Genomic DNA, 115,343 nt, shown 5'->3' with positions numbered 1-115,343 from the left:
CAAGTCACCGAATTGGAGAAAGCAGGCTATTTCAAAGAGTTAAGGAAAAGTTTATTTGAAAGCGAAAAAATGAATAAGCCGTATGGCGGTTTTGATTTTGCTAATAAAAATACAGAAGCTATACTTTTCTATTTGGAAAATCAAAAGTTAGATAAACTAGTGGTTTCAGAAATAAATACTTTAATACAAAGTATGATGTTTGGCAGGTTTAAAAATGCCTTCATTAGGTTTTGGCAAAGTAATGTCGATTTCAGGAAAGAGTTTGAAGACTTTATTAGTGAAATGGAAGTTGATTTAGCTTCTCCATTACTAGAAGAAGAATCAACAGAATAAGATAGTGGTTAAATTGTGTATGTTTTTTAGTAGGTATTGTGAAAAGTATTACTTGTGAGGTAACGAAGCGTGCAAATGTGTAATCGTTTCAGGGTGGATTATTGGCGGTGGGTGAACGGGAAAACCGTTATATAGGAAGGAACTCGGTGATATCAATGTCTAACCGAGTAGGTAAAATAAATGAGAGGGGAACGAGGTTACACATATATGGATATGGCATATGAGACTGCGTTCCCCATGCGTATATGCCGGACACGGCGTTCACCAGGCGTGCACCTCTGAAATATTAAGGGGTAACCCGGTCGAACTCACGTTAAAAAGCCGAGGTTAAGCCTCGGCCTTTCCTTTGCGTTTATTCAGTTCCTTGTAGATCAACGCTTTGCTTATCCCCGTTTCTTTTGTTATCTCCGGTACTGTGAGCGTGCCTTCATCGTATAGTTCGAGCGCCTGGCTGACCTTTTGTGGATCGGCTTTAGGTCGCCCGCCTCTACGTCCTCTCGCACGAGCTGCCTTTAACCCTGCGGTTGTTCTTTCACGTATCATATCACGTTCTAACTCGGCCATAACGCCAATCATGCCAAACATAGCCTTTCCCATCGGTGTTCTGGTATCTAGCTTTTCACGCAGACTTACGAGTTCTACATCATTTTCTTCTAACGTATATGCAATGTCCTGGAGTTGTTTTTGTGATCTAGCGAGTCGATCGAGTTTATAAACGATTAGAGTATCACCAGGACGTAAGGCGTCGAGACACCGACTCAATTCCGTTCTATCCCAATTCCCTCCACTATCCTTTTCGGAGTATGTACGTTCGGCGCCGGCTTCTTTGAGAGCGTCTTCCTGCAATTGCAACGATTGATCCTTCGTGCTAACTCGAGCATAACCTATTTTCATTCGTTAATCCCTCCGTTTTTAACTCTATCTTAATCGTACATAAAACGTATAATGAAGTCAACGATGAATTGTATACGAGTTTATAAACGTGTGTACGGGTTTATAGACGAGGGATTTTATCGTATTTCAACCGTCTATTTATCTTTCGTTATATAGACGGTTATTTTGATAGTGGTAGTGGTTAAGCGCAAAATAGTTAAAATCAGCCCCCGGGGGGATTAGCAATGATAGTGCCCGCCGGGTCTGCGGAAGATTGCGACAAAATTCCAAAAGGTGAGGGGTTAGAATTGTAATGAAATTGTAATAAAGACCGATGAACCCTTGTCATAACAGCGATTTGCTGGGGTGACTCGGAAGAAGTGTCAGGGGGTTGAGTGATAGAGTATAGGTGTGTTGGCACAGGACTATTTATATATCGAGTGGGGCGAGGTAGGTGCGCCGTGCGTCTCTAAGTAATTCAAGGGGTTGATCATAAAATGAATAGAGTAATAACCAAACGAAATACAACCGTATATCGATTTATCAAAACAAGCGTCTAGCTCTTCGGAGTTAGGCGCTTGAGTTGTTTTAGGGGTAACACGGTAAACGAGTCAGCTGAATTTTTCGGGAAATCCGCTGAAAAAAGAATCGCGAACAGTGTATCTGAGGGCAGATAAAATACAAAACAGAAAAGGGGCATTTTTATATGACTAAACAAATGGTTAAAGGCGAAAAAGATTTACCGCACGACAAACAACAATTGATGGATGCGGAGGGGTACGAAGTGTACAACCGTGAGTTAATACGAAAGGTGTTTCCAAGAATCATAGCGGATGTCAGGAAGATTAAGCCGAAGTCTAAGGCGGGTGACATCATACCGTTTTACTTTGCTTTGTTGTCGTACGTTGACGGAAATAGGTATAGAGCTGACGAATCCCTTAACAGACGGTTCGGATATGCGTTCCCGAGCCAGGACCGCATTGCGGAAATGACAGGGATCGACCGTAAAAGGCATAAACAGCTTACGAGAATATTGAAAGCAAACGGGATACTCAGCGAGGTCCGCGATTACTACGAAGGGACTAACCGGTATCTGTGGTATAAGCCTTCGTTTTGTCCGCAAATATCGGAAGACGGCTACATCGTTAATGAAGACGGGGAAAAAGTGGTCCCTGATTATAGCGGAATCATCAAGTGAAAACCCCGTTGTTCCGAAAAGGGAATTTACCGTCGTTCCTATAAAGGAACAATGCAAAATCCCTATTTAGGTACAGTAAAAATAGCAACGGTAAAATAGCAACGTTAAAAATAGCAACAAAACATTAGTGGGCTCGTCCCTCGCACCAGTCACTTACTCGCGTAAGTAACATATTAACGATATCTACGTCTTATACGTTTACAAGTTCATGCTCGAGAAAGAAAACCATCACGATTGATCGTTAGACCGTTAAACCGAGTGTAAACGTTAGAACGTTAATGTGCGTTAGACCGTTAGACCGTTAGGCCGTGTGGTCGAGCAAACCGATACCATGATTCAACGAAAGGAGAAATGCAAGAATGAAAGTAGATCAGTATAGTTTATCGATTACAGACCGATTGAAAATTGAAGACGGGGAAAACCCGCAGGAGGTGATATTTTACGGGCAGCCAGGCGAGGGAGCCGTCGAGTATGCGCGGCAGTTTGTAGGCGACATGGGCAAAACGCCGGAAGCGAGGGAGACGCTCATTAAGCTATTAAACGAAGAATTGCCCGGCATTGAAGACCGCAGGGTCAAACGATGTGACTATTGCCGTTACTTATGGCGTGACGATAGCTTACGTAATAATCGAAAATCATGCTGCGAAGATTGTAGACAGGCGCGGCGGAAGCTACAAAAGCGAAAAGAGCGAGAACGCGAGGAGCTAATCAATCCGAAACCACGTAAGCGAACGAAAAAGGATGACTACGTTTATTGGATCGAGTATCCGTATTGGTCAAACGAGGACTCGATGTTAGCCGAAGCTGAGCGATACGAAAAGCCATACGGAGTGGAAACGCTAGACTACCTGGATACGCAGAATCAGATTTACGGCGAAGGCAACGGGAAACGCAGGACAAGCGAAAACGGCTACGGTTTTTAAACTTGCGACAAATTATCCATAAATGAGAGGGAATAAGATTGATTCTTTTTTTTTAGGGCTATTACTGACATTTTGTATAAGAGGAGGGGGGTCGAAATGGACTCGAAGCTATTCAAGATGCTACGGCAATTGAACCAACTAACGCAGCACCAGGCGGCGGAACGATTGAAGGTGTCGCGGACGCTGTTAGCGATGGTTGAGACGGATAAGTTACCGATAAGTCGGAGCCTGGAACGTAAGGTGAACGAGGAGTTCGGTCTCGAGCAAATCGAGCACGTAAAGAAGACGATGGAACTACTCAACCGGCGGTCATCGCTATGAAGCAGCCGTTAAGGACGCAGAGGGAAACGTTAGAACTTGCGATAGCACAGAAAATCAACGTCTTAGTAGAGAGTTATCGGGTCACATGGGTTGGCGGTGACCCGGAAACCGCCGATGATCGCGAGTTGAAGGAATTAATCGAGCAGGAAATCGTATTCGCAGAGCCTTTTAACGGAGGCTTATTTGTATTCGATGGAAAATAATCATGACGGCGGACTCCCGCCATTTTTAAATTGATCATACCACGGTAAGAAACCAAACGCAAGCCCCCGTTCGCACGGTAAAGGAAATCGGAGGGCAGCAGCAACCGGCACACACATACTTAACGAGGGAGTGATCGAATGAACGAAGAACGCAAGCTGCCGGACTTGATCGAATATCTGAAGGCGTTGGCAGCTTTAAAACAAGCCGGGCATCACACACCGTTAGAAATCACCTCAACGTTACAAGCAATCGAAGAAGAACTACGAAAGTAAACGACTAACCAAACAAAACGAGAGGGAGCGATTGATCGATGGAAAGAGTACTGTATCAGCATATCATTGACCGACTAGACGAGATGGATCGGAAGTTGACGGAAGTGGACGAGCGAACTAAACGTATTGAAACGGAGCAAGCGAAACAAAACGAAAGCCCTGGTGATCGACAGCTACGCAGGATGCTGCCCGGAGGGTTCTCTTAATGGCAAACGATCTCTTCTACTCGAATAAGCGGCAGCTTATCGGAAGCACCGACGAAAGAACACTGATTCGGAATATCAAGCGATCAAATAAAGCGAAGACATGGAAGGACGTAGGGCGATCGTGGGATGCGGGTGTCAAGCAGTCCGACCGCAACGCGACGTATCTGTACTTGATACCTGCAAAAGAAAGACGTAAAGCTGAACGGTTCTTCGGGGTAACGGCTAGAAAGCTCGATTGACAGATATGACAGTCTCAGCGAAAAATACAGGCCTCAGGCGAAATTAGAAAATACGGATGAACAAGTTATCGACTTAACGCAACTAATTCGCACACAGGTCGATATTTTAGGCTCAGGCTGTCATATACGTCATGAAAATCGAGGGGTTGACCCTAAAATCACGCATTTTTCGAAAGGGGCTATTAAAAACGATGAACACGATAAAGAAAGCGAGAAACCTAACGGAGCAACACCGACAGGGCGAGTTAAGTATGGCGGAGTTCTTGCACCGGCTTAACCGAGAGATAACGGTTCGCAAGGACGAGCCCACGGTAACTTACGAACTCTCAGACGGACGTTGGCTCATTCAAACGATGGATGCTCGAGTGATCCCGAAGGTTCTAAACTCGGACGCTTTAATTGATGCTAGAGAGTTCGACGCCAACGGATTCACGAGTAAACTTCGAGCTATCGTTACGGCCCGAGAGCTTACTGAGGTGCTGCGGTGAGTCGGATATACACGGATAGACGGAGCACTATTCAAAGGCTCGAGAGTGACGAAGACCTCGAAAGGTTGGTCGAAGTCTACAAGCCGGACGGACGAATGATAGCAGCATTATACGAGAAATCGGAGAGGCGATAGCATGAGCGACAAACACAAGCTACGAAATGTACGCATAGAAGCGAAACCAGAACGCAAGAAACATGAGCCGGTGGAGCCGTGGGAGAAATCCTCGGACGTCACCGTTTACAACCTCCACGAGCAAACGCCGGAAGCTATCGAAGCTAACGGGCTAACGCATCTGTACCGGAGGGTGACTCGAGAATGACGACTAGAAGATTCAAAGCGGTAGTAGACAGGCAGGCGGAAAGTACAGGCGTAGGCATCGTTGAATACGTTGAAGGCGGCGAAACAATCGCGATTCACTCGCTGTACTACGATAAACGGCTGAGCAATAGAGACACGTACCTCAGCGCATTAAAGCGAGTCGAGCAGCTAACTAAGACGGACGATACGGCGATTCTTCGAACGGCAGTCATGCAGAACAAGCCGCAGTGGCGGAAGGATCACCCAAACATTTACGGCAAAGTCGAGCGTTTTAAACCGCAGGCCTTCGGGGAGCCGTTGGACCTGGCAAGAGACGCTATATTAAGAGGTTCGACTATTCACGAACAACTAAACGAAATGGAGCGATGAAACATGAGAAGAAAGAACGGAGTAAAACAAAACCGGATGCCGGGTAGACAAAAGCAGGAAGCGAAGGTTAGCGACACTATGCCGAAATGGATCGCAAACCTTGCCGCAGACATCGAGCTGCATAACCTAGTACCCGATTCCAAACGGTGGGAGAAGCCGAGAAAGAGCGAGATAAGGTACTCGAAGCGATCGCGAGCATCGACTGAGACGGACAAACGGTTCAAGAAACGTAGAAATCACCGGAAGAGGGCAGGTGGTAAACGATGAATATATTCAGCAGAGACCGAGGACACGTTGAGGATAGCGCCGGTGATTCGAGAGACGGCGTTGTCCACGTTCAGATCCTCGTTAATCGAGTCAACCGTAATGAACGAGAGTTAACCGTTAAGGTGCTCGAAAGGGGCCGTGAGGAATTTGTATTCGAAACAAGCTTTCTAACGAGTCAGTCGGAAATGTACACGTATCACTTAGCGAGAGACATCGTTAAGCAATACGTAGAAGCCGAGGATTTAATAATTGAATCGGAATACACCGATGCCAAGCTGCCAACGGTGAAGACGGTAGACAAACGAATGAGGTAAACGGCTAAAACTAAAAAACAATTACTACTAAAGGAGAGGTTTTTATATGGATATCAAGCAACAATACGAAAATCAGGTGAGTCAGGAAGTCAAAGCGTTTAGAAACGAAGTACAGAAGATGGAAACGAGTGCGAATCCGTACTATCATGATCAAGACGTGTTGAATTACGAAATTGGAGAGAAACGCAAGGAACTCGAAAAGAAGGTTGCCGAGATTAACGATAAGTTTAAGGACGAAATTGACGCTGCAATCGAGAACCAGGAACGGGAGGCAGCACGAAGTACCTTTCGGGTTAGCTCGACAGACCGTGACCTCGCAGATCAGTTCGTTACGGACTTAAAGGCGGAGCTAACGTTTGCTTACAACGAAGCTGACAAACGAAAAGCCTTCCGCAAGTTCGAAAGCAAAATGGATCACTTCGACAACGAGGGCGGCTTGTACGCAGTTAAGCAGAAGTTACCGGAAGTAGCGCAAGCGATCGGAGACGACGACTTCTCTATGAAAGAACTACGAAAGATTAACGGAACATTCAGCGCCCTTCAAACGCTGGAATCGGAGCACCTGGACGATTTGAAGCAGGCGAAGCTGTCCGGGGTAGACTCTACCTTTCGTCGCCTACGTTTAACTCACACAGCTTACAGTGATTATCAGAAAAGTTACAAAAGATAAATCTAACAACAATAGGAGTGGGTGATTATCCCACTCTTATGTGTACATATATATCGGGTCTAAAGATAACTCTTCATATTTAATGAAGGTTACATTTTTTTCTTTTAATTTTTTCCAATCACCACTTATATGATGCTTAGGTAATACCTCATATACAAAAAGCCAATACTGATTAAATTCATCTGGGTAGTTATCGATTTTTCTGGCATGTCTCTTGAATTTGTTAAACTCAGAATTTATGTTATATTTTTTTGCATATAAACTCGCTAGTAACATAGCTATGCAATGGTTACTGTCTCTTATTGATTGGAAGTGGATGTGGTCAATTTCAAAATCGTAATGTAAAGAATAATACAATGCATACGAAACAGCTTCATAATTATTAAATCTAAAACCTTCTTTATAAATTAAATTGGAAAATTCCTTTATTCTGCGGTTTGTTACTTCAAATTTTTCAAATACGTATTCTTGTAATAGCGTTAATATATACGGGTATATAATAGCTAAGTGAAATAAAGTCTTTATGAAATAATCACGCGCATTGGGAGTTAATTCTTTAACTGATAAAAGTTTGATAGCGTAGTTAATAATTGCTGAATTCATATTATTATTAGACATTAGTTGTATTGTTAGATCCATAAAAGCATTAATTTCTTTGTAATTTATTGATTTATCATTATGGAATATCAAATATGTATTTAGTTTTCTAACCCAATGTTCAGTAGAGGCGAGAGGTAGAGGGCTGATCTGAGTTTTTTGGTGGTTTAACATTAATTTATAATTTCTAAGGTTAACTGATAAGTCATTTAAAAACTCTTGCCCTTCCTCATAACTTGAAACATACGCTGTATAGTCATCTATATTTCTAACGTATTTCCAATCTTTTTTACTTAACTCAAAGTCAATAGATGTTAAAATTATCTCAGATAACAAATTTGAGGTAGTTGGTCCTATTAGTAAGCCATGTGTTTCTCCATTTGTGGTGTTTCTTGTATGGAAGTCAAGCTTGTTATACCATTTACTATCATCGCTTTTATTATCTTTTGCAGTTTCTTTACCGACTAATGCCCAAGATAAAGAATGCGTATATATACTGTGGAAGCATGTAGCAATGTCAGCTTTTACTAAGTATCTGTTTCCTATTAATAGTTCAGGTTCTGGAGGCTTATCAATCTTGTGGTTCTTGTAATTCATTTCAAAAATATTCCGATTGTCCTTTAACTTTCTAATATGGATGCGACTTTTTTTATAGTCTTGATTCGATGTGGTATTTCTAAAGTGATTTAATATGTTATTCCAATTTTCCTTTATATTAAAACATAACTTCTGATAAAGAATAGGGTTCGGTATACCTAATGGGCGAGGTATATTAATGTTTCTCATGTTTTCATAATAAATAAAGGGCCGGGCTTCTTGTGTCATATTAAAAGAAGGGGTGTGTTGCTGGCAGTAATCATAAAATGGTTTTGAAGATAAGAACGGCGGCAACTTATCATTAAACAAGCCGTGTGCTAAAAGTCCTTCATAAACTTGATCTGCCGTTAATTCACTCATGTAATTGTAATATGTTTTGGGCATAGTGACTAACTCCTTAATTATATGTCTCACTTATACTAATTCTATAATTGTCGAAATTATCCTTTTATGTAAATGAAATCGAAAATCTAAATAAAATGGGTTCAGCTGATTCTCCAAAATTCACTTCATAATAGGGAGGGGGAAATTCAGTATGGGGTTCTTCGATTCATTCATTAAGGTGGTCAAAGAAGCGAGTCAACCGAAACTAGACGTTAAGAAGCAATCATCCTCGAAACCACCGAAAAAGCCATCTATAAAAACTAGTGCCGAGGTAACAAGGGAGATCTTCAACGATAAGCACTTCGAAATTGACCCGATTCTCATGAAAAAACTTTCTGACGGATTATTACCGGGTGAAGTCTTGTTAATCGATTGGATTTCCGGGAAAAACGAAAACGCTACGTTCCCTGGATATTACGAAGGGACATACGGTATTAATCCGAAGAAGTCGTTGAAAAAGCTGGTTAAGGACGGCTACCTTACGGAAGCTTCACCGGTTGAGTCGCTAGGATCGCTTAAAGTTCCAGAGTTAAAAGAGGCGTTGAAAGCCAAGCGACTGAAAGTTAGCGGTAAAAAGGTCGATCTGATTGCGCGAATAGCGGAAAACTTTTCGGACTCTGACATCAAATCGTTGGTTGGCGATAACTTAACGATGAAAATAACGGAAAAGGGCCGTAAGACGCTCGAAGAATACTACTATATCGTTCCGGCTCACCACAATGATTCGAAAGATGGCGTTTATAACGTACCGAACGCTATCCGTCACGTTAAGAAGCTCGATTATAATCCTGGTAACGGGGATATTTCGTGGGCTTTGTTTCAGCAAGCGTACATGGATTACGCAGAAAAACGGAAATACGGCTTAATGCGAAACGTTATTCTGAACAAAGCGATGCAATTGGAACGGGAGAAGAAGAACGAAACCGCGTTATTTCATTATATAAGGGTATTCATTTTCGATACTAGCGGCTTACAAAACAGTAGGTACTTAGAGCATCCGAAATATGCGATGATCCCTCAACCTATGGGGCGTTTCGTGAAGCAGTTATCGGAGAAACTTGAAATGGACGAATCTGGCCTTCGTGAACATTTCGATTATACGTGGAGTCGAGTTAGACAAGAGTTAGAGTTTCACTATCTAACCGAAGACGAATGTTACAGTTGCCTCATGCTCTCGATAGCTGACGATAAAGAAGAGGTAAAGGATTTACTGATGAGCGCATACAAACGTTTAACGAATGATCTGAGCGAAGCAGAGTTCCGAAACAAATACGGGTTAAGTTTTCCTATCGACCTAGACGACGAAAAATACGGACGATGATACACGGGGCTATTTAGCCTCGATTTTTTTTCGAAGAAAAGAGGAATTAACGGAAGGTTGTCGAATTTTATTATGCAATGTTAAAAGTAAATTCAAGGATGAATTTGTAACATATGTGATGTAAACTTGTTTTGTATAATGTATAGCAATTTGGAATTGATGGGAGAGAACACATAAATGAATAGCGAACAAAAGATAAAAATGTTAGAGGAAGAAGTAAAAGGTCTAAAGGAAACCTTAAATCATATGCAGTTTAGGCAAAGGTTACTCTTCGATCAGACCCCTGTAAATAGACTGTTGTTTGAATATGAAATAACTCAAACGCAGTATAACAAAATTATGGATTTAATGGATTTTTACAGAAGTAAAATAGGTAGGAATGAGAAAGTACATCATAGCTCTTTTGAACAATCAATTTATCAAATAGTACCGAAATTGAACGGAAACTACCATTTTGTTGAGTTTTTAACAAATGCTTTCAAAGAGGAAAGTAGATGGGAAGAGGTATTTGATAAACTTTATGGTGATATGCCGAAGTATAGGAACAACTTTTAAAAGGGGAAGCAAACAGTGAATACTTTAGAAATTATAGGGTTATTGGGTAGTGTGGCGAGTATAGGTTCTGCAATATTTGCCGCATATAAGGCAAGAAAAGCAAAAGAGTATAGTGATATATACCACACGACTGACACTAAAGAAAAACTTCAAAATGTATTTACGAAATTAGAGCATTTGCAGGAAATTATGTATAAGTTAAATTCGTCTGAAACACGTGGAATAATCAAAGATAAAGAACTGAAAGAATATAAAGATATTCGAGACAAGCTGAACTCGATTATCAACTTAGTCCCTTCCAATTACAATATAATCATAACTCATCTGAATAACATGGTAGCTAAAGTAGACTCCTGTATTCAGTCTGAAAGTGTTATGAACTCTACTGATCTTTTTTCTTTTAAAGGTAATATTCCGGTAATACTCGGTGAGGTGAAAAAAGAGTTAGAATCCTTAAGGAGTAATTTAACACGATTACAACAGTAGCCTCGCTATTTAACGCTCAATTCTTTTGGCAACGTAACCCTTACGTTTTCACTTGCCTGGATGAACGGTTCAATGGTAAAATTGTGTAAACCGGTTGAGTTCGCTAGATGAACGTATCAACCAACGGACAGGCTAACGGGTACTACATGCCCGGTTTTGAGCGTTCGGGAGTTCGAATCTCTCCTGGGACGCTAAATGAAAAACTGTTTCTTTTGCTTATAGCAAAAGAAACAGTTTTTTTGTGCTTAACAAGCTCAATCATTCAAGAGATAGGGTACATCCCATTCCACATTCAAAGCATTAAAATGGACATAGCGATTATAAATGGTTTTTGGCACAAGCGTCTGAATTTATTTAGCATAGCATCAAGTTCCTGAGATTTAGTAAGAGCGTGGTTGTAATTTTGGTCGATCAGAAAGGCTTGGTACATTTCCCTTCTTTTATCTTCAATTTCATTTTTTAATTTTTCGCAATCCATAATAAATCCCCTTTTTTACATTACTTTACCTTATGTAATTGACGTAGAGTGAAAATTTGAAACCATTTTGAAAAAATTTCATAATTATCAATTATTTTCTTGCTTTGGAAGGATTAGATGGAAATTAGGCGATCAGAAATTTTTCTTGCACTTACTTATACAAATGCTTTAGTTATACCTTTGAAGTGAACATAGTAGGAAAGCATTCATTCAATCTTAGAAACTAATGTGTATCTACTGAATCTATGAACAAGTTTTTCAAGAAAGTAATAACCATCATGGTGCTGTTGGGTGTGAGGAAATAAAAAATAGAAGGTGGCGGTAAGAGTTTGTGGGGATAACTATACTAATAACGCTACTTCAGGAAGCAGGCTCAAAAAAGATATTATTTTCCATTGGCAAAAAAGCAGTAAGGGTTGACCTGGAAAATATTTACTTTGTAAATCCGTGAGTGGTGGTCTTTTAAGCAACGAAAGAAGCGTCCTATCATTAGGCGCTTCTTTTTTGTAAAGGAGTTTACAAAAAGCGTCTCCTAACTTCTGGTGAAGGGAGTTGACAGGCTTCCTCTCTACCGAACCATTTGTAACGATTCTTAGACAAGAATTTGTACGCTCCATCCCTTATCCGTTTAGGAACAATAATCATGGCAAAACCAATCTTCCAAACACCCTTCAAATGCTTACATACTCTTAACGCAGCTGAAGAACGAAGGTAAGACTTTGAGCCATCAATAAGAACAATACTATCCACTTCCTTAGGAATATCATGTTGTCTCATCAATGATTGTCCAGCATGGCTTTGTTGAGAAGCAAATTTAAAATGTGCTTCGGGATCTCTTTTTATAATGAATTGCACACTTTGATTGCAAAAATGGCATTCCCCGTCAAAAAGGATAATTCGTTCCATATTCCATCACCTCTACGATCATTTTACCATGTTTTACATCAGTGGTTCTTAAAAAGGTTTGCATAAGGTGGGGCACATATCACGTATTCTTCATACGCTATGGTGTAGAGGAGTGATTCGTTTGATAGCCTTCACTTATATGCTGATTGGTATGTTTTTTTGCTTACAGCAACAAGAACCAGTAAACCAGAGTAGAGAAGAGAAGTCCATATACATGTTCGTGTTATTAGGGTGGGTCATTCTTTGGCCTCTATTCTTAATCCGTGTATTACTTAAAGGTAAATAAAGGGTACAGAAGATGGTTTTAACTCACATACATGCTCCTTCTCCCGGAAACAATAGTAATGGCTATAAAAGCCAAGCGATTTGAGGAGTGATCAGGATGGAGAAGAAGAATGTTCAGTGGTTGCCGATTGTCGCTTCTATCGGAATCGGTGCTGCCACCTACAGCATGATGACTGGTCAGGCAGGGCAGTTGCAGAACGCTATCCCGAGCATTGCTAAAATGTCAGGGCAACGTCAGAGCAACCCAACCTCTAATCAATAAAAGAAAGGGTGTGCTACTTAGCACACCCTTTCTCATTTCCTCTATAGAAACGTTCTCGTTAAGGAGAGCGTTCGATGTCGATTCATGTCAGTTGGAGATTTCCTTTAGGCAATTCCATAGATCGCTTATCAATTTCTTTCGTCAATAAGTGGACGAATTCATCATCTAATTGAAGTTTCACGGATTCTATGTACGTTTCCAGCAATGTTTGATCATCTAGCAATGACAAAACGATACATCCCCTTAAATTTTATGATTCGGTGAAATTTTATTCACATTCACTTATTTTAGCAAAAAAATCGGAATCTTCATGAGTATAAAGTCCTGTTTTCTGCTAATATCAAACATTTTCAGATAATTTAATAAAATGATGTTTTTTCATAGTGAAATCGTTTGTCCTTCTTTGTATTTACTTAACGAATAGTGACGGATCGGAAACGGATTTGAGATGGAGATGTGTATTCTTTGTGTTTCTTATGAATATACTTTAGTATATCCTAATAAGCTAAATGAATAGAGGTTTAAAAACATAGGATAAGGATAGAATGTGGAAGTATAAACTCTTAGGGAAGGGTGTCTTATGGAAAATAAAAACGGGAACTTAGTGATGTTCCCAAAATGGAAAACCGCTCTGGAACGTAGAGGGCTGGACGCGTTAAAGGAAAAAAGATATAAAGATGCTTCAGAAGCCTTGGAGCCCCTTGTGGAGTATGGTGTTGCAAATGGGGATGTGATCACAGGACTTCTGATGAGTTGGATTGAACTTGGGTTGTATGATGAAGCGGAAGAATTGTGCCAAAAGCAAATGAAGGAAGACTATGAACAGTATTACCATTATTTACATATCTATATCACCATCTTATTTCAAAGAAACCAGTATGAAGAAATCATCAATCTTTTGGAAGAAGTGTTCGAATCAGAAGATATACCACATCAGAGTCGTACGCAACTTTGGCAGATGTTCGAAGTGAGCAGGAAACTTCTTGAAGATCGTCATAAAGAGGAAGGTACCAAGTATTTTGATGAATTTAAATATGCCCTGGATTCTGATGATATACATAAGCAATGGCAAGCGGTTGACCAATTAAAAAAACAGTCTCCTGACCTTTTTTCGGATGAGTTTCAACGGGTTTTAATGAATGAGAAAGTTCACCCGATTATTAAATCATCCATTTTAGAATGGTTCCGGGATGCCGGTTGGACGGAGGAATTGACCATTAAGAAATTTGGGCAGACATCAACCGTCGTACCTTCGGAATTAACACAGCTTCATTCCGATTACATCATTAAACAGATACAAATGAGACTCGGTCAAATTGAACAAAACAACCCGACCATGTATGAAATGATCAATCGTCTTTTATATCATTATTGCTATGTGCGTTATCCAATATTTCCTAATGAAAGGGAAGTCCCTATTCTAGTCGAAGCCCTTAAACAATTAGGACATGATTATCTACAGCTTCCATTGCCTGTGAATGAGGAATTGGAAAACGTGGAGAAATACAAATCAGAAATCGAACTATGTGAACAGCATTACGTGTTGATCGTAGGTGAATAAATGAACAGCTCACGGCTTGAAAGGCTGTAGGATTATGTTATAATGTAGTGGTTGCAAACGAGATTCGTATGTAAAAAGAGTCATAGAATCGTCAGATCATCGTCTTCGGACGAAAATGAATGAATAGATGTTGGAGGGAATTTTTTATGTCAGCAAAATGGGAAAAGCAAGAAGGCAATCAGGGGACTTTGACAGTAGAAGTACCTGCAAGTGAGTTCGACAAAGCACTTGACCAAGCCTTCAAAAAAGTAGTTCAACAGGTTCAAGTACCTGGATTCCGTAAAGGTAAAGTACCTCGTAAACTTTTCGAACAGCGTTTCGGAGTGGAGTCGCTTTATCAGGATGCCCTTGATATTGTTCTTCCACAAGCTTACACAGAAGCTGTTGAAGAAACTGGAATTGAGCCAGTCGATCGTCCTGAAGTAGACGTTAAACAAATTGAAAAAGGCCAGGATCTTGTATTCACTGCTGAGGTTACAGTGAAGCCTGAAGTGAAACTGGGCGATTACAAAGGACTTGTCGTAGAAGAGCAGGATACTGAAGTATCAGATGAAGATGTTGAAAACGAACTGAAGCAGATGCAGGAGCGTCAAGCAGAGCTAGTCGTTAAAGAAGATGCTGCGGTTGAAAATGGCGACACAGTCGTTATGGATTTCGAAGGTTTCGTTGATGGCGAAGCGTTTGAAGGTGGACAGGCAGACAACTACTCTCTAGAAGTTGGATCCGGTTCCTTTATCCCAGGATTCGAAGAACAGCTGGTTGGTAAGAAAGCAGGAGAAGAAACAGACGTTGAAGTAACTTTCCCTGAAGAATACCACGCAGAAGATCTAGCTGGTAAATCTGCGACATTCAAAGTTAAACTTCATGAAGTAAAAGGAAAAGAACTTCCTGAGCTTGATGATGAGTTTGCGAAAGATGTCGACGAAGAGGTCGAGTCTCTTGATGAACTGAAGAAGAAAACTCGTGAGCGTCTTGAAGAGCAGAAGAAAACAGACGCTGAAAACAGCAAGCGTGACACGCTTGTAACACAAGCTTCTGAAAATGCTGAAGTTGAAATTCCGGATGCTATGGTGGATACAGAGCTTGACCGCATGGTACAGGAATTCGAACAGCGTCTGCAAATGCAAGGCATGACAAAAGACATGTACTTCCAATTCACTGGTCAAGACGAAGATGCCCTTCGTGAGCAGATGAAAGAAGATGCAGCGAAGCGCGTGAAAACGAACCTAACTCTTGAAGCGATCGCAGAAGCGGAAAATGTCGAAGCTTCTGAAGAAGATGTGAACGCTGAACTTGAGAACATGGCTTCCATGTACCAAACAGATGTTGCTCAATTGACGCAAATGCTTGGCGGTAATACGGACATGATTAAAGAAGATCTTAAAGTCCGCAAAGCTATTGACGTTCTAGTTGCAAATTCTAAAGCTGAATAATAAACTAAGAAGACAAGGTGCATGATCGCACCTTGTCTTCTCATATATTTCTATATTAAAGAGTATAGAGGTAGAGAATAATGGGGAAGATAGTTGATACTTCTCCAGCTGTTTACATACAATAGTACTGGTGCTCCATCGTTTGACTTATCTGCAGTTGAATTACATAATGAGGATGGTGCAGAAAAAGTTGCGCACACCTCTGAAAAGGTATTGCTTTTTTGTTTGAAGTTAATCTGATATGATGAGCAAAAGAAGTGAAGTGGGAACGTAAGCGTCGTATCATGAAACTTCAGTCGCAACGATTGCGTCATTATAATAAGGGGTGAAACGAATGTTTAAATTTAACGATGAAAAAGGACAGTTGAAATGTTCTTTCTGCGGTAAAAGTCAGGAACAAGTCCGTAAGCTCGTAGCAGGACCTGGCGTATATATATGTGATGAATGTATTGAACTTTGTACAGAAATCGTTGAAGAAGAGCTGGGTAATGAAGAAGAAGTAGAATTCAAAGAGGTACCGAAGCCTCAAGAAATTCGTGAAATTCTAAGCGATTACGTAATTGGCCAGGATCAAGCCAAAAAGAACCTGTCCGTAGCCGTTTATAACCATTATAAGCGTATCAATGCAGGTGTGAAAAATGATGATGTAGAACTTGCGAAAAGTAACATCCTCATGCTTGGGCCTACAGGTAGCGGTAAAACTTTACTCGCTCAAACGTTGGCGCGTATTCTTAACGTACCATTTGCCATTGCTGATGCTACTTCCTTAACAGAAGCTGGTTACGTTGGTGAAGATGTTGAGAACATTCTGTTGAAGTTGATTCAAGCAGCAGATTATGATGTTGAGAAAGCGGAAAAAGGAATCATTTATATCGATGAGATCGATAAAGTGGCCCGTAAATCAGAGAACCCTTCCATCACGAGAGATGTCTCTGGTGAAGGTGTACAGCAAGCGCTACTGAAAATACTTGAGGGAACTCAGGCGAGTGTACCGCCACAAGGTGGACGTAAACATCCTCATCAAGAGTTCATCCAGATCGATACAACCAATGTATTGTTTATCGTTGGAGGAGCTTTTGACGGTATTGATCAGATCATCAAACGTCGTCTGGGCCGTAAGGTGATTGGCTTTGGTTCTGAACAAGCAGCTGATGAAGCGGAGAAGAAAGAATTGCTCACAAAAGTGCTTCCAGAGGATTTGTTAAGTTATGGTCTAATTCCGGAATTCATCGGTCGTCTTCCGGTCATCGGCAGCCTGGAGCAGCTTGATGAAGATGCGCTTGTTGAAATTCTTACAAAACCGAAAAATGCGCTTGTGAAGCAGTATCAGAAACTCTTCCAAATCGACCATGTGGAGTTGGAAATGGAAGAAGATGCGCTTCGTGAAATCGCACGTCTAGCTATTGAACGTAAGACAGGTGCTCGTGGATTGCGCTCGATCATTGAAGGAATCATGCTGGACGTCATGTATGAACTTCCTTCCCGTGATGACATTGAGAAATGCATCATTACCAAAGAGACAGTCACTGCTAAAAATGGACGTCCTAAGCTGGTCTTGACAGATGGCACTGTTGAAGATGAGAATAAGCAATCTCCTAAAGAGAGTGCGTAAACCTTAAGGAATAAAATCCAAGAAGCCGTGCTACGAAAATGATGTAGCACGGCTTCTGTATTATTAAATTGACAAAGAGCTACATAAGCATGAAAGGCTGGTTTCTGTTCATAATAAAGTATTAGAGGAGTGAGCCCCTTGACAGTAGTTGGTTAGGGGATTTCGGTGTTGGAATCATTTGGGGCCGTTTCGTTTACTTTCCAAGTACATTTCTATATGATAAAAATACGTAGCTGCAATAATCGGAGGTGCAAGATATGTCGGACAAACAGAGAAAAAAGATACCTCTACTTCCTCTCAGAGGGCTGCTTGTGTACCCTTCAATGGTCCTTCACCTAGATGTGGGGCGTGAAAAGTCGGTACAAGCGTTGGAACAGTCCATGATGGATGATAATGAAATTTTACTTGTGTCACAAAAAGAAGTGAATATTGATGAACCCTCAAAAGATGACCTCTATGAAATTGGAACGATTGCCCGGGTAAAACAGATGGTTAAATTACCTAATGGCACCAATCGAGTCCTTGTAGAAGGTTTATATAGAGCCCATGTCGATCAATTGGTTGATGATGAGGACTTTTATTATGCGAATATCACTAAAATTGAGGATGAGCATGTAGGAGAAAATGAAGAAGAAGCCCTCATGCGAATGTTGATGGATCAATTTGAGAAATTCGTAAAAGTTTCTAAAAAAGTAAGTCAGGAAACCTTTAATACCGTATCCGATATTGATGAGCCGAGTCACATGGCCGACATGATCGCTTCCCATTTGCCTGTGAAACAAAAAGAGAAGCAGTCTATTCTTGAAACAGCTAATGTGAAAGAACGGCTTCAAAAGCTTGTCGACATGATTGGCAATGAACGTGAAGTCCTTCAAATCGAACAAAAGATCGGTAAAAGAGTAAAGAAATCCATGGAAAAAACGCAAAAGGAATATTACTTGCGTGAACAAATGAAAGCGATCCAAAATGAACTTGGTGATAAGGATGGAAAATCAGGAGAGGTCGCTCAACTTAAAGAAAAAATAGAGCAGGCCCATATGCCTGAGCGAGTAGAAGAAATCGCTTATAAAGAACTTGGAAGATATGAAAAAGTCCCACAAAGCTCCGCAGAAAGTTCTGTAATCCGTAATTATATTGAATGGCTTGTGGCTCTGCCATGGTCGAATGAGACGGAAGATAACCTGGATGTGAACCGTGCAGAGAAGATTTTGGACGAAGATCATTATGGTTTGGAGAAGGTTAAGGAGCGCGTTCTTGAATACTTAGCCGTTCAAAAGCTGACTCAAACAATCAAAGGACCGATCTTGTGTCTGGCTGGACCTCCAGGGGTCGGAAAAACTTCTCTTGCCAAGTCCATCGCTCGTTCCATCAATCGAAAATTTGTTAGGATCTCTTTAGGTGGAATCCGTGATGAAGCCGAAATCCGCGGTCACCGTAGAACTTATATCGGGGCTATGCCCGGACGAATTATTCAGGGGATGAAACGTGCAGAAACCGTGAACCCTGTATTTTTACTTGATGAAATTGATAAAATGGCAAGTGATTTCAGAGGGGATCCTTCTTCAGCCATGTTGGAAGTCCTTGACCCGGAACAAAACGGTACGTTCAGTGACCACTTCATTGAAGAGAACTACGATTTATCTAAGGTTATGTTTGTAGCTACAGCCAATAATATTTCAAACATCCCCGGTCCATTGCGTGACAGAATGGAGATTATAACCATTGCCGGTTATACGGAAGTTGAGAAAGTTCATATTGCTAAAGAGCATCTGCTTCCTAAGCAAGTTAAGGAAAATGGTTTGAAGAAAGGTCAGCTTCAATTACGAGATGATGCGCTTTTGAAATTGATCCGTCGGTATACAAGAGAAGCGGGTGTTCGTGGTTTGGAGCGTGAATTGGCGAGTTTATGCAGAAAGGCTGCTAAAATCATCGTTTCTGGTGATAAACAACGGGTAGTAGTAACCGAAAAGCAGCTGGAGGAGCTACTTGGCCGTCCGAAATTCCGTTATGGACGTGCTGAACTAGAAGATCAAATTGGAGCTGCTACCGGTCTTGCATATACAACTGCAGGTGGAGATACTTTATCCATTGAAGTTTCCATATACCCTGGAAAAGGTAACCTTACATTAACAGGGAAACTTGGAGATGTGATGAAAGAATCCGCACAAGCGGCATTCAGCTATATCCGCTCAAGAGCGAACGAACTGAACATCGACCCTGAGTTTGTGGAAAAGAACGACATCCATATTCACGTACCTGAAGGTGCAACCCCTAAAGACGGCCCTTCAGCAGGTATAACGATGGCGACTGCCCTCGTATCGGCACTGACAGGTCGCCCTGTCCGTAAAGAAGTAGGTATGACAGGTGAAATTACATTAAGAGGACGCGTGTTGCCTATTGGCGGATTAAAGGAAAAATCCTTGAGTGCCCACCGTGCAGGATTAACGAAAATTATCATCCCGGATCAGAACGAAAAAGATTTGGAAGATATCCCTGACAGCATTAAGGAAGGTTTAACTTTTGTCCCTGTGAAGCATTTGGATGAAGTATTAGAACAAGCATTAACGGAGGCAGTACATGAAAGTTAACACGGCAGACATCGTCATCAGTGCGGCGAGCAAAAAGCAGTACCCAAAAGCACCGATTCCTGAGATTGCACTGGCAGGAAGGTCGAATGTTGGTAAATCATCATTTATCAACCGTATGATTCAACGAAAGAATTTAGCGAGAACTTCATCGAAGCCCGGTAAAACTCAAACGTTGAATTTCTACATCATCAATGATAAATTTCACTTCGTCGATGTACCTGGATATGGGTATGCGAAGGTTTCTAAAAAGGAACGCGCGAAGTGGGGAGAAATGATGGAAGAATATTTTGCTGAGCGTGAGCAATTGAAAGCGACAGCTTTAATTATCGACATCCGTCATAAACCAACAGAAGATGATCAATTGATGTACAATTATTTGAAACACTTCGAGCACCCTGTTATGGTCATCGCGACAAAGCTTGATAAAATCAAAAAAGGCCAGCGACAGAAACAGCTTAAAATGATTTATGATGTGCTGGAAATGGAAGAGGAAGATGCGTTAATTCCTTTCTCATCCGAAACGGGCGAAGGTAAGGATGTTGCATGGAAAACCATGCTTTCGCACTTAAATTTATAAGAAAAAAACGACTTCCCTAATTAGGGAAGTCGTTTTTTTATGTCCTATGTATATTCATGCAAATATTTATTATATTAAAGCAAATTCATGCATTTATAAGGAAAGGATTGTATTCCGAAGGTCAGGCTCATCATCAGCAATATTTCGTATTTTTTGGACGATGTACAATTTTGGGAATTGTTTGATAAATAGATATAATTTAAAGTGTCGCTATTATTACAGAAAAATGACAAATTGATGAAGGGGAGAATTTTGGTTATGAGAAAATATTTACTGATGATTACCCTCAGCATCTTCATGATCTTAGCTCTTGCTGCCTGTGGCGGAAGCGAGGATGAAGAAGGAAATTCAGGGGATTCGAATGAAACGGATACTGGTGATTCCTCAGAAGAAACAGCTTATGACCTTGTTGAAGATGGTCAGTTTACGTTTGCTGCTTCTGGTGAATTCCGACCATTTAGTATGACAGATGCAAGTGGGGAAATGACAGGTTTTGATATTGATGTTGCGAATGCCATTGCTGAGGAGTTGGGCTTGGAGCCGAATCCTCAAAAGCAGAAGTTCGCGAGTATCGTAGAAGGTGTGAAGACCGGTCGTTTTGATGCGGCAGTTGCAAGTCATACCATTACGGAAGAAAGACAGCAGGAAGTAGATTTCTCTACTCCTTACTATTATTCCGGGGCACAAATTTTCACACGTCCAGACAGTGATGTAGAAACACTTGAAGACTTAGAGGGAATGGAGATCGCCATATCTAAAGGCTCTACTTATAGCACGTATGCAGAAGAAGTGACAGAAAACATCAAAACATATGACAGTGATGTTGTAGCCTTACAATCGCTCGCAAAAGGTCGTCATGATGCTGTAATTACAGATTTCTTGACTGGGAAGGAAGCTTCAGGAGAAGGCCTTGAAATTGAAGCGAAAGAAATGATTGAGCGTAGTGAACAGGCTGTTGCTGTAGCAAAAGAAAACGAAGCCTTACTTGAAGAAATCAATGCAGCTCTAGAAACACTTCGTGAAGATGGAACACTTGCTGAAATTAGTAAAGAATACTTTGGGGAAGATATTACGACTCTGCCAGAGTAAATGCTCGTTTTTCATTTGAAGACCGAAGTTAAGAAGAGTGCGCAATGAGCGTACTCTTTTTGACATTATAGAGGAGTTGAAATCAATTGTATTTGTATTCTGCGAACTTTTGGACTGCACTGATAGATAGCCGTGGCATGTTTTTTGAAGCTGCTCAAATGACCCTGGCCCTTACTGCAGTCTCTATATTAATTGCGATCGTCATCGGGTTAATGTTTGCCTTTATGAAAATATCCAAAATCAAACCGTTGGAATGGCTTGCGAATGTGTACATTTATGTGGTGAGGGGAACCCCACTAATTGTTCAAATCTTCGTGTTTTATTATGGTTTAACGGAAGTGTGGATGATCAGTGGATTCTGGTCTGTAGCTCTAGGTCTTGCCTTTCACAACGGCGCCTATATTGCAGAGATTTTCCGAGGATCCATCCAATCGATTGGAAAGGGGCAGACAGAAGCAGGTCGGTCCCTTGGAATGAGCGGTACGTTAACGATGCGCCGCATCATCCTGCCTCAGGCTTTTAGACGTGCATTGCCTCCGCTTGGGAATCAGTTTATTATTGGTTTGAAAGATTCATCGTTGGCTGCATTCATCGGTGTATCAGAAATATTTGCTGTAGCCACCACTCAAGGGGCCAATACATTCGACTATATGACCTGGTTGCTCGTAAGTGCCGTATGGTATTTGATTCTCGTATTCCTACTGACGCTAGTTGTCAGTGCGATTGAGAAAAAAATGGCTGTGAGTGACTAACAGAGGAGGAAACACAATTGTCAGAGCAAATGATTCGAGTCAATAAATTGAATAAATCGTTTGGGGATCTGCATGTCTTGAAAGATATTGATTTTCATGTAGAAGAAAGTGAAGTGGTTGTACTCATCGGTGCCAGTGGGTCCGGGAAAAGTACAATGCTACGCTGTTTGAACTTTTTAGAAATGAAGAATAGTGGAGAGCTCTTTATTAAAGGGGAACAAATTGATCCTAAAAAAGATAACTTGAACAAAGTAAGACAACAAGTCGGAATGGTCTTTCAGCATTTTAATCTGTTCCCTCATATGACGGTTTTAGGAAACGTCATTGAAGCGCCTACTCAAGTCAAAGGAATTCCTAAAAGCCAGGCCAAAAAAGAAGGCCAGGAACTTCTGGAAAAAGTGGGCCTCGGGGATAAAGCCAATGATTATCCATCAAGGCTTTCTGGTGGTCAGAAACAAAGAGTTGCAATTGCTCGGGCACTTGCAATGAAACCTGAAATCATGCTGTTTGATGAGCCAACATCAGCGCTTGACCCCGAACTTGTCGGAGAAGTTCTAGCCACTATGAAAGACCTAGCGAAAGAAGGAATGACAATGGTCGTGGTCACCCACGAAATGGGATTTGCAAGAGAAGTCGCCGACCGTGTCGTTTATATGCATGATGGAAAAATCGTAGAGTCAGGAGCTCCGAAAGATTTGTTCGAAAATCCACAAGAAGAAAGAACCCAAGCGTTCCTAAGCTCCATTTTATAAAACACAAAACCCCCAGAGGCAGCCTCTGGGGGTTTTGTGTTTTGGTCTTATTGAAAAAGGTATTAAGGAAAATGGCAGGATTGTTTAAGACTCAGTTTCGAGACTTTTGTGAGAGTTTAGGGCTCCGGGAAAAGGTCCGCTTTCCATGGGGCGGGCGGTGAGCCTCCTCAGGCTACGCCTTCCGGGGTCTCACCTGTCCCACGCGTCCCATAGGAGTCTCACCGTTTCCCACCGCCCCTTTACCATGGAATAGATTCTCGAAACCAACACTAAAAGGCAGCTCTTATGATTTTGATAGGCGGATTATAGAATCCCTGCACTTATAAATAAGGTTCTAATCCTTCCCACCTAGGCAGGCAAAAAGGGCTTTGTATCAAGCGATTACGCATTCTAAACGTCCATTGGATAGAGTACATATTATCCATTTCCTATAAACATATAAGCTAATTTTCTAAGTAGTGTTTTCGAGAATCTTCCTTGGCAAAGGGGCGGAGGGGAATGGGGAGACTCCTGCGGGAAAAAAGTGCAGGGTGAGACCCCGCAGGACGCAGTCCGAGGAGGCTCACCGCGCTCCCGCGGAAAGCGAGTCATCCCCCGTAGCCCCAACCCACTGCACAAAAGTCTCGAAACTGAGTCTTCAACTAAAGGGAGCTTTAGTTGAAGATGGGTTATTTCTTTTTTAATAGATAAAAGCCAAAAGCGACCAGGGCAAGTGGCCAGAAGCGTTCGATTAATTGGAAAACGCCCTGGATCCATTGAAACCATGTAGGATTTGTAGGAGCGAACATGGCAAACAGCCCGATGCCTAGAAATAAAAGGGCAGGAATCAGTCCATTTTTTGTTTTCCTATAATGCAATAGAAAAGCTACCCCGAGAATAATAAGGTACATACCCCAATGATCGCGCCAAAACGGAACATGATCAACGGCTGTAAAATGCAAACCGAAACCAGTTAAAATCACACCAGTGAACAAGGAAGAATGGTCTTTTGTCCAATAACTATGTAATAGGAAGGCGAGGCCTATGAAAATTACTAGAGTGGGCCATGAGTAAAATGGGGCAAGTATGGGAATATTGAGATGACGAAGGAAATAGTAAACGCCCAACCAGATGAATAAAAGTCCAATAAGGGAATTTTGTTTATTCAGTGTAATCACATCCTTTCCTATTTTACAAAAATGTCGGATCCTTGCGATAATGCGTAGGTTTTGGTATATTACAAACGGATTATAATTTAAAGTTTTTCTAAACAAATCGTTATTATTTTCTATACCAACTAATTTTATCCTATCATAAGGGATTCAAAATCTGTTCATATTTCGAACGAAAAATCGATCTGATTTTGTGATATACTAATGGATATGTGATAAGTCTTGAACGTTTAATGGGGGTAGATGAAATGCACATTTTAGCTATCGGTCTTAATTACAGAACAGCCCCTGTGGAAATTCGCGAGAAGCTCACATTTTCTGAGGATAAGCTCACAGAAGCTATGCAGCACCTCAACATACAAAAAAGTGTTTTGGAAAATGTGATTATTTCTACATGCAACCGAACGGAAATCTATGCGGTTGTGGATCAAATCCACACAGGCCGTTATTATATCAAACAGTTTCTGGCCGACTGGTTTGAGATCGACAAAGAAGAGTTCTCTCCTTTTCTTTCCATTTATGAAACCGACGGAGCGATTGAACACCTGTTGCGCGTCACGGCAGGACTGGATTCTATGGTTCTGGGAGAAACTCAAATTCTCGGTCAAATGAAGCAGGCATTCCTGCAGGCACAGGAAGCAGGGACAACAGGGACGATTTTCAATCAGTTGTTCCGTCAAGCGGTCACCATGGCGAAAAAAGGCCATAAAGAGACGGAAATCGGTGAAAACGCTGTATCTGTCAGCTATGCGGCGGTAGAGCTTGCTAAGAAGATTTTTGGTGATCTTGTACACAAGCATATCGTTATCCTGGGTGCAGGAAAAATGGGAGAATTAGCAGCTAAGAACCTTCATGGCTCTGGTGTGCGGAAAGTTTCGGTCGTCAATCGCACATTGGCTAAAGCTCAAAACGTAGCTGATCAATTCAATGGACATCCGCACACGATGGACGAGCTTGAAGGTGTGTTGGAAGATGCTGATATTGTCATCAGCTCTACAGGTGCCACAGATTATGTCATTACAAAGGAAAAGATGGACCCAATTCATAAAAAACGAAAAGGGAAGCCTCTCTTCTTTGTAGACATTGCTGTTCCAAGAGATTTAGATCCGGCAATGGAAGCTCTGGAAAGTGTATTCTTGTATGACATTGATGATCTGCAGGGAATCGTAGATGCGAATCTGGCTCTTCGTAAACAGGCAGCAAAAGAAATTGAGATTATGATTGAAGCAGAAATTGTGGAGTTTAAGCAGTGGCTGCAGACGATCGGTGTGGTTCCTGTGATTTCCGCTCTTCGCTCAAAAGCTTTGAATATACAGGCAGAAACGATGAAGAGTATTGAAAGAAAGATGCCCGAGCTTACCGATCGAGAACGGAAAGTGCTAAGTAAGCACACAAAGAGTATCATCAATCAAATGTTGAAAGAACCGATCTCTCAAGCGAAGGAAATGGCAGCTCAGCCGGATTCAGAGGAAACCCTGCGTTTATTCACTCAAATCTTTGGTATTGAAGAGCAGGTGAAAAAAGAGGCGGAAGAACAAGAAAAAAAGAACAGCGTGAAGGTGAAGAACGATACAGAGGCCAGTGATTCCATCTCCATCATCAGCCCTGTAGCCCATTCATAAGGTGGAAATGAAATGCTTGAATTCAAATGGGTTTACGAACTTATCCTTTTTCTATATGGATTGAGTATCATTGGATACTTCATCGACTTTGTACAAAATAACCGGAAGGCGAATATTACTGCCTTCTGGTTACTTAGTATGGTTTGGGTTTTGCAAACCTTCTTTTTACTCTCGCAGGTCTTTGTCAAAGATGATTTTCCAATTATGACGGTTTATGATGGATTATATTTTTATTCGTGGATTTTAGTGACGTTCTCCCTCATCATTAATCGTCTTTTTAAAGTGGACTTCCTTGTATTCTTCACCAATGTGGTCGGTTTTTTGATTATGATCATCCACATTTCTACGAGAGCACAAAATGTCTTGGAAAACAGGGGAGTGGCTCTTGTTAATGAGCTTCTTGTCATCCATGTCAGTTTAGCGATCATTTCTTATGGGTTCTTTACCTTATCGTTTATCTTTTCTGTCATGTATTTACTGCAGTACCGCTTATTAAAGAAAAAGAAATGGGATGCCAAACTATTTCGTCTTGGTGATTTGACGAAGCTGGATCACTTCTCTTATGTTTCCATTATATTAGGGGTCCCACTGTTATTAATCGCCATTATTTTAGGGGTGGTTTGGGGATATGTCTCTACGGCCGTGTTTTATTGGTATGATTCTAAGACACTCGGGTCGTTACTTGTATTAGTCGTCTATGTCGTTTATTTGACGCTGAGAGTCATAAAAGGTTATCAGGGACGGACGATCGCCATATTCAATGCAGCAGCTTTTCTGTTTCTATTGATCAACTTCTTTTTATTTGGTTCATTATCTAACTTTCATTTTTAGTTTCGAGGAGGAAATGTTTTGAGAAAAATTGTCATCGGATCACGCAAGAGTAATTTAGCGATTACACAAACAGAATGGGTGATCGAACAGTTGAAACAGATCGATCCATCCTATGATTTTGAAATCAAACGTATTTCAACGAAAGGGGACCAAATCCTTGACGTGACCCTTTCTAAAGTAGGCGGCAAGGGTCTCTTCATCAAAGAGATTGAACAGGCGATGTATGATGGTGAAATTGATATGGCTGTTCATAGTATGAAGGACATGCCTGCGGTTGTTGCAGAGGGCTTGATGGTGGCGGCTGTTCCGATTCGTGAAGATCACCGGGATGCTTTTGTATCGAATGGCAATGTGGCTCTTAAAGACCTTCCGGCTGGAGCAATCGTTGGAACAAGCAGTTTGAGACGTGGGTCCCAAATCAAGGCTGTACGCCCGGATGTTGAAATTAAATGGATCCGCGGAAATATAGACACACGTCTTCGAAAGTGTAAGGAAGAGGATTACGATGCCATTGTTCTCGCAGCTGCAGGCCTGAAACGTATGGGCTGGGATGATGATGTTGTAACCGAATATTTAGAGCCTGATGTCTGTGTGCCGGCTGTTGGGCAGGGGGCGCTTGCCATTCAATGCCGCGAAAACGATTCAGAACTACGCGATTTCCTAAAAAAATTGAATCATGAGTACACCGAAACAACGGTTTCTGCTGAACGCAAATTCCTCCATGATTTGAATGGAGGCTGTCAAGTTCCGATTGGTGGTTATGCCTACCGTAAGGGAGAGGAAATTGTCTTGACAGCGCTTGTCGGAACGCCTGATGGAAAGACCATCTTGCATGAAACGGTTTCTGGTACAGATCCAATTGAAGTAGGGAAAGAAGCAGCGGATCGTTTGAAAGCTCAAGGAGCTCAGGAGATCGTGGATCGTGCTAAAGAGGAGTATGACCAATAATGCAGCCATTGCAGGGGAAGCGAATTCTCGTGACGAGAGGACAGTCCCAGGCACGCTCATTTATTGACAGAATAGAAGCAGAAGGCGGGGGTGTGTATCATACTCCCCTTCTCTCCTTCCAATTGAATGATTCTGAATCTCATCAAGAGGTTTTGAAACGACTTCACGACTATTCCTGGGTGTTTATCACAAGCGCGAATGGCGTGAAGTTTTTTTTCGAGCTTCTTAAAAAGTACAAGGTGAAGGTTCCGCCGACCCTTAAATTTTCTATCATTGGATCGAAAACTGAGAAACGTTTAAAAGGTTTTGGAATAAAGGCTGACTTCATCCCTTCCAAATACCATGCGTCTTCGATGGGAAAAGAATTCCTTGCCCGCTATCCTCAACCTGGTCCTATTTTGTACATAAGAGGAAATCGTTCAAGAGACGCTCTTCCCCGCATGTTTGATGACAAGGGTGTATTTTTCCATTCCATGACTGTATATGATACGCTACTAGTGGAAGAAAAAAAGGCTCAACTCCTTGCGTGGATTCAGGAACGAAAGATTGATGCATTAACCTTTACAAGTCCGTCGACCGTACGTGCCTTTGTCTCTATGGTCGAGAAAAAGGGGCTTGAGATTCCCTGTTTTTGTATCGGTCCGACGACAGCCAAGGAAGCAGAAAAATGTGGGTTTACGAACGTTCACGTCCCGGAACAGTTCACCATCACCCATATGTTAAAACAGATGACTTACTATTTTTCTAACGAAGGGAAAAGATAAATATGAAAGATTTGCAGTTTAAACGCCACCGTCGCTTGCGCCGAACGGATTCCATGAGAGCGCTTGTAAGAGAGACTCATCTTCGTACAGAAGATTTAATCTATCCGATTTTTGTTGTAGAAGGAGAAGACATCAAAAATCCAGTGGCTTCGATGCCGGGCGTCCACCAAGTCTCCCTTGATCATTTGAATGAGGAAATGGATGAGCTTGTACGTCTGGACATTAAGTCTGTGATTGTCTTTGGTGTTCCTGCAGAAAAAGATGACGTAGGAAGTCAAGCCTATCACGAGGAGGGGATTGTGCAGCGTGCGATCCGTCAAATTAAAGAAAACTTCCCTTCTTTAACCGTAGTGGCCGATACTTGTCTATGTCAATATACCGATCATGGTCATTGTGGAATTGTCCGTGATGGGGATATTGCCAACGATGAGTCTTTGACTTACATTACAAAAACTGCGGTGACGCAAGCGAAGGCAGGTGCCGATGTCATTGCCCCATCCAACATGATGGATGGTTTTGTTGCAGCTATTCGTGAGGGGCTTGATGAAGAAGGATTCAGCCACATTCCGGTGATGTCATACGCGGTTAAGTATGCTTCATCTTTTTACGGCCCATTCCGTGATGCAGCTCACAGTTCTCCTCAATTTGGTGACCGCCGTGCGTACCAGATGGATCCAGCGAACCGTCTGGAAGCATTAAGAGAGGCTGAGTCAGATGTAGAAGAAGGTGCAGACTTCTTGATTGTTAAACCTGCACTTGCTTATCTTGACATTATGCGAGAAGTGAAAGATCGTTTTAACTTGCCACTGGTCGCTTACAATGTCAGTGGTGAATATTCGATGATCAAAGCGGCGGCACAAAATGGCTGGGTCAATGAAGAAGAAATCGTTCTTGAAAAACTGACCTCTATGAAACGGGCAGGCGCGGATCTAATTATTACTTATTTCGCTAAAGACGCTGCTCGTTGGTTAAATCAATAAAGCGGACAGAAAGGGTGTCGGAGAATGAAAACATTTGATCGTTCAAAACAAGCCTATACGAAAGCAGTAGAATTAATGCCAGGTGGAGTGAACTCTCCAGTACGTGCATTTAAATCTGTCCAAATGGACCCGATTTTTATGGAAAAGGGTGCAGGTTCAAAACTGTATGATCTGGATGGCAATGAATATATCGATTATGTCTTAAGTTTTGGCCCCTTAATTTTAGGTCATGCCGATGAAAGGGTGACAGAAGCTTTAACCAAAGCCACGGCCAATGGAACAAGCTTCGGTGCCCCTACAGAAATGGAAAACGAATTGGCTTCCCTTGTGAGAGAACGGGTGCCTTCTATTGAGATGCTGCGTATGGTGAATTCAGGAACAGAAGCCACGATGAGCGCCCTTCGAGTGGCTCGTGGATACACAGACCGCGACAAGATTTTGAAATTTGAAGGGAATTACCACGGCCATGGAGACTCCTTGCTGATCAAAGCAGGCTCGGGTGTAGCGACTCTTGGACTGCCAGACTCTCCTGGAGTTCCGGAATCTATTGCACAAAATACGATTACCGTTCCTTATAATGACTTAGAAAGTGTCCGTTATGTCTTTGAAGAATTTGGAGACGATTTAGCTGCTGTCATTATTGAGCCTGTCTCAGGAAACATGGGAGTCGTTCCGCCAAACGAAGGATTCCTGCAAGAGTTAAGAACATTGACGGAAGAGAATGGAACGGTTTTGATCTTTGATGAAGTTATGACTGGTTTCCGAGTGGGGTACCACAGTGCTCAGGGTCACTTTGGTGTGACTCCTGACATGACATGCCTTGGAAAAGTAATTGGAGGCGGTCTTCCTGTAGGAGCCTATGGCGGAAAGCGTGAAATCATGGAACGGGTCGCTCCAGTCGGTGACATCTACCAGGCGGGTACGCTTTCGGGGAACCCGCTGGCAATGACGGCCGGTTATGAGACGATTTCTGCTATGACGGAAGAAGCGTATGCTTCCATTAATAAAAAAGTAGACCGTTTAATTGAGGGTTACGAGCAAGCCGCTGAAAAACACAACATTCCACTGACTGTGAACCGCGCCGGTTCAATGGTCGGTTTCTTCTTTACAAACGAACCTGTTACGAACTTTGAGACAGCCAACCAATCGGATTTGGAAATGTTCACGCGTTATTTCCAGGGAATGATTGAAGAAGGCGTGTATCTGCCACCTTCCCAATTTGAAGGATTGTTTTTATCCGTCAAACATACGGATGACGATATCGAGAAAACAATTCAAGCAGCGGAGAAAGTCTTTTCAGAAATTAAATCGAAGTGATAAAAGCGCATGGGGTCTCCTCATGCGCTTTCGTTATGTATATTACTCTAACTCCCGCATAAGGTGATAATAGAGAAAAGTGTTTATTACCTTAGGGAGGGGACCGTACTTTGCAAAACAAACAAAATGTATTCTCATTTTACTTAGATGAATCCATATGGTTCAAGGAAGGACAGGGCGTACGCGAGTTAATTGGCATATCACTAGAACCTGAAATCACTATTGAAGAACTTGGAGATGAGGTCCGGTTGAAAGGAACGGTCGATCTTGAGGGCGAATACATTCCGACTGGAAGCGGGGATGCCCAGGATGAAAGTCCTCTTGCCGCTTCTGTACGAACCATGGACTCAGTCGAACCATCTGAAGAAGGGGTTCATACGTTCCATCATTCTTTCCCAGTGGAAATCACTGTACCTTTGGAAAGAGTATCGAATTTAGAAGACGTGTTGATCGACATCGAAAGTTTTGATTATGAACTTCCGGCCAATCGTCAACTTCGTCTTCATGCTCATGTGAATATTAACGGCCTGGAAGAAAAACAGCAGGAAGCATCGAATGAACCGAAGTTCGATGAATCAGCAACGGTCGGCCCTGTCAATTTCCAAGACCAAAGTCCAAATGAATCGACGGTTCTTCCGGAACGTGAAGCACCTATTTTCCGAATTGATGAGAAAGAGGATGAAAGTGAGCATGAGGACGACGGCCGCTGGTTTTATAAAAAATCACAAAGCTTCCCGGAATTTTTCGGTCATGCTCAGGAAAATAGTCAGTTAAAACCGGAAGAGCCTTCTTATGATAGTGCGAGTTGGGGAGAAGTCAGTATCGAAGAGTCCAGTAGTGAAGAATCCAGCAGTGAAGAGTCCGATCAAGAGAGTGCTCAGGCACCTGGAGGTATGGACGGGATAAAACAAATCTTCAAACACCTCTTTCCGAACAGAGAGGACACCTATACACAAATGAAAATGTATATCGCCCAGGAAGAAGAAACATTATCCTCGATTGCGGAAAAGTATGACGTATCTGTGAAACAATTAGAACGAGTCAACGATTATAAAGATGATGTTTCTCCTGGGCAGATTGTGTATATTCCGAACTAAATCCATTTATATTTGAAAGCGAGATACAAACCGAGGACCAGGCCGAGGAGGAAGATATCGAAAGTAGTCGGGAAGATAATGGTTCTAAGCGCCTGGAAAATAACGATGGGAAGCAAAGATTTTTCAATGACAAACAACCATGTCCTGCACCAAGGAGGCAGACGGTAACGATACAAACGACTCATTAGGGGCACCTCTTTTCATTGGAGGATATAGGCTCCTGGGCAATCGGCTCAGGGGTTTTCGCCTTTTTCTTTGACGTAGTTGACTAAATGCCTCTTTTTTATATACAATATGTAATATAGTCTTTATACGTGAAATGCTTAGATAGGGAAGAGTACATGAACAATTCCTTCAGAGAGGAAAACAGTCGGTGAGAGTTTTCCAGGAACCCTGTTGATGGAAGGTCGCCCTTGATGCAGCTTCTTTGAACTTAGAGTAGGAGAAGCCGGTTAGAAGCCGTTATTTTTATTTGAGTGTACAGGAAAAATTTCCTGTAAATTAAAGGTGGTACCACGGAAATGAAACCCTTTCGTCCTTTTTTAGGATGAAAGGGTTTTTTTATATTTACAAAGAGAATAAAAGGAGGAAGATCCAATGAATCAACAAGATCTTTCAATGCCCACTAAGTACGATCCGGCAGCTGTTGAAAAGGACCGCTATCAGTACTGGGTGGATGGTAAATTTTTTGAAGCTACAGGAGATAAAAACAAGGAACCTTATACAATCGTCATTCCACCACCGAACGTAACAGGTAAGCTGCACCTCGGCCATGCGTGGGACACGACACTACAGGATATCCTGACACGTGTGAAGCGGATGCAGGGATATGATGTACTCTGGCTCCCGGGCATGGACCATGCGGGGATTGCTACACAGGCAAAAGTAGATGCAAAACTTCGTGAGGAAGGTATTTCGCGTCATGATCTAGGCCGTGAAAAATTCCTCGAAAAATCATGGGAATGGAAGCATGAGTATGCGAAATTCATCCGTGCCCAATGGGAAAAGCTTGGACTTGGACTTGATTATTCCCGTGAACGTTTTACTCTTGATGACGGTCTGTCTGAAGCTGTTAAAGAAGTGTTTGTCACTCTTTATGAAAAAGGCCTGATTTATCGTGGAGAATACATTATCAACTGGGATCCTGCCACGCAGACAGCTTTGTCAGATATCGAAGTGGAATATAAAGATGTGCAAGGTGCGTTTTACCACATGCGCTACCCTTTGAAAGATGAGGAAGGAACGATTGAGATTGCGACTACGCGTCCGGAGACGATGCTTGGAGATACAGCCATTGCCGTCCATCCGGAAGATGATCGCTACAAGCATCTGATTGGTAAGAAGGCGATTCTACCGATTGTTGGCCGTGAAATTGAAATCGTTGCTGACGATTATGTTGATATGGAATTTGGTTCAGGGGCTGTTAAAATCACTCCAGCTCACGACCCTAACGACTTTGAAATTGGAAACCGTCACAAACTGGAACGAATTCTTGTTATGAATGAAGACGGGACGATGAATGAAAATGCAGGCAAGTATAAGGGTATGGATCGCTTTGAGTGTCGTAAGCAAATCGTGAAGGACCTTCAGGAGAATGGTGTCCTTTTTGAAATTGAAGAACACATGCACTCAGTTGGACATTCTGAGCGAAGCGGAGCGGTTGTGGAACCTTATCTTTCTACACAATGGTTCGTTGATATGAAACCACTTGCTGATGCGTCAATTGACTTGCAAAAGGGAGACGATCAAGTACAGTTTGTTCCTGATCGATTTGAAAAGCCGTATCTTCACTGGATGGAGAACACAAGAGATTGGTGTATTTCCAGACAACTTTGGTGGGGGCATCGTATTCCAGCCTGGTACCATAAAGAAACGGGAGAAATTCATGTCGGCAAAGAAGAGCCGAAAGATCCGGAAAACTGGAAGCAGGATGAAGATGTCCTGGATACTTGGTTCTCGTCCGCCCTTTGGCCTTTCTCGACAATGGGATGGCCTGACGAAAATAGTGAGGATTATAAACGCTACTTCCCGACGAACGTACTCGTTACAGGGTATGACATAATCGGATTCTGGGTAAGCCGCATGATTTTCCAATCTCTAGAGTTCACTAATGAGCGTCCTTTCAATGATGTCCTTATTCATGGTCTAGTTCGTGATGCTGAAGGTCGTAAGATGAGTAAATCGCTAGGTAATGGTGTCGACCCTATGGATGTCATCGATAAATACGGAGCTGATTCTCTTCGTTACTTCTTATCTACTGGTTCATCTCCTGGTCAGGACTTGCGTTTCCATTGGGAAAAAGTAGAGTCAACGTGGAACTTTGCTAATAAGATCTGGAACGCTTCCCGCTTTGCGTTGATGAACATGGGCGACCTGAAATATGAAGACATTGATATCACAGGTGAAAAATCAGTAGCGGATCAATGGATTCTCACTCGTCTTAACCAGACGATTGAGCAAGTGACGACAAACATTGATAAATATGAATTCGGTGAAGCCGGCCGTCATCTTTACAACTTCATTTGGGATGATTTCTGCGATTGGTATATCGAAATGGCGAAACTACCATTATATGGAGAAGATGAAGCGCGTATCCATACGACCCGCTCTATCCTCGCTTATACACTAGATCAGACCATGCGCATGCTTCATCCATTCATGCCATTCATCACAGAAGAAATTTGGCAGCATCTTCCTCATGAAGGAGAGTCTATTACACAGGCTTCATGGCCGGTGGTAAGAGAAGATTTCCATAATGAAGAAGCGGTGGAAGAAATGAATCGTCTTGTATCCATTATCCGTTCTGTTCGTAATATCCGTTCAGAAGTCGATACACCAATGTCCAAGGAAATCCAGTTGATGATTCAGGCGAAAGACGATTCCATCGTCAAAGAGCTTGAGAAGAACCGGGATTATTTAGAAAGGTTCTGTAATCCAAGTGAACTGACGATTGCCACAGACTTGCAGGCCCCTGAAAAAGCGATGTCAGCCGTTATTACTGGAGCTGAATTATACCTTCCTTTAGCAGGCTTGATCAACATCGAAGATGAAATCAAACGTCTTGAGAACGAGTGGAAGAAATGGGATCAGGAAGTCACACGTGTTCAAAAGAAACTTTCCAACGAAGGCTTCGTAAGCAAAGCCCCGGAACATGTCGTTGAAGAAGAACGTAAAAAAGAAACAGATTACCTAGATAAACGTGCTAAAGTAGAAGCGCGAATCAAAGAGTTAAAAGCATAAAGAAAGCGGGAGGGTATTCTACGGAGTACTCTCCTTTTTTGAAAAGAGGGAATGGAAATGGAGTATGAAGAAGCAATTGATTGGATTCACTCTAGAGAGAAATTCAAAGTGAAGCCTGGGTTGAAACGAATGGAGTGGATGATGGAGAGGCTTGGTCATCCAGAGAAAAAATTCAGGTCTGTCCATATCGCAGGAACGAACGGGAAAGGCTCTACGCTTTCTTTTCTACGTTATATCCTCCAACAGCAGGGAATGTCTGTAGGAACCTTTACTTCTCCTTACATTGAGAAGTTCAACGAACGAATCAGTGTTGATGGTCAATCCATTCAAGATGAAGCTTTAGCTGAATTCGTGCTTAGAGTTAAACCTCTTTCTGAAGAACTAGGGCAGACGCATTTAGGAGAACCAACGGAATTTGAAATCATAACAGCGGTAGCCATGCTTTATTTTTCCGAGACCTCACTTGATCTTGTGTTGATTGAAACAGGCCTGGGAGGACGATTTGACTCTACCAACATCCTAACACCTGTTCTATCCCTCATCACAAATATAGGACATGACCATATGAATGTTCTGGGTTCTACAATAAGAGAAATTGCGGAAGAAAAAGCGGGCATCATCAAACCTGAAATTCCTGTAGTTACTGGTGTGAAGCAGCAGGAAGCTATAGAAGTAATCACTCAAAAAGCACGGTCCTGTCATTCGAAGGTGTTCAGACTTGGCCGTGACTTTAATATCACTCATCAATCCAGTAGTGATGATGGAGAAAGTTTTGTTTTTGCAAATGAAACGTTCCATCCTGAAACGTTTGTCAGTCAAATGAAAGGACCTCACCAGGTAGAAAATGCATCGTTGGCCATTCAGGCTGCTGAAGTATTAAGAGCTCTTGGAATCCAAATAGATCGAAATCTTTATAGAAAAGGGATTACGTCTACACGGTGGCCCGCCAGGTTTGAGAAAGTGATGGACGCTCCTTTGACCATTATCGATGGCGCCCACAATGAAGAGGGGACGAGCGCTCTTGTAGAAACAGTGAAACGCCATTACGCGGATAAAAGGGTTGTGCTCGTTTATTCTGCATTAGAAGACAAGCCTGTTAAAAAAATGTTGAACCAACTGGAAAGTGTAGTCGACAAAGCTTATATGACAACTTTTGAATTTCCGAGGGCTCTGAAAGGTCATGAGCTGGCTGAATACTCGGATATTGCCGAAACCGTCGCTATTGAAGATTATAAACAAGCCATACAAATAGCCTCTGAACAAGTTGGAGAAGACGGCATCCTGCTCATTACAGGATCTTTGTATTTCATTTCTCGAATAAGGGAATATTTTGAAATTAAAGAAAATTCAAGGTAATATGATGATATTCTGAATATTCTTATGGTAAAATGGTCTTATTCTTGTGAGGGTCTTTAGGGTGGGGGAGGTAGGATGACAAAGCAAAAGAAATATGCAATTTGGTTCGTGTGGGCATCCACTTGGCCTGCTGGTTTGGTTTACTTGTACTTGTGGTTATCCCCTGTATTTGAAGGAAGCAGGATTGAGATTGCAGCATTTATAATCCTTGCTTCTATCGTTGCTTTATTTCCGCTGCAAATCGGAGACCACCCCGTATTTTTTACGCAGGGGATTGCATTTGCTGTTTTTTTATATTACGGACTTTTCATAGAAATCATCGTTTCTCAAACAGCGATTTTAGCATTGATGGCTAAAATGAGGATTGGAAGAACCAATCTGCACCGTTTACCGATAAATTTGTTTATGTTTCTAGTGATTTCCGTAGTATCTGCTGGCCTCTATTATGCTCTTGGGGGCACACATGGCCCATCCGCTGTGAATGATATAGGCGATGCACTTCCTATTGTGAGTTATGCACTCTCGCAAATTATTCTCAACCAGTTTTCCATAACTTTCGTAGCCAAAGTTCTTTATCGTAAAGAGATGAAATGGCTCGATAAAGGTTTTGCCTGGGAAGTGTTAACATCCAGTCTTGTCCTGCCTGTCGGCTTTATCCTTTATATGGTTTTTTCAGAATTTGGAATCAGTGGGATTTTCTTTGTCGGCATTCCTTTTATTTTTATTTCCGGCATGCTGATGCTTTACCATAACAGCAATCAAGTGAATACCTATTTAAAAAAGACGAGTATCATCGGCCATGAGCTGACAGGAAAACTCGGAGTGAAAGAAGTGCTGGATATTTTCGTCGATCGATTGAGTGAACTCCTTCCGGTGGACTACATCTATGTTTATGATGTGAATAAAAAGAAACGGATGGAGCTGATTCGTTTCTTTGATCGATCGGGAGAAATCGATTTTCCAAACATCCAACTATCCAGGGGACAAAGCATAAGTGGCAACACATGGTTGGAGGGAAAGAGTGTCTTTTATAAAAAGAAATCGGAATGGGCACACTTAGAGAATCAATATACCCCGGATCGTGCTGAAACAGTTTTGTCTGTACCCGTGGAGAGGAATGGAGAAATTGTTGGGATCATTACCATTTATTCCATTAAAAAGCGTGCTTTTTTACAATTTCAGTTCATGATTTTGAATATACTAGGCAACTATTTAGGTGTAGCGATAGATAATGCCAGACACTATGAGAAAACGAAAGCAGAGAGTGAGCGATGTGCTCTTACTGGCTTATACAATTATCGTTATTTTGAAGACTACATTGTGAACGTCTTTGAAATCAATCAGCGTCAAAAAAATAGACAATCCGTCTCCCTCGTATTATTGGATATTGATCATTTTAAGCGTGTGAACGATACTTACGGACATGAAAGTGGCAATGAGATCCTTGCTTCGCTGGCGGAGAGAATTCAAGAGGCGTCAGCTGGACGAGGGACACTTGCGAGGTATGGGGGAGAAGAATTTGTCCTGCTTTTGCCGGGTTATTCCGAGAATGAAGCAGTAGAAGTAGCTCATTCCATACGAGCGGGTATTATTGAAAAACCTTTTGTTTCATTTGTCCATATGCATGACTCACAAGAACCCGTTTCTATTTCCGTAACGGCAAGTATTGGAGTAGCTACGTGCCCTGACCATTGTGAAGAAGCTTTTGATTTAATTCGTCAGGCGGATCGAGCGATGTACATCGGCGCGAAACAGAAAGGCAGAGATCGCGTGGCCAGTTATAAAGAACTGATTCAAACTGTTCAATGATTAAAATTGGACAGTTTGTTTGTGTGATTCGTAGGTAATTTGTCGAATTATACCAGGACAAAGTCCTATATTTACGATATAATTTTGATAATAGATGCAAATTGGAGGAGAAGGCGGATGCCTGATTTTAGGAAGGAAGAAGCATTTTCGCTGGTAGAAGTGGTCGTAGCTATGACCTTGCTGCTTGTTATATTCATTGTATCGACACAAATCGTCATGAATACGCTGACACAATCGAATACGATTAATGAGGACTTTACGACGATGGAAATTGCTGATGGGGTACTGAAAGCCTATCAATCTAAATCTCTGGAAGATTTGGACGATAAAAAAGGCAGGGGGGAAATGGTAGTGAACATCCCTGATCTGCTGGAATTGCCAGCTGCTGCGAATATCGAACAATATGAAGGCCGAGTGCTGGTGACAGAACCTGATAAGACTGGTTTGAGTAACTATTTAACGAAAATCGTCGTTACGGTCTCGGTAAATCGTAAAGAGACTCAATTAGAAGGATATGTGGAACGATGAACATGAAAAGTGAAAAAGGGATGACTTTAGTAGAGCTTCTTGCAGCCGTCAGTCTCTCAATGATCGTTATGGTGGCCGCTTATCATGCCTTTTACTTTGTCGCAGGTGCTGTGGAAACCTCTTCTGCAAAAACTGAAATTAGAAAAGAAGCGAATATACTCCTCTTAAGTTTAGAAGAAAACTTGATTAATGTGGATGAGGTTGAACCCACAAACAATCTGACGGGAACTTTTCAAGCTTTCACCGCCACTTCCACTCGTTTAGGTGACATGGATGAAGATTCAACGTTTACTTACATAGATGAAACAACAGATGTTTCCATTCAGAATGGTCATTTACTTATAGATGAAATTCAGCAAAATAGTGAAGATACGGACTTATCCAGTACAACATTCGAGTTGGATGGCAGTAAACTGACCGTCCTTTTAGAAATTTCTAAAGAAAATACAGATGAAACGTACAGTCTGGTTAAAATCTTCCGCTTAGGGACTGAGTGATGTTAATGAGAAACCTTTGTAAAAATGAAGACGGTTATGTTCTTGTTACTGTTCTTATCATGTTCGTCATCTTCAGTATTTTAGGCTTGAGTTTGATGAGCTATACCATTGGTTCTCAGCAGTTTTCTTCCGCGAATACCGATTTTATCGAGACGAAAGCGGAAGCTGAAATGACCGTGCAGGAAGCACAGGCTCAGATCATGAAAGGTATCGATGAAATCAATGATGATATGACTGAAGCGACCCCTGGTCTAGGTGGAGTGATCAGCAGCATCAATCGTGTGATTCATCAGGTGGAGAACGAGTTAGGTGAGGAAGGGCTTATTAGGAAAAAGATTCTCAAAGATGGGGAGAACGGTGTTTTTCTACAAAGGATTGATATAGAGGTTCCTGTAGAAGATTCAAATAAAACGCTGGTCCGCACATTTACGGTTTCTACGATTGCTGATGTATTCAGGTACGGAGCTGTAACTCCAGGAAACATGCGCTTAAACGGGGCTCCTTTTATTAAAGGGGATGTATTTGTTGGAAATGATTTAAGGTTACATAATCAAGCATATTTCATTTCTGGATATGGTCGATGGGCGAATACCTCCTACCCATCGATCCAGGGGGACTTGTCAGTAAAAGGACGGTATGAGAGTCCGGGGTGGTTTTGGAATTGGAGAATATCAGAAAAGGACTTGGACTCTTACTTTGAGATTAAACCTAGAATAGTAGATGAACACCCTGATGTGGCCCGGTTAGAAGTATTAGAATACATCAGGGAAAAAAGAAACGATCCAATGGGCGATATCATCTCAAGAGCGTATCCTGGCAACATAAGTGAGATTGATGGTTATCAGGTTATCAAAAAAGGTTATGAAAGACAGGGGAAATCTCCAAAAGCTCCTGATCGGTTTTATGGCGATACTTATATACGTGGTGATTTAAAATTACATGGGTCTCATTTGAAGGTAGATGGAAATTTAATTGTGGACGGTAATCTCACTATTGAACCCTTAGAAAACGAGGAAACCTCTCTCACCGTTGATGGATCCATTTATGTCCATGAGAATGCGGACTTAACTGGAACGGTTACATTGCCAGAAGATCGATTCATGTATATTAATGGCTATCCGAAAAACGGGAATTGTAATGGAAACAACTCTCACAACAATAAATGCGGGGTTTACATAAGTGATCTCACCTTTCAGGGAAGCCTCTACACAAATCATGAAGTTGATATAAGGGAAGATTTGAATATGAACGGGACTCTTTACACTCGTTTAGGTGGACGAATAGAAAACTTGTCTAATGAGAGTGGCGGTACACTTGTTGTGGTAAGTGAAGGAGAATTAACGATTGCCAACAATAATTTGTATAACAGTGAACCGAAAGTTATAAATGCATTCTTTTATACGAATAGTGATTTGGATATCTATGGGGTTGGCTCAAACTTGAAAATTCGTGGAGGTGTATATGGAAGGAATGTAACGTTAAATGCCGTTAAAGGTTCCACGAGTGATGAGTATTTTGCTGGTTCTGCCAATTTCTCAAGTAGTAGTGACCCCTTGTATGTAGAGAATAATCAGGATTCTGTAAGTCCTCAATCATCCAGACTGACCATAGAGTATGCTCAGGAGCTTATTCTGAACCCGCCTGATGGTATACCTACGGTCGATAAAGTCACAGTAAAAGAAATCGATCAACACTTTTACAGTCCATGAAGGGAGGAAATAAATGAATGACAGATCTACTTATATGGTTCATAACGGTTGGTCTCGCATTGAAAGTGTTACGGTATATTCCTATGAAACTGCCTATGAAGGGCCGGATGATTTTGTGGCTCACAGGATCACTGATTAGTTCATTGGCGCTGTTAGCTACGATTACATATACGTTCTGGATGGGAATTCTAGCCGCGCTTGTCCTTGGGGTTGTGTTTGCTGTATTTCTGCAGGAAAAAGCACCTCGGGCATTTGCCGTCGGACAAGAGACTACAGAAGAATCATCAGATGAGAAAAAGATTCCTGTGCAAATGGAAGAGTATGAGAATAGGAACCGTAACGACAATGATGAAGAACACCTTATAGATGACGAGTTATCAGGAAGACAGACTGATAAAGGATCTGTTCAGGGTGAGAATTTTTCACATGAAAACCTTGAGAAGAAAGAAGAAGGAATTCTCATTCCTGTAACAAATGAGGCGGAACGTTCAAAGTCAAGCGCCTCTAAAGATAACTTGGATGAGTATGAAGAGCCCATTCAAGAAGATGGGGAATCACATGAGGGCTTCTATATGGAAGATATAAAAATGCAGGGAGATGAGTTCGGGTTGGCCGACGATGATGAATCTCTGTTATTAGATGAAGAACTTTCACGGTTAAGAATGGAAGAACAAAGTGTAGTAGATGGAGAGAAATTTGAGGATTCCGAGGATGTTACAGAAGAAGAGTTAATGGCTGAAAGAAATCTCCAATTGGATATGGAAGAACACGATCTAAAAGATAAAGTTTCCAATTCTGAAGAACTTCCAAGTGTTAAAGAGGATACAAAAGAAAGCATTGTTGAGGATGATTTAGAATCTGAAGAAGAAATCATAAATGAAATCAACGAATCAACAAATTATGACAATGATATTACCCGGGAAATGAGCCATCAGGACGTAGAAATGTCTGTAGATCATCAGGAATCTATCCTATCCTCACCCATAGAGCAAGATTTGGATGCAGATATGGAAGATAATGAGGATAGCCTTTCACTTGAAGATCATCAAGTTGAAGAATTGATAGCCGATGAAGCGTTAAGGAAGCAGCTGCTTGAGTTGATGATTGAGAAAGATGATCTTGATCGTAAGCAGGATGATTTGTTGGAAGGAAAACAAGCGACAAAGGATATTGTGAATTCCCAGGGTGAGATTGTTGTTATAGAAGGTGCCATACTAACTAAAGATGAAATTGATCAATTGAAGCGGTACGGACCGAGTGTGAGGGTTGAATTGAGCATGAATGTGAAGTGATTTCGTATGATTCATTGGAGGTGTTCCTAGTTGAAACAAATACTGAACCTTAAGTTAATTTCTTTGGTAGTTGCTGTTGGGATGAGTATGTTTCTGTTTACGTTTGGAAGTTCAGCGGCTATTCAATATGTCACCACCGGAGAACGCCTCCCGGAGAATACCGTCATTGCTTCCGTCAATGTTTCAAAGAAAAGTAAAGAAGAAGCGGTACAACTGTTGAATGAAAAGGTGCAGCATTGGAAAGATAACCATTCGATTGTCGTGAAACTGGATGGGAAAGAACTCACTGTTGATCCGGGAATGATCCAATTTAATGTAGTTGAAACGGTTGAACAAGCTATACAAACAACCAATCGTGATCTGCTAATCATCATTGATGAGTCTTATGTGTCGGACATGAAGTCTCATATGAATGATTCACTGGCTTCTGAATTTTCTCAGGAACAATTCATTGAAACTGTGAAAAAGGATGCAGCACAATTGGGTGATTCCCGTGTAGAGTATCTCGCCTATGATTTTGTAAAAGGGGATACAGCTTCGCTCTACGCGAGCATAGGTGAACAGACGCTCGCCGTTCCACAAGAAACGAGCATGGACCGAGCTGTGAAGTTATTTGAAGGAAAAGAGCTTGAAGACGGGGCAGTCTTTTCATTCAACCATTGGTTAAATAATGATGGGGTTTACGATGAAGTTTCCCTGGATGTGCTGGCCTCTGCCATCTATGGAGCTAGTGTGAAAGCCGGAATGGTCATCCAGGAAAGACATATCAGCCACCGGTTACCAGAATACGCAGAACCTGGCATGGAAGCGAATGTGGATCTTAACCAAGGTCAGGATTTGAAAGTGTACAACCCCTTTTCAGGAGACTATCAACTTTCGGTAAGTGTAGAAGCTGGAAATGTGGAGGTTCAATGGATCGGATATCCGACAGCCTCAGATTACCATGTCCAAATGTTAGAACGTGAAGAAATATCTCCTAAAACAATCATTCAATATTCTTCTCTTGTCCAAAGAGGGACATTCAACCTTTTACAAGAAGGTGAAAATGGCGAGCTTGTCTCGGTCTATCGTGTGGATAAATCTTTATCCGAAGGCGTGAAGGAGTTCATTTCTGAAGACTATTACCCACCGGTAGCTAGAGTGGAGGAACACCCGCCTGGTATGGAAGAAGGCCTTGGAGACGATCCATATTCTGTAAAAGAAGAAAGCAGCTCTAATGGAAAGAATGGTACCTATAAAGATGATAGTGAACGGGACGCCAGAAATCCCGAATCCTTGCACAAGAATGAGGATGGCATTTGGGAGGTCGTTCCTGAAGATGAATCTAAGTGATGAACAAAAAGGGTGAGCCGGCCATGATTAAGAGAAAAAGATTAGGTGATTTGTTAAAAGATGCGGGGATCATTGAAGAGAAGCAGATCCAAGAAGCGTTGGATAGTAAAAAGCCGGACCAAAAGCTGGGGGATGTTCTTGTAGAAAAGGGCTATGTGACGGAAAAGCAACTGATTGAAGTCTTGGAATTTCAACTGGGGATTCCGCATGTTTCTTTGTTTCATTTTCCCATTGACCCTCATGTGATTACGATCGTAAGCAAAGACTTTGCTATTCGTAACCTCCTGGTTCCTATTCAGCGAAAAGGCGAGGAACTGACAGTAGCTATGGCAGATCCGATGGACTATTTTTCCATTGATGATTTGAAGATTTCCACAGGGTTCAAAATTTCCCCGGTTATTGCGACGAAGCATGAGATTCTTCAGGCCGTTAACCGTCATTACAATTTGAATGATACTAGTCTTGTGGAAAATGCAGGGGATACGGAAGAAGCGCCTGCCATTAAATTAGTGGACCAGTTGCTTCAGGCAGGTGTCCAATTGAAATCAAGCGACATCCATATCGATCCCCAGGAATCGCGGGTTTTAATCCGATACAGGATTGATGGGGTTTTAAGAACAGAACGAACATTACCCAAGTCCTTCCAAAACAGTTTGATTGCCCGTGTGAAAATTATGGCTAACCTCAATATTACAGAAAACCGCCTGCCGCAGGACGGTCGTATCAAGACGAATGTCGATCGGTCTCCCGTTGATTTGAGAATTTCAATCCTGCCTACGGTATACGGGGAGAAAATCGTGATCCGAATTCTTGATCTTTCAAATGCCTTGAGTTCAATCGAAGACCTCGGATTCAACAAAATGAATGCTCAAAAATATAAACAATTGATTGAACAACCTTCTGGTCTGATCCTGATTACAGGGCCGACGGGTTCTGGGAAATCTTCTACTTTATATGCATCCTTGAATCGTTTGAATACGGACGATGTCAATATTATTACCGTAGAGGACCCTGTAGAGTATCAAATCGAAGGGCTGAACCAAGTCCAGGTGAATACATCCATCGGATTGACTTTCTCGAAAGGACTCCGTTCGATTTTACGTCAGGACCCTAACGTTGTCATGGTCGGTGAGATCAGGGATTCGGAAACAGCGGAAATTGCCATTCGAGCTTCTTTGACCGGGCATTTGGTTTTAAGTACGTTACATACGAACAGTGCTATTGCTACGATTCCTCGTTTGTTCGATATGGATGTGGAACCTTATCTCGTTGTTTCTTCTCTCTCAGGTGTGGTCGCTCAAAGGTTAGTCAGAAAAATATGCCGTGATTGCAGACAATCCCACGACATTACGGAGATGGAGAAAAAACAGTTTCAAAAACGTGGAATGACGGCAGACGCAATATACAAAGGAGCGGGCTGTGACAGCTGTCAAAATACAGGGTATCGAGGTCGGATGGCCATTCAGGAAGTGTTAGTCATTGATGATGAAATCCGGACAATGATGATGAACAACGGAAGTATGGACCAAGTCCGGAGGTACGCATTGAAGCAGGGGATGCTTTTCTTATTGGATGATGGTTTGTTGAAAGTGAAGCAGGGATTGACGACGTTAGAAGAAGTGCTTCGCGTCGCAAAAGTCGACTAGCGAGGTGGGAAGACATGAAAGAAACATTTGATCAGCTCCTGACGGTTGCCAACGAGTATGAAGCCTCTGATATTCATTTAACCGTCGGGGTGCCTCCGATTTTCAGAATACATGGTCAGTTAAGGAAGTACGGAAAAAATCCGCTGAAACCGGCAGATACAGACGGGATGGCGGAGGCGATCTTATCTGAGGATTTACATGAACAGTTGATCAGCAACCGTGAAGTGGATGTATCCTACGGGATTGCGGGTGTTTCGAGGTTTCGTATCAATATTTACTATCAAAGAAACTGTCTCTCGATGGCCGTCAGGATAGTACCACGGGAGATTCCTACGATAGAAGATCTGCACATGCCGCAAGTGTTGAAAAAAATAAGCAGCTATGCGCAGGGTCTTGTACTTGTCACAGGGCCTACAGGGTCAGGGAAGTCTACAACACTCGCTTCTATGGTTGATTATATTAATCAATCCGCCCGCAAGCATATCATCACCCTGGAAGACCCGATTGAGTACACCCATAATCATAAAAACTGCATTGTGGATCAGCGTGAAGTCGGGTTTGATACGAGGAATTTTGCCAATGGTTTACGCTCTTGTTTACGTCAGGATCCTGATGTCATTCTGGTTGGGGAACTGAGGGATTTTGAGACGATTTCAACTGCCCTGACGGCTGCAGAGACCGGTCACCTTGTATTCGGCACCTTACATACGACCAATGCTCCGGATACCATCGATCGAATCATTGATGTTTTTCCGCCAAACCAACAGGGCCAGGTGAGGGTACAGCTCGCTAACGTTCTGCAGGCGATCGTCTCTCAGCGTTTATTCCGAAGGTTGGATAAAAAAGGGAGAAGGGCTGCGGTTGAGATTCTGTTAAATACACCGGCGGTTAAAAATTTGATTCGTAATGAAAAGATTCATCAAATTGAAAATGTCATGCAGACATCCCGGGCACAGCAAATGCAAACGTTGGAGATGTCAATCCAGGAATTGCTGAAAGAGAAAGTCATTGATGAACGGGATGCGGCTCCATATTTAAGAGAAGGGGGCTTCTAGCATGCCTTACTATTCCTATCAAGGGCGCAGTCTGCTTGGCAAAGTTCAAAAGGGAAGACTGCGTGCAAATTCCAGAAAAGAAGCCGTCATGTCATTAAAAGACCGGGGGATGACGATCACGGAGATTAAAGAAATTGACAGTATCTTTCTGAAGGACATCCAAATAGGGAGTCCGGTAAAGCCTAAGGATTTTGTCATTTATCTGAGGCAGTTTTCTACGCTCATGAGAGCGGGAATTTCCTTGCTTGAATCGACTAAAATTCTTGCAAAACAATCCAATAGCCGTGCGTTAAGTGAAGCGCTCTATGACATTAGTGAGCAATTAGAGAGTGGACGCTCTTTTTCTGACGCAGCAGGCTCTCATTCGAAAATCTTTTCAAACTTATTCATCAATATGGTACGGGCGGGTGAAGTTGGAGGGAATCTTGATGATATCCTGGAACGTTTAGCTGTGTATTACGAAAAACAATACGACACAAGGCAGAAAATCATATCTGCTCTAACCTATCCGCTTGTGGTCGGTCTGATAGCGATTGGGATTGTAATTTTTCTATTAACTTTCGTTGTACCAAGGTTTGCAGGCATGTTCGATACGATGGGAGGAGAGCTGCCCTGGATTACTCAGCTCACACTTGGTATGAGCCAGTTTTTCCAGAGCTTCTGGTATGTGGCCATCCTTCTACCTGCGCTTTTCATGATCACTTTTAAACTGGTCGTAGACAGAAATCCAAAGCTGCAGTATACCGTTGATGTAATGAAGCTTAAAATTCCTGTTTTCGGTCCGTTGATCCAAAAAGCCGCTCTAGTTCGAATGACAAGTACATTGAGTTCGTTGATGAACAGCTCCGTCCCTATCTTAAAGTCCCTGCAAGTGACACAAAACGTCGTAGAAAACAAAGTGGTCGAACGAGCGATCATGAATAGTTATCAATCGCTGGAAAAAGGAAACAACCTTTCCGATCCATTGCGGCAATATCCCATTTTCCCGCCTCTAGTCATTCAAATGATGGCTGTAGGTGAGGAAACCGGATCGCTTGATTACATGCTTTCAAAAGTAGCTGAATTCTATGAATCAGAGCTCGAATATACTACGGACCGATTAAAGACGCTGATTGAGCCACTAATGATCTTAGTCCTCGCACTTGTGGTCGGAGGGATTGTAGCGGCAATCGCGGTACCGATGTTTTCGATCTTCGATACCATTAATTAAGAATTTGTAAGAATGTGCAAAAATACTAGTTTGATCACTAAGTATCCTTTATAATGAACATAGGACCTTTTGCTAGTGAAAAAAGTATTACATATCCATTAGCAGAAAATCGAAAGTACTACAAAAGGAGAGGGAAAATGAAGAAGTTAAGAGAAATGGTGAAAAATGAGAAAGGTTTCACGTTGATTGAGCTTTTGGCTGTTATCGTTATTTTGGGGATAATTGCTGCTATTGCTGTTCCTGCGATAGGAAGTATTATTGGTAATACAGAAGAAGATGCTCATGATGCAAATGCATTATCCCTACTTGAGTCAGCGAGGCTAGCTCATGTAAGTGGCGAGGTTGAAGTTGGAGAAACAGTTACAGCGGTTACTTTAGTTGACCTCGGGTACTTAGATGCAGTTCCTCAAGACCCTGAAGCTGATGGTGTTTATGGAACAGCCCAAGTAGCAGTGGAAGAAGTAACTTCTGAAGAAGAGGGAGTTAATGATCAAGTAAGTTATACCGTTACACTTGGGACTGGTGGAACAGATGGAACAAATTATGTAAGTGGTTTGACAAAAGAAGAATTAAATAGTCAGTAATATGAAGGGGCTGTTAGTTAATACAGAAACAGCCCCAATATAAGCAGGAGTAAAATATGAACATAATCATTTCTTTTTATATATTTTCATTAGGGAGTATCCTTGGCTCCTTTTATAATGTAGTCGGTGTACGCTTACCAAAAAACATCCCATTCACAACCTCGCGCTCAGCTTGCCCACACTGTACCACTCCTTTACAAGCAAGAGATCTGATTCCTTTATTTTCTTACCTCATATCCAAAGGTAAATGTAGACATTGTCAGCATTCAATCTCAATTACATACCCCCTCGTTGAGTTGGTTACAGGCTTCCTGTTTTTATTAGCATACATAAACATGGGTATATCATCGGAATTTGCAGGCGCAATTCTATTGATCTCTTTAGCGGTTATAGTAACAGTGAGTGACCTCAACTACATGCTTATACCAAACAAACTTTTGTTATTCTTTGCGCCAAGCTTTATCATCTTCCGAACAATCCAGCCGTTGCAGCCATGGTATGACTCCATATATGGCGCTCTAGCCGGCTTTGGGATCATCTTTGTGATTATAGTCCTTAGTAAAGGTGGCATGGGAGCGGGAGATATGAAACTTTTGGGAACGTTAGGAATCCTTTTGGGTTTAAAGTTAACGTTGCTTACTTTATTTTTCGCCACGTTAATTGGTACGGTTGTCAGCCTGATATTGTTGAGCTTCAAAGTGATAGGAAGGAAAGATCCCTTTCCTTTCGGCCCATCGATTGTGCTGGCTGCGGTCATCAGTTACCTTTTTGGATATGATTTGTTGCAATTTTATTTTGAAACGTTTTTCTTAGGAGGAGGGGAGACCATTGTTTCGTTTTTTTAATACCAGTGGTCGAGTGAATTTTGTAATCAAAAATCATTGCATTCGCTATGTGTATTCGAAGTCGGGCCATGCGGGTGAAATGGATGATATGGGTGAAATAGCTCTTCCTCCTCACGTGATGGAGGACGGGAAAGTCAAAGACGCCAGTGAGCTTACTAGAATCGTTGACAGCTTCATTGATAATAAAGGCTGGAGCAATAAAACACTTTATTTTACGGTGCCGGATCACTCGGTTGTTATTCGTCCTTATGATGTACCGGTTCATCTGAAGGACGATGAAATCAAAGGGTATTTATATATGCAATTGGGGGAAACCCTCCATCTCCCTTTCGATGACCCTGCCTTTGATTATAGTGTCCTTGGTGAAAATGGGGAGAATAAAAAGCTGCTTCTTTTCTCTTTTCCGGAAGAGCAGATTCGAATGCTGGATCAGGTGTTCAATGGTGCCAAGCTTAAAACGAAAGCGGCTGATATTAGTGCCCTGTCTATTTATCGCTTGTATGAGTATTTGGAATTGTCCTCAGAAGGAGAACACTTACTATTGATTGACTGGAATTTGGATGGGTGTGTGCTGACGGTCTTCAACGAACATGTACCAGCATTTATCAACCACACTAGAAGTCCGCTTACCATGACATTATGGAAAAGGGAAAACGGTCACTATCTTTGGCAGGGAAATGATGAAGGTCCAACTGAATTTACTTACGACCAGATAAACGAAGTGGAAAGAATTATGGACTTTTATCGATTCTCTGTGATGAATGGTGAAGCCTCGGTTTCTAAGGTCCTTCTAACAGGAGATTGGCCGGAGAATGAACGGGTAAAGGATTTGCTTGAAGAAAAAGGGATACAGGTCGCTGCTTTGAAGGATGCAGACGTTTTCTTGGAATCAAACCAAACTTCCAGTGCTGAATATATGGATGCCATTGGTTTGGCGATCAAGCCATAAAGGACACAGGGGATGAGAGAATGATAGTGGAAATTAATTTATTGGAACAAAAAGAAAAGAGGAATATTCTGCCATACATAGCTGTCGCTTTCTTTGCTCTCCTTTTATTCATTATGGCTATCGTGTTCCATGCACAAAAGACAACTCTGGTTAATGAATCTTCTCGATTGGATGAACAGATTTTACAGGTGCAGAGGGAACAGGAAAACTTTGCCGGCACATCTGAAGGCGGGACGGAAAGGGAACAGTTGAAAAGTTCTCTTCATGAGCTGAAAAGCACGGTTGTACCTACGGTTCCTGTTGTGGAAGGACTTGTATCGCTGCTTCCTGAGCGAGGTTTTTTTGAATCATTTGCTTTAACCAGTGCCTCAGAAGTTAACGTGAATGTAAGGTTTGACACAATTCAGGATGTGGCGAAATATACCCATACACTCCTTCAACAATCGTTCATTTCTGATGTTGAATTAGCAGGTGTGGAAACAGATGTGGTGGACGATACAGAGGACCTGTATGATTATCAACCACGGTATGTTGCCAGTTATTATATTGTTCTCGAAGAAGGGACGCTTGCAGCTGAGGGGGTGTCTATCCAATGAAAATTGAATGGAATCGCCGGATTTTATGGATCATCATGGCAGGTTTTTTTCTTATCATTGCGTTTTACATACTCGGTCAAAGAGTTTTTCTGACTCCCTACAAGGAGCAGGTGGCAGAGCAGGAAGACAGTTTAGCGCAGGAACAAAAAATTCTTTCTGCCATAGAGAGTAACAAGGAAGAAAGTAAAAGAGAACAAATCCTCACTTCACGAACGATTCAGCAGCAATTACCAGTCGTTCCTCTCATCGACCAATTGTTGATCGGTCTTGACCGGGCAGAGAATGCTTCAACAAGCTTGATCAACAGAATTAGTATTGCTGATTCAGAGTCATCTCTAACGATAAAAGAACCAGAAGATGAGTTCGTAGATAAAGGTGGAAATAACGAGGAGGCAGAAGGTTTAGATACAGAGGTGGATGAGCCCATAGACGATGAGGCGGATCAACTGATTGAAGGGCTTCATACCCTTCAGTTCACAGTCGATGTGGCGTCCGAAAACTATGATGAAATGCTCGGTTTTATGAAAGAGATTCAATCTTTATCACGAGTAGTACAGATTGAGTCGGTGCAGTTTGACGCTCCTGAAACGGAGAATGAACTTGGCTATTCCATCGTCATGAATAGCTATTATCAGCCATTATATGCCGAACTCGCTAATGAAGCCCCCCAATACCATTATGGTGGGAGTCCGAACAAGGTAGATCCTTTTGCTATGGAACAATGGGAAAACATGAGTCCATCTGTTTCTGAAAATACGGAGGAAGAAGAGACATCGGTTGAAGAACAACGGAACTTTGTAGATGAAGAAGAGGAAGAAACATCTGATTCAGAAGCTGAGAGTCAGTTATAGCCAAAATTGTCGAAGGGCTACTGACAAATTTCAGCGTCCTTTTTAAAACTGCTGTGATAGGGTTGGAACAAACCTTGCAGGAGTGATCAAACCATGGATTCCAAAAATAAGATCTCCATTTCATTTCGAAACGAACATCAGCAGGAAACGAAAAATGAAGTTGTTCGGACACAAAAGGAGCAAGCCGCTGCCGTAGAGGAAGATAAGGAAGATGAACGTCCCGCTACTCGGGTGTATCACATTCCTTTTAAAAAGAAACGCTTTTCTCAAACTCCAGTCAGGCCGTTGATCACTACAGCTCTGACTGCCCTTTTTGTCAGTCTTGGTCTAGGTTTCCTCCTTCTTCGTATGTTTGTATCTTTAACGGATTCATCCACGACAGGATCGGAAGCCGTACCTGCGTCTGGGGAAGCGAATCCAAACACGGAAGTGGTCACTTCTCAGGAAGAGGCGGTGTCGGATCTCCCGAGTGGTCCTACACAAACGTTTGAGGCGTATATCGTTCAAGCGGGTGCCTTTTCAACGGAGGGGAAGGCTAATGAGTGGCAGAGCAAACTAACGGCTCTGCTTGTGCCCTCCATGGTTTGGCAAAGGGATGGTCAATATTTCTTGTTTGTTGGGAGTGCTTCGAATAAACAGGAAGCGGATCAGATTGCTGGTCGTCTTGCTGGAAAAAGCATAGATACTTATGTGAAGCCTTTTGTTGTAACGATTGATAAAGAAATCCCCACAGAGTTGACCACAGCCATTGAAACACATGAAATGACAGGGTTGTCTGAGAATGAAAGAAAAAAGCTTATGGATGAAGTCGGTGAGAATACATTACTTGGACAAGCTTTAAAAGAATGGGAATCCCAGGACGATACGAACATCAATTGGTTAAAAGTTGCTCAATCATTAGAATAAGGAAAAAAACACGTGATATTCTATGAAAAAGAGAGTTTTCTTAATTGAAAGCTCTTTTTTTATATCTTTTTCTTATAGAAAATGATGTTTTCTATAATCCTCGGTTCAATAGAAATCTTGTACTATAGGAAGAGCCCCATGTTTAGAAAGGATGATATTGGAATGAAGCGTTTAGTTTTAGGATCACAATCTCCAAGAAGAAAGGAACTGCTTGAGCTTGCCGGGTATGAGTTTGATATCCGTCCATCCAACGCTGAGGAGGTGGTTGAGGAAGGGATGTCCCCCGAAGAAGCCGTCCTCCACTTAGCAAGGATGAAGGCTGAAAACGTAGAGGTCGAGGAAAGTGAAGTGCTTCTTACTTCGGATACTGTTGTTGTTTACAATGGTGAAATCCTTGGGAAACCGAAAAATGATCAGGAAGCAAGGAAGTATTTAAGTTCTTTAAGTGATACCACCCACGAGGTTTATACAGGGGTTTGCCTAAAGGCAAACCGGACGATGGATATGTTCCATGTTAAAACAGAAGTCACCTTTTACAAGTTGTCAGAAGGTGAGATTGATGCTTATATCGAGACGGGAGAGGCTTGGGATAAGGCAGGAGGATACGGCATCCAGGGGAAAGGATCCTTGTTCGTTGAAAAAATCCATGGAGACTATTACAGTGTCGTCGGTCTTCCACTGTCACGAGTCGCACGTGAACTTAAGAGGTTAGGCATCTTCCCTGGTTGATTCCTTCTTTCATGGGGACATAGAAGGAAAGGATGCGAATCATTGACCCAGACGAGTATAATGATCAAAGATGTTCCGAGGGAGGACCGGCCGAGGGAGCGCTTGATTGAGCTCGGAGCTTCCCATCTATCAAATCAGGAATTGTTTGCCATATTGCTAGGAAGCGGAACGAAACGCGAGTCCGTGATGGAGCTTTCCAACCGGCTCCTTGTCCATTTTGAAGGGATCATGCTTCTTAAGGATGCAACCATTGAAGAGCTTACAGCCATTCGTGGGATCGGAGCGGCTAAAGCCGTTCTGCTCCTGGCAGCGATCGAATTAGGGAAACGGATGCAAAAGATGAAACCTGTGGAACGGTATATGATCAGAAGTCCGGAAGATGGGGCGGACTTTATCATGGAAGAAATGAGAGATTTAAAGCAGGAGCACTTCATCTGTTTGTTTTTGAATACGAAGAACCAGGTTCTCCATAGACAAACCATCTTTATCGGCAGCTTGAATGCTTCGATTGTCCACCCGAGAGAGGTGTTCAAAGAAGCGGTAAAAAGGTCTGCCGCCTCTATCATTTGCGCCCATAACCATCCTTCCGGGGATCCTACTCCATCCCAAGAGGATATTCAAGTCACACGCAGGTTGAAAGAATGCGGGAAGATGATTGGCATCGAATTACTGGATCATCTTGTCATCGGTGATCGCAAATTCATTAGTCTTAAAGAAAAAGGCTATTTGTAACACTATCTATTTTTGTGGATTTTTCGTATAATTGAATAGATGAAAAAGAAAAAGCGCCATTTATAGGATTTCCTTATAAATAGGCGCTTCTTCTAATCATGATTCTATATAGATGCCTAACCCCCGTTGATAGGAAAACGGGTTCTAGAAAGGAAGATATTATTGGGGATTTTTGGATTCTCTCAAGATTTAGGAATTGATTTGGGCACTGCCAATACACTTGTCTTTTTGAAAGGTAAAGGGGTCATTGTGCGAGAGCCTTCTGTTGTTGCCAAAAATACACAAACAGGTGACATTGAAGCTGTCGGAAATGATGCGCGGAACATGATCGGGCGAACGCCAGGTTACATAAATGTTATCCGACCGATGAAGGATGGCGTGATTGCTGATTACGATACAACAGCTCAAATGATGAAATATTATATAAAAAAAGCGTTAAAAACGCGTTCCTCTTTTGCAAGTAAACCAAATGTCATGGTCTGTGTACCCTCTGGCATTACGATGGTGGAAGAGCGTGCGGTCATTGATGCAACGAAACAGGCGGGAGCAAAAGAGGCCTATCCGATTGCGGAACCATTTGCGGCTGCCATCGGTGCAGGACTTCCTGTATGGGAACCAACGGGAAGCATGGTCGTTGACATTGGTGGAGGAACGACAGAAGTCGCCATCATCTCTCTTGGTGGAATCGTTACAAGTCAGTCCATTCGCGTTGCTGGAGATGAGATGGATGACAACATCATTCAACATGTACGCAAAAAATACAATTTGATGATTGGTGAGCGTACGGCTGAAGAAGTGAAGATGGAATTGGGTGGAGCAGGAGAAGTCACTGAAGTTGACGAAATGGACATCAGGGGACGAGATTTGCTCAGTGGTTTGCCGAAAACCATTACGATTCAAAGTGACGAAATTGTAAGTGCTATGAAAGATACGATTGATTCAATTATTGAAACGGTCAAAAACACCTTAGAAAAAACACCTCCAGAACTTGCGGCGGATATCATGGAACGCGGGATTGTCCTTACCGGGGGAGGAGCCTTGCTAAGGAACATCGATACAGTCATCAGCGAAGAAACAAACATGCCCGTATTTATTGCCGACAATCCTTTGGATTGTGTGGCGGTTGGAACAGGAAAGTCTTTGGAGTATATCCATCATTTCCGTTCTCAGCCGAATGTAGCAAGCCGGGCGAAAATGGAGTAGTTTAGCTCGTTATGCCTTCGCTATTTCGTAGAAAAAGACTGATGATTGTATTAGTAGGATTTATCGTACTCGTAGCATTAATCGGCTTTTCAATCCGTGACCGTGATTCGTTAAGCACACCTGAAAAATTCCTGCAGGATTCGGTCGGTTGGATGCAAACTGTCTTCCATAAACCGGTCAGTCTTGTGGACAATACCTATGAAAATATTCAAGACATGTTTGGAGTTTATGAACAAAACGAAGTATTGAAAGCGAGGCTTTCTGAATACAAGGGTGTCATTCAGGAAAACCAAAGACTTCGCAGTGAAATTGACGAGCTCCAGCAAACGTTGGATAAGTCCGATAGTTTGAGTGACTATTCCCCTGTGCAGGCAACGGTTATAGCTAGAAGTTCAGACCGTTGGTTTGAGCAGATGACGATCAATAAAGGGGAAGAACACGGCGTTGAAAAAGATATGGCCGTCATGACCAGTGATGGTCTGATTGGGAAAATTAAGTCTGTAGGTGCCTTTCATTCAAGGGTTCAACTATTAAGTGGGTTCGATCGTTCGAACAAAATTTCTGCTTGGGTCGTTCGTGAGGACCAGGATGAAGCCTTCGGTCTGATTGAAGGCTACGACGATGAAACCGGACGTCTATTACTTGAAGAAATCAAGTTGGACGAAGAGCTCAAGCCGGGAGATACTGTCATTTCATCTGGTTTAGGAGGGGTTTTCCCGAGTAACTTGAGAATCGGAACCGTTGAAGAAGTTGTCAATGATCAATTTGGGCTGACACAAACCGCCTATGTAGAACCGTTTGCCGATTTGTTTGATATCAATCATGTGATGGTTGTCGATCGTACAGCAGAAACAGTGGATCCTGAAGCTGAACAGGAGGAAGAAGCATCATGAGTCGATACTTCATTGCACTCCTATGTTTGTTTTTCTTGATCATGCAGGGGATGGCCATGAGTATGCTGCCGGCTAATCTTGTTTACTCTGATTTGCTTATGACCCCTCATTGGATATTGATCTTCCTTTTAATCATTGCCATTTTCTATGACAAGGATGATACGTACAATGCTGTCTGGTATGGCCTTGCTTTCGGATTATTGATCGATGTCGTCTACACAGGCGTGCTTGGGGTATATATGATTACATATACCCTGATTATTTACACGGTGCATGGTTTAAACAAATGGCTGCATTCCAATTTTTTTGCAGCATCCTTATTGGCGATCGTCGGTGTGGCTTTAGCTGATACGATGTTGTATATCATTTATTCATTCGTACAAATTACATCCATGACTTGGGGAGATTACGCTCTATTGAGGCTACTGCCGACCCTGGCAGCGAATATGATCTTCTTCATCCTCTTATATCCACTCGTGAAGGAAAAAGTGTATGCCTGGGGTGAAGAAGCGAGCAATATCTAGTCTGATGGAAATGTTTGAGGTTTGAGGTGAAAGAGCCTATGGCTGCTAATGTTCAAAAGGTGATGATTAAAGGAACAAGGGACGGTCTGACATTACATTTGGATGATCAATGTTCCTTCTCAGCCCTTTTAAAAGAATTGCAAAATCAATTGTCTATGAACGGATTGACAGATGAACATCCGATGATTCGTGTGACGATTAAGCTTGGCAACAGGTATTTGAATGAAGAACAAAAAGAAAAGCTCACAGAGGTAGTGCGGGAAAAGCAGAAGCTCGTTGTTGAAAAGATCGAGTCGGATGTTTTGACGAAAAAGGAAGCTCTTGAGTGGAAAGAGAATACGGAAATCACCCCTGTAGCTAAAACTGTCCGGTCGGGACAGCTAGTTGAAGTCAAAGGGGACCTGCTTTTGATCGGTGATGTGAACCCTGGAGGGCAAATCAAAGCCACAGGCAATATTTTTGTCATGGGAAGTTTGCGTGGAATTGCGCATGCAGGATTTGAAGGGGATACGAATGCAGTGATTGCCTCTTCCTATATGCAGCCGAGCCAACTAAGAATCGCCGACCAGTTGAGCCGCTCGCCTGATTATGAATCAGAGGGTGTCTATATGGAATGTGGATTTATTGATGAGTCCATGGAAAAAATCCGTATTGATCGAATACAAGAAGTTGTAAAAAAGAGACCGGATCTGGTTAGTTTTGAAAGGAGAATGATCAATGGGTGAAGCGATAGTGATTACCTCTGGAAAGGGAGGGGTCGGAAAGACGACGACTACTGCGAACCTGGGGACCGCTTTGGCCTTGCAGAAGAAAAAGGTGTGTCTCGTTGATACTGATATCGGTCTCAGAAATTTAGATGTCGTGATGGGGCTTGAAAACCGCATCATCTATGACATTGTCGATGTCGTAAACGAGCGCTGCAAGACAAAACAAGCCTTGATTACGGATAAGCGTTTTGACTGCCTTCATTTGCTTCCTGCCGCTCAAACATCTGATAAATCTGAAGTGACCCCGGAAGCGGTCAAGGCCATTGTGCAGGAGCTGAAGCAAGAGTACGATTATATCGTCATCGATTGTCCGGCGGGGATCGAGCAAGGCTATAAAAATGCGGTCGCAGGTGCGGACAAGGCGATTGTCGTCACAACTCCTGAGAAATCAAGCGTACGGGATGCGGATCGGATTATTGGTCTGTTGGAGCAGGAAGAAATGGAATCTCCGAAACTGGTCATTAACCGCATCCGCAATCATATGATGAAAAATGGGGACATGCTAGATGTCGATGAAATCGTTAATGTCCTATCTATCGATCTATTGGGAATCGTGATTGATGATGATGCGGTCATTAAAGCATCCAATAGTGGTGAGCCTGTTGCCATGAAGCCGAATTCAAAAGCTTCTCTTGCATACAGAAACATTGCTAGAAGAATTCTTGGCGAAACGGTACCCCTTATGAAGCTCGATGAAGAACGGGGCGTTCTGGCGAAAGTGAAGAAATTCTTCGGCATGCGCACATAAACATCGTTTCACCTGCCACATTCTGTGGCAGGTTTTTTTATTTTCAATTAATAAACCTCCTCCTTGTCCCATAGACTGATAGAAAAAGGCGTAGAGAGGGGTTTGGTTGTGAAGAAGAACATTCATGATGTACGCAAGAATATAGCCGATCGAAAAAAGAGAAAAATGCATCGTCAGGGGACAAGTCCTCCTGGAGTTTTCTCTCCACCTCAAGATGAAGAAATGCATGGCTATCCCCCTCTGGTTAATGATTACGGTCATAAACCAGTGAAAAAGGAGAATCAGTCAATTGCGACAAGTCGTATAGGTATGCAAGTATTCTTCGCTATTTTATTGTTTGCCCTCGTAGCTGCGGGGAAAAATACAGACCTGGCTATTGCAAAAGTTCCAAGTGATTGGGCAGTGAGCCAAATGCAGGAAGAATTCCCTTTTGCTAAAGTGACAGCCTGGTACAGTGATCGTTTTGGAGATCCATTACAGGTCATCCAACCGGAGGGTGGAACTGATCAAGAACCTCTCGCAATGCCTGTGAATGGGACGGTGACGACTCCTTTTCAAAATGATGGCAAAGGGATTATTTTAACAACAGAAGATGGCTCTCAAGTAAAAGCGGTTCGTGAAGGAACAGTCATATTCGCCGGGAATGATCCTGAGTCTGGGAAGACTGTAGTTCTACAGCATGAGGATGGAACGAAAACCACGTACGGATATTTATCATCCATCGATGTCCATTTATATGAACATGTCCGATCGCAAAAGGATTTGGGGTCCGTGAAAGCGGAAGAGGGGCAGGCAGCGGAATTCTTCTTCGCCATTGAAAAAGACAATACTTTTTTAGATCCAGTACAGGTGATCAAAGTGAATGAAGGTCCTTAAATTTCACGACCAAATCCATATCCACCCCCTCTTCTTTTTGCTTGCTTTTTCCGCTCTGCTGACTGGGGCTATTTATGATTTTATCGTTCTGTTTTCCATAGTCATTGCTCATGAACTGGGCCATTTCCTTATGGCAAAACGGTTTGGATGGCGTGTGGAAAGAATGGAGATCTGGCTATTCGGGGGGGCTGTCGTGAGTGAAGAGCACAACACAAGGCCTTTTCGAGAGCAGATGCTTGTGGTCATCGCTGGCCCTTTTCAGCATCTATGGATCTTTGTTCTGCTCATGACTCTTCAATCCATAATAGGCGTACACCCTTTATTAGATGCAGCCTTCTTCTATAATGGAGTTATCTTTCTGTTTAACATGCTGCCGGTTTGGCCTTTAGATGGAGGGAAATTGCTTTTTTATCTCTTGAATCGTTTCTTTGCCTTCAGGGTGAGTCTGGCTGTCGCCCTTAGTCTATCCCTTCTGTTCATGACATTTGCTGGATTTTGGATGTTTACAGGCGGGCGCTGGACGTTAGCCGCCATCCTCCTCACCGCCTTTTTATTCATTGAAAACGTTCTCGAATGGAAACGGAAGTCGTATACGATGATGCGTTATCTTCTATATTGCACGTATCAAAACAGGGAATCATTAAAAACTAAGTATGTAAACGTGCATCAAGAGACGCTCGTCCGTGATGTGCTGAAGAATATCCACTCCAACCGGCGCCATAAGTATGTATTGAAACATACGAATCCATTCTATATAGTAGATGAACAAGAGTGTCTCCGGGCTTTTTTTGAACAAAAGAAGCCGCATTTAAAAGTACGGGACATTGCTAAAATCGCTATATAATGAGGGATGACATGAGGAAATTAGTTCTACATACAAAGGCAGTCGAAAAATCGGGAGTGGTCATTGAAAATGGGGAGATCCATGAATATGTTATTGACCGGCCCGGTGCTGAAAAGCTCGCGGGCTCTATTTTTTTAGGGAAAGTTGAACAGGTGGATCAGGGTTTGGGTGCCGCTTTTATTGACATAGGAAAGGAGAAGTCAGGTTTTCTAAGGAAGGAAATGGTTCCCTGGTGTGAAGGTAAATTATCTACAGCATTGAGAACTGGGCAGAAAGTGATTGTACAAGCCGTTAAGGAACCGGTTGGCAACAAAGGTGCTGTACTGACCGCAAATGTGACATTCCCTGGCTTGTACACCATCTATCAGCCTTTTGCTCAAGGGAAACTTTCGATTTCGCGGAAGCTTGACGATGAAAAAAAATCAGAGCTTGAAGCGTTGCTGGAACTGGAATTGAACAATTCTGAAGGGTGTATTATACGAACCGCAGCGGGAGCCGTGGACCCCGGGACGATGATGGAAGAATTAAGAGAACTTCGAAATGAGTGGAAAACGATTGAAAAGAGAGAAATCAATCAACCCGCCTCCTTATGGAGTGAGCCGAGCATCCCTGATGCATTCATTCGTAAATTTCCGGCGACTACGATTCAAGAAGTGATCCTTGATGAAGCGAACACATCTAAGCGTTTGAAGGAAAAGTTTCCTTCATTGGCTAACCGCATCCGCTGGGTAAGTGATGTGGAAAGAAAGCTGCCTGTGTCCTTTTTACGTCTTCAGGAGCAAATCATTAATCCTTCTGTGGAGATGAAGAATGGTGTGAACTTAGTCATCGAAGAAACGGAAGCGATGACTGTCATTGATGTGAATAGCCATAAAGTGAAAGAGCGGGCCTTTACAAACTCTCAAGCTCTTGATGTCAATATCCTGGCTGCCAGGGAAATTCAAAAGCAGATCCGTTTAAGAAATTTATCTGGAATCATTCTTATTGACTTCATTTCCATGAAGGATGAGAACAAAGAGAAACAACTCGTCTCAGAAATGAGAAAGCTTGTGAAAGAGGACACCATGAAAACAAACGTGTTTGGAATGACAAGATTAGGACTTTTAGAAATGACGAGAAAAAGGGAAAGTCCCAGCCTGTCTTCCTTATTCACCAAGCCTAAGGAAGTGAAATTCACGGATGAGACGGTTGTGTATCGTTTAGAAAGAGAACTTCTGCAAAGGAGAGAGGCGGAGGCCCTGATGGTTGCTGTTCATCCGACGATTGTGGATTGTAAAAAACGATTGCTTTCTGAGTCGATTTCTAGTAAAATTCCACAGGAGCTGTTTGTTAGGCAGGATGCTGACATCTCTGGCTATCAAATAGAGCTTGAAGGGTCTTTAGACATGATCCGGGAAGCTGTTCAGCGTCGCGGATATCATGTTGACAACTTGTTTTGATCTGTGGTAACATTGTTTTGTTATTCTAGTAGCACTCCGTTGCTACAACCGCACAGAACAGGTTTTAAAACCGATTTCCGGTACCTGAATGGCGAGTCTGAGTATATTGAGGAGGTGCAAGTATGTACGCAATTATTGAAACTGGTGGTAAGCAGGTAAAAGTAGAAAAAGGCCAGGAGATCTATGTTGAAAAAATGGACGTAGAAGCTGGTGAGTCTATCACTTTTGACAAAGTTCTTTTCGTAGGTGGAGGCAACACAAAAGTTGGTGCTCCTTACGTTGATGGTGCTTCTGTAACAGCTAAAGTTGAAAAACAAGGTCTTCAGAAGAAACTGACTGTCTTCAAATACAAGCCTAAAAAGAACTACAAGCGCAAACAAGGTCATCGTCAGCCGTACACGAAACTTGTCGTTGAAGAAATCAACGCGTAAGGTTCGTATCGGATGATACAAGTATCGATGTTTCGCTCGCAAGGAGAAATTACAGGCTTTGAAATATCCGGACATGCAGAAAGTGGACCATATGGTCATGATCTTGTCTGCGCCGCCGTATCGGCTGTTTCGTTCGGTGCTGTCAATGCTGTAATCAGTCTTTGTGGATTCGAACCTGATGTCGAACAAGGTGGAGAAGGTGGTTATTTAAAAATCACTCTTCCTGAAGATTTGGATGAAGCCATTCATGCCAAAGCTCAAACCTTATTGGAAGGCATGCAGGTGTCCTTGGAAACGATTGAACAAGAATACGATCAATATATGAAAATATCCCAACGATAAGGAGGTGAAGACTCATGCTACGTCTTGATTTGCAGTTTTTCGCCCAGAAGAAGGGTGTAGGTAGTACAAAAAACGGTCGTGACTCTGAGTCCAAACGTCTTGGAGCTAAACGTGCAGACGGACAACAAGCAACTGCTGGTTCCATCCTTTACCGTCAACGCGGTACAAAGGTGTACCCTGGTGCGAACGTTGGCCGTGGTGGAGACGACACATTGTTCGCGAAAGTGGATGGTGTTGTTAAATTCGAGCGTTACGGACGTAACCGTAAAAAAGTCAGCGTTTATCCTGTAGCACAGGAAGCGTAAGCGAATAGTCCATCAGCAAAAAAGCCGCGCTTTGCTTTTCGCATAAGCGCGGCTTTTTTTATATCCTTTATTTGCTGCTTAGCAAATAATTCAGGGTAGTGAGTCGCTTTTCTCAGGAACGCGTCTAAGCAGCCCGTCTGGATTCCGTTTTGGTATGAGAGCAATGATTCCTAATAGGAACGGAAAACTTATAAAGATTATTTCCAGTATTTATTCAGTCACTATTCCTATCACGCGAAATTCTCGAAACTGATCTTATGTTATAAATTTTTTGTTTCCTTGAATTTTTGCTATACTTTTTATTACTATGGGTTGAACGAGGGAGCTGAAACGATGGAAGAAAAAGAAATCATTGAGCTGCTCAGGCATAAGCGTCATGACTGGATGAATCAAATTCAATTGCTTCAAGGTTACGCTTCCCTTGGAAAGCAGGATCGCTTGCTGTCACAAATGGAAGAAATAAAAGAAGAGGCAGAAGAAGAACGGAAATTATTGAATAGTAATTCTCTACATTTTTCTTTATGGCTGCTTTCTTTTAATTGGGTACATAAGACTTACCGGCTACGGTATTTCATAAGGGGAGAAGTTGATTTATCCCGTCATGATCATACATTGTTCGCTTATGGAAAACGGATGATTGAAATCATGGATGGACATATTGGATATGAAGAACTTTATGAAGGTACATGTACCATCTATGTAGGTGGCCAGGATACGCTTGGATTGAGCTGGGAATGGGAAGGGCTATTTCATAAACCGGAACGTTTGAAAGAGACGCTGAATAAAGAAGGATTTATTGCCACGATTTTTGACAGTAAAGAACTTTCTATTGAAATGACAATAGAATGAAGAGGTGAATAGACATGTTTGTCGATCAGGTGAAAGTATTTGTAAAAGGTGGAGACGGTGGAAATGGTCTTGTGGCTTACCGTCGTGAAAAATTTGTACCAAGAGGTGGACCTGCTGGTGGTGATGGTGGAAATGGTGGTGATGTCATTTTTGAAGTCGATGAAGGTCTCAACACGCTGATGGATTTCAGGTATCAACACCACTTTAAAGCGGCCAAAGGTGAAAACGGGATGAATCAGAAGCAGCACGGAAAAAACGCTGATCCACTGGTTGTCAGTGTTCCTCCTGGGACAACGGTGAAAGATGCAGAGACAGATAAAGTCATCGCTGATTTAACGGATCATAAACAAAGAGCGGTCATCGCTAAAGGTGGTCGCGGAGGACGTGGAAATGCTCGTTTCGCTACGGCCAGGAACCCGGCGCCTGAAATCGCTGAAAACGGGGAACCGGGTGCAGAACTCGATGTCGTCGTCGAGTTAAAGCTGTTAGCAGATGTCGGATTAGTTGGTTTTCCGAGTGTCGGTAAATCAACATTCTTATCGGTGGTAACCGCCGCAAAGCCGAAGATTGCGGACTATCACTTCACCACTCTTTCTCCAAACCTTGGGGTAGTGGAAAGTCAGGACCATCGTAGTTTCGTAATGGCCGATCTTCCAGGCCTTATCGAAGGAGCGCATGAAGGGGTAGGTCTTGGTCATCAATTTCTGCGACATGTAGAGCGTACACGATTACTGCTCCATGTCATTGATATGTCTGGAATGGAAGGCCGCGACCCTTATGAAGACTATATAACGATCAATAATGAACTATCATCTTATGATCAACGTTTAGAAAATCGTCCTCAAATCATTGTAGCAAATAAAATGGATATTCCTGATTCCAAAGAGAACCTGGAACGGTTCAAGGAGCAGCTTGGCAATGATGACATTCCAATCTATTCGATCTCTACAGTTACACGGGACGGGTTGGATGAATTGTTGTATGCCGTAGCAGATAAACTGGATCAAATTCCGAAGCAGGAAGAACAAGTCGAGGAAGTGGATGAACGAGTCATCTACAAATTCGAAAAAGAGGAAGCGCCATTTAAGATTACGCGTGATGATGACGGTGCCTACGTCTTATATGGAGAGAAGATTGAATCACTCTTTAAAAGAACGGACTTCTCTCATGACCAGTCCATCAACCGTTTCGCTCGTCAGATGCGGAGTATGGGTGTGGATGAAGCGCTCAGAAAACGCGGGGCGAAAGATGGCGACACGGTAAGATTGATGGATTATGAATTTGAGTTTGTCGATTAAAGGGGAGGATTTTTCATGGCGGATTACAATGAGAAATTTTATTTAGTCCGTAGCGACATTCTTCCTGAAGCTATGATGAAGACCATTGAGGCCAAAGAGCTGCTGGAGCGGGGGAAAGTAGAGTCCATTTTCGAAGCAGTCCAGCAAGTGGGCTTATCCCGTAGTGCTTTTTATAAATACAGAGATGCTGTTTTTCCTTTTCAAGCGATGGTTAAAGAGCAAATGATTACATTGTTCTTCCACCTTGAAGATCGTAAAGGAACGTTGTCGAATTTGTTAATGACGGTTGCTAAGTCCGGTTGTAATGTTTTGACGATTCATCAGACCATTCCTCTTCAAGGCAAAGCCAATGTGACGCTCTCATTGAATACTTCCGGAATGGAAGACAGCATAGAAAAACTATTGCAGCAACTGCACAAGTTAGATTTTGTAGATCGTGTAGAGATCTTAAGTACGGGAGCTTAATTGGAGGGGAAATCATGACGGAACAACGGATCGGATATTTAGGACCAAAGGGTACGTTTACAAAAATGGCAGTGGATGCTTTGTTTGAAAGTGGAGAGTTCGTGGGCTACGAGAACATTCCTGCCTGTCTGGATGCAGTGGAGGCAGGGGAAATCAGTACGGCCGTTGTCCCCATTGAAAATGCGATTGAAGGTTCTGTACACTTGACGGTGGATTATCTTGTTCATCACGTCAACCAATCAATTATTGCAGAACTGACAGTCCCCATCAAACAGCACCTTCTCGTCCATCCGGATCATGACGGGGAAATAAAAAAGGTGTATTCTCACAGCCATGCCATTGCTCAGTGTCACCAGTACTTGCACACCAAGTACCCGAACGCTGAAGTGGAATACACCGCATCGACAGGAAAGGCGGCTGAAGTTGTAGCAAGTGAAGGCCCGGGTGTCGCTGCCATTGCCAACCATTTAGCAGCAGAGCAAAACGGTCTGAGGTTTATGGATACGGACATCCATGATTATGACAATAACCATACAAGGTTTGCGGTCGTCCAGAAGATCCCTACCACTTTGAAAGTAAAGGATCATCCTGTAACCAAGCACAAAACGACGGTTATGGTTACGTTGCCTAAAGATTATGTAGGAGCCCTCCATCAAGTACTCGCAGCCTTTGCGTGGAGAAAAATGAACTTATCTAAAATCGAATCAAGGCCGATGAAAACCGGCCTCGGCAACTACTTTTTCTTAATAGATGTCGATCAACCATACGATCACGTGCTTTTTCCTGGTGTGCAGGCAGAACTTGAAGCGTTAGGTTGTCAGCTGAAGGTGCTCGGAACGTATCCAAGTTACCAGATCGATGTGCCGACCCCTGTGAAATAAGCTTGACCCTCATAACCCCTGAATCCCTTTATTAATAGGGATTCAGGGGTTTGTTTATATTTTTCTTCAAATTATTATAGGCTTTTTCATCAATGTTTTGGCTTGTGTTGCATAGAGTGTTATGAAGCTATTATTGCCTTATTGTTTTTACAGAATTACAGGAAGGGAGTTGCAGATGTGAGAATTCACATTGTACAAAAAGGAGATACACTCTGGAACATTGCCAAGAAATATGGGGTCGACTTTGAACAGTTGAAATCCATGAATACCCAGCTTTCCAATCCTGATATGATTATGCCGGGTATGAAAATCAAAGTCCCTCAAGGTACAAAGCAAGTGAAAAAAGAGGCTCCTAAAAAAGAGGCCCCTAAACAACAAGCACCAGCACCTAAGAAGGAAATGCCTTCACAACCACCATATAAAGATACAACACCAAAGCCGATTCCGAAAATTAAAGAGGATGAGAAGAAACCGGCACCTAAAGGTGTCATGGAAAAACCGATGAAGCCGATGCAGCCTATTAACATGAATATGCCGATTACAATGCCGAGCATTGATCAACAGATGCAAAATTATTATACAACTTTCCACCTTCCTCAAATGCCGATGCCGCAGCCGAAAGAAGAATCACCTAAGGAGGCTCTAAAAGAGGAAGTAAAAGGAGAAAAAATGGACGATGTGAAAGGGATGCAGTCTCCGGAACAAGCTCCAATGCCTCAGCAGCCGTATTATCAACCCATGCAGCAACCCATGCAGCAACCAATGCAACAACCGATGCAGCCACAATTAATGCACACCGACTATTATTGCTGCCCGCCTTATCCAGTGATGATGCCGATGCATATGCCGATGTACCAACAACCGATGCCGATGAATCAGCCTATGCACATGATGGGGGATGAATCAAGCGATGATATGGTCCAAGGCGTGCAAGCCGGTGGGGACTGTGGATGCGGAGGAGAAAAAGGGCCGCAACCATATGGACCGATGATGGGGCCGTGGGGGCCGTCTCCATATGGCGCTCAGCAGCCATGGGAGCAGGCACCATATGGTGGGATGCAGCAACCGATGGGTTATGGTCAGCAGCCACCTCACATGGGATGGGGCCAGCCTCAGCAAGGATGGGGCCAACCGTACCCACAGCAAATGGGGCAGTGGGATCCCCAACAGATGGGCCAAGGATATCAACAGCCTTGGAGGGAAGATGATTTAGATGAAAGCTGAACACCGAATGGGCGATTCATACACGGATCGCCTTTTTCAATGGATGCAAACAGAGGAAAAGCTTCCCATTGAATATGAACAGACCATCAAGCCGAAGGTGTACAAAGTAAGGTATGAAGGAATGCCATTTATTTTGAAAGGGTACCGGAGATTTCATGTGATTGAAAAACAAGTGGAGTTTTTTGAACACTGGAATTATGCCTACAAAATAGCTGCAAGACCGTACCCTTTTTATGATCGTGTCTATACGATCAGTAAACTTGGTTGTGATTGGGCTTTATTCGAACGAGTGGAAGGAAGGCACGCAGATTTTAACCGGCATAAGGATCGAAAACAAGCGGTACGTATTCTGCACCATTTTCATCGAACGACGAAAGGGATTGGTGTATTATCCATTCCTAAGGACCCTTTATATGTCAAATGGGAAAGGCGCTTAGAACAATTTGAAGAAACGAAAGATGTATTCACTGAGTTACGGAACCGGGAAATGTTTCAGGAACTCCATGCTTGCATGAGCAAACGGTTAGAAGACTTTACCGATCATCCGTGGGGAGAGGTGGAGGAGAAAGCCTGGGACCGCCACGAATGGCTGCATGGAGATGTGGCTCATCATAATTTCATTGTGGGCACGGATAAGAATATAAAAATGATTGATTTTGATCTTTTGCATACCGGACCTCGTTTATATGACCACATTCAACTAGCTCAGCGGTTTTTACCATACGTGGAGCTTAGGAAATCTACTTTGCTGCCATATTTTCCTCACGTTTCAGACAAGGAAATCTGGTGGAAAGGAGTCCTCGTCCCCGCTGATCTTTTAAGGGAGTGGCTTTATGGATATCGGCTTAGCTTAAGGGAAGAAGCATCAATGACCCGACATATGAGAAAATTAGAAAAAGCATGGGAAAACCGGAAGAAGTTTGTCCGATATGCTGAGCATATGCTATGATTAGATATCATATGTGTGAAAGGATGAACAATCCGGTGGAACAAAAAGTTGAAAAAATCGTGTCCTGGCTTCAGGAACAAGTGAAAGAAGCAAAAGTGGAAGGATTAGTCGTTGGAGTCAGTGGTGGAATCGATTCCGCTGTCGTAGCTAATCTTATTAAGAAAGCATTCCCTGATCGCTCCCTGGGAGTCATCATGCCTTGCAAAAGTCAATCCGATGACCAAATCCATGCAAAGAGTGTTGTGGAAGCGTGTGACTTACCGGTAATGACAGTTGATTTGACGGAAACACATAAGGTCATGTTCTCTACCATTAAACAGCAATTGAACGATGCTGGATCTTTCAATGAAGAACAGGAAAAGTTGGCCGATGCTAATTTAAGAGCCCGTTTACGAATGAGTACCCTCTATACCATCGCCACTAATCATAAATACTTAGTTGTCGGAACAGATAATGCAGCAGAATGGTACACAGGCTACTTCACGAAGTTTGGAGATGGAGGTGTTGATCTGGTACCAATCGCAAACCTGACTAAAGGTGAAGTGCGGGAAATGGCTGAATATTTAGGTGTACCGGATGAAGTCATCCATAAACAACCGAGTGCAGGATTGTGGGAAGGCCAGACAGATGAGAACGAAATGGGCACAAGTTATGATATGATCGATCGCCACTTGAAGGGTGAAGAGATTCCTGATGAAGATCGTAATATCATCGAAGCGATGCATAAACGTTCCACCCACAAGCGCCAGCTGCCCCCTGCACCACCGAAATAATCTTGGTGAATATTGACAGACTAAAACATTCTTCTTGGACCCATAGTAAGGGTAAAAGGAGAATGTTTTTATGTGGAAAATCGTAAGTATGCTTATGTTGACCTCTTTATTTATGTTTGCTTGTCAGGCGGATGAAACCGCTGAACCGAAGGAAGAAGAATCATCCCCTTACCAACCTCTTGGTTATGCTCAAGATGGAGCGATCGAACGCCGCGGGCAAATTCCTACAGGGAAAGACAGTTATTTTAAACGTACAGCAGAGGAAGAGTTTAGAAATGCGAAGTATGGTGAAACCAACCGTTCCCACGACAATGATTTCAATAACGAAGATGCTATGGCTGTAGTGGAAAAAGTGAATGAATTGAAGGAAATCACGATGGCTCAAGCTTATTCGACTGATGATCGCATGTATGTGGCGGTCATGATCAATCCATATGATCTGAGAGATGAAACGATTCCGGAAAAGATAGAAGCCAAGGTGAAGCAAGTGTCGGATAAAGATTTGGTCGTCTATACGAATAACAATAGCTGGGATGAAATGAAAAACTTTAACTCAAGAGACAGGGAAGCACCTGATAAAATCAGAGAAAGGTTTAAAAACTTTTTTAATCAATAACAGGGGATAACGGTTCGCTTTCAAGAAAAAAGGGGATTGTGATATATTAGAATGTAGAGTCCAATGCTGATTAAACTTACGCTAAGGGACGATAAAGATTTGTTTGGGAGAGGAGAATGTCCAATGGCTGGCCATTCAAAATGGAGTAATATCAAGCATCGAAAAGGTGCTCAAGATGCGAAACGCGGAAAACTCTTCATGAAGCTTGCTCGTGAGATTTTCATGGCGGCGAAACAAGGAGGCGGGGATCAAGAAACCAATCCTGCGCTGCGTATAGCTGTAGATAAAGCAAGATCAAACAATATGCCGAAAGATAACATTGATCGAGCCATTAAAAAAGCGACCGGGGACCTTGAAGGGGTCAATTATGAAGAATATACGTATGAAGGATATGGTCCTGGCGGGGTAGCAGTTATGGTGAAAGTATTGACGGACAATAAGAATCGTACAGCTGCAGATGTCAGACATGCTTTCAATAAAAATGATGGAAACTTAGGGGAGAATGGGTGTGTCTCCTTCATGTTCAACCGCTCAGGTTATCTTGTGATCGACAGGGAAACAACAGAGGCGGATGAAGAAGAACTGATGCTTGAAGTCATTGAAGCCGGTGGAGAGGAAATGGAAACTTCAGAAGAACAATTTGAAATTTATACGGATCCTGAATCTTTTTCTGATGTGAAACAGGCCCTGGAAGCAAATGGGTATGCCTTTACTACAAGTGAAGTGACCATGATTCCTGAAACTTATACGGAACTTGGCGAAGAAGGCGTAGAAAAAATGTTGAAGCTGATTGATATGTTGGAGGATAACGACGATGTTCAAGAAGTCTATCACAATCTTGATGCTGATGAAGCGATCCTGGAAAAATTATCGTGATCTCCCTTTGCTATGATAATAACTTCTGTTTCTGGACACACTAGAAACAGAAGTTATTTTATTTAGGGGGGATCCTGTTATGAAACGATGGGCCTGGATTGTTGGATTAACCATAGGCGTTGCCGTATTGAGTTGGTCGATGATTGATCAAACTCAACAGAAAACCTTTAAAGATAACACGCCTCAAAGAGTCATCCAGGGTAAGCAGGAGCAAATAGAATCCGTGGAGACATTGGTGAAGCCGGAACCTTTGAAACTGACGGTCATTCTAAAGGAGCATTATATAGATGGTGTGACAGAAACGACAAAAAAAGAAGAAACCATTTGGTCTATGATGGATTTTTGGGCTTCGTACGAGGGATGGACGGTTGAAGAACAGCAGTTGGACAAAGTGGTTTTTCAGAGAGAAGTCGATGATATCTCTCCTTTGACAAAACAGACGGGGTATTTCGGATTGACAGAGGATGGCGAGCTAGCCGTCTTTCAAGGTCTTCCTGATCAAGGGAAGGTGATAGAATCCTTTAAACCAGTTCCCATTAAGCCGTTAGAAACTAAAAGAGAGAATGAATTAAAACAGGGCATAAAAATCAAGGATCATCGACACTTTGAGCAAGTCGTACGTCAATTTTCCAAACAAGATGAAGTATGAAAGACTTTAAAACAGCCACAAATCGTTGTGGCTGTTTTATGCCGTTTCAAAGGGGATCCACGGCTTTTTAGCATGGGCGAACATGTGCTTGTATGTTACAATAGGAAGGATAGCAATAAAGGGTAGAGAGGGAATTTTACAATGATTAGTTACGTGAAAGGTCAGTTGACGACACTCGATGAAGGGTCGATCACTATAGAAACAGGCGGCATAGGATACGAAGTGCTGTGCGCGAATCCATATCATTTTCAAGATTCAATGAGCAAGGAAGTCAAAGTACATACGTACCACTATATAAGAGAAGATAATCAATCGCTTTTCGGTTTCAAGAAAAAAGAAGACAAACAGCTTTTTGCTCAGTTACTAAACGTTTCTGGCATTGGACCAAAAGGAGCACTTGCAATCCTTGGAACAGTAAGTGTACCAGAATTCGTATCGGCTATTGAGCAGGAAGACGATAAATACTTAACGAAATTTCCGGGAGTCGGTAAGAAGACTGCTCGTCAGATGATCCTTGATTTAAAAGGGAAGCTGATTGTCTGGCTTCCTGATGAAGACAATGAGGACACTCTATTTTATCAGGATGATCTGACCTCGAAAGAGAAGCGGGCATTCGTGGACGACGCGGTTGAAGCATTAAAAGCCCTGGGTTATACAGAAAAAGAAGTGAAGATGGTTCGTACAGAACTTGAAAAAGCCAAGCATGGCAGCGTGGATGATTATGTCAGACAAGGGCTGCAGTTACTTATGAAATCTTAAGGGAAGGAGGAATGAATGTTGGAAGATCGCATGATATCCGGAGAACAACAGAACGCCGACCAGGAGATTGAGCTTAGTTTACGGCCGGAAACTCTGAAACAGTATATTGGTCAGGATCAAGTGAAAAATAATCTTAGCATCTTCATCGAAGCGGCAAAGATGCGGAATGAGCCCCTTGACCATGCACTGTTGTATGGGCCGCCCGGTTTAGGTAAAACAACACTGGCTTCGATCATTGCTAATGAGATGGGCGTCCAGTTTCGAACGACGGCTGGTCCAGCCATTGAGCGAGCCGGGGATTTAGCGGCAATTTTATCTTCTTTGGAACCCGGGGATGTCCTTTTCATTGATGAAATCCATCGCCTTCCACGTTCGGTCGAAGAAGTTCTCTATCCAGCTATGGAAGATTTCTGTCTTGATATTGTCGTAGGAACGGGGCCGAGCGCGCGCTCTGTAAGACTTGATCTTCCACCTTTCACGCTGGTCGGAGCTACAACGAGAGCCGGTTTGCTTTCCGCGCCTCTCAGAGATCGTTTCGGCGTGCACAGCCGTCTGGAATATTACGATACGAAAGCGCTTTGTTCCATCGTAGAGCGAACAGCAGAAATCTTTTCTGTTGAAATCGATGGGGCGGCGGCTGTTGAAGTCGCGCGTCGTTCGAGAGGAACACCGAGGATTGCCAATCGCCTGTTGAAGCGTGTCCGCGATATTGCTCAGGTGAAAGGGGAGACAGTCATCAGCAAGGCAACAACACAGGAAGCATTGGAAATGCTTCAAGTAGATGCAGAAGGTCTTGATTTTATCGATCACAAATTGCTGAAAGGGATCATGGACAGCTTCCAGGGAGGACCCGTGGGATTGGATACGATAGCGGCAACGATTGGAGAAGAACCTCAAACGATTGAGGATGTTTATGAGCCGTTCCTGCTGCAAATTGGTTATATCCAACGCACGCCAAGAGGCCGGGTGGTCACACCTAAAGCCTACACTCACTTCAACAGGGAGGTGCCTGGCTCTTGACGGGGTTTGGTAAAATCTTTATTGTAATAGGGATTGTGTTCATACTGATCGGTATAGTATGGAGTATATTTGGAAAATTGCCAGGCGATCTCAGCTTTAAAAAAGGAAACGTCACGTTTTATTTTCCCATTATGACTTCCATTATTGTGAGCATTGTCCTTTCGTTAATTTTCTATTTCATAAGAAAATTTTGACCGATTACACATAGAATAGGGGATTCACATGGATATTAAGCAATACGATTTTGATTTACCGGAGGAGCTGATTGCCCAAGTTCCATTAGAAGATCGCACGGCTTCCCGGCTCATGGTTTGTGATCGTTCAGAACAAACCATCGAACATCGGCATTTTTCTCAAATCACCGATTACTTAGAAAAAGGTGACTGCCTTGTATTGAATGACACCAAGGTTTTGCCTGCACGGCTGTACGGATCCAAAGACGGGACCGGTGGGAAAGTAGAGGTCCTGCTTCTTCATCAAACAGCACAGGATGAATGGGAAGTGCTGGTCAAACCTGCGAAAAAGGTGAAACTTGGTACAAAGATCATATTCGGAGAAGGAAAGCTTGTAGCCGAATGTACCGAATTGCAAAAGCACGGAGGACGCAAAGTAAAATTCAGTTACGAAGGTATTTTCCTTGAAGTACTGGAATCTCTGGGAGAGATGCCTTTGCCGCCATATATCAAAGAGCAATTGTCGGATAGAGACCGGTATCAGACTGTCTATGCAAAGGAAGAAGGTTCAGCCGCTGCCCCAACCGCTGGATTACACTTTACAGAAGAACTGTTAAAGGATTTGCAGTCGAAGGGGATTGAACTTGCGTATTTGACACTCCACGTAGGGCTTGGTACTTTCCGTCCGGTCAGTGTTGATCAAGTGGAGGAACATGATATGCATGCAGAGTTCTACCAACTGAGTGAAGACACAGCGAATCAGCTCAATGCAGTAAAAGAAAAAGGCGGAAGGATCATATCGGTAGGAACGACTTCCACCAGAACTCTCGAAACCATCATCCGTGATTACGGAACTTTTAAAGAGGCAAGCGGTTGGACGGATATCTTCATTTATCCGCCTCAGAAGTTGAAAGCCATCGATGGTTTAATTACAAACTTCCATTTGCCTAAGTCCACATTAATCATGCTTGTCAGTGCCTTTGCAGGACGAGATTTTATTTTGGAGGCTTACAAACAGGCGGTAGAAGAAAGGTATCGTTTCTTTAGTTTTGGAGATGCGATGTTCATAAAATGATCTTAGGGATCAACAGTGAGAAAGGGTAGAAATCATGGCAATCACATATGAATTGATTAAAACATGTAAGCAGACAGGCGCACGTCTGGGAAAGGTCCATACACCACACGGATCTTTTGAAACACCGATGTTTATGCCTGTCGGTACACTAGCAACCGTTAAGACAATGAGTCCGGAAGAGTTGGAGCGGATGGGTGCACAAATCATTCTCTCGAATACGTATCACTTGTGGCTTCGTCCAGGAGAAGACATCATTGAAGAAGCAGGTGGTCTGCACAAGTTCATGAACTGGAACGGATCTATTCTAACGGACTCCGGCGGCTTTCAGGTCTTCAGTTTGAGTGACCTTAGAAAGATTGAAGAAGAGGGTGTCCATTTCCGGAACCATATTAGTGGGGAGAAGCTTTTCTTATCTCCAGAAAAGGCAATGCACATCCAAAACGCCCTTGGTCCGGATATTATGATGGCCTTTGATGAATGCCCTCCATATCCAGCCGAGCATAAATACATGAAAGACTCGGTAGAGCGAACGAGCCGTTGGGCTGAGCGTTGCTTGGAAGCACACAAGCGTCCACATGATCAGGGATTGTTCGGTATCATTCAGGGTGGAGAGTATGAAGATTTACGTCGTCAGAGTGCTCGTGACCTGACATCTATGGACTTCCCAGGTTATGCAATCGGGGGGCTTTCTGTTGGTGAACCGAAGGATGTCATGAATCGTGTTCTCGAATTCACCACGCCCCTGATGCCTGATCAAAAACCTCGTTATCTGATGGGAGTTGGCTCGCCAGATTCTTTGATTGATGGCAGCATTCGGGGAATTGATATGTTTGACTGTGTGCTCCCAACTCGAATTGCAAGGAACGGGACTCTGATGACTTCTGAGGGAAGACTAGTTGTGAGAAATGCGAAATATGCACGTGATTTCCGTCCCATTGACGAGAATTGTGATTGCCACACATGTAGAAATTACAGCCGTGCGTATATACGCCATTTAGTCAAAGCTAACGAAACATTCGGTTTCAGACTTACGACTTATCATAATCTATATTTTCTGTTAAACTTAATGAGGCAAGTGCGTGAAGCCATTAGAGAAGATCGACTCGGTGACTTTAGAGAAGAATTCTTTGAAATGTATGGTTTCAACAAACCAAACGCAAAGAACTTTTAGAAAGGGGGAAAATAAATGGATACATTAGTAGGTTTACTTCCAATTATTCTAATGTTTGTCATTTTCTATTTCCTATTGATTCGACCGCAGCAAAAGAAACAGAAGCAAGTACAACAAATGCAGTCGGACCTCCAAAAAGGCGATAGAGTTATAACAATCGGAGGACTTCACGGAACGATTCATGCGATTGATGAAGGTTCGCTTGTGATTTCTGTACAAGATGGTACTCAACTGAAATTCGATCGTTCATCCGTACGTGAAAAATTGAGCTAATCAAATGCAATCCCGCTACACTTGTAGCGGGATTTTACGTACCGTCATCTCCTCACCGTTTTACGTGGCAGGTTGACTCCTATCATTCCACCAAGCCAGGCCGCAAGAACCAACCCTCCGAAATAGCTTAATTGAGGCAGAGATACCCATGAGTTTTCAAAAATGATTTGAAATAAAATCATCGCACTGACGAAGATCAGCCCGGTCATCCCTCCAGAGAGCCATCCCTTCTGTTCTCCCTTATAAGCTGCCAGCATGCCACCGATCGCTAGTATGCTGATCCCTGCAACTAGAGCTAATTGATTGAGTGTCTCATATTCCATTCCAGTAAACCTTAGTAAAAGTGCTAACACGCCTGCAAATACAATCATTAGGATAAAAATAGACCCGACTCCATACCCCAGGACCCCTGACAATAACTTTTTCATCCCATCCCCCCTTGATATGCTTGTCACTTTTATCTATATGCATGAAAACTCTATAGATAGAAGCAGATATTTTCCTCCGGACTTGAATAAGTATTAATAAAGTCCGTCCAAAAAGGGGAAGATCTATGTCAACTGTACTTGCAATACTCATTTTTGTAGCTAGCTATGTACTGATAATGACGGAGAAGTTAAACCGTGCACTGGTAGCTGTAGCAGGTGGCGTACTTCTTTTAATGACAAAGATTTATGAATGGGAACAGGCTTTTGGATTTATAGACTGGGAAACCGTTGCCCTCCTTTTTTCTATGATGGTGTTAGTGTCCATCACAAAAAAGACAGGGATTTTCACTTTTTTAGCTATTTGGTTAGCACAGCTTGTCAAAGGAAGACCTGTGCCGCTTTTGCTCGTAACAGCGCTGTTTACAGCGGTAGGGTCTGCTTTTTTAGATAATGTTACAACGGTTCTCTTATTTGTACCTGTGCTTTTGACTCTTGTCGATCGTTTGAAACTTCCCGCATTTCCTTATTTGATCATGACTATTTTCAGCTCTAATATTGGTGGTACGGCTACACTCATCGGTGACCCGCCGAACATTATGATCGGACAAGCGGTAGACCATTTCAGTTTTGTATCATTTCTTTATCATCTAGGCCCTGTGGTATTCATTATTTTTGTCCTGGTCACGCTAGGCGTCATTCTGCTATTCCGCAAAGGGCTTACGTATGATCATGCCTTAGCGGAGGACTTAATGAGTGTAGATGCGAAAGAATATTTGAAAATGTCGCCGTTGCTCTTTCAATCCATCTCCGTCATGCTTCTTACTATCGGCGGTTTCATGATGCATCCATTTATTCATATGGATATAACGACGATCGCTGTCAGTGGAGCACTATTGCTGCTCTTTATGTCTGAGAAAGAGCTTGAAGTTGAACATGTTTTTCAGGAAGTCGAATGGGTGACATTGTTTTTCTTTATGGGCTTGTTCATGCTTGTAGGGGGGTTAGAGACGGTTGGTGTGATTGATGAATTAGCGAGAGGGATGGTGTGGATCTCAGGTGGAGATATGCCTATCACTTCGATGGTGATGCTTTGGAGTGCAGGAATCCTTTCAGGTGTGGTCGACAACATCCCATTCGTTGCCGCGATGATCCCTGTGGTTCAAGAGTTACAGGGATATGGAATGATGAACGTCGATCCTGTCTGGTGGTCATTGGCTCTTGGGGCCTGCCTTGGAGGGAACGGTACCCTTGTCGGGGCATCTGCCAATGTGGTGGTGGCGGGCCTTGCAGCCAGTCATAATAAACCTATTCCTTTTATTAAATTTTCACTGTACGGCTTTCCGGTTTTGATCCTTTCCTTAATCGTATCATCCATTTACATTTGGTTCCGTTATTTGCTTCCATTTCTTTAATAAAACAGGAAAAATAGGTGATGTTAACTAAAGGGAAACCTTTAGGAAAGGTTGTGCTCGGAGTGCTTGTATTCAGCATTATCATTCGCACACTGATCACCTATTTGATCATTCTCCTTGTTTTTCGCTTCATGGGGAAAAGAGAAATTGGTGAACTTAGTGTTATGGACCTGGTCGTATTTATCATGCTCGCTGAAATTGCCGTCTTCCTTATCGAGAATCCGGGTGAGGCTATTTGGAAAGCCATCGTGCCGATGGCCGTTCTCCTCGCCATCCAAATTGGTAGTGCATGGATTTCATTGAAAAACCAACGGTTCAGAAACTGGTTCGACGGCAAGCCTTCCATCATCATTAAACACGGAAAAGTCGATGAGAAAGAGATGAAGCGGCAGCGTTATAATTTCAATGATCTATTGTTACAACTGCGCGAACATGGCATTCAACAAGTAGGGGATGTCGCTTATGCAATTCTGGAACCATCAGGGAAGCTTTCAGTATTTGAAAAGAAAGACGATGGCAGCTCTGATTATGCCGTTGTTTTAATTGCTGATGGTGAAGTGCAATATAGTGGTCTTCAAACAATCCGAAAAAATAAACAATGGCTCGTAAATGAAGTGCGAAAGCAAGGGTTCCATTCTTTCAATGAAATATCCTTATGTACCATTAACGACCAGGGCGAAGTCCAAATCGACCAAAACAACGAATTTAAATAACCCCATTCTCTCAAAAGAAGAGAATGGGGTTATTCAACTAAATGGCAGGATTGTTGAAGACTCAGTTTCGAGACTTTCCGGGGCTCGTTGCCCGAGTTGAGCGTCAGGGGTGGTTGGGAAGCTACTCGCTTTCCTGTGGGGGAGTGCCGAGCTTCCTCGGGCTACGCCCTGCGGGATCTCGCCGATCTCCTTTCTCCCACGGGAGTCTCCCAGCTTCCCAACCACCCCATTCAAAGAGGGGGTAAACGAACCCCTTCACCAAAGTTGGATGGTCTTATCCCGGTTGGTGTAGGCATAAAACGCTCTGTATCAAGCTTTCAGGGTTCAAGTACCTCGGCTTGGGAGTATTATCCTTATACTCTCATCAAATAGAATAGCTGATTATTCATGAAGTGGTTTCGAGACACTGATATAGCAAAGGGGCGGAGGGGAATGGCGAGACTCCTGCGGGATAAAAGTGCTTGGTGAGACCCCACAGGACGCAGTCCGAGGAGGCTCACCAAGCTCCCGCGGAAAGCGAGCTATTCCCCGCAGCCCCTATCTACCCAACAAAAGTCTCGAAACTGAGTCTTCAACTAAAGGGAGCTTTAGTGAGGTTATGAAATTAAATAAGAAGACAAAAATAACCGCTATCAGGCGGTTATTTTTTGTTGAAGATGCGGTTCCATGGGATCATTTTCAATTCTTCCATCCGGATTAACCGAAAGACGAACAATAGCACAATGTACAAAATGGAAAGCCCCGTACCCATTGTCAACAACTGCGAAAGAGGTTTACTCTCAAGAAGCCACTGATGTTTCCATTGAAATCCAACGACTCCGATGATTCCGATAACAAGTCCGAATCGAAAGAACATCTGTAAAGGGAAGGAGATGACCTTATATTTCATAAGTACCCCTAAATGCAAAAGTGTAACGACAACGACACCCACGACGATTGCAAGAGCAACTCCATGAATCCCGAATTCAGGACGAGAACTTAAACCGACAAGGACAATAAACTTGATAACGGCTCCAATCAATGTGTTCCACATGGCCGGACGGGCAAGGTCCAAAGCTTGTAAGGTTGCTTGAAGTGGTGTTTGGATATAATGAAGTAGAAAAAATGGCGCCATGAACTGAAGCATGAAGGAAGCCTGACTTGTCCCATACACAGTGGTTAGGATGACAGCTGGAAAGATCATGAAAATGATCGTGATTACTCCTCCAGAAGCAATGGATAATCGGATCGATTGCATGATGCGATAAGCAATCGTCTCATTTTTACCTTGAGCTGCAGCTTCACTGATGGAAGGTACGAGAGCAATAGAAAGCGCGTGAGTCAAAAAAGTCGGTAAAAACAGCAAGGGCAGCACATATCCTGTGAGCTCTCCATATTGTTTGGTAGATTCAATAGCCGTGATTCCTGCAATAGCCAAACTTTGAGCGACGAGGATTGGTTCAAAGAAGTACGTTAAGGAACCAATGAAGCGGCTTCCTGTCGTTGGAAGAGCGATCGTCATCAATTCGTTAAGCGTCTTCTTGCCCTCATGGATATGCTTTTTCCACGATTTTCGAAGCCGAAAGCTTTTGTGTAGATTGAATTGTCTCAGCATGTACATCAAAGAAACGAATTCACCGATGACAGCAGAGACCATGGCCCCTGCGGCTGCAAATTGAACGCCGTAAGGGTAAAGCATTTTTGTAAGGATCACAACTGAACCAATTCTGACAATTTGTTCAATCACTTGAGAGATTGCCTGTGGCTTCATATTTTGTCTACCCTGGAAATAACCCCGAATGACAGATGATATGGCGATGATAGGGATGATAGGGGTTACAGCGAGCAATGGATAAAGGGCTCTTGAATCAGTAAGGAAATAAGTAGATACAACGGGAGCTAACAGGAAGAGTCCGATCGTAAACAAAATGCTTAATGACCCCGTAATTGCAAGAGAAACTAGTAGAATGCGTTTGATTTTACTTTCGTTCCGAGTCGCTTCTGCTTCTGATACTCTTTTTGAAATGGCCACGGGAAGACCGAATTGGGTGATGGTTATGGCTAAAATTAATGTGGGTAGCGCCATCATGTAGAGCCCCACACCTTCGGGGCCCATTACGCGGGCAACGACGATCCTGTTAATGAAACCGAGTAAACGGGTGATCAGTCCAGCAGCAACCAGAATCAGTGCACCATGTAAAAAAGTTTGTTTTGACATATGATTGATCCGCCTTCTCAAAGAAATGAAATTCCGCTACAATGAAGTATATGCGTAAGGATGGACAAGGCATGACACCCGTTTCCGAAAACCTTAGAGTGAGGAGTAACCTGATGGATCAAAAAAAAGTGGTCACAAGCTGGAGAAATGAACTGAGAACAGTTTTGCAAAGCAAAGTAGAAGAGTTTCACTTGTTAGGTTATAAACGTGCGACCGAAGAAGAAGTGTGGGATTGTTTGATCAAGAAAGTTTGGAATGGCGAACCTGAAATGAGACTGCACCAGGTAGTCCAGGATATCCTGCATTTGCAGACCCATACATATACGAGTTATCTGACAACAGAGGCATATCAGAATGATGATCTGCTTGCCTCCATTGAGGCATTGAAGGGTCCTTCGGAATATGAATGAGGCTTGATCTCTTTACGGTGATCAGCTTAAAGTTTTTCCTATTGTTGCGAAAGTTTGAAAAAGTAGTAGAATAGGTACGGGGATTATCAAATATTGTCTATAAGCATTTATACATATTAGCCGATGGATCATCGCATGTGTTCGTACATAAAGGAGGAACAGGACAGTATGGTGAAACGAGGGCGGATCGTAGCCTTTTTTATTGTGGTTTTATTACTGGCTGCTATGATTGGAACGACAGTAACAGGGGTTACCAAAGATATTAAATTAGGATTGGACTTACAGGGTGGTTTCGAAATCTTATACGATGTCGAGCCGTTAGATGAGAACCAGGAAGTGAATGATCAGGTTCTCGAGGCTACAGCACGTTCATTGACGGAACGTGTGGATACACTTGGTATAAGTGAAACGAACATTACTATTGAAGATGGGGGAAGAATTCGAGTACAGCTTGCGGGTGTAGAAGACCAGCAGACAGCAAGAGAACTGCTTTCAACAACCGCTGAACTATCTTTCCGTGGTACGGATGGAAAGTTGTACATGGATGGTTCAGATCTTGTTGAGGGAAGTGCTCAGCAGTCCTATCATCCAGATACGAATGAACCCATTGTTACACTTAAAGTTAAGAGTGCTTCTAAGTTCTATGACGTTTCAGAAGAAATTTACAACACTCCGAACAATCCAGATACACCATATCCGGACAATCTGTTAGTGATTTGGCTGGATTATAATGAAGAAACTTCCTTCGCTGAAGAGTGGGGGAAAGAAAACCCGGCTTATATTTCTGCACCAGGGTTCCAAGACGGACCTGTTCGTAGTAATTCGGTCATGATCAGCGGGGATTTCACTCAGGAATCCGCTAAACAATTGGCAGATATTCTGAATGCTGGATCACTACCTGTTAATCTTGAAGAAACCTATTCGACATCTGTCGGTGCTCAATTCGGTGAGCAAGCCATGAACAAAACCATTTTGGCAGGCTTCATCGGAATTGCAGCCATCTTCTTGTTCATGATTGCGTATTATCGTTTCCCTGGGATCATTGCAACACTAACGCTGAGTGTTTACATCTATTTAATTCTCGTGGTCTTCGAATTGATGAATGGTGTCTTGACACTGCCTGGTATTGCCGCCTTGATTCTGGGTGTCGGTATGGCCGTAGACGCCAACATTATTACGTATGAAAGAATTAAAGAAGAATTGAAATCAGGTAAATCTCTTTTATCAGCCTATAAGGCAGGAAATAAGCGTTCCTTAGCAACCATCCTTGACGCGAACATTACAACCTTAATTGCAGCCACTGTACTTTTCATTTTCGGTACAAGTTCAGTCAAAGGTTTTGCAACAATGTTGATAGTGAGTATTCTCGTCAGTTTCATAACAGCCGTGTATGGTACGCGATTATTCATGAGTTTATGGGTCAAGAGCCGCTTCTTGAATAAGCGCCCGAAATGGTTCGGAGTGAAACCTGAGGATATTCATGATATTGCTGAAGGAGAAGAAGTCGAAGCAACCTTCATGAAACGGAAATTCGATTTTGTAGGACTGAGAAAACGATTTTTCACAATTTCGATTGTCCTCGTGGTGGCGGGAATCCTGGCCCTTGCTTTCTTCCGCTTGAATCTGGGAATTGATTTCACCAGTGGTTCTAGGGTGTCGATTTTGTCTGATGGCAATATAACATCAGAACAAGTGGAACAAACGTTGGAAGAAGAATTTGATGTCAGCCCGAAACAGGTCATCATTTCAGGCGACAACAGTGAGATTGCAGTCGCTCGTTTCGATGATGAACTGAGTAAAGATAAAATCGGTGAAATTCAAAGCTACTATGAAGAAGAGTTTGGCAATACGCCGAACGTCAGCACTGTATCCCCGATTGTTGGTCAAGAGCTTGCTAAAAACGCAGCACTGGCTGTTTTATACGCGTCCATCGGGATCATCATCTATGTTACCATTCGCTTTGAAATCTTCTTCGCTTTAACAGCGATTATTGCTTTGCTGCATGATGCTTTCTTCATCGTTGCTTTCTTCAGTTTAACGAGATTGGAATTCGATATTACCATCATTGCAGCGATTCTTACCATTGTCGGTTACTCGGTGAATGACACGATTGTAACGTTCGACCGGATCCGGGAAAACTTGAGAATGAAGAAGAAAGTGAAATCCTTTAAAGAGCTTGCGAAAGTCGTCAATGACAGTTTAATGCAGACACTTGCCCGCAGCTTCAATACAGTCCTTACTGTCATTTTCGCAGCTGTGATGCTGTTATTCTTCGGAGCATCATCCATCACGAACTTCTCGTTCGCCCTAGTCATCGGATTATTGGCAGGTACGTACTCATCCCTGTTCATTGCTTCTCAGCTTTGGCTCATATGGCGTGGCCGCAATATTAAAGATAACCCGATCAATTATGTGAAAAAGAAAAAAACGGACGGACCTCAAGTGTAAACTGGAGGACCTTAAAAGAAGACCATCCTCCATGGAGGATGGTCTTCTTTGGTTATTACTTTTTCTTTCCGGGTATATCAAGTATATAAAGAAACCTTTATCAATGAAGGAGTGTTGAACATATGAAAGGTCAAAGTTATCTTATCCTGGCTTTCATTTTTGCATTAGTCATTGCTATTTTTGCTGTCATTAATGTGGACCCTGTTCAGGTTAATTATTTGTTTGGATCAGGTGAAGCACCACTGATTCTTGTCATTCTAATATCTGTTTTATTAGGTGGGTTAGCCACAGCATCCGTCGGGGCTCTCCGATATTATAAGCTGAAAAGAGAAAACAGCCGGTTGAAGTCCGAGGCTTCCGCTTCCCCTGCAAGCGTCACGGATGAAAATAAGACCGTGTCTGGTGAGAATGATAAGACAAATGAAGAGGAAAGTTCTTCATCAAAAGTCACATAATTGCGTTTGCTACCCCTGGTCCGCTCTTGTATAATAGATGGGTCAGGGGTGAACTTATGATACAAAGCAAGATGAAATGGAAATTTACATATAGAAATTCGGAAGAAAGTTCTTCTGTCCTTCCTGGAGTTACTCCACTTACTCAGCAGCTTTTAGAAAAAAGAGGAATCCACAATGCTGAAGCAGCGGATCGGTTCTTAAAGCCTTCAATTGATCAGCTTCACGATCCGATGCTTATGGAGGGGATGGACATTGCCGTGGCTCGTGTGAAAGAGGCCATAGCATCTGATCAATCCATTCTTGTTTTTGGTGATTATGATGCAGACGGAGTAACCTCTACATCTGTCATGGTGGAAGCGCTCAGAAAAGCAGGGGCGGACTGTGACTTCTATATTCCTAATCGTTTCACGGAGGGATATGGTCCAAATAAAGAAGCTTTTCAATTTGCCTATGATTCCGGCTATTCTCTAATCATAACGGTAGATACAGGTATTGCCGCTATGGAAGAAGCATCATTTGCGAAAGAACTGGGGATTGATTTAATTATTACGGACCACCACGAAGTCCAGGAAGTTCTTCCTGATGCCTATGCCATTATCCACCCTAAGACCTCAGCGGATTATCCATTCCAGGAATTAGCTGGTGTCGGAGTGGCTTTTAAATTTGCTCATGCTCTTCTAGGCCGTTTTCCAAAAGAGTTTCTTGACCTTGTCGTTATTGGTACGATTGCTGATCTTGTCCCTTTAAAAGGCGAAAACAGGGTGCTTGCATCGATCGGTCTTCAGGCAATTTCCCACTCTGCACGCCCTGGTATCCAGGCGTTGAGAAAAGTGTGCAGCATAGAGGGGGATATGAATGAGGAAACGATCGGTTTTACAATCGGTCCAAGGCTCAATGCTGTAGGTAGACTTCAGGATGCAACTCCGGCAGTCGATTTATTGCTATCGGAAGATCGGGAAGAAGCTGAACAAATTGCAATCTTCATTAACCAGTTGAACCAGGAAAGACAGAAAATCGTTGCCTCCATCGCCAAGGAAGCGGAAGAAATGGTTTCCGTTGAAAATGGGGAAGCTGAGAATGTGATTGTGGTTGCTAAAGAGGGCTGGAACCCAGGAGTGCTTGGAATCGTCGCATCCAAACTCGTCCGTCAATTTGACCGACCGGCTATTGTCCTGGCTATTGATGAAGAAAAAGGGGAAGCCAAAGGTTCAGCAAGGAGTATTGACGCTTTTGATTTATTCTCCAACTGTATGGAGATCCGTCATCGATTTATACATTTTGGCGGACATGCCCAAGCAGCGGGTATGACACTTGCGCTTGACCAAATCGATGAGTTACGAGGCGATTTGATTTCCCTGGCTGAGGAAAAACTATCGGATGACGATTATCAACAAGTCCTGGATATTGAAACAACAGTCGAGTTGGAAGATATATCCTTGAAACAGATTGAGGAAGTCAACCAGCTTCGTCCATTTGGAATGGGGAACCCGAAACCATTGTTTCATCTCAAGCATACCCCTAAAGAAGTACGTTTGATCGGAAGTAAAAAAAATCACCTAAAATTCCAATTCCAAAGTCAACAGTCCCGGCTGGATGGTATTGCGTTCGGGATGGGAGATCTTTTTCAGCAAATATCCCCGCAAGCAGCACTGGATGTTGTAGGAGAACTTGGAATCAATGAATGGAACGGACGGAAAAACTTACAAGTGATGATCAAGGATCTTCGTGTGAAAGAATGGCAGTTATTTGATCACAGAGGTTCAAAGCATATAGAAAAGAATTTGATCATTCCACCCAACCAAACGTTTGCAGCTGTCAGCTTTCAAGGAAAAGATCAGGCCCCATGCGATGTTCCTGTCCTTCAGGCAGAGTCGGTGGAGCAGGGAGCCGCCTATGATGGACTTCTCATTATCGATCTGCCTAAACGCATGTCGGATATGACCGAGCTTTTATCTAAAATTGAAACTCGTAAAGTCTTTGCCTGTTATCATATACAGGAGAGTACTTTTCTAAAAACATGGCCTTCAAGGGACCACTTCAAATGGTTTTATGGTATGCTATTGAAGCGTGGTCAGTTCAACCTTCATGAAGAAGCAGACTTACTTGCCAATCGTAAAGGATGGGACAAGTCCATGGTGGAATTTATTTCTGAGGTGTTTTTTGAACTCGACTTTGTTAAAATAAAAGACGGGATTATTACAGCAGAATCCGAACCTTCTCAAAAAGATTTGCGGGAATCTTCGCTTTATCTTCAAAGGGAAGAACAGCTGCAAATTGAACGTACCTTGTATTATTCCACATATAAAGAATTGAAGAGTTGGTTTGACCAATATATGAACCAGCGTTTTAAGCAAGTCAAGGAGGAAGTAACGAATGGATTATAAAGAGCATATTGCAATCGTTGAAGATTGGCCGAAAGAAGGTGTCCAATTTAAGGACATCACTCCATTGATGGACAATGGTCCGGCATTTAAAGCGGCGGTTGATGAAATTGTAGAATACGCAAAAGACAAAGAAATCGATATTGTAGTAGGACCTGAAGCACGTGGCTTCATCGTCGGATGCCCTGTTTCTTATGCTTTGGAAATCGGCTTTGCACCTGTGCGTAAAGAAGGAAAGCTTCCACGTGAAACAATTAAAGTGGATTATGGTCTGGAATACGGAAAAGACGTATTGACGATTCATAAAGACGCAATTAAGCCAGGTCAACGAGTACTGATTGTCGACGACCTTCTTGCTACTGGTGGTACAATTGAAGCGACCATCGATCTTGTCGAGCAGTTGGGCGGGGAAGTAGCTGGGTGTGCGTTCTTGATTGAACTCACATACTTAGATGGCCGCAGCAAATTGGACGGCCATGACGTCCTTACTTTAATGCAATATTAATGGAAAGAGTGCCCTTTTCAGGGGCGCTCTTTGTTTTACAATTGACGATATCGGGCTTTTCCCTTTACAAGAAGAGTCCTTTTTTTGATAATGTTAATCAAATATATTTTGAAAGTTCTAAAGAAACTAGGGTGATTGAATGGCGAAAGATACAGTTCTAACTGCGGAAGAAGTCATAGAACAAGCGAGTCAGTATTTGAATGAGTCAGATCTGGCGTTTATTCGTCGTGCTTATGAATTTGCCGAAAAGGCCCATAGCAATCAGTTCCGAAAGTCGGGAGAACCTTATATCATCCATCCCATTCAAGTAGCAGGTATTCTTGTGAACTTAGAGATGGATCCTGAAACGATTGCAGGCGGTTTTCTTCACGATGTCGTAGAGGATACAGATGTTTCCCTTAAGGAAATTGAAGAGGCCTTCAATGAAGAAGTGTCGATGCTTGTGGATGGCGTAACGAAATTAGGTAAAATCAAATATAAATCCAAAGAAGCTCAGCAGGCGGAAAACCATCGGAAAATGTTTGTCGCTATGGCGAAAGATATGCGCGTCATCTTAATTAAACTTGCGGACAGGTTACACAATATGCGCACGTTGAAGCATCTTCCAGCTGAGAAACAACGTCGGATTTCCAATGAAACATTGGAGATCTTTGCACCTCTGGCTCATCGTCTTGGTATTTCTACGATTAAATGGGAGCTTGAAGATACGGCCCTTCGGTATTTGAATCCTCAGCAATACTACAGGATTGTTCATTTGATGAAGCAGAAGAGGAATGAACGTGAGCATTATATCGAGGAAGTCATTGATGAAATTCGTGGCCAATTGAAAGAAGTAAACATTGATGCGGATTTATTTGGACGGCCGAAGCACCTTTACAGTATCTACCGGAAGATGGTACTTCAGAATAAACAATTCAATGAAATTTATGACTTGTTAGCCGTTAGAATCACAGTCAACAGTATCAAAGATTGTTATGCTGTCCTTGGCATCATCCATACGTGTTGGAAACCGATGCCGGGTCGCTTTAAAGATTATATAGCCATGCCGAAGCCTAATCTGTATCAATCTCTGCATACGACAGTAATTGGACCTAAAGGGGATCCTCTTGAGGTTCAAATCCGTACCCACGAAATGCATGAAATTGCGGAATATGGAATTGCAGCACACTGGGCATATAAAGAAGGAAAGCAGACCTCCGCTGAACAATCGTTTGAAGAGAAGCTTACCTGGTTCCGTGAAATTCTTGAATGGCAAAGTGAAACTCATGATGCCGAAGAGTTTATGGAATCCCTTAAAGTGGATTTATTTTCAGACATGGTCTATGTGTTCACACCAAAAGGAGACGTGATCGAGCTTCCATCTGGTTCAGTGCCTGTAGATTTTGCCTATCGTATTCATACGGAAGTTGGAAATCAAACGATTGGTGCAAAAGTGAACGGGAAAATGGAACCCCTGGATTATGAATTGAAGACCGGGGACATTGTCGATATCATGACTTCTAAGCATGCGTATGGACCTTCCAAAGATTGGATTAAGCTCGCTCAGACATCTCAGGCGAAGAATAAGATCAAGCAATTCTTTAAGAAACAACAAAAAGACGAGAACATTTCTAAAGGGAAAGAGCTTGTCGAACGGGAAATTCGTAATTTCGGTATTCAACCAAAAGATGTCTATACGACAGATAATTTGAATCGTGTATCTGAAAAGTTTAATTTTGCAAACGAAGAGGACATGTTTGCCGCTGTTGGATACCAGGGGATTACAGCCGCTCAAATCGCTACTCGATTAACAGAGAAAATCAGGAAGCGGAAACAGCAGGAACAAGACCTGGAGCAGACCCTTGCTGATGTAAATACCACGGAAATTAAAACCCCTGCAAAAACTGGTAAAAAGGATTCAGGAGTACGAGTGGAAGGGGTAGACAATCTTCTTGTCCGTCTATCCAAATGCTGTAACCCAGTACCTGGTGATGAGATTGTCGGTTATATTACTAAAGGACGAGGGGTATCCGTCCATAGAAGTGACTGCCCTAATGTCCATACCGAAGAAGCTCAGACACGCCTATTACCTGTTAAATGGGAGACTTCAGTCACGGATTCCAAGCAGTATCATGTTGACCTTGAGATCTGGGGCTATGATCGCCGCGGCCTGCTTAACGAAGTGCTCCAAGCAGTCAATGAAACGAAGACGAATATTACCGCGGTTTCAGGAAAGTCCGACCGTAATAAAATGGCGACTATTCATATTACTATTTTAATCCAGAATACGAACCATTTGAGAAAGATTGTCGAACGGATTAAACAAATTCAGGAAGTGTACACGGTTCGTCGTGTCATGCAATAGAAGATAAAGGGGAATCTACGATGAAAGCAGTGGTTCAAAGAGCTGTAAACGCCTCTGTCACCGTTGAGGAAAACGACGTAGGTACCATAGATCGGGGACTTGTCGTTTTATTGGGTGTAAATCATGAGGATACAGAAGAAGATGCACGGTATTTAGCCAAAAAGATTCCATACCTGCGCATTTTTGAAGATAAGGATGGAAAAATGAATCATTCATTGGTTGATTTAGGTGGCCAGATGCTATCGATTTCTCAATTCACTTTATACGGAGATTGTCGCAAAGGGCGCCGCCCCAACTTCATGCAAGCAGCAAAGCCTGACCAGGCTGAAAAGTTGTATGAATCTTTTAATCAGATGGTGGAGCAGGAAGGTGTTAAAGTGGAAACAGGAGAATTCGGTGCCATGATGGACGTGAAACTGACCAATTCCGGCCCTGTGACATTAATCATCGATAGTAAAGAACGATAAAAAAAGCTGTACTCATTTTGAGTACAGCTTTTTTGTTTTCCTAAGCGGTGGGATTGAATTTTGAATGACCAAAATTCATTAGTTGAAGTAATGAGTTAAGCCTTCTGCGATCCCTTGGCTCGCTTTCATTTGATAAGAGCGCGTTTTAATGGTTTGTTCTTCTCTTGCATCTGATAGGAAGCCAAGCTCCAATAGGACAGAAGGCTTGTTATTCTCCCTGATCACGTGGAAATCGCCTTTTTTCGTCCCTCGATCTCGCAGTCCTGTATAAGAAACGATAGATGACTGCAGCGAATCTGCAAGTGCTTTGTCTTTAGAAGAGTAATAATAACTATTAATTCCTCTAGCAACCACATTCAATGGCGCCGCATTGTAATGCAGACTGATGAAGGCATCTGCATTCGAACGGTTCGAATGGAAGGTTCTGATAGTAAGGGAGATGTACTGATCGCTCGTCCGAGTCATCAATACTTTGGCACCTTTGCTTTCTAGTTGGCTTTTTAGAAGGTAAGCCGTATCCAGCGTTAATGTCTTTTCGTAGCTTCCGCCTCTCCCAACTGCCCCGGGGTCGCGTCCGCCATGGCCAGCATCAATCATAATGGTTTTCCCTTTAAGGGCATTTGAAGTAGCCGGTGTTGTGGCCGCACTGTCTTGATTGACCTCTTCTACAATCCATCCAGCCACGTAAGCTGTTTTACTTTCATAGGAGATCTTGTACCATTGCCCTTCTTTGCTTAAGACTTCAAATTGATCGCCTTTGTGGCCACGACCGACGATTTTATAATTCGTAGATGGTCCGGACCTCAAATTCGTGCCGTTATAATTCAAAGATACATAGGTGTTTTTCGAAGCAGGTGTGTTCGTTTGTTCATTGTCTGTTTCATTTACAAGCCAACCGGCGACCCAACCTGTCTTTCCGCTGCTGTAGTTTATTTGATACCAGCGGTCTTTCTTCGCTATGTATTCATAGGTTTCACCTTTACGTATTCTTGTCAGGATCCGCCCTCTTGTGGAGTTTTCACTTCTGACGTTTAGAACGGCTGTTCCTACTTTCACTTTTCCTTTTACGGTTGATGATGGATTCTCATCTGCTTTCTCATCTTTCTCGGGTTCGTGCTTTTGCTTCGCTTCTTTTGTCAGATAGTCTCCATGGACCCAGCCATTTGTGTTTCCTTTTTGAATATAGACCCATTTCCCATCCGACTTCTCGGGCTCTACGACATCGTCTTTCATCAGATACCCTTTGATTTTCCCATCCAGATTCGGAGCGGAACGAATCCTCAGATAATCATACTTTGAATAATGACGGTCGGTTATGTGTTGGTCTGCCTTTACTTTTGTTAGCCATTTGGCGACCCAGCCATCCTTCCCGCTTCGCTGAATTTTGAGCCAATTGTCTTTCTCTTCGATAATCTTGTAGGTTTCCCCTGTATGTACCTTGCCAATACGGTCGTAATTCGTTCCAGGTCCTGTCCTCACATTCAAGTAATCGACCTGGATAACCGCCTTGTCTGCATACGCGGGAGGAGTCTCATAAAAGGTAAGAACTCCTAAAATTAAAATGAAGAAAATTATGCCTTTTTTCAAAAAATATTCCACCTCCTTGTCAGTCTCCATTCATTATTCGACAAATGACGTAAATATCCTTCTCCATAGGAAAAAGTTTGATCTTATAAATTTTGTGGAGATAAACTTGACATAAGGTTAACGGAGATTATATGATTATAATCAATTCTAAAATGATTCGAACAAAACCATTGAGGAAAAAAGTAGTCAGTTTCCATGCGCACAGAGAACGAATGCCTTAGGCTGAAAGCATTCGGACGTTATATTCTGATGAAAGACGTTTCTTAGGTTCTACATCGAACTAAAAGTAGGTGTAGACGTACACAGGCGTTAACTGTTTTGAGTGGAGGCTCTTAAAGCCTCAAATCAGGGTGGCAACGCGGGTAATCCCGTCCCTTTTTCGCAAGCGCGGAAAAGGGACGGGATTTTTTGTGGTAAAAAATGGTTTATTTCGTTAGGAGGAGTTTGAGATGAGTATGAATGCCCCTCGTGGTACGCAGGATATTCTGCCTGGTACATCTGAAAAATGGCAGTATGTAGAAGGACAATTAGCTGACCTATGCCGTCGCTATCATTATAAAGAAATCAGAACACCGATTTTTGAACATACCGAGCTTTTCCAACGAGGTGTCGGAGATAGTACAGACATCGTCCAGAAGGAAATGTACACGTTTGAAGATCGTGGAGGAAGAAGCATTACCTTACGACCTGAAGGGACAGCTTCTGTCGTTCGTTCTTTTGTTCAAAATAAAGTCTACGGTTTGCCAAATCAGCCGACCAAATACTTCTACATGGGCCCTATGTTCCGTTATGAACGACCTCAACAGGGAAGAATGAGGCAGTTTGTGCAGTTTGGTATTGAGGCTTTAGGCAGTGATGATCCAGCTATTGATGCAGAGGTGCTTTCTCTTGCTTTAAACTCTTATAAAGAACTAGGGCTGAAGTCGCTGAAACTAGTGGTCAACAGTCTCGGTGATAAAGAAAGCAGGGAAGCGCATCGAGCAGCTTTGGTCCGTCACTTCGATCCACACCGCGAAGAACTTTGTGCAGATTGTCAAGTCCGGCTTGATCAAAATCCGCTTAGAGTTCTGGATTGTAAAAAGGACCGTGAACACCCGGCAATGGAAACAGCTCCGTCCATTCTTGAATATTTGAATGATTATTCCAAAGATTACTTTGAACAAGTAAAACAATATTTGGATGTGATGGACATTGATTATGTTGTGGATCCAAACCTTGTACGCGGACTCGATTATTATAACCACACAGCTTTTGAAATTATGAGTGAAGCGGAAGGTTTCGGTGCCATCACGACATTGAGCGGCGGTGGTCGCTACACAGGTCTAGTTCAGGAAGTGGGCGGTCCTGAAACATCAGGAATCGGTTTTGCCATGAGTATCGAGCGTTTGTTGATGGCTTTAGAAGCGGAAAGCGTTGAACTCCCTACGGATGAAGGATTGGATGTATTTTTTGTTTCCCTGGGTGATGAGGCGAATCGTGCAGCTGTTAAGTTAACAGATGAATTACGTCGTGCCGGCATTCAAGTGGACAAAGATTACTTAGGGAAAAAAATGAAAGCTCAGTTTAAAGCAGCTGATCGTCTTGGCAGTAAATATGTACTTGTCCTCGGAGATCAGGAACTCGAGAACGGGGTCATTAATGTGAAAAACATGACATCAGGAGAGCAGCAGGAGGTTCCTCTTGGTGAGATCATCGACCATATGAAGAAAGAACTGACAGGAGGCAAATAAGATGGAACGAACAAAATGCGGATCTTTGCGCAGAGATCATCTTGAGCAAGAAGTAACACTTAAAGGATGGGTACAAAAACGCCGGGATTTAGGTGGTTTAATTTTCATCGATTTAAGAGATCGATCCGGCTTAGTACAGGTGGTTTTCAATCCTGAGACTTCAGGTGAAGCATTGGAGAAGGCGGAAAATGTTCGCAGTGAGTATGTCCTTGAAGTTAAAGGGACTGTTGTGGCCCGTGACGCCCAAACCATTAATACCAATCTTGGCACAGGAGAAATTGAAGTAGCTGCCAAGGAATTGACGATTCTTAACAAAGCGAAGACACCACCATTCATGATTGAAGATCAATCAGAGGTATCCGAAGACCTTCGACTTAAATACCGCTACTTGGATTTGAGAAGAAAAGAAATGCAGGAGACGTTTAAAATGCGTCACCAAACGACCCAGTCGATCCGTGATTTTTTGAATGAAGAAGAATTCTTGGATATGGAAACACCGATGCTGACGAAGAGTACACCGGAAGGAGCACGTGACTATCTTGTTCCAAGCCGGGTTCATGAAGGTGAATTCTATGCATTGCCTCAATCTCCCCAGCTCTTCAAACAGTTGTTGATGATGTCAGGGTTCGAGAAGTATTATCAGATCGTCCGCTGTTTCCGTGATGAAGACTTGCGCGCTGACCGTCAGCCTGAGTTTACACAAGTGGATATTGAGACTTCATTTATGACAACAGAAGATATCATGTCCTTAACAGAACGCATGATGAAGCGTGTCATGAAAGAAGTGAAAGGCCAGGAAATCGAAACCCCATTCCTTCGTATGCCTTATGATGAGGCGATGGAACGGTACGGTTCCGACAAGCCCGATACTCGCTTTGGTCTTGAATTAGTGAATCTTTCTGAAGATGTAAAGGATTCCGGTTTTAAAGTGTTTAGCGGAGCGGTTTCTTCAGGCGGCCAAGTAAGCGCCATTAATGTGGAAGGAAAAGCTGATGAGTTTTCCCGCAAAGATATTGATAAGATGACAGAAGATGTCAAAGTCTATGGAGCTAAAGGGTTGGCATGGTTAAAAGTGAAAGACGGTGAGTTCAATGGACCGATTGCTAAATTCTTCTCTGAAGATGAGGCTTCTTCAATGAAAGAAAAAATGGCAGCAAAGGATGGCGATCTTCTTCTCTTTGTAGCAGACCAGACTTCCGTTGTTCATGACAGTCTTGGAGCTTTACGTCAAAAGCTTGCCCGTCGATTAGACTTGATTGATGAGACAAAGTTCAACTTCCTTTGGGTAACGGACTGGCCTTTATTTGAGTATGATGAAGATGAAGGACGTTATCACGCCGCACACCATCCGTTTACAATGCCTGCAGGCGGACGTATGGATGAACTGAAGAAAAATCCAAAAGACGTCCGTGCAGAGGCCTATGACATCGTCCTCAACGGGTATGAGCTTGGTGGAGGTTCCTTGCGTATCTTTGAAAAAGAAATGCAGCAGGAAATGTTTGAGGTGCTCGGTTTCAGTCAGGAGGAAGCAAATGAACAGTTTGGGTTCCTTCTTGATGCATTAGAATACGGTACACCGCCTCACGGGGGAATTGCCTTTGGCCTGGACAGGCTTGTCATGCTTTTAGCCGGTCGTACGAATTTGCGTGATACTATTTTATTCCCGAAAACAGCTTCCGCTCAAGATCCGATGACGAACGCTCCGGGACCTGTAAGTGAAGCTCAGCTGGATGAACTTCACCTTCAGCTGAAACCATCTAGTCAGTCTGACTCAGATGAATAAATGTATTGGTTAATTGTTGATTCTATTTAGGTTATATGCTAAGATTACATTACAAAATTAAAGAGACCAATCCTGATGTGTACGTTGTTCGAATGTACGTTTTGACCGAACATTTTTGATACGGGAGCCTGGTGTTTCTATATGGAATGCACGCCTCATAACCATCACTGATGGGAGGACGCAAGAAATGTAGAACAGGGCACCCACCTGCCTAGAGCGGGTTCAAAACTCATGATACGACGGCACAATTGGGATTGGTTTTTTTAATTGCCATTAATTCAAATGGATTACATATGAATTGAACAAAAAAGCGTTTCCCGGATAGGGAAACGCTTTTTTAAAATGGTCCTGTATATTGTGGAACAACCATGTTTGTACATATGATTTTTGGGCACAACATCCAGCCAAAGTGGCCTGACACTCGTGCCTTTATTCTATTTAGCGTGCAAGGTTCTCAAGATTTCCGTTTTTCTCCATACGAAATTGAGGACGGTAAGCATCAGAATCATCAAACATAACCATTTTTCTAGCACGGTCCATGATTTGAATCAAGGCCTGATAATCTTCTGTCATGGCTTCAAGCTGCCCATTTAATTGCTGGTTTTGTTCAATTAACTCTTTATTATGACGCTCTAGTTCAGAGAGTCGGTTCTGAAGAGATCCTGAACTCTTACTCTCTTGTTTAAGGTTCGTCAAATAAGAAATGATGTCTTCTAAACGAATATCAGGCTGAGTTGAATTCTCTTCCTGGGTCTCAGGTACAGCAGGCTCAGGAAGTAAGTAGTCGTCATCCTCTGGTTCTGCCTGGTACACAACGGGAGCCTGCGGCCTCTGGTAGACAGGTTGCTGCTTCGCTTCTTTCCGTTTTTTCTCTTTTCGTTGTTTCTTCGCAAGCTCAACGGCTTGTTCATATTTCTGCCGGACTTCTGCATTCCATCGAAACCCGCAGGCTGCTGAGGTGCGGTTTAATATATCTCCGACTTCATCAAAAGCTTTTAATTGTGTACTTCCTTCGCGGATGTGTCTCAGAACGGTTTCCGCTAATAAAAGGTCATCTTCATGAGACCAGGCATCTTGTCTTACTTTAGGCATATTCACCACTCCTAATTTTATCTGTAAAGATAATAGTTTGTCAGATTTAGTAGTAGTGTAGCCAAGAAGAACTGGAATTATACTCAAGTAGACTTTTGCTTTTTGATTTTGCTATACACCTGTTCAAGAGCCTGTTCAAATTTACCTGTCCGTTTTGGTTCATAGTATTGGCGTGTTCGGATGAGGTCGGGAAGGTATTGCTGGTCCACCCACGCATTCTCATAGTTGTGAGGATACTTATAATCGATTCCTCTTCCTAGCTTTTCTGCTCCTTTATAATGAGAGTCTTTTAAATGTTGAGGTACTTCTCCGCTTTTCCCATTTCTGATATCCGAAAGCGCCGCATCAAGTGCTTTATAGGCACTGTTTGATTTTGGAGAGAGGGCAAGTTCCGTTACAGCTACCGACAATGGAATACGGGCCTCGGGAAATCCGATTCGCTCAGCGGCTTCCACGGCAGAAAGAGCCCTGGGACCTGCTTGTGGATTGGCGAGTCCAATGTCTTCGTATGCAATGACTACTAATCTTCTAGCGATACTATCAAGGTCTCCTGCCTCGATTAATCGGCCTAAGTAATGTAGGGAAGCGTCTACATCACTGCCTCTGATTGATTTTTGAAAGGCTGAGAGGACATCGTAGTGTGCATCACCATCTTTATCATGGGAGAAGCTTTTCTTCTGCATACACTCTTCGGCAACCTCTAAGTTGATCTCCACAAACCCATTGTCATCAGCAGGTGTAGAAAAAGCGGCAAGTTCCAACCCGTTTAATGCGGCCCGAAGATCTCCATTAGAAGATTGAGCGAAGTGGTTAAGTGCTTCGTCAGTCATTTGGATGTTCATGTGACCAAGCCCCTTTTCACGATCTTCCAGTGCTCTTCGAATGGCCTGCTTTATGTGGTCATCCTCCAGCCTGTACAGCTCAAATAAATGACAACGGCTGCGAATCGCGGGGTTTATGGAATGGTAGGGGTTGCTTGTCGTACAGCCGATCATGGTTAAACGATTGCTCTCCAGGTGTGGGAGAAGGAAATCCTGCTTTGCTTTATCCAGCCGGTGAACCTCATCAAGGATCAATACGAGCTGCCCGTGCATCTTTGCTTCTTCCACAGCAATTTCCATATCCTTCTTCTTATCCGTTACCGCATTCAACGTCTTATGAGGGATATTCAAGCTTTTAGCAAGTGCGGTTGCCATTGAGGTTTTCCCTGTCCCGGGTGGACCGAATAATATCATCGATGCCAGACGTTCAGCCTTGATCATACGGTTGATGGTTTTTCCTTCGGCAACGAGGTGGGACTGTCCGATAATTTCATCTATATTGTCTGGTCGCAAACGAAAAGCGAGGGGTTGCTGACTCATAGAACATTCTCCTTTTGACAGTTATGAATGTAAGCGTAGAATGATTTTCAGGAAAATGCAAGGGACTTGCCATTCATGCTATAATAGCGTTTGGTATAATAGAGAGAGGAAGATGACCATGACTCACGAAAAGGGGGAAAAGCGCGAAAATTTTATTCGCTGGAGCTTTTTCTTTATCGGTTTAGTCATTCTGGGGCTTGGCATTTCAATGACAATGCAGGTGAAAGAGTTTGGAATTGGACCATGGGATGTTTTTCATTATGGTCTGTTTCTTCAACTGGGTCTTACTGTAGGGACCTGGTCGATTATTGCCGGATTGCTGATCGTTCTGATAAGTTCGGTTTTACAAAAAATGTGGCCGCAAGTAGGAACGATATTAAATATGATCCTCATTGGTGTATTTATTGATTTCTTTAATTGGCTTTTGCCAGAACCTGAAACATTGATTATGCAATTATTCATATTTATATCAGGCACGTTCGTCATTGCACTTGGGATTGGTGTTTACGTTGCCCCCGACATTGGTGCAGGGCCACGTGACAGCCTGATGTTATTGATTACAAAGACTACCGGATGGAAAGTATCGACAGTAAGGAATGGAATTGAAATAATCGTAGCCGTTGCAGGTTTCGCCCTCGGCGGTCCGGTTGGAGCAGGGACGGTATTCATCGCTCTGTTTCTGGGTACATTTGTAGGATACACCTTACCACAGGCGAAAACATGGCTACAGTTTTTATTAATGAAGGGTGACATGTATGAAGATATCTACCAAAGGCCGATACGGGCTAACCATCATGATTGAATTGGCAAGAAAATATGGAGACGGTCCTATTTCTTTGAAACAGATTGCAAGAGACAATAACCTGTCCGAACACTATTTGGAGCAGTTGATTGCTCCTTTGCGAAACGCAAGCCTCGTGAAAAGTGTGCGTGGTGCCTATGGAGGCTATATGCTAACGAAAGCTCCTCATGAGATTACAGCAGGAGATGTGATCCGCGTTTTAGAAGGGCCAATCACACCTGTTGAAGGTATTGAAAATGAAGAGCCTGCCAAACAAGCATTATGGAAAAGGGTCAGAGATGCAGTGAAGGATGTCCTGGATACTACGACCCTTGAAGACCTGAAGGATCATGTAGACGACCAGACCCAGGATGCTTATATGTTTTATATTTAAATGGTTGGAGGTGACAAGATGAAGTCAATTTATTTGGACCATGCGGCGACTTCACCCGTCCATCCCAAAGTAATCGAAGAAATGATGCCCGTTTATCAAGAGGTATTCGGTAATCCCTCCAGTGTGCATCAGTATGGAAGGAAAGCGCGTCGGATTCTGGATGAAGGGCGCAGAAGAATTGCTCAGGGGCTAGGTGCGAATGAGAAGGAAATTGTTTTCACAAGTGGGGGAACAGAAGCAGACAATTTAGCGATCATGGGTACGGCTAGAGCCAATCGTTCAAAAGGTAAGCATATCATTACCACTTCGATTGAACATCATGCTACATTACATGCAGTTGAATACTTGGAGTCTCAAGGCTTTGAAGTCACTTATCTGCCTGTGGACGAGCATGGAATTGTAAAAGTGGCTGATGTAAAAAATGCTCTTCGTGACGATACGATTCTTGTTTCCGTTATGATGGTGAATAATGAAACGGGAGCGATCCAGCCCATTGAAGAAATAGCCGCTGAGTTAAAGGACCATCAGGCATATTTTCATTCTGATAGCGTTCAGGCATACGGTCTGATGGATTTGGATGTTTCACGACTTGGGGTCGATTTGATGGCGGTTTCCGGTCATAAGATCAATGGACCGAAAGGGATCGGCTTTTTGTATATCCGTGAAGGCACAGTAATTGAATCTCTTCAATATGGCGGAGAACAGGAACGAAAAAGACGAGCGGGTACAGAAAACATTCCGGCCGTTCAAGGGCTGAAGACAGCGGTTGAGATTATAGAATCCGAGCGTTCGACTTATAAAGAGAAATACCTTCATTATAAGCAGCTCTTCCTCCAGACCCTTAAGGAGGAAAACGTTCCTTTTGAAGTGAACGGATCCCAGGAAGAATCGATCGAATCAATCGTGAACATCAGTTTTCCCGGGATGAATGTGGAAACTCTGCTCACGAACTTTGATTTATCGGGCATTGCTGCTTCAAGCGGAAGTGCCTGTACGGCAGGTTCTGTAGAACCTTCACATGTTCTTTCCGCGATGTTTGGTTCCGACCATCCGAAGACCACCAATTCAATCCGGTTCAGTTTTGGACTTGCAAATAATGAAGAGAATATAACAGAATCAGCAAGGAGAGTCAGCCAAATTATCAAAAGGCTGTCTTGATAAAGGAAGGTGTAAGAAATGAAAGATCCTAAAGATACAAGGGTAGTCGTTGGGATGAGTGGCGGGGTGGATTCATCTGTCGCGGCTCTTCTATTAAAAGAACAAGGCTATGATGTCGTCGGTATTTTTATGAAGAACTGGGATGATACCGATGAAAATGGTGTCTGTACAGCTACGGAAGATTATGAAGATGTGATCCGCGTGTGTAATCAGTTGGATATTCCGTATTTCGCAGTGAATTTCGAGAAACAGTATTGGGATAAAGTGTTTACCTATTTCCTCGATGAGTATAAAAAAGGGCGGACACCGAATCCGGATGTGATGTGCAACAAAGAAATCAAGTTCAAAGCCTTCATGGACCATGCGATGTCCCTCGGAGCAGACTATTTGGCAACAGGCCACTATGCACAAGTCCGTGAAAATGAGGGCACGTATGAAATGCTCCGTGGAGTGGATCACAATAAAGATCAAACATACTTCTTGAACCAACTATCACAGGAAGTGCTTTCTAAAGTGATGTTCCCATTAGGTCATCTTGAGAAAAAAGAAGTGCGTGCCATTGCGGAAGAGCATGGTCTGGCCACAGCGAAAAAGAAAGATTCTACAGGGATCTGCTTTATCGGGGAGCGTAACTTCAAGGAGTTCCTAAGTGAATATTTACCTGCGCAACCAGGCAATATGGAAACTCTGGATGGTGAAGTGAAAGGTAAGCATGACGGATTGATGTATTACACATTAGGTCAGCGTCAGGGACTTGGCATTGGAGGCGCTGGAGACCCATGGTTCGTCGTAGGTAAGAATGTAACGGATAATATTCTCTACGTTGGTCAAGGATTCCATCATGATGCACTCTACTCTGACGGTCTAATTGCTTCTGAAGCGACCTGGACAAAAGGGATTGTTCCCACCGAATCTTTCACGTGTACGGCCAAATTCCGTTATCGCCAGGAAGATAGCGGAGTGACCGTGTACCCGATGGAAGATGGAAAGTGGAAAGTCATGTTTGATGAACCAGAACGTGCCATCACGCCTGGACAGGCGGTCGTCTTTTACGATGGAGAGGTTTGCCTTGGCGGGGCGACCATTGATGTCGTGCTTAAAGAAGATGAAGCGATCACTTATGTAGGATAAAAGGAAAAAAGTCATGTCCGTATCTTTTGGACATGACTTTTTTATGAGTAATACTCTTACGTTCCAAATGACCGAGAGAGAGGACGACTCTTTCTAATAGAAGTGTAAAAAGAGAATAGTGAAAGGAGAGTTTTGAAGAATGGATAAACTAAAACAAGGAATTGAACAAATGCAGAACCATAATTATGAGGAGGCGGCCAAGCTATTTACGGAGGCAATTGATGAGAATCCAAAAGAGCCTGTCGGGTATATCAATTTCGGTAATCTTCTGACACATATGAACGATCATGAAAGAGCCGAGCGCTTCTTTCATCGTGCCATTGAATTGGATGATACGGCAGCCACTGCCTATTATGGTTTAGGGAATGTATACTATGAACAGGAAAAGTACACAAAAGCCCAGGAGCAGTTCATTCAGGCGATCCAGCAAGGGTTGGATGAAGCAGATGTGCACTTTATGTTAGGAATGACGTTCATTCATCAAGAATACGTGAAGCTTGCTCTCCCTTATCTTTTAAGAGCATCTGAACTCGCTCCGAAAGACGTTGATGTCCAATTCCAATATGGCTTATGTCTGGCCCAAAATGGACAGATTGATCAGGCTGAACAAGTCATGAACCATGTGCTACAATTAGAAGAACAACACAGTGATGCGCATTATAACCTTGGTGTTGTAGCTCTTCATCAGGAGAACGCCGGGAAAGCTCTGGAGCATTTTTCTAAGGCATTGGAAATCAATCCAGAGCATATGCTGGCCGCTCATGCCAAGGGGCAAGTGGAACAAGCGTTAAACGAGTAGAGGAGTTCGATGATCATGACTCAACAATCGCTCTTTCAAGAATCTAATGAGGAACGTCCGTATGTCAAAGGGGAGTTGAGTCGGATGATTTTTCACAATGAATCCGAACACTTCTCGATCGCTTCCATTCATGTGAAAGAAACGAATGAAGCTTTCGATGAGAAATCCCTGGTGATCAAAGGGCATTTTTCCCCTTTGGAAGAAGGCGAAACCTATCTGTTTTATGGAGAATTCAAAAACCATAAAAAATTTGGGCTGCAATATGAAGTAGACATGTACAACCGTGTCCTGCCGGAAACAAAAGATGGAATCGTCCTCTACTTATCCAGTGACCTTTTCCACGGAATCGGAAAAAAAACGGCCGAACGGATCGTGGATGAGTTAGGAGAGCAGGCGATATCCAGAATATTGGAAAATCGTGATGTGTTGGATGCTGTCCCGAAGCTGCCTAAAGAAAAAGCGGATCAGCTATATGAGGCTTTGAAAGAGCATCAAGGATTTGAGCACGTCATGATTCATTTGTCACAATACGGATTTGGTCTTAAGCTTGCCCAAAAAATCTATGAAGCCTTTAAGGATCAGACGATGGCGATCATTGAAGAGGACCCTTACCAGCTTGTCTTCCATGTGGATGGCTTTGGTTTTCATCGAGCAGACGAAATGGCAAAGATGCAGAATCTTTCGCACGACCACCCTACAAGGATTCGGGCGGCGTGCTTGTATATGATGCAAAAGAGTATGAGTTCTGGACATGTCTATCTACCGACAGAAGAGTGTCTCGTCCAGGTTGAACAATTGTTGAATCAAGGGTCTGAGCCTGCCATTACTTTCGAGCAGCTGTCTGAGCAAATGATTCACCTTGGTGAAGAACGATTTGTGTATATTGAAGATGAACGCGTCTATCTTCCGACACTATACTTTGCGGAAAATGGTTTTTGCAGCCATCTGGAACGTATTCAGGAAAAAGAGGTGGAGGCAGCCCACACGCAGGCGGATTTGATGAAAATCATCGGGGACTTGGAAGAAGATGAAGCGATGAGTTATGGGGAAGATCAGTTCAACGCCATTGAAAAAGCTCTTCATTCCAAATTAATGATTTTAACTGGTGGCCCGGGGACGGGGAAAACTACAGTGATCAAAGGAATCATCCATACGTATGCAGAATTGAATGACCATTCTATCGATCCGGGTGATTATGATAGTGACAAGCCCTTTCCATTCGTCCTTGCAGCACCCACAGGGAGAGCAGCAAAAAGGATGACAGAATCCACGGGGCTGCCTGCAAGCACCATTCACCGTTTATTAGGGTGGGACGGGCATGACTCCTTTGAACGCAATCAGAATAATCCGCTGGAAGGGAGTGTATTGATCATTGACGAGTTTTCGATGGTCGATATTTGGCTTGCCAATCAGTTGTTCCGTGCCATTCCTGATGATATGCAAGTGTTACTGGTTGGAGACGAAGACCAACTCCCTTCAGTAGGGCCTGGTCAGGTGCTTGCTGACCTCCTGGCTTCTAACACGCTTCCTTCCGTGAAGTTGACAGAAGTTTACCGTCAAAAGGAAGGTTCGAAAATCATCCAGCTCGCTCATGAAATAAAAAACGATGCATGCACCTCTGCCACCCTAGAAAAAGACCATGATTTCAATTTTATCCCAGCAAGAGAACATCAACTAAGTGATCTCGTGACAAACATTGTTCAAAAAGCGTTGGACAAGGGGAATGAGTTGAAGGATATTCAAGTGCTTGCTCCCATGTATCGAACAGATGTAGGGATCCACAAGTTGAATGAAAGCATCCAGCAGACGATTAATCCCAAAAACAAACAAAAACGTGATTTGAAACATTTTGAGGTTATTTATCGAAAAGGGGATAAGGTCATCCAGTTGGTTAATCAGCCTGAAGATGGGGTTTATAATGGAGATATCGGCGAAATCGTAGCCATTTTTCGAGCGGAAGAAAACGTCGATGGTGTCGAGCAGGTAGTGATCGATTTTGATGGAAAAGAAGTCGTCTATCCAAAAAAAGACTTGAACAGTATCATGCACGCGTATTGCACATCCATCCATAAATCTCAGGGCAGTGAGTTTTCTATCGTTATTCTGCCAATCGTACGAAGTTATCGCCGGATGCTGAGAAAGAATCTGATTTATACCGCCATCACAAGATCTAAACAGTCTCTTATTATTTGCGGTGATCGTGAAGCTTTCCTTGATGGTGTGCGCACGACCGATACGAATACGAGATACACACAGTTGAAAGAGAAACTGCAGGAAGAATCAGCTCCTGAAGTGAACACAGAAGAAGAGGAAGAACAGTTGTCACCATACGATTTTATGTAGGAGGGAACGTTTTGGCTCATTCTATCGGGATGTCTGGAAGTACCATCTTGTCTAATCACGACCGTCTTCCAGAGCTGTTTGGTAAAGGTTTGTCTCATGTGGAAATAGGAGAGTTTGGGGACAGGGATTCCTATCTCTCCTTTTTACGTCTAGCTAGGGAGAACAAGGTTAGTTTTGGTATTCATGTTCCTCACTTTAGAGAAAACAGCAAGTATGATCTTCTGGAGGAAGTAAAAATGGAACCATCTGCCGCCAGGAAGTTGTTTGTAGAAGAAGTCCAGGAAGCAGCGCGATCAGGGGCTTCCTATGTTCTTGTTCATTTTCCCTATTTCAAAGGTGAGACGGAGGCTGCGATTGAAAAGATAGAGGAAGGACTGCAGTTTTTACAGCACTTGCAGGATACATATGGGGTTCCAATTGTTTGTGAACCAAAACTCGGTCAAAATCAATCACCTGCAGGTATTCAGTACTTGTATGATTTCCCTATGAATCTCTGGGGAAAATATGGTCTGAGCATCTGTATTGATATGGGGGATTATAGGATTGCAGTTGAAAACGATTGGAGAGAGTATATAGAACCGCTTCTTCCATTTACGAAAGTCGTACATATGCATAATGTCCGTTTTACGGAGAAGGGATATATTTGGACTCCGATTCATCCGGACTTTGAAAAGCAGGACACTGCTTTTGACATGGCTCCATTCTTAGAACTGCTGGCAAAGGGCAGGGACAAATATTTTATCCTCGAGCACACGCCCCATGCCAGCCCTTCTGACGAACAAGTGGATGAAGGGATTGCGTGGGTGATGGAACAACTCAAGTAATGTATGAATCTCATTTTCGTGGACATACTATTTGGTAAAAAAAGGAGTATGCCCGATGAGATGTCCGAACTGCAATAATAAGAACCTGGGAAAAATTGGGAACGAACAATACTACTGTTGGAATTGCTGCCTGGAGTTAACGATTGAAGATGGGAAAATGAATATCAACCAAATTGAGGAAGATGGCAGTCTAAGCTCTTTGAATGATATTTTTTATCAGCAAGGATCTTGATGATTCATGAGTGATCGCTCCTCGAAATGGTTACGGAGATTCACCATCTTTTTTATCATCTTACTTTCTCTCTTATTGCTAGCTTGGTTGTTCCCTTATTATGACGGTGTACTAATCGTCATAGGGAAAGTGCTGCTGCCGTTTTTGCTTGCTCTCGTTTTATCCCTTTTGCTGCATCCACTCGTGCACATGATCGAGGACATTGGACTGTCCCGCACAGTCAGCATACTTGTCATTTTTGTACTGTTCTTTTCTTTGACGGCTTTTGGTTTATATAAAGGTATTCCACGTTTGCTGGATCAATTAAAGCTTTTAAATGAGCACTTGCCTTCCTTGGTTGAATCCTATCAGAATTGGACCAAGCAGCTTTATGCGCAAACAGAAAAATTGCCGGATGGTCTGCATCATGAAGTGGATGCGCGTTTTGCAAGCTTTGAAGAATGGGGAAGCGCAAGAGTCTTGGCGCTGCTCGCTGGTCTTAGCGGAATCTTTAATATGATTGTTCTTCTCGCTGTTGTGCCTGTGATGACGTTTTATTTTCTTAAAGACTATAAGAGCATCGGGAAAGCTCTGGTATTACTACTCCCTTCCAAATGGCACGAGGAATCCAAGCGGTTGGTCAGAGAATTGAATGATTCTCTTGGAGGCTATATCCGAGGGCAGCTATTGATTAGTTTATTCGTTGGTGTATTAGCTACCGCGGGGTTTTGGTTCATTGATTTACCCTACCCTTTAGTCTTAGGGATAATTGCCGGACTTACGAATATCATCCCCTATTTTGGACCTCTCCTTGGAGCGGGTCCTGCGGTCATTGTTGCTCTTACTGTCAGTGTGAATACTCTCCTTTTCACATTAGCTGTCATCCTGGTCATTCAACTGGTCGAAGGAAACCTCCTCTCTCCATACATCATGGGGAAGAGTATCCATATCCACCCCTTGTTCATCATCCTGGCCTTACTGGTTGGCGGAGAAGTGGCAGGGATCCCTGGACTGATTTTGGCCGTTCCTGTGTTGACCTGTTTAAAAGTAGTAGCCTCTGAAATCCGTACAGGAAGGTTAAACATTGACAGATGAAGATCAGTTATCTATAATTACGCTTAGCAAAGACTATAAGGACGAAAGAACACGATGAAGGAAAAAAGTAGGCAATTTTTTCATGTTCAGAGAGGTGCGTTCCAGGCTGAAAAACGCATTGCATGAAGGTTGTTGAAAGCTATTCCAGAGTGCGGTTAATTCCCGCCGGGGTCATGCCACGTTACAGGCATTCAAGCTGATAGACTTGATTGTCTATAACCAGGGTGGTACCGCGGAAACGAAACCCCGTCCCTGCCGAATTAAAGGCAGGGACGGGGTTTTTTTGTTCCTCTTCGTCTGGAACGGTCTCTATACTATTGAAGAAATTGAGGAGGTTATTAACAAATGAAATCATTAACATCAGCGGAAGTCCGTCAAATGTTTCTTGACTTCTTTAAAGAAAAAGGACATAGCGTAGAACCAAGTGCGTCACTTGTCCCTCATGAAGATCCTACACTTCTATGGATCAATAGTGGAGTGGCCACATTAAAAAAATATTTTGATGGCCGCGTCATTCCTGAAAACCCTCGAATTGTAAACGCTCAGAAATCCATCCGTACGAATGATATCGAAAACGTAGGATTCACGGCGAGACACCACACTTTCTTTGAGATGCTCGGTAATTTTTCTATTGGAGATTACTTCAAGGAAGAAGCAATGGAATGGGCCTGGGAGTTCCTTACGAGTGACCAGTGGATTGGGTTCGACCCGGAGAGGCTGTCTGTTACCGTCCACCCGGAAGATGATGAGGCTTACCAAATCTGGAAAGATAAAATCGGTCTTGATGAAGAGCGCATTATCCGTATCGAAGAAAATTTCTGGGATATCGGAGAAGGGCCAAGTGGGCCGAATACAGAGATCTTTTATGACCGTGGAGAGAAATACGGGAATGATGCAAGTGATCCGGAATTATACCCTGGCGGAGAAAATGAGCGCTATTTAGAAATCTGGAATCTTGTCTTCTCTCAATTCAATCACAACCCTGATGATACTTATACACCACTTCCTAAGAAAAACATTGATACTGGGATGGGCCTTGAGCGTATCGTTTGTGTTATTCAAGAAACAGAAACGAACTTTGAGACAGATTTATTCCTTCCGATTATCAAAGCAACGGAAAAAATGGCGGATAAAAATTATGAGGACAGTTTTGATACAGATGCTTCCTTCAAAGTGATCGCAGACCATATGAGAACCGTGACTTTCGCAGTCAGTGATGGAGCCCTGCCTTCGAATGAAGGACGTGGTTACGTTCTGCGCCGCCTGCTTCGTAGAGCGGTACGCTTTGCCAAGCAGATCGGAATTGACAAACCGTTCATGTATAAACTGGTTCCTGAAGTCTCTAAAATCATGGTTGACTTTTATCCGGAAGTGAAAGAAAAAGAAGCATTCATTCAAAACGTCATTCAGACAGAAGAAACACGTTTCCACGAAACATTGAATGATGGGTTGCAGATTCTTTCCAGCATCATCAAACAGGAAACAGAGAAGGGAAGCAACGTGTTCCCGGGAACGGAAGTCTTCCGTTTATATGATACCTATGGCTTCCCGAAAGAGTTGACGGAAGAGTATGTAGCGGAAGCTGGCTTCACTATTGATGAAGAAGGTTTCCAAAACGAGATGCAAAAGCAGCGGGAGCGCGCGCGCAGTGCCCGTCAGAAGGCGGACTCCATGCAAGTTCAGGATGGTGTGCTGGGTGACGTTCATGTGGACAGTGAATTCGTAGGTTATGACACCCTTCAAGTGGAAACGGAAATTGTGGAACTGATTAAAGAGAAAGAGTTCAGTGGATATGCCGAAGAGGGCGACACGGTTTATCTTTTCCTATCGCAGACACCTTTCTATGCGGAGAGTGGTGGTCAAATCGCTGACCGTGGGTTCCTGAAAACGGAATCTGCTGTAGTTGAAGTCACCAATGTCCAAAAAGCGCCCAATGGTCAGCATATGCATGAAGCGGTGGTTAAACAAGGTTCTATAGAAAAAGGAGCCGCAGTGAAGGCAGAAGTCGATCAAAGTGGACGTTCCTTTATTGTTAAAAACCATACGGCGACTCACCTTCTGCATCAAGCTTTAAAAGATGTGCTTGGCGAACATGTGAATCAAGCCGGTTCTCTCGTAGCTCCAGATCGCCTGCGCTTTGACTTTTCTCACTTTGGTTCTGTAACGAACGAAGAGATGGAGAAAATTGAGGCCATCGTTAATGAAAAAGTATGGCAGTCAATGCCAGTTTCCATTGAGATTAATTCTATTGAAGAAGCCAAAGCCAAGGGAGCGATGGCCTTATTCGGTGAGAAATATGGCGACACAGTCAGAGTTGTGCAGGTTGGCGATTACAGCCTTGAGCTGTGCGGGGGCTGTCATGTTATGAACACCGCCGAGATCGGCTTATTCAAGATTATTTCAGAGTCCGGAATTGGTGCCGGCACCAGAAGGATCGAGGCTGTCACAGCTAAGGATGCGTATATGTATATGAATGGCAAAGAGGCATTGCTGAAAAAAGCCGGTGAGCAGCTGAAGACTAAGCCCGATCAGGTTCCAGAACGAATAGAAGTCCTTCATAAAGAAATGAAAGACCTTCAAAAAGAAAATGAATCGCTAAGTGCGAAACTTTCGAACATGGAAGCCTCCAACATCCTGGATGAAGTGGAGGAAGTTAACGGTGTGAAGGTTCTTGCTAAGCAAGTGGATGTAAAAGATATGAATGCTCTCAGAACCATGGTTGATGATCTGAAACAGAAACTCGACTCCGGAATGATTCTTCTAGCTGCTCCTAATGGAGATAAAGTTCAATTGATTGCAGGAGTATCGAAGGATTTAGTAGAAAAAGGATACCATGCAGGTCAATTGATTAAAGAAGCAGCTACACGATGTGGCGGCGGCGGTGGAGGTCGTCCAGACATGGCCCAAGCTGGAGGTAAAGACGCTTCTAAAATTCCAGAGGCACTTGAATATGCCAAGGAATACGCAAGTCAAAACGCCTAGTTTTTCCTATCGAGGAATTAGGTATATAATAGAGTAAATACTACAAAGTGCGAGGTGACTGTAATGAGTTCAATGGATAAAACGATGAGGTTCAACTTCTCTGAAGAACCGTTTGATCAAGATGTCCGATCCGTACTTCTATCTGTTTACGGAGCATTACAAGAGAAAGGGTACAATCCGATCAACCAGATTGTCGGATATTTGCTTTCGGGCGACCCTGCATACATTCCTCGTCATCAGGATGCCAGAAACTTAATCCGCAAGATTGAGCGTGATGAGTTGATTGAAGAGCTGGTTAAATCTTACATCAAAGAGAATAAAGAGGGCATTGAATGAAAAAAATAGGATTGGATGTGGGCGAAAAAACGATTGGCATCGCCATTTCGGATGCTTTGGGCTGGACGGCCCAAGGCCTCACCACACTCCGTTGGGACGAGCAGGACTACAATACGGCTAAAGAGCCGCTAAGAGAAGTCATACGTGACCATGACGTGACGGAAGCAGTCGTAGGGTTTCCAAAGAATATGAATGGTACGGTCGGCCCAAGAGGAGAAGCGAGCCAGACTTTCGCCTCATGGCTGGAAGAAGAATTTCATCTCCAAACACATCTTTGGGATGAACGCTTAACAACAATGGCAGCTGAACGCGTGCTGCTGGATGCAGATGTCAGCAGGAAAAAACGGAAAAAAGTCATTGATAAAATGGCCGCTGTCATGATCTTGCAAAGTTATTTGGATTCGAAACAATAAGGAGGACGTTTAATATGGCACTAGAAAAAGAAGAACGTATCATCATTCCTGATGAAAATGGGGAAGAGCATTTATTTGAAGTTTTGTTCACCTTTGATGTAGAACAAACCGGACATTCTTACATTGCAGTGGTACCTGCTGAACAAAAGGATGGCGAAGAAGTAGAAGTCTTCGCATTCCGCTACGAAGAAAAAGGGAACGAAGAGGATGACCTTGCTCTCTTCCAAATCGAATCCGATGATGAATGGGAAATGGTTGAAGAAATGTTGAACACGTTGACAGATGAAGATTTGACGTAATGCCAAAAGCCTGCAGCGATCAGCTGCAGGCTTTTATTATACCTTGAGATGGAACACTATATTTCTTCGATTTCACTCACGAACGCTGTGTAGTAAAACCGCGGAATACGCTAGTCCTTGTAGAAAATTAAGGGAATATGTAGAAAGATTCTTTCACTTTATAGTATAATGAACCGGATGAAAGGGGGAAGTCCGTTTGTCTAATTCTGACTTTAAAAATCAATATAAAAAAAGATTGAAAAATAGAATAGAGGAAGCAAGTAAAGTGAGGAAAATCGTGTCAATCATTCTCACGGTCTTGGTTCTTGCTCTTTTGATCGGCGGAGTTTCTGGATATTTATACGTGAAATCTGCTTTAGAGCCTGTAGAGCCAGGGAATGATAAACAGATCAATGTCGATATCCCTTTAGGATCTTCAACATCTTCGATAGCAAGTATCCTTGAAAAGAATGATATCATCAAAAATGACTTGATTTTCCGTTTTTATACAAAATTTAAGAACGAATCTGGTTTCCAAGCGGGAAATTATCAGTTTACATCTTCCATGACGCTGAATGAAATTATTGAGACCTTAAAAACAGGTAAGCTGGTAAAAGAATCTGTTTACAAAGTGACTGTCCCTGAGGGGCGTAACCTGGAGCAAATCGCTGAGGTTTACGCAGAAGACTTACCATTTACTAAGGAAGAGTTCATGGAAAAAGTGGATGATGAATCTTATGTGAAAGAAAAAATGTCTGAATATCCTCAGCTATTGACAGAGGATATATTGAACGATGAAGTTCGCCACCCATTAGAAGGGTATTTGTTTGCTGCGACCTATGACGTCTATGTCGAAGATCCAACCATCGACCAGGTTGTGAAGAAAATGCTGGATAAGACACAGGCCGTGGTCCTTCCTTACGTCAATCAGATGGGGAACCTTGAAGGACTTGAGAATGTGCATGACCTCGTCACGATGGCATCTCTTCTCGAAAACGAAGCGCGCACAGAGAAAAGCCGTAAAATGATTTCCGGCGTGTTTCAAAATCGTCTGGGTAAAGATATGAAGCTTCAAACAGACCCCACCGTACTTTATGCTCATGGCGAACATAAAGATCGCGTCCTGTATGAAGACCTTGAAATCGAATCTCCATACAATACCTATTATATAACCGGACTACCGGTCGGGCCGATTTCAAACTTTAATGAGAACTCTCTTCAGGCAGCTGCTAAACCAGATGAGCATGAGTTTCTCTATTTCCTTGCTGACAGCAGTGGAGAGATCCATTACGCGAGTTCCCTGGAAGAACATAACCAACTGAAAGATAAGTATATTAATTAACATGTTTTTAGAAGGAATGCAAAAAGATACTCGCATTCCTTCTTTTTTTTATGTTAAAATAGTGGGGTTGTAAACCGGATGTAAAAATGAATGGAAGGGTGAAACTCGGTGAATCAAGAAGAATATTTGCAGTCATTGCTTTCAGAGCCTTCCAAAGATGTAAAGAGAATGGAATCCGAAGCAGAAAAACAGCGGGTACCAATCATGGAACCGTTAGGAATCGATTTTCTCATGCAGCTTCTCAGGATCCACCAACCAAAAAAAATCCTGGAGATTGGCACAGCTATTGGTTATTCAGCGCTTCGAATGCTGGAAGCCTGTCCAGGTAGTCATATAATAACGGTCGAACGTGATGAACAGCGATATAAAGAAGCCTTGAAGAATATTAAGGCTATGAACGCAGAGGAACAGATCCATGTCATACACGGCGATGCGCTAGAGGTAGCATCTACCATTGAAAAAGATGGTCCGTTTGATTTATTATTTATCGATGCAGCGAAGGGGAAGTATGAAGAATTTTTCCATCTGTATTCCCCGATGGTATCCGATCAAGGCGTCATTCTTTCTGATAATGTACTATTTAAAGGTTTAGTGGCTGACGATTCAGAAGCAAGCCCAAGAATGGCGAAGATTGCTGGTAAGATCAGGAGATTTAATGAATGGCTTGTTCAGCATCCTGATTATTATACAACCATTGTGCCCCTGGGAGACGGGGTTGCAATTACGAAAAAGAAACATAAGCACAATAATTAGATAAGAATGAAATGGATGAAAGGAGCACCCAGGAGCATGAGTGATAAACCAGTAGTGATTGGAGTAGCGGGAGGATCAGGATCAGGGAAAACGAGTGTCACTCGTTCGATCATCCAGCGCTTTACAGATAAGACGTTATTAATGCTAGAACAGGATTATTATTATAAAGATCAAAGTGATGTACCGTTCGAGGAGCGGTTACAAACAAACTATGATCATCCTCTAGCTTTCGATAATGACCTTCTCATTGAGCATTTGGAACAATTGCTTGAACAAAAGCCTGTAGAAAAACCGGTCTATGATTATAAGATGCATACCCGTTCAGATGAAACCATTCATGTCGAACCTAAAGAAGTAATTATCGTAGAAGGGATTCTTGTCCTGGAAGATGAACGTCTCAGAGATCTCATGGATATTAAAGTTTTTGTAGATACAGATGCAGACGTAAGAATTATCCGTAGATTAATGAGAGATATTAATGAGAGAGGCCGTTCACTTGACTCTGTCATCGAACAATATATCAACGTCGTTCGTCCTATGCACTTGCAATTCGTAGAACCGACGAAACGGTACTCAGATATTATTATTCCAGAAGGTGGACAAAACCACGTGGCCATTGATCTTATGGCAACGAAGATCCAAACGGTTCTCTACGAAAAAGGACAAACAGTGACGAAAGAAAATAGTTGAAATACTACCAAAAATCTGGCATAGTTTTCACTAGTAGTTCTAAATCATAATGTCCTCGGGTAAAGTATAGTTAATCATCTTTAATGAGCGTACAATCGTACTGCTCATTTCCTATATTAAGGACATCATTTTTTCTTGTATTTAAAGGAGTGTATTTGGACCATGGCAGAAGAAAAAAGTTATTATATGACGGAAGAAGGTAAACAAAAGTTAGAAGAAGAATTGCATCACTTAAAAACTGAGCGACGTAAAGAAGTAGTCGAACGGATTAAAATCGCTCGTGGTTTCGGAGATCTATCTGAGAACTCTGAGTACGATGCAGCTAAAGATGAACAAGCATTTGTAGAAGCACGAATTACACAAGTGGAAAATATGATTCGAAATGCAGTCATTATTGAAAATGATAATGCGAATCCCGACACGGTTACAATGGGTAAATCTGTAACGTTCCAAGAGCTTCCGGATGGAGACGAAGAAACATACACGATTGTCGGAAGTGCAGAAGCTGACCCATTCGAAGGCAAAATCTCAAATGACTCTCCAATGGCTCAAAGCTTAATTGGACATGTTGTAGGTGACAAAGTCAAAGTCGCGACACCAGGCGGAGAGATCGACGTAAAAATCATCACAGTTGAATAATAAAAAAGACAGGGGGTTCCCCCTGTCTTTTTTTATGCCTACATACGGCTCATCTTAAAGTATATGGCAGGTTTCTTGAAGACTCAGTTTCGAGACGTTTGTTGAGGGGATGGGGGCTGCGGGGAATGACTCGCTTTCCGCGGGAGCGCGGTGAGCCTCCTCGGACTGCGTCCTGTGGGGTCTCACCAAGCACTTTTTCCCGCAGGAGTCTCGCCATTCCCCTTCGCCCCTTAACCAAGTATGGTTCTCGAAACCACTACTTTAAAATCAGCTTGTATGGATGTGAGAAGTGAATGATTTAAACTCTACCTCGTTGACGTTTAGCATACGCAAATGCTTGATAGAACGCACTATATGCCCGCATAGGGGAGAAGATTTGGAACCTTATTTATGAATACAGGTGTTCGAATCATCCACTTCCCTCAACCATTCAAGCTGACCCTTTTAGAAGTGGTTTCGAGACACTGTCAAGGGGCGAACCGTTTCCCGGAGCCTCTAGAATCACACAAACATCTCGAAACTGAATCTTCAACTAAAGGGAGCGATAGTGAGGTTTGGAATATAGCCCGGGAAATGAGATAGGAAAAAGAAAGCATTGGTAAGAGTCAAAACTTCATGTATAATAAACGGCGAGTAAAAAGGAGGCAGAATATCATGTCGAACAAACAAACCCCGTATTCCCGCTCAGGTCGTTATGAGAAAAAGCGTCGTGGTACGAAAATGTTGACTTGGCTTGTAGGGGCAGGCGGTGTTTTCATGGTGTTACTCATTGGAATAATGGTCTTTGGTGGAGAGGAACAAAAAGGACAAGCGCAGGATAAAGAAAGTCAACAGGTCACAAAAGAAGAACAAGGTTCAAATGAAGATGCTTCGGAAGAAACCGGCAAGAAGAGTGAAAAAGATGATAAAGAAGTAAAAGATACAGAGGAACAAACAGATAAACAACAGGTTTCCATTGAAGAATTTGAAGAACTGAAGCCGATTGAAGACGAAAAAGGATTGAAAATTGAGAAAAGTGATGACCCTAATGTAGAACGTGTGATCACAAAGGATTGGCCGGTTATCCCTACAGAGATGGAAACAAACGGCGAACATGGGATTACCTACCAATCAGGTACACAGGACTATGAAGAATTAAAGCAGGCAATCAGAAGCGCTGTCGGCCTTTCTGAGGACAATATCATCTATTGGGATGTAAGTAACAGAGGTCACCCCCAAAAAGCTAAGGCAACGGTCTCTGACAAAAATAAGACCGGATATCTCCGGGTACAGATTGACTGGATCGATGGACAAGGGTATAAACCAGTCAAACTTGAGATTCTAAAAAATAAAAACGGTTGAGAGAGGAAGTTCAGTAATGGCCATTGGAATTATTGGAGCTATGGATGAAGAAGTTGAATTATTAAAAGCAAATATGGAAGTAGCCTCAGAGAAAGAGGTAGCGGGCAGTCATTTTGTTGATGGCCTTTTGCATGGGAAGGAAGTTGTTTTATTAAAGTCGGGCATTGGTAAAGTTAATGCAGCGATGGCAACGACTATTCTTCATGAACAATACGAAATTGATGCCGTCATCAATACTGGATCAGCTGGAGGTTTTGCCAAAAATCTTGAAGTGGGTGACGTGGTCATTTCATCCTTAGTGACACACCATGATGTCGATGTGACAGCTTTTGAATATAAATATGGACAAGTTCCGGGCATGCCCGACATGTATGCCGCAGATGAAAAACTTGTGAAACAAGCGATGACTGCTGTCGAAAAGACAGATGCTAAAGCAGCGAAAGGTATCATAGCCACAGGTGATTCCTTTATGCAGGAGGAATCCAGGGTGGATTTCGTTCGAGGCAAGTTTCCTGAGATGATTGCAGCAGAGATGGAAGCTGCTGCGATCGCCCAGGTTTGTTATAAGTATGGAACACCATTTGTTGTCATTCGCGCGCTGTCTGATATCGCCGGTAAAGAATCTTCCATTTCATTTGATCAGTTTCTACCGAAAGCTGCAGAAAATGCGGCTGTCATGATCATGGAAATGGTTAAAAACTACGAATGACATTTATTTCCACCGACACTATGATTCTCATATGTTAAGATCTTCATAGTAGGAGGTGGACCGTTTTGGATACTTCCCAAGAGTTAAAGAAAAAAGTAATGGATTATAAACGGTTCGTGATGACGCTATTAATCATGAGCACTTATCTCTATATAGGTACATTGATCAGCCTTTATGAATACGGTACAAAGACTTATTTGTTTTTGTATCCGGTCATTGGACTGACCCTTTTCACAGCTTTCCTCATGACTTTGAAAATCAGAAAATGGAAACGACAACTCATAGAGGACTGAATGAAACAGCCACTCCATTCTCATAAGATGGTAGTGGCTGTTTTTTATCCATTCTTCCCTTGTTTGCTCTGCTTATAGAATTCATGAAAAATTTTCATTAATGCTCGCTTTTCGATTCTTGATACATAACTCCTTGATATACCCAGCTCTTTGGCAATTTCCCGCTGCGTTTTCTCTTCTGTCTGGTTTAGTCCATATCGGAAGATAATCACTTCTTTTTCCCGCTCATCCAATACAGTAATGAAATCTTTAATCTTCTCCAATTCCATATGAAGTTGAATTTCTTC

The 115,343-nt window shown here is 42.8% G+C and carries 119 protein-coding genes, 1 other RNA gene, 1 pseudogene and 3 other annotated features (2 of these 124 only partly in view); of the genes and pseudogenes, 108 read left to right on the top strand and 13 right to left on the bottom strand.

The features are described 5' to 3' along the window. A protein-coding gene (locus J0K78_RS06360; protein ID WP_206945858.1) for a hypothetical protein crosses the window boundary here: on the top strand, nucleotides 1–333 show its final stretch. 969 nt of this gene lie to the left of the window's left edge; the window shows 333 of its 1,302 coding nt (coding positions 970–1,302); its start codon lies beyond the left edge, outside the window; its stop codon occupies nucleotides 331–333. 327 nt (nucleotides 334–660) lie between these two features. Here the strand turns inward: J0K78_RS06360 and J0K78_RS06355 are convergent, their stop codons facing one another. Then, nucleotides 661–1,227: a recombinase family protein gene (locus J0K78_RS06355; protein ID WP_206945857.1), complete on the bottom strand. Its 567-nt coding sequence runs from the start codon at nucleotides 1,225–1,227 to the stop codon at nucleotides 661–663. Nucleotides 1,228–1,912: 685 nt separating this feature from the next. Between J0K78_RS06355 and J0K78_RS06350 the strand changes: the two genes are divergently transcribed. The 9 genes from J0K78_RS06350 to J0K78_RS06315 all read left to right on the top strand — a co-directional run bounded on the left by J0K78_RS06350 (nucleotide 1,913) and on the right by J0K78_RS06315 (nucleotide 6,997). Further along, nucleotides 1,913–2,404, top strand: a complete 492-nt coding sequence (locus J0K78_RS06350; protein ID WP_206945856.1) for a hypothetical protein — start codon at nucleotides 1,913–1,915, stop codon at nucleotides 2,402–2,404. Nucleotides 2,405–2,763: 359 nt separating this feature from the next. After that, a complete protein-coding gene (locus J0K78_RS06345) occupies nucleotides 2,764–3,327 on the top strand; it encodes a hypothetical protein (protein ID WP_206945855.1) in 564 nt (187 codons plus the stop codon). A 317-nt stretch (nucleotides 3,328–3,644) separates the two neighbouring features. Continuing rightward, the gene (locus J0K78_RS06340; RefSeq protein WP_206945854.1) at nucleotides 3,645–3,851 is read left to right on the top strand and encodes a hypothetical protein; all 207 of its coding nucleotides are present in this window, start codon (nucleotides 3,645–3,647) and stop codon (nucleotides 3,849–3,851) included. 138 nt (nucleotides 3,852–3,989) lie between these two features. Further along, nucleotides 3,990–4,124, top strand: coding sequence for a hypothetical protein (locus tag J0K78_RS20145; RefSeq protein WP_255534771.1), 135 nt, complete (start codon nucleotides 3,990–3,992; stop codon nucleotides 4,122–4,124). Between the two features lie 38 nt (nucleotides 4,125–4,162). Next, nucleotides 4,163–4,330 (top strand): hypothetical protein, encoded by a 168-nt coding sequence (locus tag J0K78_RS06335; protein WP_206945853.1) that lies wholly within the window; start codon nucleotides 4,163–4,165, stop codon nucleotides 4,328–4,330. After that, nucleotides 4,330–4,569 (top strand): hypothetical protein, encoded by a 240-nt coding sequence (locus J0K78_RS06330; RefSeq protein ID WP_206945852.1) that lies wholly within the window; start codon nucleotides 4,330–4,332, stop codon nucleotides 4,567–4,569. Before J0K78_RS06335 ends, J0K78_RS06330 begins: the two co-directional genes overlap by 1 nt. An 805-nt stretch (nucleotides 4,570–5,374) precedes the next feature. Then, nucleotides 5,375–5,746 (top strand): hypothetical protein, encoded by a 372-nt coding sequence (locus J0K78_RS06325; protein ID WP_206945851.1) that lies wholly within the window; start codon nucleotides 5,375–5,377, stop codon nucleotides 5,744–5,746. A 263-nt stretch (nucleotides 5,747–6,009) separates the two neighbouring features. Next, complete coding sequence (locus J0K78_RS06320) at nucleotides 6,010–6,327, top strand: hypothetical protein (RefSeq protein ID WP_206945850.1); 318 nt, start codon at nucleotides 6,010–6,012, stop codon at nucleotides 6,325–6,327. Nucleotides 6,328–6,373: 46 nt separating this feature from the next. Further along, nucleotides 6,374–6,997 carry a hypothetical protein gene (locus J0K78_RS06315; protein ID WP_206945849.1) on the top strand — a complete coding sequence of 208 codons (624 nt, stop codon included), beginning with the start codon at nucleotides 6,374–6,376 and terminating at the stop codon, nucleotides 6,995–6,997. Between the two features lie 36 nt (nucleotides 6,998–7,033). Here the strand turns inward: J0K78_RS06315 and J0K78_RS06310 are convergent, their stop codons facing one another. After that, nucleotides 7,034–8,575 (bottom strand): RNA-directed DNA polymerase, encoded by a 1,542-nt coding sequence (locus J0K78_RS06310; protein WP_206945848.1) that lies wholly within the window; start codon nucleotides 8,573–8,575, stop codon nucleotides 7,034–7,036. Nucleotides 8,576–8,726: 151 nt separating this feature from the next. Here J0K78_RS06310 and J0K78_RS06305 point away from each other — a divergent pair, with 151 nt between their 5' ends. From J0K78_RS06305 to J0K78_RS06295, 3 genes are all read left to right on the top strand, one after another. Continuing rightward, complete coding sequence (locus J0K78_RS06305; protein WP_206945847.1) at nucleotides 8,727–9,896, top strand: SAP domain-containing protein; 1,170 nt, start codon at nucleotides 8,727–8,729, stop codon at nucleotides 9,894–9,896. Nucleotides 9,897–10,073: 177 nt separating this feature from the next. Beyond that, nucleotides 10,074–10,451 (top strand): DUF1878 domain-containing protein, encoded by a 378-nt coding sequence (locus J0K78_RS06300; RefSeq protein WP_206945846.1) that lies wholly within the window; start codon nucleotides 10,074–10,076, stop codon nucleotides 10,449–10,451. Nucleotides 10,452–10,466: 15 nt separating this feature from the next. Continuing rightward, nucleotides 10,467–10,937, top strand: a complete 471-nt coding sequence (locus tag J0K78_RS06295) for a hypothetical protein (RefSeq protein ID WP_206945845.1) — start codon at nucleotides 10,467–10,469, stop codon at nucleotides 10,935–10,937. Nucleotides 10,938–11,229: 292 nt separating this feature from the next. On the opposite strand, the gene J0K78_RS06290 is transcribed toward J0K78_RS06295, so the two are convergent. Next, a complete protein-coding gene (locus J0K78_RS06290) occupies nucleotides 11,230–11,415 on the bottom strand; it encodes an aspartyl-phosphate phosphatase Spo0E family protein (RefSeq protein WP_206945844.1) in 186 nt (61 codons plus the stop codon). 516 nt (nucleotides 11,416–11,931) lie between these two features. Beyond that, nucleotides 11,932–12,321 carry a thiol-disulfide oxidoreductase DCC family protein gene (locus J0K78_RS06285; RefSeq protein WP_206945843.1) on the bottom strand — a complete coding sequence of 130 codons (390 nt, stop codon included), beginning with the start codon at nucleotides 12,319–12,321 and terminating at the stop codon, nucleotides 11,932–11,934. A 373-nt stretch (nucleotides 12,322–12,694) separates the two neighbouring features. On the opposite strand from J0K78_RS06285, the gene J0K78_RS06280 reads away from it, so the two are divergent. Further along, a complete protein-coding gene (locus tag J0K78_RS06280) occupies nucleotides 12,695–12,868 on the top strand; it encodes a hypothetical protein (protein ID WP_206945929.1) in 174 nt (57 codons plus the stop codon). An 82-nt stretch (nucleotides 12,869–12,950) separates the two neighbouring features. On the opposite strand, the gene sda is transcribed toward J0K78_RS06280, so the two are convergent. Continuing rightward, nucleotides 12,951–13,097, bottom strand: coding sequence for a sporulation histidine kinase inhibitor Sda (gene sda, locus J0K78_RS06275; RefSeq protein WP_202412530.1), 147 nt, complete (start codon nucleotides 13,095–13,097; stop codon nucleotides 12,951–12,953). 351 nt (nucleotides 13,098–13,448) lie between these two features. Between sda and J0K78_RS06270 the strand changes: the two genes are divergently transcribed. The 8 genes from J0K78_RS06270 (at nucleotide 13,449) to J0K78_RS06235 (ending at nucleotide 23,232) form a co-directional block, all read left to right on the top strand. Further along, nucleotides 13,449–14,429, top strand: a complete 981-nt coding sequence (locus tag J0K78_RS06270; protein WP_206945842.1) for a tetratricopeptide repeat protein — start codon at nucleotides 13,449–13,451, stop codon at nucleotides 14,427–14,429. A 146-nt stretch (nucleotides 14,430–14,575) separates the two neighbouring features. Beyond that, on the top strand, nucleotides 14,576–15,862 hold the full coding sequence (gene tig, locus J0K78_RS06265) for a trigger factor (protein WP_206945841.1): 1,287 nt from the start codon (nucleotides 14,576–14,578) through the stop codon (nucleotides 15,860–15,862). A 334-nt stretch (nucleotides 15,863–16,196) separates the two neighbouring features. After that, entirely contained in the window at nucleotides 16,197–17,474 is a 1,278-nt protein-coding gene (gene clpX / locus J0K78_RS06260; protein WP_089652698.1) for an ATP-dependent protease ATP-binding subunit ClpX, read from the top strand. A 257-nt stretch (nucleotides 17,475–17,731) separates the two neighbouring features. After that, complete coding sequence (gene lon / locus J0K78_RS06255) at nucleotides 17,732–20,062, top strand: endopeptidase La (protein WP_206945840.1); 2,331 nt, start codon at nucleotides 17,732–17,734, stop codon at nucleotides 20,060–20,062. Continuing rightward, nucleotides 20,052–20,639 carry a ribosome biogenesis GTP-binding protein YihA/YsxC gene (gene yihA, locus J0K78_RS06250; RefSeq protein WP_160915500.1) on the top strand — a complete coding sequence of 196 codons (588 nt, stop codon included), beginning with the start codon at nucleotides 20,052–20,054 and terminating at the stop codon, nucleotides 20,637–20,639. The genes lon and yihA overlap by 11 nt, the downstream gene beginning before the upstream one ends. A 258-nt stretch (nucleotides 20,640–20,897) precedes the next feature. Continuing rightward, nucleotides 20,898–21,728, top strand: coding sequence for a transporter substrate-binding domain-containing protein (locus J0K78_RS06245; RefSeq protein WP_206945839.1), 831 nt, complete (start codon nucleotides 20,898–20,900; stop codon nucleotides 21,726–21,728). A gap of 137 nt (nucleotides 21,729–21,865) precedes the next feature. Continuing rightward, a complete protein-coding gene (locus J0K78_RS06240) occupies nucleotides 21,866–22,480 on the top strand; it encodes an amino acid ABC transporter permease (RefSeq protein WP_160915608.1) in 615 nt (204 codons plus the stop codon). A 29-nt stretch (nucleotides 22,481–22,509) separates the two neighbouring features. After that, nucleotides 22,510–23,232, top strand: coding sequence for an amino acid ABC transporter ATP-binding protein (locus J0K78_RS06235; protein WP_206945925.1), 723 nt, complete (start codon nucleotides 22,510–22,512; stop codon nucleotides 23,230–23,232). Between the two features lie 668 nt (nucleotides 23,233–23,900). Here J0K78_RS06235 and J0K78_RS06230 read toward each other — a convergent pair. After that, on the bottom strand, nucleotides 23,901–24,389 hold the full coding sequence (locus J0K78_RS06230; RefSeq protein ID WP_370551068.1) for a LiaF transmembrane domain-containing protein: 489 nt from the start codon (nucleotides 24,387–24,389) through the stop codon (nucleotides 23,901–23,903). Nucleotides 24,390–24,631: 242 nt separating this feature from the next. Between J0K78_RS06230 and hemA the strand changes: the two genes are divergently transcribed. From hemA to spoVID, 7 genes are all read left to right on the top strand, one after another. Continuing rightward, nucleotides 24,632–26,005 carry a glutamyl-tRNA reductase gene (hemA, locus tag J0K78_RS06225; RefSeq protein ID WP_206945838.1) on the top strand — a complete coding sequence of 458 codons (1,374 nt, stop codon included), beginning with the start codon at nucleotides 24,632–24,634 and terminating at the stop codon, nucleotides 26,003–26,005. A 12-nt stretch (nucleotides 26,006–26,017) separates the two neighbouring features. Further along, nucleotides 26,018–26,836 carry a cytochrome c biogenesis protein gene (locus tag J0K78_RS06220; RefSeq protein WP_160915494.1) on the top strand — a complete coding sequence of 273 codons (819 nt, stop codon included), beginning with the start codon at nucleotides 26,018–26,020 and terminating at the stop codon, nucleotides 26,834–26,836. Between the two features lie 18 nt (nucleotides 26,837–26,854). Next, entirely contained in the window at nucleotides 26,855–27,784 is a 930-nt protein-coding gene (gene hemC / locus J0K78_RS06215) for a hydroxymethylbilane synthase (RefSeq protein WP_206945837.1), read from the top strand. Further along, nucleotides 27,784–28,548 (top strand): uroporphyrinogen-III synthase, encoded by a 765-nt coding sequence (locus J0K78_RS06210; RefSeq protein WP_206945836.1) that lies wholly within the window; start codon nucleotides 27,784–27,786, stop codon nucleotides 28,546–28,548. The genes hemC and J0K78_RS06210 overlap by 1 nt, the downstream gene beginning before the upstream one ends. Before the next feature lie 2 nt (nucleotides 28,549–28,550). Further along, nucleotides 28,551–29,528 (top strand): porphobilinogen synthase, encoded by a 978-nt coding sequence (gene hemB, locus J0K78_RS06205; RefSeq protein WP_206945835.1) that lies wholly within the window; start codon nucleotides 28,551–28,553, stop codon nucleotides 29,526–29,528. Between the two features lie 24 nt (nucleotides 29,529–29,552). Further along, a complete protein-coding gene (hemL, locus tag J0K78_RS06200) occupies nucleotides 29,553–30,845 on the top strand; it encodes a glutamate-1-semialdehyde 2,1-aminomutase (RefSeq protein ID WP_206945834.1) in 1,293 nt (430 codons plus the stop codon). Nucleotides 30,846–30,955: 110 nt separating this feature from the next. Then, nucleotides 30,956–31,942 carry a stage VI sporulation protein D gene (spoVID, locus tag J0K78_RS06195; protein WP_206945833.1) on the top strand — a complete coding sequence of 329 codons (987 nt, stop codon included), beginning with the start codon at nucleotides 30,956–30,958 and terminating at the stop codon, nucleotides 31,940–31,942. On the opposite strand, the gene J0K78_RS06190 is transcribed toward spoVID, so the two are convergent. Then, nucleotides 31,939–32,127: a hypothetical protein gene (locus J0K78_RS06190; protein WP_089652686.1), complete on the bottom strand. Its 189-nt coding sequence runs from the start codon at nucleotides 32,125–32,127 to the stop codon at nucleotides 31,939–31,941. The two genes, spoVID and J0K78_RS06190, sit on opposite strands and share 4 nt — an antisense overlap. Nucleotides 32,128–32,257: 130 nt before the next feature. Beyond that, nucleotides 32,258–32,485, top strand: a binding site (T-box leader). A gap of 54 nt (nucleotides 32,486–32,539) precedes the next feature. On the opposite strand from J0K78_RS06190, the gene J0K78_RS06185 reads away from it, so the two are divergent. From J0K78_RS06185 to yajC, 47 genes and pseudogenes are all read left to right on the top strand, one after another. After that, nucleotides 32,540–35,182 carry a valine--tRNA ligase gene (locus tag J0K78_RS06185; RefSeq protein ID WP_206945832.1) on the top strand — a complete coding sequence of 881 codons (2,643 nt, stop codon included), beginning with the start codon at nucleotides 32,540–32,542 and terminating at the stop codon, nucleotides 35,180–35,182. Between the two features lie 51 nt (nucleotides 35,183–35,233). Further along, nucleotides 35,234–36,538, top strand: a complete 1,305-nt coding sequence (locus J0K78_RS06180; RefSeq protein ID WP_206945831.1) for a bifunctional folylpolyglutamate synthase/dihydrofolate synthase — start codon at nucleotides 35,234–35,236, stop codon at nucleotides 36,536–36,538. 75 nt (nucleotides 36,539–36,613) lie between these two features. After that, complete coding sequence (locus J0K78_RS06175) at nucleotides 36,614–38,347, top strand: sensor domain-containing diguanylate cyclase (RefSeq protein ID WP_206945830.1); 1,734 nt, start codon at nucleotides 36,614–36,616, stop codon at nucleotides 38,345–38,347. A 117-nt stretch (nucleotides 38,348–38,464) separates the two neighbouring features. Further along, on the top strand, nucleotides 38,465–38,875 hold the full coding sequence (locus tag J0K78_RS06170; RefSeq protein ID WP_206945829.1) for a PulJ/GspJ family protein: 411 nt from the start codon (nucleotides 38,465–38,467) through the stop codon (nucleotides 38,873–38,875). Beyond that, entirely contained in the window at nucleotides 38,872–39,372 is a 501-nt protein-coding gene (locus J0K78_RS06165; protein WP_206945828.1) for a PulJ/GspJ family protein, read from the top strand. The genes J0K78_RS06170 and J0K78_RS06165 overlap by 4 nt, the downstream gene beginning before the upstream one ends. Then, nucleotides 39,372–41,081: a hypothetical protein gene (locus J0K78_RS06160; RefSeq protein WP_206945827.1), complete on the top strand. Its 1,710-nt coding sequence runs from the start codon at nucleotides 39,372–39,374 to the stop codon at nucleotides 41,079–41,081. The genes J0K78_RS06165 and J0K78_RS06160 overlap by 1 nt, the downstream gene beginning before the upstream one ends. Before the next feature lie 17 nt (nucleotides 41,082–41,098). Continuing rightward, nucleotides 41,099–42,373 carry a hypothetical protein gene (locus J0K78_RS06155; protein ID WP_206945826.1) on the top strand — a complete coding sequence of 425 codons (1,275 nt, stop codon included), beginning with the start codon at nucleotides 41,099–41,101 and terminating at the stop codon, nucleotides 42,371–42,373. Nucleotides 42,374–42,403: 30 nt separating this feature from the next. Then, nucleotides 42,404–43,705: a VanW family protein gene (locus tag J0K78_RS06150; RefSeq protein WP_206945825.1), complete on the top strand. Its 1,302-nt coding sequence runs from the start codon at nucleotides 42,404–42,406 to the stop codon at nucleotides 43,703–43,705. Between the two features lie 23 nt (nucleotides 43,706–43,728). Next, on the top strand, nucleotides 43,729–45,351 hold the full coding sequence (locus tag J0K78_RS06145) for a GspE/PulE family protein (RefSeq protein ID WP_206945824.1): 1,623 nt from the start codon (nucleotides 43,729–43,731) through the stop codon (nucleotides 45,349–45,351). Nucleotides 45,352–45,365: 14 nt separating this feature from the next. Next, the gene (locus J0K78_RS06140) at nucleotides 45,366–46,406 is read left to right on the top strand and encodes a type IV pilus twitching motility protein PilT (protein ID WP_206945823.1); all 1,041 of its coding nucleotides are present in this window, start codon (nucleotides 45,366–45,368) and stop codon (nucleotides 46,404–46,406) included. 1 nt (nucleotide 46,407) lies between these two features. After that, nucleotides 46,408–47,616, top strand: coding sequence for a type II secretion system F family protein (locus J0K78_RS06135; protein ID WP_206945822.1), 1,209 nt, complete (start codon nucleotides 46,408–46,410; stop codon nucleotides 47,614–47,616). A 137-nt stretch (nucleotides 47,617–47,753) separates the two neighbouring features. After that, nucleotides 47,754–48,200: a type II secretion system protein gene (locus J0K78_RS06130; RefSeq protein ID WP_242517702.1), complete on the top strand. Its 447-nt coding sequence runs from the start codon at nucleotides 47,754–47,756 to the stop codon at nucleotides 48,198–48,200. Nucleotides 48,201–48,256: 56 nt separating this feature from the next. Next, nucleotides 48,257–48,523: pseudogene (locus J0K78_RS20265) on the top strand (prepilin peptidase); the annotation flags it as partial. Nucleotides 48,524–48,535: 12 nt separating this feature from the next. Then, the gene (locus J0K78_RS20260) at nucleotides 48,536–49,045 is read left to right on the top strand and encodes a prepilin peptidase (protein ID WP_370551076.1); all 510 of its coding nucleotides are present in this window, start codon (nucleotides 48,536–48,538) and stop codon (nucleotides 49,043–49,045) included. After that, nucleotides 49,029–49,994 carry a type IV pilus biogenesis protein PilM gene (gene pilM, locus J0K78_RS06120; protein ID WP_206945820.1) on the top strand — a complete coding sequence of 322 codons (966 nt, stop codon included), beginning with the start codon at nucleotides 49,029–49,031 and terminating at the stop codon, nucleotides 49,992–49,994. Before J0K78_RS20260 ends, pilM begins: the two co-directional genes overlap by 17 nt. A 20-nt stretch (nucleotides 49,995–50,014) precedes the next feature. Next, on the top strand, nucleotides 50,015–50,590 hold the full coding sequence (locus tag J0K78_RS06115; protein WP_206945819.1) for a hypothetical protein: 576 nt from the start codon (nucleotides 50,015–50,017) through the stop codon (nucleotides 50,588–50,590). Further along, nucleotides 50,587–51,441: a hypothetical protein gene (locus J0K78_RS06110; RefSeq protein WP_206945818.1), complete on the top strand. Its 855-nt coding sequence runs from the start codon at nucleotides 50,587–50,589 to the stop codon at nucleotides 51,439–51,441. Before J0K78_RS06115 ends, J0K78_RS06110 begins: the two co-directional genes overlap by 4 nt. 93 nt (nucleotides 51,442–51,534) lie before the next feature. After that, nucleotides 51,535–52,347, top strand: a complete 813-nt coding sequence (locus J0K78_RS06105) for an SPOR domain-containing protein (protein WP_206945817.1) — start codon at nucleotides 51,535–51,537, stop codon at nucleotides 52,345–52,347. Between the two features lie 162 nt (nucleotides 52,348–52,509). After that, a complete protein-coding gene (locus J0K78_RS06100; RefSeq protein WP_206945816.1) occupies nucleotides 52,510–53,076 on the top strand; it encodes a Maf family protein in 567 nt (188 codons plus the stop codon). Between the two features lie 60 nt (nucleotides 53,077–53,136). After that, a complete protein-coding gene (gene radC / locus J0K78_RS06095; protein WP_160915604.1) occupies nucleotides 53,137–53,808 on the top strand; it encodes a RadC family protein in 672 nt (223 codons plus the stop codon). Between the two features lie 162 nt (nucleotides 53,809–53,970). After that, nucleotides 53,971–55,011, top strand: coding sequence for a rod shape-determining protein (locus J0K78_RS06090; RefSeq protein WP_202412529.1), 1,041 nt, complete (start codon nucleotides 53,971–53,973; stop codon nucleotides 55,009–55,011). Nucleotides 55,012–55,052: 41 nt separating this feature from the next. Continuing rightward, on the top strand, nucleotides 55,053–55,904 hold the full coding sequence (gene mreC, locus J0K78_RS06085; protein ID WP_370551067.1) for a rod shape-determining protein MreC: 852 nt from the start codon (nucleotides 55,053–55,055) through the stop codon (nucleotides 55,902–55,904). Beyond that, the gene (mreD, locus tag J0K78_RS06080; protein ID WP_206945814.1) at nucleotides 55,901–56,428 is read left to right on the top strand and encodes a rod shape-determining protein MreD; all 528 of its coding nucleotides are present in this window, start codon (nucleotides 55,901–55,903) and stop codon (nucleotides 56,426–56,428) included. The genes mreC and mreD overlap by 4 nt, the downstream gene beginning before the upstream one ends. A gap of 38 nt (nucleotides 56,429–56,466) precedes the next feature. Next, nucleotides 56,467–57,153, top strand: a complete 687-nt coding sequence (gene minC, locus J0K78_RS06075; protein ID WP_160915458.1) for a septum site-determining protein MinC — start codon at nucleotides 56,467–56,469, stop codon at nucleotides 57,151–57,153. Next, nucleotides 57,146–57,943: a septum site-determining protein MinD gene (gene minD, locus J0K78_RS06070; protein ID WP_089652661.1), complete on the top strand. Its 798-nt coding sequence runs from the start codon at nucleotides 57,146–57,148 to the stop codon at nucleotides 57,941–57,943. The genes minC and minD overlap by 8 nt, the downstream gene beginning before the upstream one ends. Before the next feature lie 108 nt (nucleotides 57,944–58,051). Next, nucleotides 58,052–58,819 carry a peptidoglycan DD-metalloendopeptidase family protein gene (locus J0K78_RS06065; RefSeq protein ID WP_206945813.1) on the top strand — a complete coding sequence of 256 codons (768 nt, stop codon included), beginning with the start codon at nucleotides 58,052–58,054 and terminating at the stop codon, nucleotides 58,817–58,819. Further along, on the top strand, nucleotides 58,806–59,663 hold the full coding sequence (locus J0K78_RS06060; protein WP_206945812.1) for a site-2 protease family protein: 858 nt from the start codon (nucleotides 58,806–58,808) through the stop codon (nucleotides 59,661–59,663). The genes J0K78_RS06065 and J0K78_RS06060 overlap by 14 nt, the downstream gene beginning before the upstream one ends. A gap of 11 nt (nucleotides 59,664–59,674) precedes the next feature. Continuing rightward, the gene (locus J0K78_RS06055) at nucleotides 59,675–61,102 is read left to right on the top strand and encodes a ribonuclease E/G (protein ID WP_206945811.1); all 1,428 of its coding nucleotides are present in this window, start codon (nucleotides 59,675–59,677) and stop codon (nucleotides 61,100–61,102) included. A 36-nt stretch (nucleotides 61,103–61,138) separates the two neighbouring features. After that, nucleotides 61,139–61,211 (top strand) — a sequence feature (ribosomal protein L21 leader region). A 13-nt stretch (nucleotides 61,212–61,224) separates the two neighbouring features. Beyond that, on the top strand, nucleotides 61,225–61,533 hold the full coding sequence (rplU, locus tag J0K78_RS06050) for a 50S ribosomal protein L21 (protein WP_160915400.1): 309 nt from the start codon (nucleotides 61,225–61,227) through the stop codon (nucleotides 61,531–61,533). Between the two features lie 12 nt (nucleotides 61,534–61,545). After that, entirely contained in the window at nucleotides 61,546–61,875 is a 330-nt protein-coding gene (locus J0K78_RS06045; RefSeq protein ID WP_206945810.1) for a ribosomal-processing cysteine protease Prp, read from the top strand. A 14-nt stretch (nucleotides 61,876–61,889) separates the two neighbouring features. Then, a complete protein-coding gene (gene rpmA / locus J0K78_RS06040) occupies nucleotides 61,890–62,180 on the top strand; it encodes a 50S ribosomal protein L27 (RefSeq protein ID WP_035509352.1) in 291 nt (96 codons plus the stop codon). A 333-nt stretch (nucleotides 62,181–62,513) separates the two neighbouring features. Then, on the top strand, nucleotides 62,514–63,029 hold the full coding sequence (locus J0K78_RS06035; protein WP_206945809.1) for a Spo0B domain-containing protein: 516 nt from the start codon (nucleotides 62,514–62,516) through the stop codon (nucleotides 63,027–63,029). A gap of 14 nt (nucleotides 63,030–63,043) precedes the next feature. After that, nucleotides 63,044–64,327, top strand: coding sequence for a GTPase ObgE (obgE, locus tag J0K78_RS06030; RefSeq protein ID WP_206945808.1), 1,284 nt, complete (start codon nucleotides 63,044–63,046; stop codon nucleotides 64,325–64,327). 15 nt (nucleotides 64,328–64,342) lie between these two features. After that, nucleotides 64,343–64,792 carry an ACT domain-containing protein gene (locus J0K78_RS06025; RefSeq protein WP_206945807.1) on the top strand — a complete coding sequence of 150 codons (450 nt, stop codon included), beginning with the start codon at nucleotides 64,343–64,345 and terminating at the stop codon, nucleotides 64,790–64,792. A gap of 14 nt (nucleotides 64,793–64,806) precedes the next feature. After that, nucleotides 64,807–65,673, top strand: coding sequence for a prephenate dehydratase (gene pheA / locus J0K78_RS06020; RefSeq protein WP_206945806.1), 867 nt, complete (start codon nucleotides 64,807–64,809; stop codon nucleotides 65,671–65,673). A 177-nt stretch (nucleotides 65,674–65,850) separates the two neighbouring features. After that, nucleotides 65,851–66,897 (top strand): SafA/ExsA family spore coat assembly protein, encoded by a 1,047-nt coding sequence (safA, locus tag J0K78_RS20255; protein WP_206945805.1) that lies wholly within the window; start codon nucleotides 65,851–65,853, stop codon nucleotides 66,895–66,897. Next, a complete protein-coding gene (locus J0K78_RS06010; protein WP_206945804.1) occupies nucleotides 66,887–67,846 on the top strand; it encodes a phosphotransferase in 960 nt (319 codons plus the stop codon). Before safA ends, J0K78_RS06010 begins: the two co-directional genes overlap by 11 nt. A 35-nt stretch (nucleotides 67,847–67,881) precedes the next feature. Further along, nucleotides 67,882–68,619 (top strand): NAD(+) synthase, encoded by a 738-nt coding sequence (gene nadE, locus J0K78_RS06005; RefSeq protein ID WP_206945803.1) that lies wholly within the window; start codon nucleotides 67,882–67,884, stop codon nucleotides 68,617–68,619. Nucleotides 68,620–68,689: 70 nt separating this feature from the next. Further along, nucleotides 68,690–69,235, top strand: coding sequence for a YhcN/YlaJ family sporulation lipoprotein (locus tag J0K78_RS06000; RefSeq protein WP_206945802.1), 546 nt, complete (start codon nucleotides 68,690–68,692; stop codon nucleotides 69,233–69,235). 123 nt (nucleotides 69,236–69,358) lie between these two features. Then, nucleotides 69,359–70,111, top strand: a complete 753-nt coding sequence (locus tag J0K78_RS05995) for a YebC/PmpR family DNA-binding transcriptional regulator (RefSeq protein ID WP_160915431.1) — start codon at nucleotides 69,359–69,361, stop codon at nucleotides 70,109–70,111. Between the two features lie 79 nt (nucleotides 70,112–70,190). Beyond that, nucleotides 70,191–70,760, top strand: a complete 570-nt coding sequence (locus J0K78_RS05990) for a BofC C-terminal domain-containing protein (protein ID WP_206945801.1) — start codon at nucleotides 70,191–70,193, stop codon at nucleotides 70,758–70,760. 141 nt (nucleotides 70,761–70,901) lie between these two features. After that, nucleotides 70,902–71,519 carry a Holliday junction branch migration protein RuvA gene (ruvA, locus tag J0K78_RS05985; RefSeq protein WP_206945800.1) on the top strand — a complete coding sequence of 206 codons (618 nt, stop codon included), beginning with the start codon at nucleotides 70,902–70,904 and terminating at the stop codon, nucleotides 71,517–71,519. 18 nt (nucleotides 71,520–71,537) lie between these two features. After that, entirely contained in the window at nucleotides 71,538–72,539 is a 1,002-nt protein-coding gene (gene ruvB / locus J0K78_RS05980) for a Holliday junction branch migration DNA helicase RuvB (RefSeq protein ID WP_206945922.1), read from the top strand. Beyond that, a complete protein-coding gene (locus tag J0K78_RS05975; RefSeq protein WP_160915428.1) occupies nucleotides 72,536–72,733 on the top strand; it encodes a DUF2905 domain-containing protein in 198 nt (65 codons plus the stop codon). The genes ruvB and J0K78_RS05975 overlap by 4 nt, the downstream gene beginning before the upstream one ends. Nucleotides 72,734–72,761: 28 nt before the next feature. Further along, nucleotides 72,762–73,787, top strand: coding sequence for a tRNA preQ1(34) S-adenosylmethionine ribosyltransferase-isomerase QueA (gene queA, locus J0K78_RS05970; RefSeq protein ID WP_206945799.1), 1,026 nt, complete (start codon nucleotides 72,762–72,764; stop codon nucleotides 73,785–73,787). A gap of 31 nt (nucleotides 73,788–73,818) precedes the next feature. Continuing rightward, nucleotides 73,819–74,958: a tRNA guanosine(34) transglycosylase Tgt gene (gene tgt, locus J0K78_RS05965; protein WP_206945921.1), complete on the top strand. Its 1,140-nt coding sequence runs from the start codon at nucleotides 73,819–73,821 to the stop codon at nucleotides 74,956–74,958. A 15-nt stretch (nucleotides 74,959–74,973) separates the two neighbouring features. Then, nucleotides 74,974–75,231, top strand: coding sequence for a preprotein translocase subunit YajC (yajC, locus tag J0K78_RS05960; RefSeq protein ID WP_160915371.1), 258 nt, complete (start codon nucleotides 74,974–74,976; stop codon nucleotides 75,229–75,231). A 44-nt stretch (nucleotides 75,232–75,275) separates the two neighbouring features. On the opposite strand, the gene J0K78_RS05955 is transcribed toward yajC, so the two are convergent. Further along, on the bottom strand, nucleotides 75,276–75,659 hold the full coding sequence (locus tag J0K78_RS05955; protein ID WP_206945798.1) for a TIGR04086 family membrane protein: 384 nt from the start codon (nucleotides 75,657–75,659) through the stop codon (nucleotides 75,276–75,278). 125 nt (nucleotides 75,660–75,784) lie between these two features. Here J0K78_RS05955 and J0K78_RS05950 point away from each other — a divergent pair, with 125 nt between their 5' ends. Together J0K78_RS05950 and J0K78_RS05945 are read left to right on the top strand one after the other, a co-directional pair. Next, nucleotides 75,785–77,071, top strand: a complete 1,287-nt coding sequence (locus J0K78_RS05950) for an ArsB/NhaD family transporter (RefSeq protein WP_206945797.1) — start codon at nucleotides 75,785–75,787, stop codon at nucleotides 77,069–77,071. A gap of 20 nt (nucleotides 77,072–77,091) precedes the next feature. Next, nucleotides 77,092–77,784 carry a DUF421 domain-containing protein gene (locus tag J0K78_RS05945; protein WP_202412525.1) on the top strand — a complete coding sequence of 231 codons (693 nt, stop codon included), beginning with the start codon at nucleotides 77,092–77,094 and terminating at the stop codon, nucleotides 77,782–77,784. 640 nt (nucleotides 77,785–78,424) lie between these two features. Here J0K78_RS05945 and spoVB read toward each other — a convergent pair. Next, entirely contained in the window at nucleotides 78,425–79,981 is a 1,557-nt protein-coding gene (spoVB, locus tag J0K78_RS05940; RefSeq protein ID WP_206945796.1) for a stage V sporulation protein B, read from the bottom strand. A 113-nt stretch (nucleotides 79,982–80,094) separates the two neighbouring features. Between spoVB and J0K78_RS05935 the strand changes: the two genes are divergently transcribed. The 7 genes from J0K78_RS05935 to dtd all read left to right on the top strand — a co-directional run bounded on the left by J0K78_RS05935 (nucleotide 80,095) and on the right by dtd (nucleotide 88,991). Next, on the top strand, nucleotides 80,095–80,391 hold the full coding sequence (locus J0K78_RS05935; protein WP_206945795.1) for a post-transcriptional regulator: 297 nt from the start codon (nucleotides 80,095–80,097) through the stop codon (nucleotides 80,389–80,391). A 168-nt stretch (nucleotides 80,392–80,559) separates the two neighbouring features. Next, nucleotides 80,560–82,839, top strand: coding sequence for a protein translocase subunit SecDF (gene secDF / locus J0K78_RS05930; protein WP_206945794.1), 2,280 nt, complete (start codon nucleotides 80,560–80,562; stop codon nucleotides 82,837–82,839). Between the two features lie 122 nt (nucleotides 82,840–82,961). Beyond that, on the top strand, nucleotides 82,962–83,294 hold the full coding sequence (locus J0K78_RS05925) for a LapA family protein (RefSeq protein ID WP_206945793.1): 333 nt from the start codon (nucleotides 82,962–82,964) through the stop codon (nucleotides 83,292–83,294). Between the two features lie 56 nt (nucleotides 83,295–83,350). Beyond that, complete coding sequence (recJ, locus tag J0K78_RS05920; RefSeq protein WP_206945792.1) at nucleotides 83,351–85,678, top strand: single-stranded-DNA-specific exonuclease RecJ; 2,328 nt, start codon at nucleotides 83,351–83,353, stop codon at nucleotides 85,676–85,678. After that, nucleotides 85,668–86,180: an adenine phosphoribosyltransferase gene (locus tag J0K78_RS05915; RefSeq protein WP_146812750.1), complete on the top strand. Its 513-nt coding sequence runs from the start codon at nucleotides 85,668–85,670 to the stop codon at nucleotides 86,178–86,180. The genes recJ and J0K78_RS05915 overlap by 11 nt, the downstream gene beginning before the upstream one ends. A gap of 139 nt (nucleotides 86,181–86,319) precedes the next feature. Continuing rightward, entirely contained in the window at nucleotides 86,320–88,524 is a 2,205-nt protein-coding gene (locus J0K78_RS05910; protein ID WP_160915184.1) for a RelA/SpoT family protein, read from the top strand. Nucleotides 88,525–88,544: 20 nt separating this feature from the next. Beyond that, a complete protein-coding gene (dtd, locus tag J0K78_RS05905; RefSeq protein WP_206945791.1) occupies nucleotides 88,545–88,991 on the top strand; it encodes a D-aminoacyl-tRNA deacylase in 447 nt (148 codons plus the stop codon). Nucleotides 88,992–89,069: 78 nt separating this feature from the next. Here dtd and J0K78_RS05900 read toward each other — a convergent pair whose 3' ends face one another. Continuing rightward, the gene (locus J0K78_RS05900; protein ID WP_206945790.1) at nucleotides 89,070–90,578 is read right to left on the bottom strand and encodes an N-acetylmuramoyl-L-alanine amidase family protein; all 1,509 of its coding nucleotides are present in this window, start codon (nucleotides 90,576–90,578) and stop codon (nucleotides 89,070–89,072) included. A gap of 161 nt (nucleotides 90,579–90,739) precedes the next feature. Beyond that, nucleotides 90,740–90,957 (top strand) — a binding site (T-box leader). 70 nt (nucleotides 90,958–91,027) lie between these two features. Between J0K78_RS05900 and hisS the strand changes: the two genes are divergently transcribed. From hisS to ssrS, 3 genes are all read left to right on the top strand, one after another. Next, nucleotides 91,028–92,308, top strand: coding sequence for a histidine--tRNA ligase (hisS, locus tag J0K78_RS05895; RefSeq protein WP_206945789.1), 1,281 nt, complete (start codon nucleotides 91,028–91,030; stop codon nucleotides 92,306–92,308). A gap of 1 nt (nucleotide 92,309) precedes the next feature. Beyond that, a complete protein-coding gene (gene aspS, locus J0K78_RS05890; RefSeq protein WP_206945788.1) occupies nucleotides 92,310–94,091 on the top strand; it encodes an aspartate--tRNA ligase in 1,782 nt (593 codons plus the stop codon). A gap of 66 nt (nucleotides 94,092–94,157) precedes the next feature. After that, nucleotides 94,158–94,350: non-coding RNA, 6S RNA (ssrS, locus tag J0K78_RS05885), on the top strand. Between the two features lie 179 nt (nucleotides 94,351–94,529). On the opposite strand, the gene J0K78_RS05880 is transcribed toward ssrS, so the two are convergent. Beyond that, on the bottom strand, nucleotides 94,530–95,183 hold the full coding sequence (locus tag J0K78_RS05880; protein WP_206945787.1) for an RsfA family transcriptional regulator: 654 nt from the start codon (nucleotides 95,181–95,183) through the stop codon (nucleotides 94,530–94,532). 83 nt (nucleotides 95,184–95,266) lie between these two features. Next, complete coding sequence (locus J0K78_RS05875; RefSeq protein ID WP_206945786.1) at nucleotides 95,267–96,544, bottom strand: replication-associated recombination protein A; 1,278 nt, start codon at nucleotides 96,542–96,544, stop codon at nucleotides 95,267–95,269. Between the two features lie 118 nt (nucleotides 96,545–96,662). Here J0K78_RS05875 and J0K78_RS05870 point away from each other — a divergent pair, with 118 nt between their 5' ends. From J0K78_RS05870 to J0K78_RS05775, 20 genes are all read left to right on the top strand, one after another. After that, a complete protein-coding gene (locus J0K78_RS05870; RefSeq protein ID WP_206945785.1) occupies nucleotides 96,663–97,346 on the top strand; it encodes a YczE/YyaS/YitT family protein in 684 nt (227 codons plus the stop codon). After that, nucleotides 97,300–97,719 (top strand): cysteine metabolism transcriptional regulator CymR, encoded by a 420-nt coding sequence (gene cymR / locus J0K78_RS05865; protein WP_089652624.1) that lies wholly within the window; start codon nucleotides 97,300–97,302, stop codon nucleotides 97,717–97,719. The genes J0K78_RS05870 and cymR overlap by 47 nt, the downstream gene beginning before the upstream one ends. An 18-nt stretch (nucleotides 97,720–97,737) precedes the next feature. Continuing rightward, nucleotides 97,738–98,877: a cysteine desulfurase family protein gene (locus J0K78_RS05860; RefSeq protein ID WP_206945784.1), complete on the top strand. Its 1,140-nt coding sequence runs from the start codon at nucleotides 97,738–97,740 to the stop codon at nucleotides 98,875–98,877. Nucleotides 98,878–98,895: 18 nt separating this feature from the next. Further along, a complete protein-coding gene (gene mnmA / locus J0K78_RS05855; RefSeq protein ID WP_206945783.1) occupies nucleotides 98,896–100,008 on the top strand; it encodes a tRNA 2-thiouridine(34) synthase MnmA in 1,113 nt (370 codons plus the stop codon). 139 nt (nucleotides 100,009–100,147) lie between these two features. Further along, nucleotides 100,148–100,807, top strand: coding sequence for a tetratricopeptide repeat protein (locus J0K78_RS05850; RefSeq protein ID WP_160915165.1), 660 nt, complete (start codon nucleotides 100,148–100,150; stop codon nucleotides 100,805–100,807). Nucleotides 100,808–100,822: 15 nt separating this feature from the next. Further along, nucleotides 100,823–103,150, top strand: coding sequence for an SF1B family DNA helicase RecD2 (recD2, locus tag J0K78_RS05845; RefSeq protein ID WP_206945782.1), 2,328 nt, complete (start codon nucleotides 100,823–100,825; stop codon nucleotides 103,148–103,150). 11 nt (nucleotides 103,151–103,161) lie between these two features. Beyond that, nucleotides 103,162–103,974: a TIM barrel protein gene (locus J0K78_RS05840; protein ID WP_206945781.1), complete on the top strand. Its 813-nt coding sequence runs from the start codon at nucleotides 103,162–103,164 to the stop codon at nucleotides 103,972–103,974. A gap of 55 nt (nucleotides 103,975–104,029) precedes the next feature. Continuing rightward, nucleotides 104,030–104,206, top strand: a complete 177-nt coding sequence (locus J0K78_RS05835; RefSeq protein ID WP_089652618.1) for a hypothetical protein — start codon at nucleotides 104,030–104,032, stop codon at nucleotides 104,204–104,206. Nucleotides 104,207–104,212: 6 nt separating this feature from the next. Next, nucleotides 104,213–105,280, top strand: a complete 1,068-nt coding sequence (locus J0K78_RS05830) for an AI-2E family transporter (RefSeq protein WP_206945780.1) — start codon at nucleotides 104,213–104,215, stop codon at nucleotides 105,278–105,280. A 345-nt stretch (nucleotides 105,281–105,625) separates the two neighbouring features. Continuing rightward, entirely contained in the window at nucleotides 105,626–108,262 is a 2,637-nt protein-coding gene (gene alaS, locus J0K78_RS05825) for an alanine--tRNA ligase (RefSeq protein ID WP_206945779.1), read from the top strand. A gap of 63 nt (nucleotides 108,263–108,325) precedes the next feature. Next, nucleotides 108,326–108,598, top strand: coding sequence for an IreB family regulatory phosphoprotein (locus J0K78_RS05820; protein ID WP_160915156.1), 273 nt, complete (start codon nucleotides 108,326–108,328; stop codon nucleotides 108,596–108,598). Further along, the gene (gene ruvX, locus J0K78_RS05815) at nucleotides 108,595–109,011 is read left to right on the top strand and encodes a Holliday junction resolvase RuvX (protein WP_146812767.1); all 417 of its coding nucleotides are present in this window, start codon (nucleotides 108,595–108,597) and stop codon (nucleotides 109,009–109,011) included. Before J0K78_RS05820 ends, ruvX begins: the two co-directional genes overlap by 4 nt. Nucleotides 109,012–109,025: 14 nt before the next feature. After that, entirely contained in the window at nucleotides 109,026–109,310 is a 285-nt protein-coding gene (locus J0K78_RS05810; protein WP_089652614.1) for a DUF1292 domain-containing protein, read from the top strand. Between the two features lie 196 nt (nucleotides 109,311–109,506). Further along, complete coding sequence (mltG, locus tag J0K78_RS05805) at nucleotides 109,507–110,631, top strand: endolytic transglycosylase MltG (RefSeq protein WP_206945778.1); 1,125 nt, start codon at nucleotides 109,507–109,509, stop codon at nucleotides 110,629–110,631. A 168-nt stretch (nucleotides 110,632–110,799) separates the two neighbouring features. Then, entirely contained in the window at nucleotides 110,800–111,384 is a 585-nt protein-coding gene (locus tag J0K78_RS05800; protein ID WP_206945920.1) for an O-methyltransferase, read from the top strand. 36 nt (nucleotides 111,385–111,420) lie between these two features. Then, nucleotides 111,421–112,074, top strand: coding sequence for a uridine kinase (gene udk / locus J0K78_RS05795; protein WP_160915150.1), 654 nt, complete (start codon nucleotides 111,421–111,423; stop codon nucleotides 112,072–112,074). Between the two features lie 162 nt (nucleotides 112,075–112,236). Then, nucleotides 112,237–112,713, top strand: coding sequence for a transcription elongation factor GreA (greA, locus tag J0K78_RS05790; protein WP_160915148.1), 477 nt, complete (start codon nucleotides 112,237–112,239; stop codon nucleotides 112,711–112,713). A gap of 654 nt (nucleotides 112,714–113,367) precedes the next feature. Then, nucleotides 113,368–114,054, top strand: a complete 687-nt coding sequence (locus J0K78_RS05785; RefSeq protein WP_206945777.1) for a YrrS family protein — start codon at nucleotides 113,368–113,370, stop codon at nucleotides 114,052–114,054. 16 nt (nucleotides 114,055–114,070) lie between these two features. Continuing rightward, nucleotides 114,071–114,763, top strand: a complete 693-nt coding sequence (gene mtnN, locus J0K78_RS05780; protein ID WP_206945776.1) for a 5'-methylthioadenosine/S-adenosylhomocysteine nucleosidase — start codon at nucleotides 114,071–114,073, stop codon at nucleotides 114,761–114,763. Between the two features lie 65 nt (nucleotides 114,764–114,828). After that, nucleotides 114,829–115,056, top strand: a complete 228-nt coding sequence (locus tag J0K78_RS05775) for a YrhC family protein (RefSeq protein WP_206945775.1) — start codon at nucleotides 114,829–114,831, stop codon at nucleotides 115,054–115,056. A 44-nt stretch (nucleotides 115,057–115,100) separates the two neighbouring features. Here the strand turns inward: J0K78_RS05775 and sigK are convergent, their stop codons facing one another. After that, nucleotides 115,101–115,343 carry the final stretch of an RNA polymerase sporulation sigma factor SigK gene (sigK, locus tag J0K78_RS05770; RefSeq protein ID WP_089654342.1) on the bottom strand. The gene runs 471 nt beyond the window's last position, so the window shows 243 of its 714 coding nt (coding positions 472–714); its start codon lies beyond the right edge, outside the window; the stop codon is at nucleotides 115,101–115,103.

The sequence above is a fragment of the Halobacillus sp. GSS1 genome, from assembly GCF_017307035.1.
GTDB classification, from domain to species: domain Bacteria; phylum Bacillota; class Bacilli; order Bacillales; family Halobacillaceae; genus Halobacillus; species Halobacillus litoralis.
The sequence above is the reverse complement of the archived record's forward strand: the minus strand, read 5'-3'. Positions and strand labels throughout refer to the sequence as shown.

Coding starts and splice junctions, on each gene's coding strand:
- J0K78_RS06355 (WP_206945857.1), bottom strand. CDS start 1,227: ATGAAAATAGGTTATGCTCGAGTTAGCACGAAGGATCAATCGTTGCAA.
- J0K78_RS06350 (WP_206945856.1), top strand. CDS start 1,913: ATGACTAAACAAATGGTTAAAGGCGAAAAAGATTTACCGCACGACAAA.
- J0K78_RS06345 (WP_206945855.1), top strand. CDS start 2,764: ATGAAAGTAGATCAGTATAGTTTATCGATTACAGACCGATTGAAAATT.
- J0K78_RS06340 (WP_206945854.1), top strand. CDS start 3,645: ATGAAGCAGCCGTTAAGGACGCAGAGGGAAACGTTAGAACTTGCGATA.
- J0K78_RS20145 (WP_255534771.1), top strand. CDS start 3,990: ATGAACGAAGAACGCAAGCTGCCGGACTTGATCGAATATCTGAAGGCG.
- J0K78_RS06335 (WP_206945853.1), top strand. CDS start 4,163: ATGGAAAGAGTACTGTATCAGCATATCATTGACCGACTAGACGAGATG.
- J0K78_RS06330 (WP_206945852.1), top strand. CDS start 4,330: ATGGCAAACGATCTCTTCTACTCGAATAAGCGGCAGCTTATCGGAAGC.
- J0K78_RS06325 (WP_206945851.1), top strand. CDS start 5,375: ATGACGACTAGAAGATTCAAAGCGGTAGTAGACAGGCAGGCGGAAAGT.
- J0K78_RS06320 (WP_206945850.1), top strand. CDS start 6,010: ATGAATATATTCAGCAGAGACCGAGGACACGTTGAGGATAGCGCCGGT.
- J0K78_RS06315 (WP_206945849.1), top strand. CDS start 6,374: ATGGATATCAAGCAACAATACGAAAATCAGGTGAGTCAGGAAGTCAAA.
- J0K78_RS06310 (WP_206945848.1), bottom strand. CDS start 8,575: ATGCCCAAAACATATTACAATTACATGAGTGAATTAACGGCAGATCAA.
- J0K78_RS06305 (WP_206945847.1), top strand. CDS start 8,727: ATGGGGTTCTTCGATTCATTCATTAAGGTGGTCAAAGAAGCGAGTCAA.
- J0K78_RS06300 (WP_206945846.1), top strand. CDS start 10,074: ATGAATAGCGAACAAAAGATAAAAATGTTAGAGGAAGAAGTAAAAGGT.
- J0K78_RS06290 (WP_206945844.1), bottom strand. CDS start 11,415: ATGGATTGCGAAAAATTAAAAAATGAAATTGAAGATAAAAGAAGGGAA.
- J0K78_RS06285 (WP_206945843.1), bottom strand. CDS start 12,321: ATGGAACGAATTATCCTTTTTGACGGGGAATGCCATTTTTGCAATCAA.
- J0K78_RS06270 (WP_206945842.1), top strand. CDS start 13,449: ATGGAAAATAAAAACGGGAACTTAGTGATGTTCCCAAAATGGAAAACC.
- tig (WP_206945841.1), top strand. CDS start 14,576: ATGTCAGCAAAATGGGAAAAGCAAGAAGGCAATCAGGGGACTTTGACA.
- clpX (WP_089652698.1), top strand. CDS start 16,197: ATGTTTAAATTTAACGATGAAAAAGGACAGTTGAAATGTTCTTTCTGC.
- lon (WP_206945840.1), top strand. CDS start 17,732: ATGTCGGACAAACAGAGAAAAAAGATACCTCTACTTCCTCTCAGAGGG.
- yihA (WP_160915500.1), top strand. CDS start 20,052: ATGAAAGTTAACACGGCAGACATCGTCATCAGTGCGGCGAGCAAAAAG.
- J0K78_RS06245 (WP_206945839.1), top strand. CDS start 20,898: ATGAGAAAATATTTACTGATGATTACCCTCAGCATCTTCATGATCTTA.
- J0K78_RS06240 (WP_160915608.1), top strand. CDS start 21,866: ATGTTTTTTGAAGCTGCTCAAATGACCCTGGCCCTTACTGCAGTCTCT.
- J0K78_RS06235 (WP_206945925.1), top strand. CDS start 22,510: ATGATTCGAGTCAATAAATTGAATAAATCGTTTGGGGATCTGCATGTC.
- hemA (WP_206945838.1), top strand. CDS start 24,632: ATGCACATTTTAGCTATCGGTCTTAATTACAGAACAGCCCCTGTGGAA.
- J0K78_RS06220 (WP_160915494.1), top strand. CDS start 26,018: ATGCTTGAATTCAAATGGGTTTACGAACTTATCCTTTTTCTATATGGA.
- J0K78_RS06210 (WP_206945836.1), top strand. CDS start 27,784: ATGCAGCCATTGCAGGGGAAGCGAATTCTCGTGACGAGAGGACAGTCC.
- hemB (WP_206945835.1), top strand. CDS start 28,551: ATGAAAGATTTGCAGTTTAAACGCCACCGTCGCTTGCGCCGAACGGAT.
- hemL (WP_206945834.1), top strand. CDS start 29,553: ATGAAAACATTTGATCGTTCAAAACAAGCCTATACGAAAGCAGTAGAA.
- J0K78_RS06190 (WP_089652686.1), bottom strand. CDS start 32,127: ATGAGTCGTTTGTATCGTTACCGTCTGCCTCCTTGGTGCAGGACATGG.
- J0K78_RS06185 (WP_206945832.1), top strand. CDS start 32,540: ATGAATCAACAAGATCTTTCAATGCCCACTAAGTACGATCCGGCAGCT.
- J0K78_RS06180 (WP_206945831.1), top strand. CDS start 35,234: ATGGAAATGGAGTATGAAGAAGCAATTGATTGGATTCACTCTAGAGAG.
- J0K78_RS06175 (WP_206945830.1), top strand. CDS start 36,614: ATGACAAAGCAAAAGAAATATGCAATTTGGTTCGTGTGGGCATCCACT.
- J0K78_RS06170 (WP_206945829.1), top strand. CDS start 38,465: ATGCCTGATTTTAGGAAGGAAGAAGCATTTTCGCTGGTAGAAGTGGTC.
- J0K78_RS06165 (WP_206945828.1), top strand. CDS start 38,872: ATGAACATGAAAAGTGAAAAAGGGATGACTTTAGTAGAGCTTCTTGCA.
- J0K78_RS06160 (WP_206945827.1), top strand. CDS start 39,372: ATGTTAATGAGAAACCTTTGTAAAAATGAAGACGGTTATGTTCTTGTT.
- J0K78_RS06155 (WP_206945826.1), top strand. CDS start 41,099: ATGACAGATCTACTTATATGGTTCATAACGGTTGGTCTCGCATTGAAA.
- J0K78_RS06145 (WP_206945824.1), top strand. CDS start 43,729: ATGATTAAGAGAAAAAGATTAGGTGATTTGTTAAAAGATGCGGGGATC.
- J0K78_RS06140 (WP_206945823.1), top strand. CDS start 45,366: ATGAAAGAAACATTTGATCAGCTCCTGACGGTTGCCAACGAGTATGAA.
- J0K78_RS06135 (WP_206945822.1), top strand. CDS start 46,408: ATGCCTTACTATTCCTATCAAGGGCGCAGTCTGCTTGGCAAAGTTCAA.
- J0K78_RS06130 (WP_242517702.1), top strand. CDS start 47,754: ATGAAGAAGTTAAGAGAAATGGTGAAAAATGAGAAAGGTTTCACGTTG.
- J0K78_RS20260 (WP_370551076.1), top strand. CDS start 48,536: ATGGGTATATCATCGGAATTTGCAGGCGCAATTCTATTGATCTCTTTA.
- J0K78_RS06115 (WP_206945819.1), top strand. CDS start 50,015: ATGATAGTGGAAATTAATTTATTGGAACAAAAAGAAAAGAGGAATATT.
- J0K78_RS06110 (WP_206945818.1), top strand. CDS start 50,587: ATGAAAATTGAATGGAATCGCCGGATTTTATGGATCATCATGGCAGGT.
- J0K78_RS06105 (WP_206945817.1), top strand. CDS start 51,535: ATGGATTCCAAAAATAAGATCTCCATTTCATTTCGAAACGAACATCAG.
- J0K78_RS06100 (WP_206945816.1), top strand. CDS start 52,510: ATGAAGCGTTTAGTTTTAGGATCACAATCTCCAAGAAGAAAGGAACTG.
- radC (WP_160915604.1), top strand. CDS start 53,137: ATGATCAAAGATGTTCCGAGGGAGGACCGGCCGAGGGAGCGCTTGATT.
- mreC (WP_370551067.1), top strand. CDS start 55,053: ATGATTGTATTAGTAGGATTTATCGTACTCGTAGCATTAATCGGCTTT.
- mreD (WP_206945814.1), top strand. CDS start 55,901: ATGAGTCGATACTTCATTGCACTCCTATGTTTGTTTTTCTTGATCATG.
- minC (WP_160915458.1), top strand. CDS start 56,467: ATGGCTGCTAATGTTCAAAAGGTGATGATTAAAGGAACAAGGGACGGT.
- minD (WP_089652661.1), top strand. CDS start 57,146: ATGGGTGAAGCGATAGTGATTACCTCTGGAAAGGGAGGGGTCGGAAAG.
- J0K78_RS06060 (WP_206945812.1), top strand. CDS start 58,806: ATGAAGGTCCTTAAATTTCACGACCAAATCCATATCCACCCCCTCTTC.
- J0K78_RS06055 (WP_206945811.1), top strand. CDS start 59,675: ATGAGGAAATTAGTTCTACATACAAAGGCAGTCGAAAAATCGGGAGTG.
- rplU (WP_160915400.1), top strand. CDS start 61,225: ATGTACGCAATTATTGAAACTGGTGGTAAGCAGGTAAAAGTAGAAAAA.
- J0K78_RS06045 (WP_206945810.1), top strand. CDS start 61,546: ATGATACAAGTATCGATGTTTCGCTCGCAAGGAGAAATTACAGGCTTT.
- rpmA (WP_035509352.1), top strand. CDS start 61,890: ATGCTACGTCTTGATTTGCAGTTTTTCGCCCAGAAGAAGGGTGTAGGT.
- J0K78_RS06035 (WP_206945809.1), top strand. CDS start 62,514: ATGGAAGAAAAAGAAATCATTGAGCTGCTCAGGCATAAGCGTCATGAC.
- obgE (WP_206945808.1), top strand. CDS start 63,044: ATGTTTGTCGATCAGGTGAAAGTATTTGTAAAAGGTGGAGACGGTGGA.
- J0K78_RS06025 (WP_206945807.1), top strand. CDS start 64,343: ATGGCGGATTACAATGAGAAATTTTATTTAGTCCGTAGCGACATTCTT.
- pheA (WP_206945806.1), top strand. CDS start 64,807: ATGACGGAACAACGGATCGGATATTTAGGACCAAAGGGTACGTTTACA.
- J0K78_RS06010 (WP_206945804.1), top strand. CDS start 66,887: ATGAAAGCTGAACACCGAATGGGCGATTCATACACGGATCGCCTTTTT.
- J0K78_RS06000 (WP_206945802.1), top strand. CDS start 68,690: ATGTGGAAAATCGTAAGTATGCTTATGTTGACCTCTTTATTTATGTTT.
- J0K78_RS05995 (WP_160915431.1), top strand. CDS start 69,359: ATGGCTGGCCATTCAAAATGGAGTAATATCAAGCATCGAAAAGGTGCT.
- J0K78_RS05990 (WP_206945801.1), top strand. CDS start 70,191: ATGAAACGATGGGCCTGGATTGTTGGATTAACCATAGGCGTTGCCGTA.
- ruvA (WP_206945800.1), top strand. CDS start 70,902: ATGATTAGTTACGTGAAAGGTCAGTTGACGACACTCGATGAAGGGTCG.
- queA (WP_206945799.1), top strand. CDS start 72,762: ATGGATATTAAGCAATACGATTTTGATTTACCGGAGGAGCTGATTGCC.
- yajC (WP_160915371.1), top strand. CDS start 74,974: ATGGATACATTAGTAGGTTTACTTCCAATTATTCTAATGTTTGTCATT.
- J0K78_RS05955 (WP_206945798.1), bottom strand. CDS start 75,659: ATGAAAAAGTTATTGTCAGGGGTCCTGGGGTATGGAGTCGGGTCTATT.
- J0K78_RS05950 (WP_206945797.1), top strand. CDS start 75,785: ATGTCAACTGTACTTGCAATACTCATTTTTGTAGCTAGCTATGTACTG.
- J0K78_RS05945 (WP_202412525.1), top strand. CDS start 77,092: ATGTTAACTAAAGGGAAACCTTTAGGAAAGGTTGTGCTCGGAGTGCTT.
- spoVB (WP_206945796.1), bottom strand. CDS start 79,981: ATGTCAAAACAAACTTTTTTACATGGTGCACTGATTCTGGTTGCTGCT.
- J0K78_RS05935 (WP_206945795.1), top strand. CDS start 80,095: ATGGATCAAAAAAAAGTGGTCACAAGCTGGAGAAATGAACTGAGAACA.
- secDF (WP_206945794.1), top strand. CDS start 80,560: ATGGTGAAACGAGGGCGGATCGTAGCCTTTTTTATTGTGGTTTTATTA.
- J0K78_RS05925 (WP_206945793.1), top strand. CDS start 82,962: ATGAAAGGTCAAAGTTATCTTATCCTGGCTTTCATTTTTGCATTAGTC.
- recJ (WP_206945792.1), top strand. CDS start 83,351: ATGATACAAAGCAAGATGAAATGGAAATTTACATATAGAAATTCGGAA.
- J0K78_RS05915 (WP_146812750.1), top strand. CDS start 85,668: ATGGATTATAAAGAGCATATTGCAATCGTTGAAGATTGGCCGAAAGAA.
- J0K78_RS05910 (WP_160915184.1), top strand. CDS start 86,320: ATGGCGAAAGATACAGTTCTAACTGCGGAAGAAGTCATAGAACAAGCG.
- dtd (WP_206945791.1), top strand. CDS start 88,545: ATGAAAGCAGTGGTTCAAAGAGCTGTAAACGCCTCTGTCACCGTTGAG.
- hisS (WP_206945789.1), top strand. CDS start 91,028: ATGAGTATGAATGCCCCTCGTGGTACGCAGGATATTCTGCCTGGTACA.
- aspS (WP_206945788.1), top strand. CDS start 92,310: ATGGAACGAACAAAATGCGGATCTTTGCGCAGAGATCATCTTGAGCAA.
- J0K78_RS05880 (WP_206945787.1), bottom strand. CDS start 95,183: ATGCCTAAAGTAAGACAAGATGCCTGGTCTCATGAAGATGACCTTTTA.
- J0K78_RS05875 (WP_206945786.1), bottom strand. CDS start 96,544: ATGAGTCAGCAACCCCTCGCTTTTCGTTTGCGACCAGACAATATAGAT.
- J0K78_RS05870 (WP_206945785.1), top strand. CDS start 96,663: ATGACTCACGAAAAGGGGGAAAAGCGCGAAAATTTTATTCGCTGGAGC.
- cymR (WP_089652624.1), top strand. CDS start 97,300: ATGAAGATATCTACCAAAGGCCGATACGGGCTAACCATCATGATTGAA.
- J0K78_RS05860 (WP_206945784.1), top strand. CDS start 97,738: ATGAAGTCAATTTATTTGGACCATGCGGCGACTTCACCCGTCCATCCC.
- mnmA (WP_206945783.1), top strand. CDS start 98,896: ATGAAAGATCCTAAAGATACAAGGGTAGTCGTTGGGATGAGTGGCGGG.
- J0K78_RS05850 (WP_160915165.1), top strand. CDS start 100,148: ATGGATAAACTAAAACAAGGAATTGAACAAATGCAGAACCATAATTAT.
- recD2 (WP_206945782.1), top strand. CDS start 100,823: ATGACTCAACAATCGCTCTTTCAAGAATCTAATGAGGAACGTCCGTAT.
- J0K78_RS05835 (WP_089652618.1), top strand. CDS start 104,030: ATGAGATGTCCGAACTGCAATAATAAGAACCTGGGAAAAATTGGGAAC.
- J0K78_RS05830 (WP_206945780.1), top strand. CDS start 104,213: ATGAGTGATCGCTCCTCGAAATGGTTACGGAGATTCACCATCTTTTTT.
- alaS (WP_206945779.1), top strand. CDS start 105,626: ATGAAATCATTAACATCAGCGGAAGTCCGTCAAATGTTTCTTGACTTC.
- J0K78_RS05820 (WP_160915156.1), top strand. CDS start 108,326: ATGAGTTCAATGGATAAAACGATGAGGTTCAACTTCTCTGAAGAACCG.
- ruvX (WP_146812767.1), top strand. CDS start 108,595: ATGAAAAAAATAGGATTGGATGTGGGCGAAAAAACGATTGGCATCGCC.
- J0K78_RS05810 (WP_089652614.1), top strand. CDS start 109,026: ATGGCACTAGAAAAAGAAGAACGTATCATCATTCCTGATGAAAATGGG.
- J0K78_RS05800 (WP_206945920.1), top strand. CDS start 110,800: ATGGAATCCGAAGCAGAAAAACAGCGGGTACCAATCATGGAACCGTTA.
- udk (WP_160915150.1), top strand. CDS start 111,421: ATGAGTGATAAACCAGTAGTGATTGGAGTAGCGGGAGGATCAGGATCA.
- greA (WP_160915148.1), top strand. CDS start 112,237: ATGGCAGAAGAAAAAAGTTATTATATGACGGAAGAAGGTAAACAAAAG.
- J0K78_RS05785 (WP_206945777.1), top strand. CDS start 113,368: ATGTCGAACAAACAAACCCCGTATTCCCGCTCAGGTCGTTATGAGAAA.
- mtnN (WP_206945776.1), top strand. CDS start 114,071: ATGGCCATTGGAATTATTGGAGCTATGGATGAAGAAGTTGAATTATTA.